The 85954-nt window shown below is 43.5% G+C and carries 93 protein-coding genes and 1 tRNA gene; 48 read left to right on the top strand and 46 right to left on the bottom strand.

Annotated elements, in window-relative coordinates:
• A partial coding sequence (locus H6F41_RS08610) for a hypothetical protein (RefSeq protein WP_190403065.1) occupies positions 1–516 on the bottom strand: 516 nt, incomplete at its 3' end.
• Between the two features lie 308 nt (positions 517–824).
• Positions 825–908, bottom strand: a tRNA-Leu gene (locus H6F41_RS08605).
• A gap of 151 nt (positions 909–1059) precedes the next feature.
• On the opposite strand from H6F41_RS08605, the gene H6F41_RS08600 reads away from it, so the two are divergent.
• A complete protein-coding gene (locus H6F41_RS08600) occupies positions 1060–1455 on the top strand; it encodes a hypothetical protein (RefSeq protein ID WP_190403064.1) in 396 nt (131 codons plus the stop codon).
• 94 nt (positions 1456–1549) lie between these two features.
• Positions 1550–1996: a tRNA (cytidine(34)-2'-O)-methyltransferase gene (locus tag H6F41_RS08595; protein ID WP_190403063.1), complete on the top strand. Its 447-nt coding sequence runs from the start codon at positions 1550–1552 to the stop codon at positions 1994–1996.
• A 25-nt stretch (positions 1997–2021) separates the two neighbouring features.
• Here H6F41_RS08595 and H6F41_RS08590 read toward each other — a convergent pair whose 3' ends face one another.
• The 8 genes from H6F41_RS08590 to H6F41_RS08555 form a co-directional block, all read right to left on the bottom strand.
• Positions 2022–3398: a helix-hairpin-helix domain-containing protein gene (locus tag H6F41_RS08590; protein WP_190403062.1), complete on the bottom strand. Its 1377-nt coding sequence runs from the start codon at positions 3396–3398 to the stop codon at positions 2022–2024.
• 119 nt (positions 3399–3517) lie between these two features.
• Positions 3518–3868, bottom strand: coding sequence for an STAS domain-containing protein (locus H6F41_RS08585; protein WP_190403061.1), 351 nt, complete (start codon positions 3866–3868; stop codon positions 3518–3520).
• Complete coding sequence (locus tag H6F41_RS08580) at positions 3865–4308, bottom strand: ATP-binding protein (RefSeq protein ID WP_190403060.1); 444 nt, start codon at positions 4306–4308, stop codon at positions 3865–3867. Before H6F41_RS08580 ends, H6F41_RS08585 begins: the two co-directional genes overlap by 4 nt.
• Before the next feature lie 57 nt (positions 4309–4365).
• A complete protein-coding gene (locus tag H6F41_RS08575) occupies positions 4366–5172 on the bottom strand; it encodes an ABC transporter permease (RefSeq protein ID WP_190403059.1) in 807 nt (268 codons plus the stop codon).
• Complete coding sequence (locus H6F41_RS08570; RefSeq protein ID WP_408962535.1) at positions 5165–6064, bottom strand: ABC transporter permease; 900 nt, start codon at positions 6062–6064, stop codon at positions 5165–5167. Before H6F41_RS08570 ends, H6F41_RS08575 begins: the two co-directional genes overlap by 8 nt.
• A gap of 9 nt (positions 6065–6073) precedes the next feature.
• Entirely contained in the window at positions 6074–7255 is a 1182-nt protein-coding gene (locus tag H6F41_RS08565) for a hypothetical protein (protein WP_190403057.1), read from the bottom strand.
• A 291-nt stretch (positions 7256–7546) separates the two neighbouring features.
• Complete coding sequence (locus H6F41_RS08560; protein ID WP_190403056.1) at positions 7547–8059, bottom strand: phycobiliprotein lyase; 513 nt, start codon at positions 8057–8059, stop codon at positions 7547–7549.
• 227 nt (positions 8060–8286) lie between these two features.
• Positions 8287–9036 carry a phycobilisome rod-core linker polypeptide gene (locus H6F41_RS08555; protein WP_190403055.1) on the bottom strand — a complete coding sequence of 250 codons (750 nt, stop codon included), beginning with the start codon at positions 9034–9036 and terminating at the stop codon, positions 8287–8289.
• A gap of 257 nt (positions 9037–9293) precedes the next feature.
• On the opposite strand from H6F41_RS08555, the gene H6F41_RS08550 reads away from it, so the two are divergent.
• From H6F41_RS08550 to hemG, 10 genes are all read left to right on the top strand, one after another.
• On the top strand, positions 9294–10220 hold the full coding sequence (locus H6F41_RS08550) for an alpha/beta fold hydrolase (RefSeq protein ID WP_190403054.1): 927 nt from the start codon (positions 9294–9296) through the stop codon (positions 10218–10220).
• 147 nt (positions 10221–10367) lie between these two features.
• Positions 10368–11444, top strand: a complete 1077-nt coding sequence (locus H6F41_RS08545) for a PstS family phosphate ABC transporter substrate-binding protein (protein ID WP_190403053.1) — start codon at positions 10368–10370, stop codon at positions 11442–11444.
• A gap of 77 nt (positions 11445–11521) precedes the next feature.
• Positions 11522–12484 carry a phosphate ABC transporter permease subunit PstC gene (gene pstC, locus H6F41_RS08540; protein WP_190403052.1) on the top strand — a complete coding sequence of 321 codons (963 nt, stop codon included), beginning with the start codon at positions 11522–11524 and terminating at the stop codon, positions 12482–12484.
• Positions 12477–13451 (top strand): phosphate ABC transporter permease PstA, encoded by a 975-nt coding sequence (gene pstA / locus H6F41_RS08535; RefSeq protein WP_190403051.1) that lies wholly within the window; start codon positions 12477–12479, stop codon positions 13449–13451. The genes pstC and pstA overlap by 8 nt, the downstream gene beginning before the upstream one ends.
• 82 nt (positions 13452–13533) lie before the next feature.
• Positions 13534–14352: a phosphate ABC transporter ATP-binding protein PstB gene (gene pstB, locus H6F41_RS08530; RefSeq protein ID WP_190403050.1), complete on the top strand. Its 819-nt coding sequence runs from the start codon at positions 13534–13536 to the stop codon at positions 14350–14352.
• A 126-nt stretch (positions 14353–14478) separates the two neighbouring features.
• Positions 14479–15318: an ABC transporter ATP-binding protein gene (locus tag H6F41_RS08525; RefSeq protein ID WP_190403049.1), complete on the top strand. Its 840-nt coding sequence runs from the start codon at positions 14479–14481 to the stop codon at positions 15316–15318.
• A 5-nt stretch (positions 15319–15323) separates the two neighbouring features.
• On the top strand, positions 15324–16649 hold the full coding sequence (locus tag H6F41_RS08520) for an MlaD family protein (RefSeq protein ID WP_190403048.1): 1326 nt from the start codon (positions 15324–15326) through the stop codon (positions 16647–16649).
• Positions 16649–17098 (top strand): NfeD family protein, encoded by a 450-nt coding sequence (locus H6F41_RS08515; protein ID WP_190403047.1) that lies wholly within the window; start codon positions 16649–16651, stop codon positions 17096–17098. The genes H6F41_RS08520 and H6F41_RS08515 overlap by 1 nt, the downstream gene beginning before the upstream one ends.
• Positions 17099–17552: 454 nt before the next feature.
• Complete coding sequence (locus H6F41_RS08510; RefSeq protein ID WP_190403046.1) at positions 17553–17789, top strand: DUF2811 domain-containing protein; 237 nt, start codon at positions 17553–17555, stop codon at positions 17787–17789.
• 142 nt (positions 17790–17931) lie between these two features.
• Complete coding sequence (gene hemG, locus H6F41_RS08505; RefSeq protein ID WP_190403045.1) at positions 17932–19374, top strand: protoporphyrinogen oxidase; 1443 nt, start codon at positions 17932–17934, stop codon at positions 19372–19374.
• Between the two features lie 36 nt (positions 19375–19410).
• On the opposite strand, the gene proB is transcribed toward hemG, so the two are convergent.
• Both proB and cpdA read right to left on the bottom strand, forming a co-directional pair.
• Entirely contained in the window at positions 19411–20544 is a 1134-nt protein-coding gene (gene proB, locus H6F41_RS08500) for a glutamate 5-kinase (protein ID WP_190403044.1), read from the bottom strand.
• Between the two features lie 63 nt (positions 20545–20607).
• Positions 20608–21420 carry a 3',5'-cyclic-AMP phosphodiesterase gene (gene cpdA / locus H6F41_RS08495; RefSeq protein WP_190403043.1) on the bottom strand — a complete coding sequence of 271 codons (813 nt, stop codon included), beginning with the start codon at positions 21418–21420 and terminating at the stop codon, positions 20608–20610.
• A gap of 214 nt (positions 21421–21634) precedes the next feature.
• Between cpdA and H6F41_RS08490 the strand changes: the two genes are divergently transcribed.
• A complete protein-coding gene (locus tag H6F41_RS08490; RefSeq protein ID WP_190403042.1) occupies positions 21635–22813 on the top strand; it encodes a glycosyltransferase family 4 protein in 1179 nt (392 codons plus the stop codon).
• Positions 22814–22817: 4 nt separating this feature from the next.
• On the opposite strand, the gene H6F41_RS08485 is transcribed toward H6F41_RS08490, so the two are convergent.
• Both H6F41_RS08485 and H6F41_RS08480 read right to left on the bottom strand, forming a co-directional pair.
• Positions 22818–23015 carry a hypothetical protein gene (locus tag H6F41_RS08485; RefSeq protein WP_190403041.1) on the bottom strand — a complete coding sequence of 66 codons (198 nt, stop codon included), beginning with the start codon at positions 23013–23015 and terminating at the stop codon, positions 22818–22820.
• A 107-nt stretch (positions 23016–23122) separates the two neighbouring features.
• Positions 23123–23764: a GIY-YIG nuclease family protein gene (locus tag H6F41_RS08480; protein ID WP_190403040.1), complete on the bottom strand. Its 642-nt coding sequence runs from the start codon at positions 23762–23764 to the stop codon at positions 23123–23125.
• Positions 23765–23816: 52 nt separating this feature from the next.
• Between H6F41_RS08480 and H6F41_RS08475 the strand changes: the two genes are divergently transcribed.
• Together H6F41_RS08475 and H6F41_RS08470 are read left to right on the top strand one after the other, a co-directional pair.
• A complete protein-coding gene (locus H6F41_RS08475; protein WP_190403039.1) occupies positions 23817–24323 on the top strand; it encodes a DUF29 domain-containing protein in 507 nt (168 codons plus the stop codon).
• A 20-nt stretch (positions 24324–24343) separates the two neighbouring features.
• On the top strand, positions 24344–25390 hold the full coding sequence (locus H6F41_RS08470; RefSeq protein WP_242022971.1) for a tRNA-dihydrouridine synthase family protein: 1047 nt from the start codon (positions 24344–24346) through the stop codon (positions 25388–25390).
• Here the strand turns inward: H6F41_RS08470 and H6F41_RS08465 are convergent.
• The 3 genes from H6F41_RS08465 to H6F41_RS08455 form a co-directional block, all read right to left on the bottom strand.
• Complete coding sequence (locus tag H6F41_RS08465; RefSeq protein WP_190403038.1) at positions 25387–25986, bottom strand: Uma2 family endonuclease; 600 nt, start codon at positions 25984–25986, stop codon at positions 25387–25389. The two genes, H6F41_RS08470 and H6F41_RS08465, sit on opposite strands and share 4 nt — an antisense overlap.
• A 60-nt stretch (positions 25987–26046) precedes the next feature.
• A complete protein-coding gene (locus H6F41_RS08460; protein ID WP_190403037.1) occupies positions 26047–27789 on the bottom strand; it encodes a helicase HerA domain-containing protein in 1743 nt (580 codons plus the stop codon).
• 113 nt (positions 27790–27902) lie between these two features.
• On the bottom strand, positions 27903–28235 hold the full coding sequence (locus H6F41_RS08455; RefSeq protein WP_094532620.1) for an RNA recognition motif domain-containing protein: 333 nt from the start codon (positions 28233–28235) through the stop codon (positions 27903–27905).
• A 250-nt stretch (positions 28236–28485) separates the two neighbouring features.
• On the opposite strand from H6F41_RS08455, the gene H6F41_RS08450 reads away from it, so the two are divergent.
• Positions 28486–29442 carry a phosphate ABC transporter substrate-binding protein gene (locus H6F41_RS08450; protein WP_190403036.1) on the top strand — a complete coding sequence of 319 codons (957 nt, stop codon included), beginning with the start codon at positions 28486–28488 and terminating at the stop codon, positions 29440–29442.
• Positions 29443–29479: 37 nt separating this feature from the next.
• Here H6F41_RS08450 and H6F41_RS08445 read toward each other — a convergent pair whose 3' ends face one another.
• The 4 genes from H6F41_RS08445 to H6F41_RS08430 form a co-directional block, all read right to left on the bottom strand.
• On the bottom strand, positions 29480–30160 hold the full coding sequence (locus H6F41_RS08445; protein ID WP_190403035.1) for a hypothetical protein: 681 nt from the start codon (positions 30158–30160) through the stop codon (positions 29480–29482).
• 60 nt (positions 30161–30220) lie between these two features.
• Positions 30221–30862: a ParA family protein gene (locus H6F41_RS08440; RefSeq protein WP_190403034.1), complete on the bottom strand. Its 642-nt coding sequence runs from the start codon at positions 30860–30862 to the stop codon at positions 30221–30223.
• A gap of 86 nt (positions 30863–30948) precedes the next feature.
• A complete protein-coding gene (gene lspA / locus H6F41_RS08435) occupies positions 30949–31431 on the bottom strand; it encodes a signal peptidase II (RefSeq protein WP_190403033.1) in 483 nt (160 codons plus the stop codon).
• 63 nt (positions 31432–31494) lie between these two features.
• Positions 31495–31668, bottom strand: coding sequence for a hypothetical protein (locus H6F41_RS08430; protein WP_190403032.1), 174 nt, complete (start codon positions 31666–31668; stop codon positions 31495–31497).
• Between the two features lie 327 nt (positions 31669–31995).
• Between H6F41_RS08430 and rpaB the strand changes: the two genes are divergently transcribed.
• The gene (gene rpaB / locus H6F41_RS08425; RefSeq protein ID WP_190403031.1) at positions 31996–32733 is read left to right on the top strand and encodes a response regulator transcription factor RpaB; all 738 of its coding nucleotides are present in this window, start codon (positions 31996–31998) and stop codon (positions 32731–32733) included.
• Positions 32734–32790: 57 nt separating this feature from the next.
• Here the strand turns inward: rpaB and H6F41_RS08420 are convergent, their stop codons facing one another.
• Positions 32791–33972 carry a TRC40/GET3/ArsA family transport-energizing ATPase gene (locus H6F41_RS08420; RefSeq protein ID WP_190403030.1) on the bottom strand — a complete coding sequence of 394 codons (1182 nt, stop codon included), beginning with the start codon at positions 33970–33972 and terminating at the stop codon, positions 32791–32793.
• Between the two features lie 275 nt (positions 33973–34247).
• Between H6F41_RS08420 and H6F41_RS08415 the strand changes: the two genes are divergently transcribed.
• On the top strand, positions 34248–34610 hold the full coding sequence (locus H6F41_RS08415) for an Hpt domain-containing protein (protein WP_190403029.1): 363 nt from the start codon (positions 34248–34250) through the stop codon (positions 34608–34610).
• 200 nt (positions 34611–34810) lie between these two features.
• The gene (locus tag H6F41_RS08410) at positions 34811–35182 is read left to right on the top strand and encodes a resolvase (protein WP_190403028.1); all 372 of its coding nucleotides are present in this window, start codon (positions 34811–34813) and stop codon (positions 35180–35182) included.
• A 102-nt stretch (positions 35183–35284) separates the two neighbouring features.
• On the opposite strand, the gene speA is transcribed toward H6F41_RS08410, so the two are convergent.
• The gene (gene speA / locus H6F41_RS08405) at positions 35285–37210 is read right to left on the bottom strand and encodes a biosynthetic arginine decarboxylase (RefSeq protein WP_190403027.1); all 1926 of its coding nucleotides are present in this window, start codon (positions 37208–37210) and stop codon (positions 35285–35287) included.
• Positions 37211–37525: 315 nt separating this feature from the next.
• Between speA and H6F41_RS08400 the strand changes: the two genes are divergently transcribed.
• Both H6F41_RS08400 and H6F41_RS08395 read left to right on the top strand, forming a co-directional pair.
• A complete protein-coding gene (locus tag H6F41_RS08400) occupies positions 37526–38254 on the top strand; it encodes an SIMPL domain-containing protein (RefSeq protein WP_190403026.1) in 729 nt (242 codons plus the stop codon).
• Positions 38255–38361: 107 nt separating this feature from the next.
• On the top strand, positions 38362–38997 hold the full coding sequence (locus H6F41_RS08395) for a hypothetical protein (RefSeq protein ID WP_190403025.1): 636 nt from the start codon (positions 38362–38364) through the stop codon (positions 38995–38997).
• Positions 38998–39041: 44 nt separating this feature from the next.
• Here the strand turns inward: H6F41_RS08395 and H6F41_RS08390 are convergent, their stop codons facing one another.
• Positions 39042–39929: a ferritin-like domain-containing protein gene (locus H6F41_RS08390; protein ID WP_190403024.1), complete on the bottom strand. Its 888-nt coding sequence runs from the start codon at positions 39927–39929 to the stop codon at positions 39042–39044.
• A 73-nt stretch (positions 39930–40002) separates the two neighbouring features.
• Here H6F41_RS08390 and bioF point away from each other — a divergent pair, with 73 nt between their 5' ends.
• Together bioF and rdgB are read left to right on the top strand one after the other, a co-directional pair.
• Positions 40003–41172, top strand: coding sequence for an 8-amino-7-oxononanoate synthase (gene bioF / locus H6F41_RS08385; RefSeq protein WP_322095900.1), 1170 nt, complete (start codon positions 40003–40005; stop codon positions 41170–41172).
• 94 nt (positions 41173–41266) lie between these two features.
• Positions 41267–41866, top strand: a complete 600-nt coding sequence (gene rdgB / locus H6F41_RS08380; RefSeq protein WP_190403023.1) for an RdgB/HAM1 family non-canonical purine NTP pyrophosphatase — start codon at positions 41267–41269, stop codon at positions 41864–41866.
• A 57-nt stretch (positions 41867–41923) separates the two neighbouring features.
• Here rdgB and ligA read toward each other — a convergent pair whose 3' ends face one another.
• Positions 41924–43945, bottom strand: coding sequence for an NAD-dependent DNA ligase LigA (gene ligA / locus H6F41_RS08375; RefSeq protein ID WP_190403022.1), 2022 nt, complete (start codon positions 43943–43945; stop codon positions 41924–41926).
• An 87-nt stretch (positions 43946–44032) separates the two neighbouring features.
• Positions 44033–44731 (bottom strand): SRPBCC family protein, encoded by a 699-nt coding sequence (locus tag H6F41_RS08370; protein ID WP_190403021.1) that lies wholly within the window; start codon positions 44729–44731, stop codon positions 44033–44035.
• A 28-nt stretch (positions 44732–44759) separates the two neighbouring features.
• On the opposite strand from H6F41_RS08370, the gene H6F41_RS08365 reads away from it, so the two are divergent.
• The 6 genes from H6F41_RS08365 (at position 44760) to H6F41_RS08340 (ending at position 53557) form a co-directional block, all read left to right on the top strand.
• Positions 44760–45410 carry a phosphoribosylanthranilate isomerase gene (locus tag H6F41_RS08365; protein ID WP_190403020.1) on the top strand — a complete coding sequence of 217 codons (651 nt, stop codon included), beginning with the start codon at positions 44760–44762 and terminating at the stop codon, positions 45408–45410.
• 105 nt (positions 45411–45515) lie between these two features.
• Positions 45516–49250 carry a PAS domain-containing protein gene (locus tag H6F41_RS08360; RefSeq protein WP_190403019.1) on the top strand — a complete coding sequence of 1245 codons (3735 nt, stop codon included), beginning with the start codon at positions 45516–45518 and terminating at the stop codon, positions 49248–49250.
• A 108-nt stretch (positions 49251–49358) separates the two neighbouring features.
• Positions 49359–49955, top strand: coding sequence for a GerMN domain-containing protein (locus H6F41_RS08355; protein WP_190403018.1), 597 nt, complete (start codon positions 49359–49361; stop codon positions 49953–49955).
• A 20-nt stretch (positions 49956–49975) separates the two neighbouring features.
• Entirely contained in the window at positions 49976–51556 is a 1581-nt protein-coding gene (locus H6F41_RS08350) for a glycoside hydrolase family 3 N-terminal domain-containing protein (protein WP_190403017.1), read from the top strand.
• Positions 51556–53028 carry a D-alanyl-D-alanine carboxypeptidase/D-alanyl-D-alanine endopeptidase gene (dacB, locus tag H6F41_RS08345; protein WP_190403016.1) on the top strand — a complete coding sequence of 491 codons (1473 nt, stop codon included), beginning with the start codon at positions 51556–51558 and terminating at the stop codon, positions 53026–53028. Before H6F41_RS08350 ends, dacB begins: the two co-directional genes overlap by 1 nt.
• A gap of 10 nt (positions 53029–53038) precedes the next feature.
• Positions 53039–53557, top strand: a complete 519-nt coding sequence (locus H6F41_RS08340; protein ID WP_190403015.1) for a hypothetical protein — start codon at positions 53039–53041, stop codon at positions 53555–53557.
• A gap of 6 nt (positions 53558–53563) precedes the next feature.
• Here the strand turns inward: H6F41_RS08340 and H6F41_RS08335 are convergent, their stop codons facing one another.
• The 5 genes from H6F41_RS08335 to H6F41_RS08315 all read right to left on the bottom strand — a co-directional run bounded on the left by H6F41_RS08335 (position 53564) and on the right by H6F41_RS08315 (position 56573).
• On the bottom strand, positions 53564–54454 hold the full coding sequence (locus H6F41_RS08335) for a DNA-formamidopyrimidine glycosylase (RefSeq protein ID WP_190403014.1): 891 nt from the start codon (positions 54452–54454) through the stop codon (positions 53564–53566).
• A 64-nt stretch (positions 54455–54518) separates the two neighbouring features.
• Positions 54519–54710 (bottom strand): photosystem I reaction center subunit IV, encoded by a 192-nt coding sequence (locus H6F41_RS08330; protein ID WP_055077578.1) that lies wholly within the window; start codon positions 54708–54710, stop codon positions 54519–54521.
• Positions 54711–54890: 180 nt separating this feature from the next.
• Entirely contained in the window at positions 54891–55415 is a 525-nt protein-coding gene (locus H6F41_RS08325; RefSeq protein ID WP_190403013.1) for a L,D-transpeptidase, read from the bottom strand.
• A 140-nt stretch (positions 55416–55555) separates the two neighbouring features.
• Complete coding sequence (locus H6F41_RS08320) at positions 55556–55843, bottom strand: small RNA NsiR4-regulated ssr1528 family protein (protein WP_190403012.1); 288 nt, start codon at positions 55841–55843, stop codon at positions 55556–55558.
• A gap of 31 nt (positions 55844–55874) precedes the next feature.
• Positions 55875–56573 carry a class I SAM-dependent methyltransferase gene (locus tag H6F41_RS08315; RefSeq protein ID WP_190403011.1) on the bottom strand — a complete coding sequence of 233 codons (699 nt, stop codon included), beginning with the start codon at positions 56571–56573 and terminating at the stop codon, positions 55875–55877.
• A 213-nt stretch (positions 56574–56786) separates the two neighbouring features.
• On the opposite strand from H6F41_RS08315, the gene H6F41_RS08310 reads away from it, so the two are divergent.
• The 3 genes from H6F41_RS08310 (at position 56787) to H6F41_RS19340 (ending at position 58306) form a co-directional block, all read left to right on the top strand.
• Entirely contained in the window at positions 56787–57542 is a 756-nt protein-coding gene (locus H6F41_RS08310; RefSeq protein WP_190403010.1) for an alpha/beta fold hydrolase, read from the top strand.
• 301 nt (positions 57543–57843) lie between these two features.
• Entirely contained in the window at positions 57844–58053 is a 210-nt protein-coding gene (locus H6F41_RS08305) for a hypothetical protein (protein WP_190403009.1), read from the top strand.
• A 124-nt stretch (positions 58054–58177) separates the two neighbouring features.
• A complete protein-coding gene (locus tag H6F41_RS19340) occupies positions 58178–58306 on the top strand; it encodes a type II toxin-antitoxin system RelE family toxin (RefSeq protein ID WP_408962536.1) in 129 nt (42 codons plus the stop codon).
• A 99-nt stretch (positions 58307–58405) separates the two neighbouring features.
• Here H6F41_RS19340 and H6F41_RS08295 read toward each other — a convergent pair whose 3' ends face one another.
• On the bottom strand, positions 58406–58732 hold the full coding sequence (locus H6F41_RS08295) for a type II toxin-antitoxin system HicB family antitoxin (protein ID WP_190403008.1): 327 nt from the start codon (positions 58730–58732) through the stop codon (positions 58406–58408).
• Entirely contained in the window at positions 58725–58979 is a 255-nt protein-coding gene (locus H6F41_RS08290) for a toxin HicA (protein WP_190403007.1), read from the bottom strand. The genes H6F41_RS08295 and H6F41_RS08290 overlap by 8 nt, the downstream gene beginning before the upstream one ends.
• 42 nt (positions 58980–59021) lie before the next feature.
• On the opposite strand from H6F41_RS08290, the gene H6F41_RS08285 reads away from it, so the two are divergent.
• Entirely contained in the window at positions 59022–59192 is a 171-nt protein-coding gene (locus tag H6F41_RS08285; RefSeq protein ID WP_190403006.1) for a hypothetical protein, read from the top strand.
• A 75-nt stretch (positions 59193–59267) separates the two neighbouring features.
• Complete coding sequence (locus H6F41_RS08280; protein WP_190403005.1) at positions 59268–60683, top strand: DNA cytosine methyltransferase; 1416 nt, start codon at positions 59268–59270, stop codon at positions 60681–60683.
• A 2-nt stretch (positions 60684–60685) separates the two neighbouring features.
• Here H6F41_RS08280 and H6F41_RS08275 read toward each other — a convergent pair whose 3' ends face one another.
• The 9 genes from H6F41_RS08275 to H6F41_RS08235 all read right to left on the bottom strand — a co-directional run bounded on the left by H6F41_RS08275 (position 60686) and on the right by H6F41_RS08235 (position 69323).
• Positions 60686–61384 (bottom strand): SinI family restriction endonuclease, encoded by a 699-nt coding sequence (locus tag H6F41_RS08275; protein WP_190403004.1) that lies wholly within the window; start codon positions 61382–61384, stop codon positions 60686–60688.
• Between the two features lie 110 nt (positions 61385–61494).
• Positions 61495–63006, bottom strand: coding sequence for a GMC oxidoreductase (locus H6F41_RS08270; RefSeq protein WP_190403068.1), 1512 nt, complete (start codon positions 63004–63006; stop codon positions 61495–61497).
• Between the two features lie 56 nt (positions 63007–63062).
• Complete coding sequence (locus tag H6F41_RS08265) at positions 63063–63677, bottom strand: cytochrome c oxidase subunit 3 (RefSeq protein ID WP_190403003.1); 615 nt, start codon at positions 63675–63677, stop codon at positions 63063–63065.
• The gene (gene ctaD, locus H6F41_RS08260; protein WP_190403002.1) at positions 63664–65340 is read right to left on the bottom strand and encodes a cytochrome c oxidase subunit I; all 1677 of its coding nucleotides are present in this window, start codon (positions 65338–65340) and stop codon (positions 63664–63666) included. The genes H6F41_RS08265 and ctaD overlap by 14 nt, the downstream gene beginning before the upstream one ends.
• A 19-nt stretch (positions 65341–65359) precedes the next feature.
• On the bottom strand, positions 65360–66265 hold the full coding sequence (locus H6F41_RS08255; RefSeq protein WP_190403001.1) for a cytochrome c oxidase subunit II: 906 nt from the start codon (positions 66263–66265) through the stop codon (positions 65360–65362).
• Between the two features lie 8 nt (positions 66266–66273).
• The gene (locus H6F41_RS08250; RefSeq protein WP_190403000.1) at positions 66274–66873 is read right to left on the bottom strand and encodes a DUF2231 domain-containing protein; all 600 of its coding nucleotides are present in this window, start codon (positions 66871–66873) and stop codon (positions 66274–66276) included.
• Positions 66870–67370: a DUF2231 domain-containing protein gene (locus H6F41_RS08245; protein ID WP_190402999.1), complete on the bottom strand. Its 501-nt coding sequence runs from the start codon at positions 67368–67370 to the stop codon at positions 66870–66872. Before H6F41_RS08245 ends, H6F41_RS08250 begins: the two co-directional genes overlap by 4 nt.
• A 169-nt stretch (positions 67371–67539) precedes the next feature.
• A complete protein-coding gene (ruvA, locus tag H6F41_RS08240; RefSeq protein WP_190402998.1) occupies positions 67540–68184 on the bottom strand; it encodes a Holliday junction branch migration protein RuvA in 645 nt (214 codons plus the stop codon).
• Positions 68181–69323 (bottom strand): hypothetical protein, encoded by a 1143-nt coding sequence (locus tag H6F41_RS08235; protein WP_190402997.1) that lies wholly within the window; start codon positions 69321–69323, stop codon positions 68181–68183. Before H6F41_RS08235 ends, ruvA begins: the two co-directional genes overlap by 4 nt.
• Positions 69324–69568: 245 nt before the next feature.
• Here H6F41_RS08235 and H6F41_RS08230 point away from each other — a divergent pair, with 245 nt between their 5' ends.
• Positions 69569–70495, top strand: coding sequence for an NAD(+) kinase (locus H6F41_RS08230; protein ID WP_190402996.1), 927 nt, complete (start codon positions 69569–69571; stop codon positions 70493–70495).
• Positions 70496–70529: 34 nt separating this feature from the next.
• Here H6F41_RS08230 and H6F41_RS08225 read toward each other — a convergent pair whose 3' ends face one another.
• Together H6F41_RS08225 and H6F41_RS08220 are read right to left on the bottom strand one after the other, a co-directional pair.
• Positions 70530–71120, bottom strand: coding sequence for a DUF3177 family protein (locus H6F41_RS08225; RefSeq protein WP_190402995.1), 591 nt, complete (start codon positions 71118–71120; stop codon positions 70530–70532).
• 93 nt (positions 71121–71213) lie between these two features.
• On the bottom strand, positions 71214–71636 hold the full coding sequence (locus H6F41_RS08220; RefSeq protein ID WP_190402994.1) for a hypothetical protein: 423 nt from the start codon (positions 71634–71636) through the stop codon (positions 71214–71216).
• Between the two features lie 108 nt (positions 71637–71744).
• On the opposite strand from H6F41_RS08220, the gene H6F41_RS08215 reads away from it, so the two are divergent.
• Positions 71745–72254 (top strand): FHA domain-containing protein, encoded by a 510-nt coding sequence (locus H6F41_RS08215; RefSeq protein ID WP_242022969.1) that lies wholly within the window; start codon positions 71745–71747, stop codon positions 72252–72254.
• Between the two features lie 38 nt (positions 72255–72292).
• Positions 72293–73909 (top strand): NAD(P)/FAD-dependent oxidoreductase, encoded by a 1617-nt coding sequence (locus tag H6F41_RS08210; RefSeq protein ID WP_190402993.1) that lies wholly within the window; start codon positions 72293–72295, stop codon positions 73907–73909.
• A gap of 2 nt (positions 73910–73911) precedes the next feature.
• Here H6F41_RS08210 and H6F41_RS08205 read toward each other — a convergent pair whose 3' ends face one another.
• Positions 73912–75360 (bottom strand): serine/threonine-protein kinase, encoded by a 1449-nt coding sequence (locus H6F41_RS08205; protein ID WP_322095898.1) that lies wholly within the window; start codon positions 75358–75360, stop codon positions 73912–73914.
• 86 nt (positions 75361–75446) lie between these two features.
• Here H6F41_RS08205 and H6F41_RS19255 point away from each other — a divergent pair, with 86 nt between their 5' ends.
• The 10 genes from H6F41_RS19255 (at position 75447) to H6F41_RS08155 (ending at position 84378) form a co-directional block, all read left to right on the top strand.
• The gene (locus tag H6F41_RS19255) at positions 75447–75764 is read left to right on the top strand and encodes a chlorophyll A-B binding protein (protein WP_322095897.1); all 318 of its coding nucleotides are present in this window, start codon (positions 75447–75449) and stop codon (positions 75762–75764) included.
• Positions 75765–75944: 180 nt separating this feature from the next.
• Complete coding sequence (locus tag H6F41_RS08195) at positions 75945–76697, top strand: metal ABC transporter ATP-binding protein (RefSeq protein ID WP_190402991.1); 753 nt, start codon at positions 75945–75947, stop codon at positions 76695–76697.
• A 44-nt stretch (positions 76698–76741) separates the two neighbouring features.
• Complete coding sequence (gene arfB / locus H6F41_RS08190) at positions 76742–77173, top strand: alternative ribosome rescue aminoacyl-tRNA hydrolase ArfB (protein WP_190402990.1); 432 nt, start codon at positions 76742–76744, stop codon at positions 77171–77173.
• A gap of 72 nt (positions 77174–77245) precedes the next feature.
• Complete coding sequence (locus H6F41_RS08185) at positions 77246–78283, top strand: DNA cytosine methyltransferase (protein WP_190403066.1); 1038 nt, start codon at positions 77246–77248, stop codon at positions 78281–78283.
• Between the two features lie 2 nt (positions 78284–78285).
• Positions 78286–79737 carry a protein NO VEIN domain-containing protein gene (locus tag H6F41_RS08180; RefSeq protein ID WP_190402989.1) on the top strand — a complete coding sequence of 484 codons (1452 nt, stop codon included), beginning with the start codon at positions 78286–78288 and terminating at the stop codon, positions 79735–79737.
• 3 nt (positions 79738–79740) lie between these two features.
• Positions 79741–80769, top strand: a complete 1029-nt coding sequence (locus tag H6F41_RS08175; RefSeq protein ID WP_190402988.1) for a DNA cytosine methyltransferase — start codon at positions 79741–79743, stop codon at positions 80767–80769.
• A 126-nt stretch (positions 80770–80895) separates the two neighbouring features.
• A complete protein-coding gene (locus H6F41_RS08170; RefSeq protein WP_190402987.1) occupies positions 80896–81510 on the top strand; it encodes a 7-carboxy-7-deazaguanine synthase QueE in 615 nt (204 codons plus the stop codon).
• Between the two features lie 137 nt (positions 81511–81647).
• Positions 81648–82298: a 7-cyano-7-deazaguanine synthase QueC gene (gene queC / locus H6F41_RS08165; protein WP_190402986.1), complete on the top strand. Its 651-nt coding sequence runs from the start codon at positions 81648–81650 to the stop codon at positions 82296–82298.
• Positions 82299–82306: 8 nt separating this feature from the next.
• Entirely contained in the window at positions 82307–83755 is a 1449-nt protein-coding gene (locus H6F41_RS08160) for an aminotransferase class I/II-fold pyridoxal phosphate-dependent enzyme (RefSeq protein ID WP_190402985.1), read from the top strand.
• 68 nt (positions 83756–83823) lie between these two features.
• Complete coding sequence (locus H6F41_RS08155) at positions 83824–84378, top strand: NUDIX hydrolase (RefSeq protein ID WP_190402984.1); 555 nt, start codon at positions 83824–83826, stop codon at positions 84376–84378.
• A gap of 42 nt (positions 84379–84420) precedes the next feature.
• On the opposite strand, the gene H6F41_RS08150 is transcribed toward H6F41_RS08155, so the two are convergent.
• The gene (locus H6F41_RS08150) at positions 84421–85359 is read right to left on the bottom strand and encodes a peptidoglycan DD-metalloendopeptidase family protein (protein WP_190402983.1); all 939 of its coding nucleotides are present in this window, start codon (positions 85357–85359) and stop codon (positions 84421–84423) included.
• 413 nt (positions 85360–85772) lie between these two features.
• Here H6F41_RS08150 and H6F41_RS18820 point away from each other — a divergent pair.
• The coding region (locus tag H6F41_RS18820; RefSeq protein WP_206754050.1) for a hypothetical protein at positions 85773–85954 on the top strand (182 nt) is incomplete at its 3' end.

The following is an 85954-nucleotide window of genomic DNA, read 5'->3' as shown; positions in this document are numbered from 1 at the left end:
CGGCGGAGCGATTATATTTGACTTGTTATTAGTTTTTACAACCACCGCAGCTCTGAGATTTGGCTTGACCTTGGGTTTTGCTAACAGGGTCTCTAGTTTAGGTACTGGATTAATGACAGTGCTTGTGAAAGGATCACGAGATTGCTTAGTATTAATATTAAGCTTTTGCTCTAATTCCTGCACCCTTGCCTGCTTATCGGTTGTGGAGATAAGTTCTTGAGTTGTTTGCCCACTCACGAATGGAGTATTAAAAGTAGGCGCAGTAGGAGTTGCTACAGGACTGGGAGGTGCTTGGGTCGTTGTTCCGTCAGCGATAGTAGGCAATGGCTTACCTTCTGCTGCAAGTACCCTCATGGCTTCGCAATCTGTTCCTGGAGCAAATTTAGCTGTTTTGACAACACCTTGTCGTGCTTCTCGTGCGGTGGTGATTGTACATTCAACAGGTGTACCCTCGCCACAAGCAATAAGGGTTGAAGTAACGCTAAGAATCACGCCAGCTAGGTAATAAATACGCATAAAAAGTTCCTCTGCTGCCTACTTTGTTTTCGGTACAGCGTCATCCAATTTTTGTCAATTTTGACTGCAAGATATTAAAGCATTATGGTGATTTTGGCAATCATTAACTGACAAATTACTAAATTCAGTGACAAATAAATACGTTTTTTTCTGGCAAAAAATAAAGTTACAGCAAGGTAAGTTTTGCTTAGAACATAAAACCCAAGAAGCGCCGCCACTTGCTTCTTGGGTTTTGGTTTGTACTAGCTAACTCTTTTTTCTCTACAAAAAAAAGCAGATCTTGAATGCGAGCTGCTTTTTTGTTTATATGGGCAAAGAGAGAATCGAACTCTCATGACATTGCTGTCGTCAGATTTTGAGTCTGATGCGTCTACCAATTCCGCCACTCGCCCTGACTCCAGGATTTACATAATAACTAACATTGATGTTTTTTGTCAAATATTTTTTTAAGAATTTATGAACATACTCTACTCTATGGGGGTATACGCTATGGATAATCACGATTAAGATACGGTTTAGACTTAAAAAAATAATTTGTAATCTATGTCAAAGCTAGAACACCTAATCATGATGGCGGAGGATGAGTTGGTGCAGTACAGCACCACTGCCCGCAAGATTGAAAAACTACGCCAGAAAGTCGGACTATCGCTAAATATTGCGGAACAACAACAGGCAAAGGCGGAACTGCTGGAAGTTTTGCCAACCGATGACATTAGCCAGATCGTAGAAAAGAATCGCCAGACTATTTCTTTACCTTTTTGGGGGATTGCAGGTTTAGGTTTGTTGTTGGGGATATCTATGGAACAGCCGCTAGATTTTATTGCGACTGTTGTTGGTACTGTGGCAGCGATCGCACTGCAAAAATGGGGATGGAGTTTGCAGGCTAAGCGCCTTGTTTTACAAACACTTGAAGATATTGAAGAAAGAAGTAAACGTTAAACCAAAAAAGAATTGCATCGCTAGGTGATGCAATTCTTTTTTGGATGTATTCGCTATATATTTAAAAACTGTGCATTCCTAATATTTATCGTCAATGTTGCAAGTCGCCCTCATTTATCCTGAAATTCCGCCCAATACAGGCAATATCGCTCGCACCTGTGCGGCGACGAACACACGTTTACATTTGGTCGAGCCACTGGGCTTTGAGATTAATGATCGGCAACTAAAACGGGCAGGAATCGACTACTGGGAATATGTGAACGTCACGGTGCACCCAAATATTGAATCTTTGCAAGAAGCTTCTAAAGGAGGACGATGGGTTTGTTTCAGCGCTCGTGGGTCAGAAAACTTTCGTGAATTTCAATTCCAAGATGGTGACTGGCTCTTATTTGGCAGTGAATCAAGTGGGCTACCCGCCGAAGTAATTGCCAATAATCCTGCTGTTTATATTCCGATGGAACACCCCAAAGTTCGCAGTCTCAATCTATCGGTGAGTGCTGCCCTTGGTTTATTTGAAGCCAGACGACAGCTAGGAATCTAATAAGCTTATTTCATCTAACATAAGCTTATTTGGTGATCAATGCGTCATAGGTAGCTTTAAATCCAGCTTCTTTGAGGGCTTTAACCGCAGTTTCTTCATCCTGCACCCAGAATTGATTGCCTAATCGTACTAGTTTAGGCATATATTCGATCGCAGCAATCACAGGAATTTTATTAGAATTTTCGGGTTCATTGTTTCTACCATAGCTAGAATTGCCACGGCTAGAATTACCATAGTTATGATTAGGATTGGGATTTAAAGCGTTTTTGAGCTGCTGTAGGACTTGGCGATCGCTGGCTTGTTCACGGGTTAGCTCAACGCGCACCATCCTCACTGACTCAATGGGTTGCATATCGTCAACAATCAACTGGGTTTGTTCATCACGCCGATCAATTTTGCCCCAGACCATCAAGCGTTTGTCTTTTTCTAAAAGATGCTTTACTTTGTCATAGGTTTTGGGAAAGACAACTGCTTCGGTACTGCCTGTCAGGTCTTCGAGCTGCAAGATGGCCATGTGATCACCTTTTTTGGTAATCACTTCTTTGATATCTAAAATGATTGCGATCGCAGTGACGATTTTTGTCTCCGAGGATTCGGGGATATCGCAGAGATTAATGGGAGCCATTAACCTAGCTGAGCGACTGACTACACTCAGCGGATGGTCGGAGATATAGAAACCGAGTAATTCTTTTTCGAGACGTAGTTTTTCTTGAGAAGAGTAGTCACCTACTCGGTTAGTGGTGGGCGCGATATCAAAGGTCTTAGTATTACTACTTTCACCAAAAAAGTCAAAGATATTACCTTGCCCAGAGGCTTGCTCTTTAGCGCGGCGTGAAGCCCATTCCATGGTGATATCTAGATCATTCATCAATTGACGACGATTCGGCTCTAGAAGGTCAAGTGCGCCTGTCTGGATTAATGCTTCTAAGGCTTTCTTGTTTAATGATCGTGAATCGAGGCGGCTACAGAGATCGGCGAGTGAGGTAAAAGCGCCATCTTCTTTACGGGCTTTTAAAATTGCGGCGATTGGCCCAGCTCCAAGATTTTTAATTGCAGCTAAGCCAAATAAAATTTGATGCCCACGGGGAGTAAAGTCTTCCCCAGAGCTATTCACATCAGGAGGCAAAACAGGAATGCCCATGCTGCGGCAGTTAGCAATATAGCGCTGTACTTTATCTTGATCCCCACTGACTGAAGACAGCAATGCTGCCATATATTCAACGGGGTAATTTGCCTTGAGATATGCGGTCTGATAGGTGACATATCCATAGGCAACACTATGGGATTTATTAAAGCAATTGGAGGCAATATAGCCATTATCTAGCAGAAAATTATGATCACCTGCTAAACCGATGTCGAAAACTGGCTGCACACCCAGAGATTTACGACTAATAATTTTCATTGCCAACTACTGAAATAATAATAAAACTCCAGAATCGAGTTGCAGCGCGAAGCACTGCAACTCGATTCTGGTTTTATGTCCTAATATATTGAGGACTGCTGTTATCAGAAACAAAAAAACTATGGTTCAAATCCTTCTAACTCGGGGACTTCTGCAACTAGGTGTACCCCTTGAATATATAGAGAACGACCATATTTGCCAACATTCTCTAATCGCAGCTTACCACCCTGCTTTTTGGCTTGCACTGCCATATCGATCGCAGCACCTACGCCTCTACTAACAATTTTGGTCACTCCCTCAAAGTCTAAAATGATCGCAAGTAATTTGCGATCAATAAATGGTTGAACAGCCTGTCTGAAATATGGCACTGTGGTTACGCTCAAAGCACCATTCAGCTTGAGGATAACTTGATCGCCATCAATCTGTTCGACGATCTTAAGTTCATCTTGTAAAAATGAGGAATGAGTCATGGTTGAAGAATGGGTTTGGGGGTAGACAGAAACTTACTCATACGGACTATTGTGCCTTGATCGCTAGACTCGATCTCGACCTTGTCAACCAATGCTTTGATCATATGTATTCCGAAACCACCATTTTTGACACCGATTTCAGACATCAAATCAAAGTCAGGTGGAGGCACACTATCGATATCAAAACCTGATCCGCGATCATGGACTTCCACAATCAGACTAGAAGTTGTTGCGAATACCAAAACCTCTACGTCAAAATCAGATGTACTATAAAGAACTGCGTTAACTAAAGCTTCCGTGAGAGCTTGTACAACATCTTGTACAGATTCAGGATCAAACCCCATCTTTGTCGCAAGTGCTTCGACTGCTGCGATGGGAATGTCCTCAATTCCCTCAACGGGTGGAACAGAGATTCGCAGCTTTAAAGGCTTCTCGCTCATGATGGAGTCATTCTGTAGCTTTGATTCGCTTTGCCAGAAGTAATATACCACAGGTTATCAACCTGAATCATGATTCCCCCAACTTCTTACGGTTTCGGCAATGGCTGCCATTGATGCTGAAGCAATGATCAGTAGTACGCTTAAGGCATTTAATTCTGGGGTTACGCCACCACTGCGTAATGATGCAAAAATTGCGATCGGTAATGTCGTTGCGCCTACACCTGCGGTGAAGTAAGCAATTACCAAATCATCCATACTGAGAATAAATGCTAGTAAACAGCCTGAGAGGATACCCGGTAAAAGTTGAGGCAGCAATACCCGTAAAAAGGCTTGAATTGGAGTTGCTCCTAAGTCAAGAGCTGCTTCTTCTAGTTTGGGATCGATGGTGGCAAGGCGGCTAGAGACAACCACGGCAACATAGGACAAGCAGAAAACGATGTGAGCAATCACGATTGTCACAAGGCTTAGCGGTAGTTTAATTGCTGCAAAAAACACGAGGGTTGCCACTGCGATCGCAATATCGGGCATGATTAGTGGTAAATAGCTCACCCCTCGATATAAACCTTTGCCGGGGAAATAATATCTTGCTAAACCCACGGCGGTTAGTGTCCCCAATACCGCCGAAACAGAGACGGCAGTGAGGGCAACACTGAGACTATTTCTTAAAGCCGTCAATAGAGTGGGATTTTGTAAAAACTTGGCATACCACTCCCAAGTAAAACCTGTCCACTGTGAAGGGGACTGGGATTTATTGAAGCTGAAAATGGTCAGTACAGCGATTGGTAAGTACATGTATAGAAAAGCAATTACCGTGTACCAAGTCTGCCAACGCTTGACGCGAGATTGATTGATTGAGTTAGCCATCAGATACAACCCGGCGATCGCCATATTTGAGCAGTAGGATAATGACGATGGTGACCGCTAAGATCAAAACCATACTGAGCGCTGAGCCAAACCCCCGATTACTACTTGCACCTAAAAACTGCAATTCAATAATTGAGGCGATGGTACGGCTACCGGGTCCTCCTAATACTTGTGGGTTAATGTAATCACTAAAGCTAGTAATCGCAACCAAGGCTGATCCTGCAATAATTCCTGAAGATACTTGGGGAATTGTGACTTTCCAAAAGGTTTGTCGAGTATTTGCACCAAGATCGGCAGCGGCTTCTAATAATCGTAGATCGAGGCGCTCTAGGGATGCAAATAGCACTAGTACCATATAGGGCAAATAGGTATAAACCATGCCAATAATTACACCTTCAGCTTTATTGAGGACGTTAATCCCTGATAGCCCAATGAAGTTAAGAAAAGTATTTAAGACTCCCGTGGGTCTGAGGATCGTAATCCAAGCATAGGATCGTAAAAGTGATGAAGTCCATAGTGGTAAAACAAAGAGCAAGAGCAAGATATTTCGCCATTGCTTGGGGGCAATAATCGCAAGCCAATAGGCAACTGGGAATCCCAAGAACAGGCACAATGTGGTTGTGATGATGGCATAGAGCAGCGATCGCCACACTACAACTAGATATATAAAGTTGCCCCCGACATACTCAAACACTCGTTGATAGTTATCTATGCCAAACTCAGTTTTGCCAAGGGGGACAAGGCTCTGGATCAGAATTAAAGCTGTCGGAATAATTAAGAATGCCGCCAGCCAAAAGCCGCTAGGAAATAACATTGCGAAAGGTTCAAGCCATTTGAACCGTGGCACTGATCTTGGACTGGTTGTAGAAGAACTATTCGAGGAACTATTCACAGGTGTGTTTTAGAAGTAGAGAACTCTTGAGTCAACTCCTTGCGATCGCAAATAGCGAGATACAGCTTCTGCTGAGTCGCGATTTTGATATGCGCCAGCGTGAATAAAGCTACCACGTCCCGAACTGGAGAAAAAGGCACTAGGAACATATTGGCGTACCTGTGACAGCAAGAGTTGGTTGTTAGCAGGGGTGGGGACTACCGTAACGTAGCGAAAATCAGAGATTTGAGCTGGTTGGCTAACCTGTTGATTTAACTGAGTTGTGTTGCTAAATTCGCTACTAAAACCATTGCTAAAGCTATTTGCCGCAATGGGCTGCGATTGAGTAGCTGTAAAGTTTGTGGCAACAGAGTTATTGTATGGCGTTGTGACCACCGTACTGCTAGGAATAAATCCAGTTTGCGGCTGCACATAATTTACTGCTTGGCTAAATCCTGATGATTGTACATAACCCGTTGGTTGCTGTACATAACCTGTTGATTGGACAAAACCTGTAGGCTGGACAAAACCTGTTGCTTGGATTTGATTGGTATAGCCTGTGGGCTGGACATATCCCGATGGGACTGAAGTTTGCACAATCTGGGTTTGAGGAACTACAGTCTGAGTCACAAATTGTCTGGTTTCTGGTACGAGTACCTGTTGCCAACGAGGTACTAACACCTGTTGCGTTTGTACTTGGGGAATCACCGTATTCGTGGTGATCTGTTGATATTGATTGCTGTAGGTAGCCACTTGCTGAGGTGCAGAACTAAATATCTGAGACTGCGACTCTACCTGAAAGCTAGAGGGTTGAGGTAAGGTCTGGACTACCGAGCTGGGCTGAATGACTACCTGTTGCGGGCTAGGCGCACTGAAAACTGAGGAAGTTGTCGTCTCAGGGAAAGGAACCTGCACATCGGTTTCCTTGCCACCTGATGTACGAAAATACTTTTGGGCAGATAGCCCTGACTGTTGCAAGGTAATCGCTAAACTATCAGCACTGTTTTCAGAGTTGAAAATACCTGCTTGAATGGCAGGCTGACCATTAATTTTGGTTGTAAAAGCAGAGGGTGATATAGTCCGAACTCTCTGTAATGTCGCAGTATCATTACCCTCGACAAAAATAACAAAGCTTGCTGATGCTGATTGTGCGATCGCAATGGATACGATTGCTACAGTTCCGAAAATGCTGGCTCTTGTAGTCCAATTCACAGCGGTACATCCTCACACTTGAATGTAATAATGGTCAAGTTTAGCTTAACTAGATCAAATCATGTTTTTTCTAGCAAAATTATTAATTGGCAGTGAGCCGTGAGTGGTTATGGAAAAAGTTAAGGGTGTTTTAAATATTGCAATTTTTGTATTATTAGCGGGTTTTATCGGATTAGAGGTCTGGACTTTGATATCCCACTTCTTAAAGTAAAAAGTTTTACAAACTAAAAGACAGATGGCGGCGCTTTGCGCCGCCATCTGTCTTTTAGTTTCATATAAAACAATTTGTGGCTAAGGCTTAGGAGCAGCCACTCGAATTTCCGAATAAAATTTTGATGAAAGAATTTTGAGATCGCCAGATTGATTACCCTGAAGTACCGTAGCAACCCGAAATCTCAAGTTAGGATTACCATACCAAATCCTTTCCTCGATCACATTCTCCGTCGTCACCGTCTGAATCGTGAGGGACTCATCCTCCGCGATTTCACAAATACCTTTACCTTGATTGGTGATAATTAAGCCTTTTTGTGGTGAATGCACAACAGGCACAACAATGGCGCTACCTTTGGGCTTATTGCTACTGAGAGATTCTTCTTCCCATGACATTTGCATTGGTTGAAATGCACTACTTGGGTCGATGCTATGTTTTTGGCACATCTCAACCACACTAGGATTGTCAAGACTCAACGCTGTAATCTCAAGCACAGATAGGATGTCACTGCCATTTCCTTCTCCAAATTGATGATCACTGCGTTGCGATCGCCAGCGACCGACAAAAAGTTCAAGAAACTGCTGAATATCCATTGTTACTAAAAATTAAATAAAACTGATAAATAAAGCGAGACTAAATATAGTAATGCAATTTTTGTTCAAACCTAAGAGATTAGTTGCGGCGCTTCACTCCGCAACTAATCTCTATAGTAGCTACTATAAATATGCGTTGATTTTGCCATAAATCCTATAGTAATTTCCAGCCACAAAGAAGGGGGACGCTAAGCGTCCCCCTTCTTTGTGGGTCTAAGAGATTAAGTCTAGCGACGAGGTACTAGACGCTCATAATCAAGATTTTGAGCAGACACAGGAGTTGAGTTAGCAGGCGCAGTATTAATGCTGCGTGCCATATTCAAGAACAAAGCTGGATCGCCAGTCTTGGGCGCTCTGTCGGCAACAATGTAGCTGCGGACAGAATTTTGCCAGATGAGTTGAGGGAAGCCCAACTGTGCACGATGGTAAGCATCGTAGCGAGGAGATTTGAGGTTGAAGGGTACTTCACCAATTTTTTGGCTAGGTAGAATGCGACGACGTTGGTAAGGGAGAGTGTCTTCGCCAAAGGCTTCAAGATATTCATCGCTGTTTAATAGCGCATCAATGAAACCTTCAGTACCTTTAGTTGCCACGACAATTGACCAAGCGATCTTTTCCTTTTCGCTATAGACATCACGACCGAGAACACGCTGTACAGTTTGCTCTACGAAGCGATAGTTGCTGTTTTTGTCATAAAAACTGCTTCTATAGGTATTAGAAAGTACGAGACCACGCACAAATTGTCTGACAGAGATGTTGCCAGAGCGCAATTGTGATTCTAGGGTGACTTCACGATCGCTATTGAAAGCATGGAAGAAAATTTGACGGTAAGCAGCTGCGATCAATTCGTCCATGTCAGTGCTGGAGAGCAGGTTCGCAGTGTTATAGATGCGAGGAGTCTCATCACTACCGACTGTAAAGCCAGCAACGCGAGAATTTTGCGATGCTGGAGCGTAATTCAACAAAGGAAGCGCCACGTTTAAATCTCCAAAATATTATCGAAAAGTTCTATAAAAATACTTATTTCCAAACATACAATGAGTTTGAGTCTAAATAAGCTAAATATAATTACGAGAGGCTAATCTCTAGTCAATGATAGGATAGGCGAAATTAGCTAGTTCTAATTGCTTCACATAAGTTTACTTTTGCTAGAGTGTTTGTAAGAGATTTTCGTGCCAACGACGCGAAAATAGTCAAGATTTGATTACATTTTTGATCCCATGAAGTTATAACCATGCCCATATCCTCTGAAGAGCGCACCACCTATCACAAGTTTGCGGATCGTGTTTGGACATGGCGGGGCTATGCAATTGGGTACTGTGCAGCAGGTCTAGATCAAGAACCTGAATTACCTGCCATTGTCCTAATTCACGGATTTGGCGCGTCAGTGGGTCATTGGCGCAAAAATATACCCGTTTTGGCAGAAAGTAACCGAGTCTATGCGATCGATTTGATTGGTTTTGGTTCATCGGCTCAGCCTAAACCTAGTGAGTTGCCTTATACCTTTGAGACTTGGGGGCGACAGGTTGCTGACTTTGTAATGCAGGTGGTGGGCAATCGCGCCATACTCGTAGGCAACTCGATCGGAGCAGTAGTGGCGATGCAGGCGGCAATATATGCGCCTGAGTTGATCAATAAAACTGTACTAATTAACTGTTCGTTACGATTATTGCAAGAACAAAATCAATTGAATATGCCTTGGTTTAAGCGCGTTGGGGTCAAAGCTGTTCAAAATATTTTGGGTGTGCGTGCGATCGCAAAAATTTTTTTTGATCAAGTTAGAAATCCCCGAGCCATTCGCCAAATTTTGTCACAAGCCTATATTGATAAGTCAGCGATCACTGATGAGTTAGTAGAGATTTTGCTCAGACCCGCCCTAAATGCCAATGCCGTTGACGTATTTATGGCTTTCGTTCGCTATTCACAGGGGCCAAGACCTGAAGACTTGTTAGCAATTCTACCCTGCGATGCAATTGTATTGTGGGGTGAGCGTGATCCTTGGGAACCAATTAGTATAGGCAAAGCGTCATTTGCAGAATTTGCCTGCGTTAAAGAATTTATAGCCCTTCCCAATGCAGGGCATTGCCCCCAAGATGAAGTCCCAGCCTTGGTTAACCCAATTCTAGTAAGGATTGCATCCAGTGATTTAGCGGGTGCATAAATCACCTTAAGTATTTTTTCTCAAACTAAACTTAACTGCATCTTTAACGCTTCTTAACCTTGTATCAACGGATGCAGTTTACTATCGATCTTGTCTAGTTTGAATGCTCAGTCAACCGTAACAGATTTAATCCCAACCAGATTTCCTATGATGTCTAAAAAGAATATCAACCGCAGTGTCGTAACTTTTGTTACAGGTGTTACATTAGCCGCAGCACTTGCATCTTGCAGTGGTAGTAGCACAACACCAACCGCCACAACAGGTGCAACTGCACCCGCCACAACCACAGCGGCTAATACTCCTGCAACCACAGCTTCTAGCCTATCTGGCAACGTTACTATTGATGGCTCTAGCACCGTCGCTCCAGTTAGCAAAGCTGTTGCTGAAGAATTCGCGAAGGTAAACCCTGGAGTAAAAGTTCCTGTCGGTACAAGCGGTACTGGCGGTGGCTTCAAGAAATTCTGTGCTGGTGATACCGATATCTCCAATGCTTCTCGCCCGATCAAAAAAGCTGAAGAAGAAGATTGCAAGAAGAACGGCGTGGAGTTTGTAGAAATTCCTGTAGCTATTGATGGTTTGACCGTAGTTGTTAACAAGGAAAATACTTGGGCTAAGTGTCTAACCGTTGCCGAACTCAAGACCATGTGGTCTCCTGAAGCTCAAGGTAAGATCACCAACTGGAATCAAGTTCGTCCTGATTTCCCTGATGCCAAACTTTCCCTCTTTGGCGCTGGTGCTGATTCGGGTACGTTTGATTACTTCACCGAAGCAATCAATGGCAAGTCTAAGGTCAGCCGTACAGACTTCCAACCTAGCGAAGATGACAACATCATCGTTAAGGGTGTGCAGGGTGATAAGAATGCACTAGGATTCTTTGGTGTTGCTTACTTTGAAGAAAATGCCGCAACTCTAAATGCTGTAGAAATTGATGGTGGTGCTGGTTGTGTTGCCCCTACCTCTGAAAACATCAACACTGGCAAATACAGTCCTTTGTCTCGTCCTTTGTTGATCTACATCAATAAGAAATCATATGAACGTCCTGAAACCAAGGCTTTTGTTGATTTCTACGTCGCCAACAAGAACAAGCTTGCTAAGGAAGTGGGCTATGTAGCTCTTCCCAGTGAAGCTGAACCCTTGATTGCTGAGCGCATCAAGAGTGGCAAGACTGGTTCAACCTTCCACGATGCTAAGGCGGGAACTCCAATCGTTGATTTGCTGAAGTAATCTTGATTTAGTTTTGTGCAAAGCCCTCCTAGTCGATGGGGGGCTTTGCCTTTTGATGTACTTGATTAGGAATCTCTATGACAAATCCTATAATTCCCCCTCCTGTTGAAGATCTCGATCTCTATCAGCGAGCCGATCGCAACATTCGAGAGAGTGCGATTGGCTATGCTTTATTGATAGCCGCTTGTATTTCCGTATTCACCACCGTTGCGATCGTCTATATCCTTGCATCAGAAACAATCAACTTTTTTAGCAATGTCAGCGTTGGTGAGTTTTTGTTTGGCAAAACCCTCGAAAATGGTAGTTACAGTTGTAACTGGACACCTCAGTTTTCGACTAAAGAATTTTGCGTATGGCCGACGGTAAATGGCACAATCCTTGTCGCATTAATTGCCATGATTGTGGCAACACCTCTGGGGTTGGCAACGGCAATCTACCTTTCAGAATATGCCTCACCGAGAGTCTCTAAACTTTTAAGACCTGCGATCGAGCTGTTAGCGGGTGTACCCACAGTTGTATATGGCTACTTTGCACTTACCTTTGTCACCCCTTTTCTCGAAAAATTTATTCCTAACCTGAATGGATTTAACGCATTAAGTGCTGGTTTAGTCATGGGAGTAATGGTTATCCCCACGATCGCATCTGTTAGTACCGATGCCATGGTCGCTGTGCCATCAGCACTTCGAGAAGCTGCCTTTGGACTTGGTTCTACCAAGAAAGAAGTTTCACTTCAAGTTGTTTTACCTGCGGCTCTATCGGGAATTTGTGCGGCAATTATTTTAGGTATATCTCGTGCAGTCGGTGAGACGATGATTGTGGCGATCGCCGCAGGTCAACGACCTACCTTAACCCTCGATCCTAGGCAGACCGTTGGCACGATGACCGCTTACATCGCTCAAGTCGCTAAGGGTGACTCGCGGGTGGGCAGTGTCGAATACCAAGCCCTTTTTGCGGTTGGTATGACACTGTTCTTGATTACCCTTGCTCTCAACATTATCAGCAAGATGATTAGCAAACGATTTCAAGAAACTTATGAGTAAAGGTATAGATATCTTAGAGTCCAGAGACGACGATCAAGCTGGATCTTCAAAATTTGATCCGCGATTAGATTCTAGGAATTTTTGGGGCAAAATATTCGCTTATTTTTGTGTTTTTTCGGCATTTTTCGGGCTAGCTGTCCTTGTCTTCTTGATTTTTGATGTTAGCTCCGATGGAGCTAGTCGCCTCAATGGTGACCTATTTGCCAACTTCCCATCGCGTCGTGCTGAAGCATCTGGTTATCGAGCTGCAATCTGGGGATCAGTATGGATGCTCGCCTATGTATTACTTTTAGTAGTTCCTATCGGGGTTAGCTCCGCCATTTATTTGGAGGAATACGCGCCTAAAAACTGGTTTACCGAATTAATCGACCTAAATATCTATAACCTAGCTGGTATTCCCTCCATTATTTACGGTTTACTGGGTCTAGGACTATTTGTACAGGGTGTTTTTGGTGGTCGTTCAGTGTTATTGGCTGGGGTACTGACAATTACCTTACTGATTTTGCCACCAGTTATCGTGATTTCTAGGGAAGCGATTCGGGCTGTGCCACAATCGATACGGCAAGCCTCCTATGGCGTTGGAGCGACTAAGTGGCAAACTATTTCTAACCATGTTTTGCCTGCGGCTTTGCCAGGGATTATGACAGCGGTAATTATTTCTTCGTCTAGAGGTATTGGGGAAACTGCACCAATTGTAGTTTTAGGAGCAGGGACAGTTTTGTTTGACCCCAAAGCATCTCCAATTAACTTTGGAGCTTTGTTTAGTGGTAAATTTGGAGATGTATTCACTGATACATTATGGTCAAACGATAATTTCTTCTCAGTGCTGCCTTACCAAATTTATGATTGGGTGGGTAATCCCAAGCCAGAATTTCAAACCTTGGCTTCCGCAGGGATTATCGTTTTGTTAGTTTTGGTTTTGGGTATGAACCTTCTGGCTATTTTCATCCGCAATAAAGTGAGCTGAACAGTCTGAATTAATCTAATTCTTTCTCGGCGACTGTGATCACCTAAATGAAGCGTAAATATTACAAATTTGGTTTTTGACAATGAATCTAAACGAAAATAATTCTGCAACTCACGATGTTGTCTTGAAGGCAAGTGATGTGAATGTTTTTTATAGTTCTAATACCCCTGCGGTGGCTGGGGTTTCCTTAGATATCTTAAAAAATCAAATCACTGCTTTTATTGGACCATCAGGCTGTGGCAAAAGTACCATCCTCAGATGCTTTAATCGTCTTAATGACTTGATTGAAGGCGCTAGAGTGAAAGGCTCAATTACTTTTAACGGTATTGATCTATACGATCCAAAGATTGACGCTGTAGCAGTGCGTCGTCATATTGGCATGGTGTTTCAGCGACCTAATCCATTCCCTAAATCAATCTATGAAAATATTGCCTTTGGTCCTCGCATTAACGGATTTAAAGGGTCAAAAGCAGATATGGCCGATTTGGTTGAAAGATCATTACGATCGGCGGCGATCTGGGATGAAGTTAAGGACAAACTTAATGAAAGTGGTCTAGCTCTTTCGGGTGGTCAACAACAACGACTATGTATTGCTCGTGCGATCGCAGTTGAGCCGCAAGTTATTTTGATGGACGAGCCTTGTTCCGCGCTTGACCCAATCTCCACCCTTCGCATTGAAGAGTTGATGCAGGAATTAAAGCAAAAATATACGCTGATTATTGTGACGCACAATATGCAGCAAGCATCACGTTCCGCAGATATGACCGCTTTCTTTAATACCGAACTTTCTGACAATGGTAAGCGGATGGGTAAATTAGTAGAAATTGATCGTACTTCAATTATTTTTAGTAGCCCTAAGCAAACGGCAACGGAAGAATACATTAGTGGCAGATTTGGGTAAGCCCAAATCTGGATTTAATACTAAGGAGATGCAGTACCTATCACTACATCTCCTTTTGTTTTTTCAGGAAAAGTTTCTAAAAAGATGCTAGTTTTTTTGTAGAGTGATTTTTTCAATCAAAAATAAATGTCGATTGAGTCAGCCAGTTCTCTGATCAAAACTAGTAACGATGTCATTACGCCGTTGCTGGAATTACGTCAGATTTATAAAAGTTTTGGGGCAAATAATGTACTAAATGGAGTCGATCTATCTGTCCATACGGGCGAAGCGATCGCAATTATTGGCCCATCTGGTACTGGTAAATCGACGATTTTACGGTTAATCAGCGGATTGCTTGCCCCCGACCAAGGCTCAGTCTATATCAATGGCAATTTGATTGCTAAGGATGAAGATATTCAAGAGGGTAACTATGGACTGAGTATTGGTATGGTATTTCAAAATGCGGCTTTGTTTGACTCGTTAACCGTTGCCGAGAATGTAGGATTTTCGCTGTTTGAACATTCCCGTTTATCTCGTCGTGAGATTTATCGATTAGTCGAGGAAAAACTCGCCCTAGTTGGACTAGAAAATATTTGCGATCGCTATCCTAGTGAATTATCGGGCGGGATGCGAAAACGGGTCAGCTTTGCCCGTGCAATCATGGATGACCCCACCGCAAAAGTCCATAACAAAAAAGTATTGCTCTACGATGAACCAACTGCAGGACTTGATCCTGTGGCTTCAACAATCATCGAAGACTTAATGCGATCGCTCAGGGAACAGCAAGTATGTGATAGCTACGTTGTGGTTACGCACCAAGACAGCACTATTCGCCGTACTGCTGACCGATTAATAGTTCTTTATCGCGGATCAGTGCGCTATGCAGGAAACGTTAGTACAATTGATACGGTTGACAATCCCTATGTTAGACAATTTTTTAGCGGCAGCACTGAAGGCCCCATTCAACTTTTAACCAAGGAGGTATAAAGCTCGTGCAGCGAAAAACATTACGCGACGGTGCGCTCGGCTTATTTATCATCGGTGGAGTAGTTGCTCTTGGTGGCTCATTGTTATGGTTGCGTGGATTGCAACTCAACAGCTCTAAGTTTACCTTCACGATTAAAATGGCTGATGCCAGTGGGTTAAACTCTGGCTCGGTGGTTAGATTTCGCGGCGTAGAGGTGGGACGAGTAACGGGGTTGATCGCTCAGACTGAGGGCGTTGATGTTCAAGTCAGCATTGATAATGCCCAATTGCTAATTCCTAAACAATCAATCGCTGAAACTAATCAGAGTGGGTTTCTAGGAAATACGAATATTGATATTTTTCCTCCCCAAGAAATTGCCGCCATTGATCCGCAGCTTAACCCTATTGCCAAGGATTGTAATGCGGAGCTAATTATTTGTCAGGGTGGGCAAATTAGCGGTGTGCGTGGTGTTAGTTTTATTGCTTTGCTTAAGGACTCAAGTGCGGCTCTACGGAAAATTAATGAGGAAGGTTTACTAGAAAATCTCAGTGACACGTTAACAGCGGCTCAGAAAACGGCGGGCAGTATTCAGAAACTTGCGGATTCAGCAAATCGCGTAGTTGGTACTTTTGAAAATCAACTGACCAAATTTGGGGATACGGCGGATGCAATCAGTGGGGCTGCGAATAAGGTTGGCAATGTTGCCAATAGCGCTCAAGATTTAATCGAGGTCAATCGCGAAAAACTAGCCCAGACCCTTGATGGCATTTCCGCAGCTTCCAAAGAAGCGCGGGCTTTGCTTGCTAGCGCCCAACCGTTACTCAATGATGGCAAACTGATCGCTAATCTCCAAAAGCTATCGGAAAATGCTGCGGAGACATCTGCCAATTTGCGAAAGTTGTCAGGAGAGTTGAATGATCCCAGCACTATGGCTTCGCTACGAGAAACCCTAGACTCAGCCCGTGCTACTTTTGCCAATGCCAAAAAGATTACGGCTGATCTTGATGAGTTGACGGGAGATCCGAAACTACGGAGTAACATTCGTAATTTGATTAATGGTTTAGGTGGTTTACTATCAGAAGCACCAAATCTAGACCTGATCGTTCCCACCGCTACCAAGTCTCAACCTGCTGAGTCAGGAACCACAACCAACAACATTAAATTAATTCCTCCCGTTGAGGTTGCTCGTAGCAAAGTGAGTAAACCCGCCACTGAAGCTCAGGTTAAGACGGATGGCGCTAGTGTGACTCCAAAAGTGAAGATCAACAGTCCTAAACCTAGCAGTACAATTGTCAAATCAGAGACAGGACTAGTACCTGAGATTTTCAATACGGATGGCTCAAGCAATTAATGAACTTACTACCTAGCCAAGTTTGGCTGATTATAGGTATTGCCCTTTGCATTATTGAGTTGTTAGTCCCATTACCAACATTTTTGATTGCTGGAGCAATGGGAGTGGCGGCATTGCTGGTGGCGGTAATCTCCCTAATTTTACCAATACCTGCATTACAGGTATTGGTATGGATGATTGCTTCAGGCATTTTAGCAAGTCTATCGCGGCGATTTATTCCGAAGGATTCGGTGCAGCTCAAGGAAGCCGATGAGGGAATTACGATCACCGAAATCCCCGCAGGTAAGGTTGGTCGTGTTAAGCATGAGGGTGTTTCATGGAGAGCGATGTGTGATGACCCGCAAATTGCGATCGCAGCTCAAAAAAAAGTAATTATTCTGCGAAGACAAGGTACGACTTTGATTGTTGTGCCAGAAAATTGGCTATCACTCAAAGAACAGGAACTTTAATTTGATTAACATGATTAACAAAAGTGCGCCCCATGGGGCGCACTTTTGTTGTGGGAGTCGATAAACATTAAGAAAAAAATTATTTTGAAATTTACCCAACAAAAAGTTATCCACATAGTTATCCACAGATTTTGCATTTTTTTCCACAGATAACAGTGAGTTTTCCACAGGTTGTTTTTTGTAAAAACTCACATGTGCCTTACTGGTTAAGGATTCATTAATGGGATGCGGGAGGTATTGGGGGAAACTAAATTGCGATCGCAAATCATAAAGATATGTAAACAAAATCAAACTAAAATGCTGATTCTATTAACTTGATTTCATATATTTATGAGGTTATCTCAATATTTGTTTACGTTGACAAGAACTGCTAGTTAAACGCACAATTGAGTTCCGTCCGCTGAAAATGGTTGCGACGTTTCTATCAAACTTGTTCAAAAGTTGAGGTTTTCGCATGAGTACAACCGTCAGTATATTGGCTGAAATTCCTGAAGAACTGCACGAAACCCTCAAACATTACCTAGAATCACATCCTGATTGGGATCAGGATCGTGTATTTGCCGCCGCATTATCTCTATTTCTCTTGCAAAACGGTGGTAGCGATCGCCTTAGTGCATCCCACAATGCCTCACCTAACTATCGCAGCACCGCCAAAGTATATTTGAATGCTTTGTTCCAGCATTCCTTATAAATTTCTCGCTGAGCGTAAGGATGTGCGGCGCTTCGCGCCGCACATCCTTACAAAATTTTTTTCTGCCGATCCTTGTACTTAGCTATAGGAGCTGAGTTGTACTAGACTGGGAATTGCTAAATTGCTATAAGTCTTTCAAGCCATGACCGCCACGCCATCTGCTGAAGCTAATCAAACCTTAGATGTTCTTGTCGTTGGGGCAGGCATCTCTGGACTCACGATTGCCCATGAACTTGCGATCGCAAAAAAACATCGTGTTTTGGTTGCCGAAGCGCAAGATCGCGTGGGTGGCGCAATTACGAGCGCTAAAAATGACGAAGGATATCTGTGGGAAGAAGGTCCTAATAGTTTTCAACCTACGCCCGAACTATTGCGCCTCGCTGTCCAAGTCGGGCTCAAGGATGAATTGGTGCTAGCGGATGGCAAATTACCCCGCTTTGTGTTTTACAACGGTAAGCTCAATGCCTTGCCGATGAGTCCCCCCAAGGCGATCGCCACCAAATTATTGACTTGGGGCGGCAAAATTCGTCTAGCTTTAGGGGCAATGGGCTTTGCTCGTCCTGCCATGGCTGGCGAAGAATCCGTTGATCAGTTTTTCTCGCGCCTATTGGGTAAGCAAGCTGTTGAAAGACTAGTTGCGCCATTTATTTCAGGTGTTTATGCGGGTGACCCCAAGCGACTGAGTGCCAAAGCTGCATTTTCCAAGATCTTTCGCCTAGAAAATACTTATAACGGTTTGTTGGCAGGGGCGATCCTTTCTGCAAAGGAACGCAAAGCCAAAAAAATCAATGATCCGACTCTGCCCAAGGTTAAATCAGGTGAACTTGGTTCTTTTCGGGAGGGAATCAAAATGTTACCCGAAGCCGTTGCCACCAAGTTAAGAGCGCAAGGCACAGCAATCAAGCAACAATGGATTTTGCGATCGCTAGAAAAGCAAGGCGATATTTATATTTCTAAGTTCGATACCCCCACAGGTGAAGAAATCGTCACCTCACGCGCGGTCGTGCTGACTACTCCCGCCTATGTTACGGCAAAGCTATTGCAAGACTTTCTACCAGTCGCTAGCCAAGCTCTCAAGGAAATCTTCTATCCCACCGTTGCCTGTGTGGTGCTTGCCTATCCTAAGAGCGAGTTTATCTGTGATATGAAGGGCTTTGGCAATCTGATTCCACGTACTCAAGGGGTGCGAACCCTCGGCACGATTTGGTCATCAAGCCTATTTGCGGGACGCGCCCCTGAGGGTTGGCAACTATTGCTTAACTTCATTGGCGGCACTCTTGACCCGATGTTAGCCAAGCTTTCTGAGGCAGAAATCATTGATGCTGTGCATCAAGACCTCAAGAAAACATTACTGCGTCCAGAGAGCAAGGCTGCACCGAAAGCGATCGCAGTGCATGTGTGGGACAAGGCAATTCCACAGTATGAAATCGGTCATTTAGATCGCCTTGCTATCGTCGAGTCGGAGTTAAAAAAATCTCAGGGGCTATATGTCAGCGCAAATTTTATTGGCGGCGTGGCTTTAGGCGATTGCATTAAGCGAGGTATTGAAGAAGCGCATAAAATTGAAGTTTTTTTGCAAAGCTAGTTTCTAACATCTTGAACCGTCTGCTATGCGGACGGCTCACAGACTCACTAAGTTATCGCGATGAACTACGGTCTCTTCCCCTTCGACACCGAGTAACTTAGGAATATCTTCGGACTGAGAGCCGAGAATGCGAAGAATATCATTGCTGCTGTAATTGGTAATGCCTCTGGCAATTTCTTTACCATTGCGATCGCAAATACTGACCGATTCATTTGCCTCAAACTTGCCTTCCACTTCGATAATTCCCGCAGGCAAGAGGGATTTACCTTTGAGAATGACGGCACTAACCGCACCATCATCTAAAAACAATTTACCGACCGTGACCATCCCATAGGCAATCCAGCGCTTCCGAGCATTGACTGTTTTGGGTTGGGCGGCAAACTGTGTACCGAAGTTCTCTCCCTTGAGAATTGCGGATATGCGATCGGGGAAAGAGCCACGGGTAATGACGGTGCGAACCCCTGCGGCGGAGGCAATCCGAGCTGCATCAAGTTTGGTGGCCATTCCTCCCGTTCCCCATGCTGTGCCGCCACCTTGAGCGCCTAGTGCTTGTTTTTCACCGATCGCTTGCCTCAAGCTGGTCAATTCTGCATATTCGACAAACTCAATTGGCTGAGCATCGGGATTTTGACGCGGATCATCGGAATAAAGGCGATCAACATCGGTTAATAAAAATAACCAATCTGCTTCTACCAAACTTGCTACCAATGCCGAAAGGGTATCATTATCGCCAAATTTCAACTCATCAACTGCCACCGTATCATTTTCGTTAACGATCGGGACTACGCCCATTTCCAGCAATTCATGGAAAGTTGCATGGACATTCATATAGTGCTGACGCTGAATCAAATTGCCACGGGTTAGCAAAACTTGAGCCACGGGCTGTTGTAATGTGCCGAAAAAGTCGTCATAAATGCCAATTAAGCGACCTTGCCCCACCGCCGCCACCGCTTGCTTCTTAGAAATTTTGCGCGGACGTTTTTTTAAGCCTAGCCGTCCACAACCAACACCCACAGCACCCGAAGAAACTAAGACAACGCTATGTCCTTCGCGGCGCAGATGGACGATTGCTTCTACTAATTTGGCGATTGTCGCTAGCTGCAAGTCTCCTGATTCAGGATGACTAAGGCTGGACGTGCCAATTTTAATCACAATAGTCTGCGGTTGCATTTGCTCTGAGGGTGGGGATAAAAAGTTGCTGGGCAGTTTTTTATCCTATCAGGAAACCGCTTTTCAATAGCCGTTCGCCGCAAGATCGGGGGGGAAGCTGGCACTGCTGAGACGATGAACTTCGGTTGTGATTGTGCCATCAGCGTAGAGTCGGAGATGCCGCCAAGCAGGTGCTTGATTATCAATAATTAGCTGGGGTGTTCGTGGCTGAAACTGCACACAGGTTGAAGGACTGACTAAACAACGCACTGAATTATGGGCAGTTTCATAAATTTGCTCAAAGTCTTGATGGGCATGTCCATTCACAACTGCTTGAATCTGGGGATTGCGATCGCAAATCTGCCAAAACTGCTCTTTATTAGTTAGACAAATCTCATCCATCCATGCTGAACCGATGTCAATAGCAGGGTGATGAAACGCGATCAAAGTCGGATGATCAGGATAAGCGTTTAAATTTTCCTCTAACCATGCCAATTCTGATTCGGCTAAATTGCCATGCACTGCGCCCACCACCACTGAGCTAAGCAATAAGATTCGCCATCCCCCAATATTTTGCGATCGCACCAAATGCACATACTCACTCGGCAAGTATTCCGCCATTAAGTTTAAATCATCATGATTACCCGCCAAGCAATAGGCTGGGAACGATGCGACATCAAGGGATTGACGCAAAAACTCATAGGAAGCAGCACTACAGTCCTGTGATAAGTCCCCCGTCAATAGCAATAGGTCAATCTTAGGAATTGTCTGTTTAACTTCTGTCAAAACCGCTTGGAATGATTGATTAGTGGGAATCCCAACTAAGTAACTATTTAAGTCTGTAAATAAATGTAGATCGGTTAAATGGACAATGGAAATAAACTGATCGTCGCTCATTTTCGCAATATCCTGATAATTTTACAAGCTATCTATCTCTTTACTGATCTTATTCGGGAATATTTTGGAGATACTAAACCCTATGAGATCCTGATAGCAACATCACTTTATAACACTACTAATTCGTGGATAGATTCTGTCGATATATAGTTGGTATAGTTAATACTAAGATTAAATACTTAGTCTTTATTATTTCAAACATTAACTAAATACCATGCGTATTCTCGCTCTAGCTTGGGAGTTTCCCCCGCGCATTATTGGAGGAATTTCTCGTCATGTAGCAGAGCTATATCCTGAAGTTGTTAAGCGCGGACACGATGTTCATTTAATTACTGTTGCCGTTGAGGGTGGGGCATCAGCAGAAGTTGTTGATGGCATTCATGTTTATCGGATTCCTGTTGAACCTAACCATGATTTTTTTCATTGGGTAAACCAGATGAATCTCCAGATGATAAACTTTGCGCGTAAGTTTTTAGATGATAATTCTGTTGACTTAATCCATGCCCATGACTGGTTAGTTGAAGAATCTGCGATCGCATTGACTAACGAGTTTTCGATTCCCCTCATCGCCACCATTCATGCCACAGAGCATGGGCGTTGCAATGGTATTCACAACGATACGCAAAGACATATTCATCAAAAAGAGATTAACTTAACCCAATCCGCCCAGCGCGTAATTGTTTGCTCTGAATATATGCGCGAAGAGTTGCAAAGGGTTTTTGGCTGTGCCGCCGAAAAGATTGATGTAGTTTATAACGGTCTGAGTGAGGAGCGGTGGAAGCACATTAAGTCTGAGCAGGATGAGGATGAGGCAAGTTTAAGGGCAAAGTACGCGCCACCCGATGAAGCGCTTATATATTTTGTGGGGCGAATCACCTATGAAAAAGGCATTTACATTTTGCTCAATGCAATGCCCAAAATTATCAGTGCGATGAACGACAAAGTACGTCTAGTCATCATTGGTACTGGGGATGCCTATTCGATTTTGCTACAGCGTCAAGCTTGGGATCTGGGTATCTACCACAAAGTTCAATTTACTGGCTTCATGGCGGATACAGATTTTTGGAAATTTCAAAAAGTTGCTGATTGTGCTGTTTTCCCCAGCCTCTATGAGCCTTTTGGCATTGTTGCCCTTGAGAGCTTTGCCGCCAAAATTCCCCTCGTTGTTTCCGATGCAGGAGGGTTGCCAGAGGTAGTGCGTCACCAAATCACAGGAATCGTCACAAGGGTAAATGATGCAGATTCTTTAGCGAATGGAATTATTGAGGTTTTACAAAATCGTGACTATGCCCAAACCTTAGTAAATAATGCTCAATCGGAACTAAGGGATCGCTTTGCATGGGATAGGCTTGCAGCTCAAACTGAGTCTGTCTTCTTGAAAGTACGACAATAGCCAACTAGCTAAAAGCTGGTGAATGATGTTGTTTGAGTAATAATACGGTCTTATTTTGAGGTGAATTTCTCAAGCCCGATGGTGATGGTAAGAATGACAAGATTACCGTCAATACAGTGATTGAGACCATGCTACCCACAAAAAATTTGACGAACCATAGTTCATTGACATCGTAGTTAGAGTTAGGGTTTTGTTGAGACATTAATTTAGTCCTTAGTAATTGTGTGTGGCGCAAAGGAACATGTTCAAGATATCTTGAGACTTTGCCTATAGGTGAATATAAAAGGGTTTGTCGATGCTCTAGATGATCTAGTTGACGAAAGGAGTTCCCCAAAAGCTCCAGTTCTCTTTATTAAATGGTGACCGCCATTTCTCGATGAGGATTTTCTCTAGTTTTTGCCTAGTGCGAGTTGCGGCAGGAGCGTCCCACCAGAAGGTCATGACAACTTGGGTCGGGATATTGTGGGTGATATGCAGTTCTCGATAGTTCAGCAGATAACGTTTACAGTCATGAGTTCCTTTCCATCTTTGATGAGAACTACATGTCTCACCTACATACAGTAACACGGGTGGCTGTGATGGATGTGTGAGATCGATCACAAAGTATAAACAGGCATCACCACGATCATCGCTGGGTAAACGGTAGAACTCCGCAGGGTGCAGGGGTAGTGCAAATGGATTAATTGCATGGGGATCGCAGTGATTGTTGGGTAAATCAAATAGGGAGGTTTGAACGGGGATCATTGTGGTGACGGAATTCTGATACTTTGCGATCGCATTTTTCCAGTTCTGCAAAGATTGACTTCCCATTTGATACTTCTCACCACTATCATAAAGTCGTGAAGTACGCTGCATTCCTTCACTAAAGAGCGATCCCTGTTCATAGTTAACGGAAGATGACTTAGAACTATGAGTATTTTTACTGTTGTAGGGAGTGGGGCAATCGCTCATGGGGATGAAGGTTAATATGTTAATTTATTTATACCTTAGCTAGTGTAGACCTATGGCGATCGCAACCAAGCCGTTATCTCCCCATGGTACAAATCCTACAGATCCTAATCAGTCCGACCGCGATGAGCATGATTACGATCATGATTTTTATGCTTGGACACAGGAGCAGTCTCGGTTGCTCAGAACTGGACAACTGCAATTAATTGATATTCAACATTTAGCCGAAGAAATAGAAGACATGGGGCGTGCTGAAAGGCGGGAGTTGGAAAGCCGTTTAGAAATTTTATTGATGCACCTTTTGAAGTGGCAGTTTCAACCTAGTAAGCGATCGCGGAGTTGGCAATTAACGATTAAAGAACAAAGATTACGGTTACAAAAGCATCTCAAGCAAAATCCCAGTCTGAAGGCGGCAATAGCTGATGTTTTTGATGATGCCTATCAGTTAGCTGTCGTTAGCGCTGAAAGGGAAACAGGATTAGATATATTTCCAGATATTTGCCCCTACCTGATTGAGCAAGTTTTGATAGATGCATTTCTACCTACTTGTCAACAACCATAAAACTATATCCAAACACCACTTTGAGTTTGCAGTTATTACCACCACCAATTTTATCTGGGCAACCACTGACAGCACTCGCACCCATGCAAGACATTACCGATCTTGCCTTTATGCAAATGCTCGGCGAATATGGCTGTCCCGATTATTATGTGACCGAATATTTTCGGGTCTATGCTAATTCTAATTTAGATAAAAAAATTCTCAAATCAATTACCTGTAATACGACAGGAAGACCCGTATTTGCCCAACTAATTGGTGAAAGCATCCCTGATATGTTGCGAATTGCTCAGCAACTTACCAAATATCCGATCGCAGGAATTGATCTTAATCTTGGCTGTCCTGCGCCGCGAGTTTATCGTAAAAATGTTGGCGGTGGATTACTGCGCGAACCTGAAACTATCGAGCGGATTTTTGATGCTTTGCGATCGCAAATTTCGGGACTTTTCACCGTGAAAATGCGCGTAGGTTTTGACTCAATTGAGCATTTTGACAAGCTATTGCAATTAATCAATCAATATCAAATTGATCTGCTAAGTTTACATGGTCGCACTGTCAAAGAGTTATATCGTGGCGAAGTGCATTATGACTTGATCCGTCGTGCCGTGCAGACCGTCAATTGTCCCGTGTTGGCAAATGGCAATATTACTTCCTATCTCAAAGCGGAACAGGTTTTACAAGAAACAGGCGCAGCAGGGGTGATGATTGGAAGATCTGCAATTCGCAATCCTTGGATTTTTCAACAAATTCGCGATCGCATTGCAGGAAAACCTGTACAAGTGATTACCCTTGCCGATGTGCATAATTATATTCAACATCTATTCACGATTACTTATCAAGATACGCTCAGGGAAAAATCCCATGTGAATAGTCTCAAAAAATTCTTGAACTTTATTGGGACAGGCATCGATCCAGAGGGCAAGTTTTTAGCAGGAATGCGCTTAGTCCAATCTAAGCAAGAACTTTTTGATTTATGCGATCGCATTTTGTTAACTAATCCCGATGCCCATTTTGCGATCGAGCCTTACGAAAACTTAGTAGCTCGTCCTAGTTGCGAATCCGATGATTAAATTCCTGCCTTGATAAAAAACTGCTCTGATGTAACTGCCAAATTTGGGAATAGTTCATCTGTTAATAAGCTTTCACCGCGATAAGTCTCAGGTGGGCGATCGCCAAAAAATACGGTAATACTTCGCATTGGCGGATAAACTACCCAGACCCGCTCCACACCTGCATTCAAATAATCGGTTGCTTTTTGAGCTAACTGATTAAAGGTTTGATCGGGCGAAACAATCTCGATCACTAACTCTGGTAATACAGGACAAGGGGCATCCTCACGCCAATCTGCTGCAAGGCGAGTATGGGAAACATAAAGTAAATCAGGCACAGGAACCCAATCTTTACCCCGTCGTTTCAAAACTACTGACCATTCCACTCTTACCCGCCCATGTCCATCACTCCACGCTGAAAGTTCAACCCAAAATACAGTCGTCAAAGAAGAATGAAAAAATTTTGGTGACACTTTCTTAATCGCCTCTCCATCAACTAGTTCATAACTTTCATCATTTTCTGGCAAGCTCAAAAACTCATCTAGGGTTAGTTTGGGAATTCCCCCTAAATTAGGATCAGCTTGTTCTTGGGATTTTTCAATCACAACACTAGTCATTGTTTAACCTCCTGATTGTTTAGACAATAGATGTGGCTCTGAGCGCCACATCTATTGTGATTAAAATCCTAAATCTGCTTTAGCAGCTTCGGCAACCCGCAAAACCTCTGGGGTCGAAATCTCTTCCCAAGGGACTTCGCCGATCTCGCGATAGAAAGTCTCATCATAGGGGCGAGTTTGGACAACCACGGGCATAGGTACGGCATGACCTAATACTAACGCCTGTTGCTTAGAATCTAATTTCGACAAAATTGTTCGCAAATTACCACTACCAGCTACACCTGTAAAAATTGCATCAATATCTTTCTCATCATTGAGCAAAGCCGTAATTCTCGTACCAATTTGCGACATCACTTCATTATCAATTCCCGACGGTCGCTGATCAACAATTAGCAAAGTTACAAAATATTTCCGCATTTCACGGGCGATCGTCCCAAAAATAGTCTGTCTAGCCGTATTCGGAGCCAGAAATCGATGGGCTTCTTCGATCGTAATTGTTAATTGCTGGGGGCGATCGCTAATATTTTTAGTCTGCAAAAACTTTTCAGCTTGCTGCACATAGGAATGATGAATCCGTCTAGTAATGATATTGGTCGCCAACATATAGGAGAGCAAATTGGATTGTGATCCGAACTCGATCACAATATGTTTACCCGCCGCAATTGAGTCCAGAATCCGCTTAATATAATTTTCGGGACAGGTGGGACGTAAATATTTGAGATCATCAAGGCGGGTCAATTTACGTTGGAGAGCCATGATTGAGGATTTACTCCCCATCTTCTGCTCACAAAATTCTTGAATTTCGGAATTAGTCATTGCTAATAATCGCGAAATCCAATTTTTACCAAATTCATTCCGTAGAATAATCGCGTTTTCTAAACTGGCTTCCGAAAGATTTAACTCATCACGAATCAGCATCAAATCTTCGACATCAATTTGGTCATAGCTGATATAAAGTTCCTGTGCATCGCGTACACCACGCCGCTTAGTGGAATCAGGATCAAGGGTATAAATCTGCACCTGAGCAGGGAATAGCTGCCTTAGCCCTTTGACAGTGCTAAATTTTTTTCCTTCTGTCGCCGCTTCCCACCCATATTCAGAATGCATATCAAAAATTAGATTTACCGCCGCTTGCTTACGGATGATTCCCGACAGTAATAGGCGAGTTAAAAAAGATTTCCCTGTCCCCGATTTACCAAATACCCCGTTACTCCTCTCCACAAAGCGATCGAGATCTAAACAAATTGGCACAGGCATATCAATGGGCTGCCCGATCGCAAAATTGCGCTTATGGGGATCATCTTCCCACCCAAATACAATCCGAAAATCACGCTCAGTCGCATCAAATACCTGTGAGAAATGACTGGGAATTGTCTTCACTGGCAAAAGTTGAAAGTCACCTGTTGCTTCGACAACTTCGTAAGTGGTATTTTTTTTACGCTTGTTCTTCTTGAGACGATCTCCATTGCTAATTGCGGCGTGATAGGTTAATAAATCAAGGGGATTAGAAGGCACAAACATTAACATCGGGGTGAGGTTAATTGTTCCGAACGTTCCTGTACCTGCCAAAATCTCCGTTAAAAAAGTATTCTCAGGATCGGGTGGATTCATCAAAATGCGAGGGCTAGCCGTCCCAAGAGTCACATCAGTCAGAATACAAAAAAATCGCGTATGCCGACCATGAACTACCAAAAATTTACCGACGCGCATATCTTCGACGGAAATTTCGCCATTGAGTCGAACTTCTAAGCCATCGCTTAAAGATCCCTGAACGACAATACCTAATGGCTGCAATAAATCCATGCAAAACAAATCCGCATATTTCGTTTCAGCATACCAAAAAAATAGAGAGAGTGCTTAGCACCCTCTCTAGAAAGTAAAAAGGCTGTGCTTAGCACAGCCTTTTTCTTCAGGACTTAGTAACGACCGCCGCCGCCACCAGACTTGTTGTAACCGCCGCGACCACCGCCGCCTCCTCTGTTACCACCACCGAAAGAATCATTGTTCTCACGAGGCTTAGCCTTGTTAACCTTGAGGACGCGACCCATCCATTCCGCACCGTCTAGTGCAGTGATGGCAGCATCTTCTTCAGCATCAGCACTCATTTCCACGAATGCAAAGCCACGAGCGCGACCAGTTTCGCGATCGGTAGGGAAATGAACACGAGTGACCTTGCCGTAATCTTCAAATACAGGCTTTAGGTGGTCTTGAGTAACTTCATAGGACAAGTTACCAACGTAAATAGACATTATGCTTTCTCCAAGAATTCAATGAGTATGTAGAGATAGAGATGTCGGAGAGAAGCTTGTCACGATGAAACAGAAAAAAACTGTCAGTACAGAAAACAATTGCTACAACCGATAAATACTTTTACCTTACGGCTAATAGTCTAACCTATATATCTATCGTTTAGTGTAATGTTACGTTTTATTTGCAATTTTTATAATACGAAGATAAGAAAAAAGTTATATTTTTCAGCATTACCGAGTAGTAATTAATATGGCAAAGTCTGGCAACGAGAGTTTGGTTTTAGGATTGAGTCTTCTAGTGACTTCTGCCATTGCTGGTGGTGGATACTTATTATTTTCGCAATCGAAGAATGTCGGCAATCCTCAAACGGGCAGCAATACGGTGGCGACGATCGCACCAATGACGAATAGCTCAATACAGGATATTGATGTCTCATTGCCGAATCCTAAGGTAATTACGATGGATGGCAGTGTAACGATGGTGCGGCTGATCAAACAGTTACAAATTGCATATTCTCAACAAAATCCGACGATTCCGACGACCTATGGAGTCCCCGATGGTAGACCAAACGGGAGCAATCAAGGTATTAAGTCTTTAATTAGTCGTCAAGTTTTGATTGCGGCAAATTCGCGATCGCTAAATGCCGATGAGGTAAACCAAGGTATCCGTGCTATTCCTATTGCCCGTGATGCACTAGCGATCATCATCGGCGTGAATAACCCCTTTAAGGGCAGCCTCTCGATGGCACAACTCAAAGATATTTATCAAGGCAAAATCACTAACTGGTCACAGGTCGGCGGTGCAAATATCCCCATTAAGGTGATCAACCGAGCTAATGCCAGTGGTACTCAGAGCCTTTTTCAGAGTGTGGTTTTACTTGATGAAGCCTTTGCGTCAGATGGCAACAATTTCATCACATGGCCGCAAGATGAAACCACGCCCATTTTGCAAAGACTTGGCAACGATGGCATTAGTTACACCACAGTGTCGCAGGCAGTAGGACAGGAAATAGTGAGGATTGTGCCTGTAAATGGAGTTGCACCAACAGACATGAATGCGATTAGAAGTGGCTCTTACCCAATTAGTCGGATGATTACCCTAGCTGTGAATCAACAAGTTAGCCCTGCGGTGAAGGAGTTTATTGATTTTGCGCTATCGCCGCGCGGTCAGGAGCTAGTGACGAGTGCGGGATTTGTACCTTTATAGAAAAAGCCGATCTTCGCGCGGCTTGTTTCTATAGTGATTAATCCATCCAGCCAATATTTTTATTATTAATGCGCTGCAATTGCTCATTAGAACCTGTGGGGCGGTGATAAGGATTGCGATCGCGATGGGGATAAGGCTGCTCGACGGGTTGCTTGCGTGGAGTTGCGCGATTGTTTTGCGGACTTTGCGATACTAACTGAGAAGAATTAACTGGCTCAATCAATGGCGGCGGCGCTACCTCTTTGGCAGATTCGAGAGACTTAACTTCCTCTGATAGTTGAATATTGGCTTCGGCAAGGCGAAGATTATCGCGTTTAACTTCCACAAGTTGTTGATCTAATTCATTTTTGAGACTTTCAATTGCGGCTAAAGACTTTTGTAAAAGCTCAACATTAGTTTGGCTGAATTTCAAATCTTTTTCCAAATCTGCCACGGTTTGCAACAGTTCTTTCTCTCTTTGTTGTGCTTGAGAGAGAGAGAGTTCTAGATCCTTAATTTGGGCTTGGGTACGATCATCCACCTTGGTAGATGCTTGAATGGCAGGAGTCGGACGACTAGCAGGCTTGTTAATCAGCCCATCGTTAACGGTTTCTGCGGTAACTTCAATCGTTTGCTCTGAAGAGTCGGCTGATGGCTGTTTACTAACGGCGGTATCCGCATCTTTATGAACTTCATCACGCAGTAGATCTGAAATTCCGACTTTCTTTTTAGTTGACATCTTTTTAAAGGTTATTTGTAAAGGTTGTTTGGATTTTTAGTGAAATTAGGGCAGGAATTTTTATCTCAAAATATCTCTCCTCAGTTCATCCACTACCCGCCGATAGTCAGCTTCAGCTTCTCTGGCATTTTTACCTTTCCATTGAGTGACGAGTTTTCCTTCTAGGGCAGCCCGTTCATGGGCTTTGTATCCCCTCACAAAGGCATGAAAAACAGGCACTCCCACTTCTTGTAAAGTATTTTGAGCTTCCAGAGCTTCGTTGAGGCATCGTGGATCAACACGGGTCAGAAGCACTCGATGGGGGACTTGGGCAGGGCGAACGGTACTTTTGACAGTATCAATTAGAGCGGTTAAATCCATGGGTGCAGGTGGACTTGGCAAAACCAAATAATCTGCGATCGCAACAACAGTCGCGAGGGCATGGGAATGTAATGCGGGTGGCGTATCTACCAATACTAGATCGTAACTGCTGAGCTTTGGTAATTTTTTGAGATGGGTAGGATCAATTTCTTTGGCAATATCAAAGCCCATACCCTTGTCGCTACGCCCGACCCACCAAGACAAACTCCCCTGCACATCAGCATCAACGACTAATACCTTTACTTCTTGAGCCAAGATGCCCGCCAGTGCGATCGCAGTTGTGGTTTTGCCGACCCCCCCTTTGCCATTGGTGACGACTACGATTTTTGGGGAATTTGCCATGTTGCTAAGTCTCTGTAGATAACTTAATAAATAATTTAAAAATAAACTCTAGTTTGAGTTTTTTTTGGGAATTGCACGCGAAGATACTAGTGCTTAGGCTTAGTTTGCTTAGACATAAACACTACGGCGATGACTAAACAAGCCAAACCAACGTTAATTGACACATCGGCAATATTAAAAATCGCAAATCTAATGATTCTGATATCAATGAAGTCAACCACATAGCCAGCGACAAATCGATCGATGCCATTGCCTGCGGCTCCTGCCAAAATGCAACCATAGCCGACTTGTTCCCATCGGGTTAGATTTTTAGCAAAGATACCAAAAGCAATCAACCCTAGACTCACAATCATGGATATCCACTTGAGCCAATCAATTTGACCACTAAATAGACTAAAGGCTGCTCCTGTGTTGGTGGCATAGGTAAGATGAAACACCCCATCAATCAAGGGGATTGATTTCACTTCCTTGAGGTATTGCACAACCAGATATTTGGAGGCTTGATCGAGAACTAATCCCAACATTGCCGCAATCCAGTAGAGAGAGTTCCCGATTTTGCCAGATCTCATAGATAAAAAATGCACTACAAAGCTAACTAAAAAGTAGGTGGATAAACCACCCTGTATTTGCAACTAGCTTATATCAATTAAACCTAGCCATGCCAACAAACCCTTATGCGTGACAAACTCAATTGCGATCGCAATAATAAATCCAATCATCGCTGCCCGCCCATTGAGACGTTCTGCATAGGTGTTGAATCCCATTTTAGGATCAGTTGCCTGTGGAAATTGAGTTGGTTCAGTCATGATCAAAACATCCTTATCGCATAAAACTTAATCTACTTGACTCTAATTTTATCTTAATCACCTCGCCAAGATCACAAATATAGCAAAGCAAGAGTGAGCTAGTACCAACCCAAGTCCAAGAAGCGATTGGCGGTGCAGTCGATTCTTGGGTTTTAATTTTGGATCATCGCAAAGCGCCTCATGTTCTAGGTAAAGTTGATTATGAAACTTTAAGTTTAGTTTTCGGATTGTAACGACCCATTTCTTGTAAACTTAGTTGAATAAATATGTAAAGTTGTAAAATTTTACTGAAATTGCAGCTAGCAACATAGTGGAGTGTAAACTGGCTTGGAAAACCATAAGGAAAAAATCCTAGTTGTAGACGACGAAGCAAGTATTCGTCGGATTCTGGAGACACGTTTGTCGATGATTGGTTACGAGGTCGTCACCGCCGCAGATGGAGAAGAAGCGATCGAAGTTTTTCATCAAGAAAACCCTGACTTGGTTGTTCTTGACGTAATGATGCCAAAGCTCGATGGTTACGGGGTATGTCAAGAGCTTCGCAAAGAATCTGATATTCCCATCATTATGCTTACGGCTTTGGGCGATGTTGCTGATCGCATCACAGGCTTGGAACTTGGTGCAGATGATTACGTTGTTAAACCTTTTTCCCCAAAAGAATTAGAAGCACGGATTCGTTCAGTATTGCGCCGTTTTGATCGCAATGGCACATCGGGAATCCCCAGTTCTGGCGTGATTCATATCAACACGATCAAGATTGATACCAATAAACGTCAAGTCTATAAGTCTGATGAGCGGATTCGCCTGACGGGCATGGAATTTAGCCTGTTAGAGCTATTAGTTGGGCGATCGGGTGAAGCTTTCTCAAGGGCAGAAATTTTGCAAGAGGTTTGGGGATATACACCTGAGCGCCATGTGGATACTCGTGTTGTTGATGTTCACATTTCCCGCTTACGTGCCAAGCTTGAAGAAGATCCTAGTAATCCTGAGTTAATCTTGACAGCCAGAGGGACGGGCTATTTGTTCCAGCGCATTATTGATGGTACTGAAGCTAAACAGGCTTAGTTCCCAAACAAGAAAAAAGCGTCGCAATGCGACGCTTTTTTCTTTTGGGTTAGTGGTTTAAACAGGGGTCGAAAAACGAATCTTTAAATAGTCGTCTTCCATTTTTGCGCCAGAGGTTTGCAACACTGATAACGCTTGGGGTAAAACCAAATTACGGCGGTGATTGCCGATACGAATATTTAACTCATCCCCAGTTTTAGTGAGTTCAATCTTTTCTTTGGGAACTCCGGGAAGATATAACTCCAGACGATATTGTTTGTTTTCCTCAACCACCCGCATCGTATTTTCCTTGTAATAGACTTGCGAGGGATCTTCGTCCCCAAACAAGGTGACTTTGAGGCGTTCTAATGCTTCGATTCCACACATTTCTTCGGCATAGAGTGGAATCTGTTTGATGGGGAGAGGGTGGAAATCGCGGTAGATTTGCTCGCAATATTGCTTTTGATTATCTTTCCAAGCTTTAAAGAAGGGATCTTGAACTTCTTCAGGAATAATCCGATTGGCGATCACCATGTCAGTTGCCACATTGTAGAGACTGAGATAGGAATGCGCCCGTAGGGATTCATTAATCACCATTTTTTCTGGATTGGTGACTAGGCGGACACTCGTAGTGGTGTTGTCGGTGAGGATTTTTTCGAGAGCTTCTAATTCTTCATAGAACTCATAGGGTGCATCCATTACCTCTTTGTTGGGCAAAGAGAAGCCTGTAACGCGCTTAAAAATTGGCTCAAATACTGGGCTGAGAACCTGCGCCATCCCCTGCAATGGCTTATAAAATTTCCGCATGTACCATCCTGCAACCTCAGGAAGTGACAATAGGCGCAGAGCAGTACCTGTGGGCGCTGAGTCAATGACCAAAACATCAAATTCTTTTTCGTCATAGTGGCGCTTGACACGCACTAGCCCAAAAATCTCATCCATCCCCGGTAAAATTGCTAATTCTTCAGCTTGAACGCCCTCTAGACCTCTGGCTTGCAACACTTCGCTAATGTAGCGTTTAACTGCCCCCCAGTTTCCCTCTAGCTCGCGGAGTGCATCTAGTTCTGCGCCCCAAAGATTTGGACGAACTTCTTTAGGATCATGTCCTAGCTCAACCATGAAGCTATCGGCAAGGGAGTGGGCAGGATCGGTACTCAAGACTAGTGTTTTATAGCCCAATTCAGCACAGCGCAAGCCTGTTGCTGCTGCCACGGAGGTTTTACCAACTCCGCCTTTTCCTGTCATTAAAATGATACGCATGGTCGATATGACTCGTCTTGTGTTTAAAAGTATTGGTTGCTAGGTAGTTCAGCATCACTAAACCTAAAATCTATAAGCTTGTGCCGCCCGCTACAGGTGCTACAAGCCCTGACTATAGTTTTCAACTATGCTGAATTATTTATATTAATTTTAGGGAGAAAAAATGTCTTTGCAAATCTTTACATTGAGTCTCTATACTAGCATTGATATTAAGATACTCCAGATAACGAGTAAGATATTAGTCGTCCACAAATGCTGTGTGAACATCAAGCCCTATGAATCAGCAGTTTCAATCTCCTATAGATGTAAAACACCTTAATCAGATATCAGAGGGAGATATAGAATTTGAAATTGAAGTTTTACAGGTTTATGTTGAAGATACTCTTCAGAGAATCGCCACGATCCAAGTGCTAATTAGCAATCAGGATCAGATGGGTATTATGGCTGAGGCTCACCATATTAAAGGGGCAAGTGCGAATGTTGGTGCATTGAGAGTGCAACCACTAGCCGTAAAAATGGAAAACTTGGCATCTAGTCAAAATTTTGAGCCAATTTTGGGCTTACTTGAGGATATTCAAGCCCAGATGAAGGATGTTGAACAATTTGTCTCGGAGAAAGTGGTAGCTTTGTCTGCTTAGAAAATTTAATGGTAAGTCATCCTAAAGCATGTGACGCACGCTGCGCGTGCGTCACATGCTTTAGATCTGGATTTTAATTATACCTAGCTACTTAATGCCTTCTATTAAATGTTTTAGATTGCCCAATCTTTAAGACGATTAGACTCTTAATGAGACTATAATTATCGAGATTAGCATACAAGACCAGTTGGCTCATTTTTATGGCTCATCCTTCGTTTAATTCTGAAATTTCTTCTGAACATATCTATGAATTAATGGATGTGGAGGCAATTCAAAAGGCTTTGGGGCGATCGCGTGCATCTGTTTACCGCTATGCCAACACCGATCCTGATCAGGGGTTATTAAATCTGCCCTATGATCCATCTAAGCTGAATCCTGAATTACGGCAGAGTGACCGCGATCCTTTGCTGTTTCACCCGACGGAGGTGTCAAGATTTGCACGGGATGTTCTGAAGATCAAGCAAGTGACAATTCAGGTGCAAGAACCTACTCAAAATGAAACGAATCGGCTCTTAAAAGAAATTTTGCAAGAATTGAGATCGCTAAATCAGCAGCTCAGTATTAAAAAATAACAAGCTTGTTGAGGCTTGAATTAGTACAAAACTTTTGAAAGCAGCGCAAAGCGCTGCTTTCAAAAGTTTTTCTGATTTTTAAGTCAGCGCCAAGCGCTGTAATTAGCTTAGGTATGTATAACCATTGAGGCAATGCTCATACTTTTGCAAGAATAGTCTTGCCTCCTCAAGGGTGATTTGCTTTTCTTGCAATGCCCGTTCGGTTTCTTGACGGATATTTTCGAGCATAGACTCACGGTTGTACTGCACATAGGCTAATACCTCAGTCATCGAGTCGCCTTTAATCACATGTTCCACTTTGTAGCCCGTTGGGGTTGCGTGGATATGGACGGCATCGGTATCACCGAAGAGATTGTGTAAATCGCCAAGAATTTCTTGATATGCGCCACCAAGAAAGAGGGCGAGATAGTAAGGTTCTTCGGCAATGAAAGGATGTAGTTCTAGAACAGACTTTACGTCACGGAGGTCGATAAAGCGATCGATCTTGCCATCGCTATCACAGGTTAAATCGGCGATCGTACCGCGACAACTGGGTTCTTCGTTGAGACGATGGATCGGCATGATCGGGAACAATTGATCAATAGCCCAACTGTCGGGAGCAGACTGAAATACTGAGAAATTGCAGTAATAGGTCAATGCCATTGACTTTTCAAGGTCTTCAAGATCATCAGGCACATAGTTAAGTTTGCGAGTTACTTTGAGAATGCGATCGCAACATTCCCAAAACAGACGTTCAATGCGAGCGCGTTGCTTGAGCGTCAAGTAGCCAAAGGAAAATAGACTGATCGCTTCTTGGTTAAACTGCACGGCATCATGATAAATCTCTTGATAGTTATTTTCATTGATGTTCTCTAAGGTTTCAAAGAGATTGCGAACAATAATATGTTCATCATCTTGTAATGGAGGAATTGCTTGATTGGGTATACCGCTAATCCCCATTACGTCGAATACAAGTACGGACTGATGGGACGCAATCGCCCGCCCACTCTCACTGGTGAGGGTAGGTACAGGAATATTTTTTTCCGTACAAGCATCTTTAATGGCTGCCACAATGTCGTAAGCATAGTTCTGCATACTGTAGTTTTTGGAAGCATAGAAGTTGGTTTTAGAACCATCGTAGTCAACCCCCAAACCACCGCCAACATCTAAATGTCCCATCGGTGCGCCCATGGATACAAGCTGCACATAGATTTGTCCCGCTTCTCTGAGAGCATCTTTAATCGTACTGATATTACTAATCTGTGAGCCGATATGAAAGTGGAGCAACTTGAGAGATTCCAACATGTTTGCCGCTTCCAACTGCTCAACGGTTTCGAGAATTTCCCACATGCTCAAGCCGAACTTCGCGCGATCTCCTGTAGAGTCTTCCCAATGACCGATACCCTTAGCACTAAGTTTTGCTCTCACCCCAACCACAGGTGCAATGCCTAACTTGGTGGCAGCGCGGATGATCATTTCCACTTCTTCCAATTGCTCGATCACAATAATTGTATTTTGACCAAGCTTTCTCGCTAGTAGTGCCGTTTCAATATACTCAGCATCTTTGTAGCCATTGCAGATTAGTAAAGCGCCGGGAGTGCGGAGGGTTGATAGGGCAATCAGTAATTCGGGCTTAGAACCTGCCTCTAGTCCAAACTGAAATGGTTTACCAAACTTGGCAATTTCTTCTACTAGTTGACGCTGTTGGTTGACTTTGACTGGAAATACACCTTTATAAACACCGTTGTAGTTGTAGCGGGCGATCGCTCTAGCAAAGGTGGCATTGAGGCGCTCGATGCGATCTGCCAAGATATCGGAAAACCTGACTAAAATTGGCAGTCGCAATCCTCGTTGCTTGAGATCGTTGACCAACTCGAAGAGGTCAATGCAGCCACCGCGATCGCCCTGCGGCGAGACAGTCACATGACCTGCTTCGTTAATACTAAAATAAGGCTCACCCCAACCATTAATCCGATAGAGTGACTCACTATCTTGGATCAACCATTTTTTAGTATCCGCAACCACAGGTAACTGAATCTCTTGCAACATCTTGTCAATCCTAATAAACCTTACGAATTTTAAATGACTAATTGAGCAGATTTGTACCGCCCGCTACGCGGGCGGTACAAATCTGCTCAATTAAATTAATCATCAGATACTAATGTAGTGGCTAATTTGGGAAATAGTCCAGATCGATTTGAACAAGTTGAAAGTTTACACCCAGATATTTAGAATTTGGGAACATCCTTGATGGGTTGTTGCCGAAAGTGTAACTGGAATCGATTCTGTAGTATTTCGGTGATATCTTCAAAAATAGTACAGACAAAAATATCATGAAATAGAAATTCATAGGAATTTAAATATATGCGCCATATAACGACATTTATTCTCAGTCTAGCTTTTTGCATCCCCTCGGTAGCGGTGATCGCACCATCGGCAAAAGCACAGGAATCAACCATTAGTAACCAAGCTAATGAGCGGGTGCTAACGGTGACGGGGCGTGGGGAAAGAGCAGTGAAAACAACGAAGGCAAGAATTCAGTTGGGGGTGACGGCTGAGGGGAAAACTGCGATCGCAACCCAAGCGGAGGTAGCCCGTCAGGCAAATAGCATCGTGACCAAACTGCAACAGCTAGGTGTCGAGAAGCTCCAGACCACAACAATCCAACTTAGTCCCAAGTATGTTTATGAAAATAATCGCCAAACCCAAGAAGGCTTTACAGGACAAACCAGTGTCAGCTTTTTAGTGGCGATCGACAAAGCTGGGGCAACCCTTGATGCCGCAGTTGCCGCAGGAGCAAATCAAATTGAGCAGCTTAGTTTTGTGGCAACAGATACGATGCTCGATGAAGCGAAGCAATTTGCGCTGCGTGATGCTGTTCAAGATGCCCAAGCTCAAGCTAATACGGTTCTTAGGGCGCTAGGCTTGACTCAAAAGTCGATTAAGACTATTCAGATCAGTGATTCAGGAATCTCCTATCCAGTGCCTCAGCCTCGCGCTGAAATGCTGGCTAAGTCTTCGGCTGATGCTGTGCCAATTTTAGGAGGTGAGCAGAAGGTCAATGCTTCCGTAACCTTGCAAATTACCTACTAATTGACTAACCCAAATAAATAAAGGCGGCACTTCGCGCCGCTTTCGTTTGTATTTATGGGAGATAGTGTTTTAACTTAGTTACAGCACTATCTCTTAATTTTTTATCTATGCCTATTTCTCTTCCAGAAAACCTTGTCAACAAATTTCAAACAGCCAAGGGCTTTGTGAGTACAAATATTGATGCTGCTCTCAATGCGGTTAGTCAAAATGCCCAGCAAGCGAAAAATGTGGTTTTAGATAATACGGCTCATTCCCTTGATGGTTTGCGTCAGGTCACAGAAACGACCAAAACAAATTTGACTAAAGCGGCTGACAGCTCGATTGGTGGTATTTCCCAAAAAATTGACGTTCTTAATCAAACCCTAGCTGAAGGGATCAAGGCTTCAGTTAATGCACCTTTAAATAATTGGATTAATCATCATCCGCAATTGATTTGGATAGTTAACCATCCTTTGCAGAGTTTTGGGATATCAATGCTGTTACTGGTATTTGTTTCAGGGCTATTAGGCGCAATCGCCGATATCACTAAAAAATTCTGGCTATTGATATTGACCTATCCCTTCACCATCATTACTAATCTTGGCGCAGCCATAACGAAACCTAATCAGATGAATCAGCAAGGAAATCAAGAAGGATTAGGAACTAATAAACAGAAGCGAACTGCTGTGATTTTAAGTCGTCTGGAAGCCAATCGCCAAGAACAAATTTTACTATTGAAAGAATTAGAATCTCTGTTGAGATAAAGAGCAAGTGCCGCGCAGAGCGCGGCACTTGCTCTTTAGTAAGGCTAATATTTGCCTGCCTTATTTGCGGTATCTTTTAGATTGCCACTAAAGAACATGGGGATAAATTTCTCCACAAAATTAGAAGGATCCTTTTCCCAAGCTTTCTTGACTAAATCAATACGAGTCTTTTGCAATTCGGGAGAGAACAAAGTCTGAGGAAGTTGATCCATCAAATATTGGGGACGTTGCCAAAGCGGCATCGTATCAGCAATCTTCATCAGGTTCTCGACCCGACGTACCTCTGCACCCGCAAGCACATCCATTCCCGACTCATAGGCTGCTTGCTCAATAGCGGCATACTTGCGCTTAGCGGTTTCGACCTTGGCATGTAGAGCTTCACTCTGTTTCCCAATTTCTGCAAGCTTGCGATTACCCCAGCGCACATGTTCTACTTCTTCAGGTAAGATTTTAGCAATGGTATCGCGAATCTTGATGTTTTCTGTGGTTTGTTCAGCTTTATCAAGTGCGCGAATATGGGCGGCAAAATATTCACAACCACGCTTTTCGGTGACATTGATGGCGGCGAGGGATTCGATGATGCCATCTTCTGCGGTGGTAATTGTGTCATGGCTAATGAATCGCTCAAACTCATCGATGTAGGAAGTTCCGGGAGGAGTACCAATATCTTCACCGAGTTCGTAAAGCAAGTCAGTCAGCCAGAGCGCATGACGAGCTTCATCGGCAATGTGATGGGAAAGATCCTTGATCAGGTCACGGGGATTGCCATCAAGTTTTTCGATTAGATCAGTTAAATCTTTACAGCTACGTTGTTCATTGAAACGGTAACGATTGAGTGTCACCATATGAATCTCACGTTGACGAACCACTTGATTAAGGATGTCTTGGGCGCTTAGTTGTCCACGAAGTTTACGGGGATATGCAACGGTCATTTTTGAAACCTAGATAATAGCGGTATAAATGAGAATTGATATTATTTAATTTTAAACTGATTTGTAAAGAAGTGTGAAGGCTAAACCCATATCTACTCCCTATGACTGGATTGATCGCTCGCTTGACTCAATTCACAAAGCAAACTGGTATCGCTCTACGCAAACTGTGAGTAGCAAAGCAGGTGCGATCGCAAATATTGATGGACGCGAAATGTTGATGTTTGCTAGCAATAATTATCTGGGACTAGCGGGGGATCGCCGCTTGATTGATGCTGCCATCGCCGCTACCGAAAGGTATGGCACTGGCTCGACAGGCTCACGATTGGTAACGGGTCATTTAGCTCTGCATGAAGAGCTAGAAACTGCGATCGCTGATCTTAAAAATACGGAAGCAGCTTTGGTGTTTAGCTCAGGTTATCTCGCCAATTTAGGGACAATTTCAGCGATTGCAGGGCAACGCGATTTAATTTTAGGTGATGAATACAATCACTCTTGTTTGAAAAAAGGCGCATTGATGAGCGGGGCAACAGCGATCGATTATCGCCATGTGGATCTCGATGATCTGGCGACTAAGTTAAAACAACATCGCGGCAATTATCGTCGTTGTCTGATTACGACGGATAGTGTGTTTAGTATGGATGGCGACCTTGCGCCGTTACAAGCAATTATGGATTTGGCGGCAACCTATGAATGTATGGTGCTAGTGGATGAAGCCCATGGTACGGGCATATTTGGCGATCGCGGTGGTGGTTTGACCAATGCTCTGGGAATTCAGCAGGATTTAATTCAAGTGGGAACGTTGAGTAAGGCGTTAGGAAGTTTGGGCGGCTATGTGGCAGGTTCGGCGAAGTTAATTGACTACTTACGCAATCGGGCGGCGACTTGGATTTATACAACGGGTTTATCGCCTGCGGATACGGGGGCGGCGATGACGGCGGTAACAATTGTCAAGTCTGATCATGAGCGCCGTCAGCAACTTTGGCAAAATGTGGCAATGGTAAAACAGGGATTGCAGAATTTAGGCATGTCGGCAATTGCCTTTGATTCACCAATTATTGCGATCGCAGTAGGTGATATTCCTGAAACGATGCATATCGCAAAACATTTGCGCGATCATGGTATTTTTGCTCCTGCGATTCGTCCGCCGACTGTGCCAACCGCCAGAATTAGAATTACCTTAATGGCAACCCATACCAAGGAACAAATTCAAGCTTTACTGGCATGTTTGGCGCAAAAGGCTTAGGGAGACAAAGATTGCGATCGCTCTCATTTGCGAATAAGTTTAAGAAAAGTTTAAAAGCCCTATATTTTATTGTTTATAACGCACGGTTTAATCAATGTCTGATCTATCAATTCAACTAAAGAAATTAGTAATCGCTAGCGGTAATGCTGGCAAAATCAAAGAATTTCGGGCTTATTTGGCGGATTTGGGTGTAACCTTGATGCCCAAACCTGACCACATTGATGTCGAAGAAACTGGGACAACTTTTATTGCCAATGCCCATCTCAAGGCTTCTCAAGTGGCGATCGCCACTCAAGAGTGGGCAATTGCTGACGACTCAGGTTTAGAAGTATTTGCCCTCAATGGTGCGCCAGGGGTACTGTCGGCAAGGTATGCGGATACAGATTGCGATCGCATTAATCGGGTGTTATCAGAATTGCAAGATCAGCCTAACCGTGAAGCCCAGTTTGTCTGTGCGATCGCAATTGCCTCACCCGATGGCAAAATTGTGGCGGATGCAGTTGGTGTTTGCAAGGGCGAGATCGCCGATGCACCGCTTGGGCAGGGCGGTTTTGGTTATGATCCTATTTTCTTTGTGCCAGAGCTTCAGCAAACCTTTGGCGAAATTCCCGCCGACATCAAGGCGAAAATCAGTCATCGCGCCAATGCGCTGACCTTGCTGCACGACAAGTTAGCACAGGTTTTACATTCCTAATTTGTCCGTAGTAGTGGCAATTCATGAATTGCCACTACACAGAAATTTGCGTAAGTCTTAATCATTAAGTAGCTTCAGTAACTCCTCTTCCGAAAGACAAGTTATTCCTAACGCTTGTGCTTTTTCGAGTTTAGAACCAGCATCCGCGCCCACCACCAGATAATTTGTTTTTTTACTCACCGAATCGGTCACTTTGCCACCTGCTGCCTTGATCAGATCCTTGGCTTCATCGCGCTTTAAAGTGGGCAATGTGCCAGTGACCACAAAGGTTTTACCCGTGATCTGAGGATTAATTGCGATCGCAGTTTGTACTTGTTTTGCCCCAACAAACTGTAACCCTGCCTCTTGCAAACGCTGTACTAAATTTTGGTTCGCTTCTTTACGAAACCATTCATAAATTGATTGGGCAATTTCTTCACCAATGCCAAAAATGGAAGCAATCGCCTCGGGACTGGACTTGGCGAGTAATTCGACATTAGGGAAGTTATCGGCAATATTTTGAGCATTGACACTGCCCACATGGCGAATCCCTAAGCCATACAAAACCCTAGCCCAAGGTTTAGCTTTGGACTGCTCAATTGCCATAATAATTTTATCCGCCGACTTCTGCCCCATACGCTCGAGGGTTTGCAACTGCTCACTAGTCAAGTCGTATAAATCAGCAACGGAAGTAATGTGATTTTCGCTCACCAATTGCCTAACTAATTTCTCACCAATGCCATTGATATCAAGGGCATCACGACTGACCCAATGCTCAATTGCACCACGCACGATCGCAGGACAGGCAATATTTACACAGCGAGTTGCCGCCTCATCTTCGGGTTTCCAAACAGGCTGTCCGCACTCAGGGCAGTGACTAGGCATCACAAATCGGATTGCCCCACTAGGACGCAATTCAGGTAAAATCCGCACCACTTCAGGAATGATTTCCCCCGCTTTGCGAACAATGGCAGTATCACCGATATGTAAATCTAGCTCGGCAAGGCGATCGCTATTGTGGAGGGTTGCCCGCGCCACGGTTGTACCTGCTAGTAATACAGGGCGTAATTCGGCTACAGGCGTGAGTGTGCCAGTCCGTCCCACCTGCACGGTGACGGCTTCGATAATTGTTGGCATTTCTTCGGCAGGATATTTCCATGCGATCGCCCAGCGCGGAGTTTTTTGTGTAAAGCCCAGTTGTTTTTGCTGCGAGAAATGATTTAGCTTAATTACCATGCCATCGGTCATGTAGGGTAGTTTCAGCCGTTCTGTTCCCCAATGATCGTAATAACCCTGCAATTCTTGAATTGATGTACAGAGTTTCTTATTAGGATTTACTCGAAAGCCAATTTGTTGCAAGAACTCAAGGGCTTGCCATTGCGAAGTTATATCTTGGCGATCGGTATGAATTGTATAGGCAAAAAAATCAAGGCGACGCTTAGCGACAATGCGCGAATCGAGTTGACGTAATGTGCCTGCGGCGGCATTGCGAGGATTAGCAAACAGGGATTCTCCTTGAGCAGCGCGTTCTTGATTGATCTCGTCAAAAATTGCGATCGGTAAAAATGCTTCCCCCCGAATCTCTAGACGTTCAGGTGGATTTTCTAAATTTAAGCGCAGGGGAATAGAACGAATTGTCTTGATATTGGTAGTTATATCTTCGCCCGATGTGCCATCGCCTCTGGTTGCGCCACGCACTAATACACCATGCTCGTAGGTGAGGGCGATCGCCGAGCCATCGATTTTTAATTCACAAACACTTTCTAAAAAAGCTGAGTTTTCTAATCCTTTTTGACAACGTTCTTGCCAAGCAATCACATCATTACTAGTAAAGGCATTGTCTAGACTATAAAGGGAAATGTGGTGCTGCACCGAGACAAACTGATTCACTGGTCTTTCCCCGACCCGTTGCGTGGGGCTATCGGGGGTAATCAAAAATGGATATTCTGACTCTAGTTCTTGCAATTCCCGATAGAACGCGTCATAGACCGAATCCTCCATTGTTGGCGCATCAAGAGCATAGTATTCATAACTAGCTTTTTGCAAAATTCTTCGCAATTCCAGCGCTCTGTCACCATCAAATAAAGGAAGTTCCGCCATACTGTCTGCTTGGTTAATTTACTCTACTCAAAAACTCAATAGAAAGTATGAAGTATCACACGCTGTGTGATACTTCATACTTTCTATCTATGTTCTCCTTTTAACTTCTTTTTTAATGGCTTGCAAGGTGTCATCTAAAGCTTCTTTAAAGATTGTATAGAAAGCTTCGGTAGGTACAGAGCCTTTGGGCTGAGCATTGACTGTGTAAGTAATCAATACTTGTGTTGGTGGGCGGCGTGGCACTGTCGAAACAAGTTCCATTTTCCAGTAGCCTTCCATTTTGGCAAGATCGCCATCGAGCAATCGGAAATCAATTTGTTTGCGATCGGTCTCTTGGACTGCTAACTTGGTGCGCGAAACTACAGAAACTAAAAAGACTTGGCGAGCGTCAACCTGTTCAATGATTTTACGATTGCCACGGGATTCAATCACCTTGCTCGATTTCATGTTGGGAATGAATTTCGAGAGATTGCCATAATCTGTCAAAACCTTCCAAACCACATCAGGAGACGCTGTAATCAGTACCCTTGCTACATATTTTCCTTTTTCGCCTGTGACTACCGATTGACCATTACGAAGCGAATTACGCTGGATTGACGGCAAGCGATCGACGGGGCCATCAAACAAAGATGCGCGTGCTGGCAATGAGGGGGTGCAACAGGCGATCGCAATTGCCATGATTATTGCTGAGCCTGTGGAGACTTTAGTCACCAATTTCTCACCTAGGGTTTGATTTATTGGTTGTTGAGGGGGCATAGGATTTGGGTAGGATGGATAATCGGTCATGGAAATTAGTGCTTGTGAGTGCTTGTGTATGTATATCAAAATCTGTGGAATTACGAAACTTGAGCAAGCTCAGTCAATCGCCCAAATAGGGGCAAACGCACTGGGGTTTATTTGTGTATCTTCATCACCACGATATATCGAAGCAATGGCGATCGCAAAAATCACTTCCAGTCTAGACGCAAACCTTGATCTTGTCGGTGTGTTTCTCGATGCCAGTATGGCGGAAATTTGCCAAACCGTGGAGCAGGCAGGGCTAAATGCTGTGCAACTGCATGGAAATGAGTCACCAGAGTTTTGCCAACAATTGCGATCGCAGCTAGCTCACATCAAACCTCAAGTTAAGTTGATTAAAGCCCTGCGAGTTAAAAATCAAGCGGGGCTTGCTGTGGCTCAACTTTTTGGCGATGTGGTGGACGTGGTTTTGCTGGATGCCTATGATCCACACATGGCGGGAGGCACTGGCAAAACCTTAGATTGGCAGATGTTGCGCGAGTTTCAGCCAAGTTGTGACTGGTGGCTCGCGGGGGGACTATCTCCCGATAATGTTGCTGAGGCGATCGCCATGGTATGCCCAAGTGGTGTAGACGTATCTAGTGGGGTCGAACGTTCCGCAGGGGACAAAGATTTATCAAAAGTCGAACAGTTTATGAAGATTGCTCTTCAAGAAAGTAGCAATTAGTGGGGTAATTATTAAGTTTACACAGTGCTTTTACTTTGACCGAATGCTCTCTAAGGTAATATTGATAAGAGGGGAATAAACAGAAAAATCTTAAAATATTTTGCCATGGTCTCCAGCGATAGTACCGAAATTTGCCTAGAGGGGATTTTGGATCGCCTTACAGAAATATCTGTACAGATTCATAATTCTACGAATCTTGTTGATCTGTTGAACGTTACTGTTCAGCAGACAAGATTACTATTGCAATGTGATCGCGTTTTGATCTATCAATTTTTGCCAGAGAACGATGGCGCAGTTACCGCAGAGTCAGTTAGTGGCGATTGTAAATCAATACTGGGAGAACCAATTAGCGACCCATGCTTTGCTAAAAATGGGGCTAATATTTACCAAACTGGCAAATGCAGTGTCATTTCAGATACGCGGACTAGTTCTCTAGAGTCATGCTATGCCAACTTTTTGGCACAGATCCAAGTAAGAGCTAATCTGATCATCCCCATCTTAATCGGCTCACAGCCATCAGCCCATTTATTCGGATTGATCATTGCCCACCAATGCGATCGTCCACGAAATTGGCAAGCCTACGAAATTGGCATCCTTCAGAATATTGCTACGCAAATAGGCATCGCCCTGCGTACAGAAAGCCAATATACACAGAATCTACAGACTAACTCGGACATCACCACAGAAACCATATCACCAAAACTTGCTCAGTCAGACATGTTCTGGAAAGAGTCCTTGCTTCCCATCATGTCTGATGGCTCACCATTAGGATTTCTAGTGGTCGATAATCGTACTGACGAAATTATTTATTGTAATCATCGTTTTTGTGAGATTTGGGGGCTTGAACATTTAGAAGCCCAAATTTACAATGGGGAACTCAAAAACAACGATATTATCCCCGACTGCATTCCTCTGATTGCCGACTTACCTACCTTCGTCGAATCATGCAAACCACTGCAAAGTGAAGCAAATCGTACTGTAGTTGAAGATGAAATCGCTTTCAATGATAATCGGGTGATTCGTCGCTTTTCGAGCCAAATTCGTGATGGTCATGATTGCTATTTGGGCAGGATGTACATTTTTGAAGATATTACTAACCGCAAGCAAATAGAGCAGCAAATCAAAGTTAATGAAGAACGTCAGCAATTTGCGATCGAAGGTAGTGGTGATGGCATCTGGGACTGGAATGTACAGACTAACGAAGTTTTCTTCTCGCCGCAATGGAAGTCGATGTTGGGCTTTGCCGATGACGAGATTATCAATAATGTCAGCGAATGGGATCAACGCATCCATCCAAATGATCGAGAGCAAGTCTATGCGGAGGTGCATAAACACCTGCGCGGAGAAATCCCCCGCTATCTCTCAGAGCATCGCCTGAAGTGCAAGGATGGTAACTATAAGTGGATTTTAGATCGTGGGCAGGTTGTTAGTTGGACTAGTGATGACGAACCACTGCGATTTATTGGTACTCATGTCGATATTAGCGATCGCAAAAATATGGAGTCGGCACTACAAGCTAGTGAAGCCAGACAATCCGCCATCATTGAAGCTTTGCCTGACCTCTTATTATGCGTGCGTCGTGACGGATTATGCCTAAGCATAATCAATACCTCTAGCATTGAAGGTAATAAATTCGCCAAGATTAACCAGCATCTATCGGAAGTATTACCCCCTGAACTGCTGCAAAAACAACTCCAAGCGATCGAAAAAGCAATTACTACCAAGGAACTTCAAGTCTACAAACATCAATTAATGAAGTCAGGTAGAGTCGCCCATGAAGAAGTTCGCATTGCTGCCATTAATGATCAAGAAGCCCTAGTTATCGTTCGTGATATTACTTCCCAAATAGAAGCCGATCAAAGGCTAGAGCAAATATCTCTCAATGTTCCCGGATTTATCTATCAATATCGACTGCGCCCCGATGGCAGTCCCCATTTCTCCTATGCTAGTCACGGCATATATGACGTTTATGGTTTTTTGCCTGAAGAGGTCTACGAGGATGCGAATCCAGTGCTGGACAGGCTCCATCCCGATGATCTCGATCGAGTTATCCAAAGTATCCATGAATCCGCAGAAAATTTGCATATATGGCTGTGTGAATATCGAGTAAAATTTGCTGACGGTAGGACAATCTGGGTCGCGGGACATGCCACGCCACAGCGTGAACCCGATGGCAGTGTCCTCTGGCATGGATATATTCAAGAAATCACCCAACGCAAGCAAGCGGAACTGGATTTGATCGAAAGTGAATCCAAGTTGCGTGAAGCCTATTTAGAACAGAATGCTCTATTTGCCGCCATGTCTGACATGGTGCTAGTCCGTGACCATGAGGGTAAGTGTCTCAAAATTGTCCCCACTGCCTTTGACTATTTAATTGGTAAACCTGAGCATATTCTCAGCCAACCCATTGATCAAGAGCTACCTCAACCTGCGGCTGGCATTATTGCATCGACCATTCAGACTGCTTTAGCTGATTACAAGATTGTCAGTTGCGATTATTGCCTAGAAATTGATGGTGAAGATATTTGGTTTGCTGCGACGATTTCGCCAATTGCGAAGGATCGGGTTATTCAAATTGCCCGTAACATTACCGAACGCAAACAGGCAGAAATTGCCTTAGAAAAGGCAAAGGAAGATGCGGAAGCAGCGACTAGAGCCAAGAGTGAGTTTCTAGCAAATATGAGCCATGAAATCCGCACGCCGATGAATGGAGTGTTGGGGATGGCGGAATTGCTCTCATTGACACCGCTCACCGAAGAACAACAGGACTATGTGCAGACAATTCGCGACAGTGGCGATATCTTGCTATCGGTAATTAATGACATTCTTGACTTTTCTAAAATTGAGGCAGGCAAGCTAGAGCTAGAGTCGCGCCCGTTTGTACTAGTTGAGGCGACGAGATCGGTGTATCAGATGCTCAGTCCGCAAGCAGCTAGTCAGCAAAACACCCTAAATTTTGCGATCGCAAATGATGTTCCCAAAATCATCGTTGGTGACATTGCCAGAATTAATCAAATTCTGATTAATCTGATTAGTAACGCCATTAAATTTACGAAGCAAGGGGCAGTGCAGTTGGAGGTGAATCGTCGGCAATCTGCTCAGGGAGATATGCAACTAATCTTTAAAGTCAAAGATACGGGCATTGGCATCGATTGCGATCGCATTCAGATGCTATTTACCCCCTTTGCCCAAGCCGACGCTTCCATTAGTCGTAAATATGGCGGTACAGGGCTGGGGCTAGCAATTTGTAAATGCTTGGTGCAGCTCATGGGCGGAAAATTATGGGTCGAGAGTAAAGGGCATATTGGTGGTGAAGCTCCCCTTGACTGGAACATAACCACTGACTCCCAATCCCAAGGTGCTAGCTTCTACTTCACAATTTCTCTCCCCAATCAGTCCGCGACTAAAGTGCCATCCTCCGATGTGGATGGAGCCGCACCATTAGAACCGCAAATTTTGTTGGCGGATCAATTTCCCCTTAAAATCTTGATCGTTGAAGATAACGAAGTAAATCAAAGAATTGCATCATTATATTTAAAAAAACTGGGATATCTAGCCGATATTGCTGCTAACGGTCTAGAAGCATTAAGGAAGTTATCAAATCAAAATTACGATCTATTGCTAATGGATCTACAAATGCCTGAGATGGACGGTATCACTGCCGCTAGATTGATTCGTCAAGATCACAAAATTAATCCGCAACCACAGATTGTGGCGATGACTGCTAATGTGATGCCAGAAGATATTAAAAAGTGTCATGAAGCAGGTATGAATGATCATATTGGCAAGCCGATCCGCTCTGAAGATTTGGTGCGAGTGCTAACTCATGCGCGGACTTAATGAAAAATAAATGGTTAACACTACGATAAAATAGATTGGGGAGCTAACTTATGATTGTTTACGTCAAAGGTGTCAGGCTAACTTAGTCACAGTTGGAGGAGCGAAATTATGAAAATTCCTGTTTTAAATAAAGGTACTTGGTTAGGATTGTTGGCTGTTGCAGTTGTCGGTGGTTCTGGTGCAGCAGTGCTGGTCAATGGTAATTTCAGCAATTCGCCTAATCCTGTCAGCCCAAACCCGACTTCGATCAATCAAGTTACTCAATCGCCACCAGCCGAGAGAGCCGTAGATGGTCAGTTAGCAGTCTATTGGATTGAGTCGAAGCAAAATAAATTAGTAGCTGTACCGATCGCGGTCAAGGCAAAAAATAACGATGCGGCGATCACCTCTGTCATCAATACCTTAATTTCGGAAAACCCTCCTGAACCAGAGCTTTATAGTGCGATTCCTGCCAATACTAAGGTATTGAGTGCCGTTACCAAGGGGCAAGAAATTCGGATTGACCTATCCAACGACTTCACTAAGGGTGGCGGCTCTGCCTCGATGCAGGGACGCATAATTCAGGTGCTATACACCGCCACTAGCCTAGAACCTGACGCAAAAGTATATCTGTCTGTTGAAGGTAAACCCCTAGAATATATTGGTGGTGAAGGCTTACAAGTGCCGCAACCAATGACCCGCAAAGACTTTGGGTTAGATTTCTAAAGCTATTTTTTTACCTGATCATGCCGCCGATTCAACTACCTGATATTGATAGCCTTAGCCTTGTGGAGCAAGTCTCCCAGATGCTGGTTGTGCGTACTTGCGGAATGCTCTACGACCATCAGATTCAATACCCAGAGTGGGAATTGGCAAGGGCAGATTTGTATAATTTGCTCAGCAATTACGGTGTGGGCGGTGTGATTTTGTTGGGGGGAAGTGCGCCCGAAATCGCTCTCAAAACTCAGCAAATGCAGTCATGGGCAAAAATACCTCTGTTGGTTGCGGCGGATATTGAAGAAGGTGTGGGGCAGCGATTTAGCGGTGCAACATGGTTCCCGCCGCCGATGGCTTTGCAGGATGTGTCCCTAGACTATGCGGAGGCGATGGGACAGATCACTGCCGAAGAAGCCTTGGCGATTGGCATTAACTGGGTACTTGCGCCAGTTGTCGATATCAACAATAATCCCGAAAACCCCGTAATTAATGTACGCGCATTTGGGGTCACTGCTGGTGAAGTGATGGGCGGCACAAGAGGATTTATTGCAGGCGCTAAACAGTATCCCGTGTTAACCACAGCTAAACATTTCCCCGGTCATGGTGATACGGCTGTAGATTCACATTTGCAAACGCCAACTTTGCTCCATAATCGCCAAAGGTTTGAAAGTGTTGAGTTTATGCCCTTTGTGAATGCGATCGCAGCAGGGGTAGACACGATCATGAGCGCCCATATGCTCGCGCCAGCGCTAGATCCTAAAAATATTGCCACATTGTCGCCGCATATTCTCACTGATATTTTGCGAAAGGAATTGGGCTTTGATGGCATTATTACCACCGATGCGCTGATTATGTCAGGGGTGGCGGATCTGGATAGTCCTGCTGCGATTGCGGTGCAAGCAGTAAAGGCGGGAGCCGATATTTTATTAATGCCCGTTGATCCGATCGCCACTATTCACGCAATTTGTACGGCGGTGGAAATGGGAGAAATCAGTCGCGATCGCATTCGTCAATCGGTGCAAAGAATTTGGAAAGCTAAACAAAAGGTTTGTGGCATCCCGCCCAATTTATCGAAGTTGGGTAACTCGGCAAATTTAAAGATTGCCAAGGCGATTGCCACCGATGCCACTAGTGTCTATTCTGCGATCGCAAATTTAACCTCACCTCAAGAATCTGTCCCAAATTCTGCCCCTAATAAAGCAAGTCAGTATCTTAATTTATTGATTGTTGATGACCCCTTGACCTGTTCCGAATTTTTAAATTTGCGATCGCCCGCAGTGACTTTGCCCAAAGCCCATAATTATGCGCGGATGGTTGTGGATGCGGAAACTTTAACCAGTTTGCGCTGCGATCGCTATACCCAAGTTTGCTTACAGATTTTTAGTCGTGGCAATCCCTTCCGTGGCAAAACCAATCTTCATCAAAAGATCCGTCAATTGATTAAGGAGTTACGCATCCAGAATCAGTTGCAAGCGGTGGTGGTCTATGGCAGTCCCTACACATTGGACAATTTATTACCACTGCTGCCAACGGATTTACCTTGGGGCTTTGCCTATAGCCAACAGCCTACCGCCCAAACCGCTGTTCTCCAAAAATTAGGATTTGTATAATGCCCTATCGATGGTGTCGGTTATCTGCGATCGCAATTTTTTGCTTACCTTGGTTTATTCCCAGCCTCGCCAAGGCGAATGCACCTAAAATTTGTCCTAGTCAACTGCAATCAGAAATCACCAAAATCACCGATGTACCAGCATTGCAGACGGCAAGGGTGGGCGTATTTGTGCAAGCTAGTCCATCGCAAGAAGTATTAGTCAATCTCGATGGCGATCGCTATTTTATTCCTGCTTCTAGCACCAAGCTATTTACCACGGCGATCGCCCTCAAAAAACTTGGGGCAGACTATCGCTTTGCGACTCGGTTAATGTCTTCAACAGTGCCAACGACCGATGGCACACTAGAAAATGGGTTGTGGTTGTCTGTATCTGGCGATCCCAGTTTTCAATCAGCGACAGGATTAAAATCCTTGGTAACTCAGCTCAAGGATCGGGGGGTGAAACGCATCAACGGCGGCATTTGGGGCATAACATCTATGCAAGGCAATGAGCTGGTGGGCAGTTGGGAATGGCAAGACTTACAGGAATATTATGCGGCGATCGCATCTCCCTTTACGATCGATGGTAATTCCCTATATTGGTCAATTCTGCCGACTAAAATCGGTGAGCCAGTCAAATTTAATTGGGACATTGCCGATCCGAGCTTGGCGAATGATTGGGAAATTGATAATCAATCGCAAACCGTTGCGGCGGGGGGTGAATATGACTTAACAGTAACTAGAGTTGGCGAACAAAAAATACTCAGGATTACAGGTCAGATGCCCATTGATGCCGAACTCAGACTCGGTGGCGTTGCCATGCCTAACCCCAAAGATAATTTTTTGCGCCTATTACGTCGCGAATTAGTTGCCCAAGGCATTCAAATTTCTCCTGTTACTAAAGCTCAATCTATTGAGCCGCCTATTCTCAATCAAGAACTTGCGATCGCAGTTTCTGCACCTCTCTCAGCGATTGTGGCCACCACCAACAAGGACAGCGATAACCTTTATGCTGAACTATTACTAAGAGCCTTGGGCGATCGCAGTATGCCAGCAAAAACGACAAGTAACGATAACCTCGTTAATGGACTCGCTACTGTCAATCAATATTTACAAACAGCCAAGGTTGCCAATGTGTCTCTAGTCGATGGATCAGGTTTATCGCGCCGCAACCTCGCCACCCCTCGAGCTATTTCCCAGCTCTTGCAAACCTCAGCCCGCGACCAAGCTTTTCGTAAATCTCTACCAATTGCAGGCATCGATGGCACATTGACCAATCGCTTTAAAGATACCGCCGCCCAAACTATTCTCCAAGCGAAAACAGGGACATTAACAGGTGCAATTTCCCTGTCAGGATATGTCCAGCCCCCTAACTATAATGAAGTTACCTTTAGCATCATGATCAACAACAGCAATTTGCCATCAACAGACCTCCGCCAATATGCTGATGCGATCGCAGTTTTACTAACCCGCCTCGCCCCCTGTCCATGAGATACAAGCCATGGGAACACCGAACAAATCACATCAGGGAGTGTTTAGGAAATTGTTCCAATTAGCTGTAGTTTTAATCGCGATTCCTGTTTTGTGGATATCTTGGCTTGCGTGGCAAATTATATCTACTAATCAAGCATCTACCAGCCCAGACAATGCCGATGTTGTGTGTTCTAATTCACTGCACACAGTCAATAACACCCAAATTTATAAATCCCATCCGCGAAAAATCATCATTGAACCTTGGTTAGGACAGCATCACGTCTACGCGCTGTTTGTTGTCCCTAAGAAATACTTGATTGGTGGTGAGCCTTATCCAGCCGTAGTAGAAGTCAAAGGATCAACCAAACTGGTTTCGATTACAGGGGCAAAACCAAGTCTCTATGCAGGTATCGATGTGCCACCAGACCATACGTTAGTAGTGTCATTTTTCTGGACGAGGGAAGTAGTTTGGCAAATTTTACAAGGTAAGTATGGTGAACTTCGTCAGCCTTGCAATTGGACGCTTTATATTAAGGTGTTGTCATAAAGATATCTAGTTTTTCCCATCCTTTGCGATCGCAGATTGACATTGTGGACAAAAATGCGTCGAACGTCCGCCAAGTTTGATGCGTATAATGGTAGTCCCGCAGATGTTACATGGTTGCCCTGTACGCCTAAATACCCAAGCAGTATCAATATAGTTACCCTTAATTCCTGCAATATTTTGAAAGGAACTGAAGGTAGTTCCACCCTTGGCAATACCATCACTGAGGGCGCGAATAATTGCTTGATGCAGAGCTTCGACCTGTGCTGAAGTTAAGCTATTGGCAGGAAGCTGAGGATGAATTTTGCTGAGGAATAGTGACTCATCGGCGTAAATATTGCCAATGCCCGCAACGATTTCTTGATCGAGTAGTACGGTTTTAATCGGGCGACCAGAGCGGCTGAGTTTCGTGGACAAATGCGCTGGCGTAAACTCAGGATCAAATGGCTCTAAACCTAACTTTTGTAATCCCGTAATTACAGATTCAGTGGGTTGATCGGAAGGAACCCACCAAACTTTGCCAAAGGTGCGCTGATCATCAAATCTCAGTTCTTTAGGATGGCTAGTTTTTTGCTTTTTTGAGGATGTTTTCTCTTTAACAAACAGACGTACTCGCGTATGCTTGCCGACAGGTTCATGGCGATCGCACCAGAGCAAGCTACCCGTCATTCGCAAATGTACGCCTAATTTATGCCCCTTAGACAAACTCGCAATCAAATATTTTCCCCGTCGTTGCCATTCTGTAAACTCTTGACCGAGCATCGCCGCCAAAAAAGCTTCAGGGTGATCGGGATAGGCGATCGCACGGGGCAACAAAACTTCGCCACCTTCAATCTGCCACCCCAAGGTGTTTTGATTTAAACCAATACGAACTGTCTCAACTTCTGGTAATTCGGGCATTACTTACTAAAAAAGGTACAATCTTTGCTACGCAAAGATTGTACCTTTTTTAAGCGAGAAGAATCTAGGCGACTTCTTCGACTTCATCGATCGCAAAATTGTTAGTTGCGACGTTGGAGTAGTTTACGCTGTCGAAACGAACGATCACTGGGTAGATGATGCCGCTCTTGTCAACAGAAGCTACAGTACCGACTTCACGATACCAGTAGGATTCTTTACGCAAAATACGAACCTTAGAACCGCGTTGAACTGCCATAGGTTTATCCTTATTCTTAAAGACTGTAATGTGAAAAATAAAATGATTACAGATACCGTCTCTAGGTTACTGTGAGGCGATCGCCTCTGTCTATTTCTAGCTCGTTAAGTTTTATGAAATTCAATCAAGAGTGGTGATGCTTTGCGCCGCTTCTCGCATAGTTCTAAGGCATGTGGGCTTTTAGTTAACGACCACAGGCGTACCGACCGAAGCCCATCGATATAGCCATGCGGCATGGTCTGGGGCAACATTCGTACAGCCATGACTCACAGGAATACCAAAGCTGTTGTGCCAATATGCCCCATGAATCGCGTAATTGCCACTGTAGTACATCACATTAGGCACATCTGGCACATAGTAGTCATCACCTTCCATACTCGCAACAGGATATTTAGTCTGGACGGCAAAGACACCCATTGGGGTAGGGGTTGAACCTTTTCCTGTCGAAACAATGACGGCATATACGAGTCGGTTGCCTTCCCATGCTAGTAGGCGTTGACTTCGCAGGCGAATTTCAATCCAACGCTGACCTGATCGCTTTAGTCTTTCGATGGCACGTTCGCGGGAATTGAGGGGACGTGTAGAATTTTGGGCAACCGCATCATTGTTTTTGCTCAAGGTCACTAAGCCAACCGAACCGACTAGCCCTGTTACAAACAGCGCGGTAAGTAGGGTTTTGGGAATGGTTTGCCAATACTTAAACATAGTGATTTGCAAGGTTGCATATATATTAATTATGCCCAGATCTTGCCTAAAATACGCCAAAAGGCTGTAGATTTAGCTCGACACAAAAAACAAGAAGTGAGTGGCGGCGCGAAGCACCGCCATTCACTTCTTATTTCTGGCTACTTATTGTAAAAATAAGCAATGTCTTTATCTTTAAGTGGGGCAAATCCTGCGTCGATTAACTTTTGGTTTAGCTCGTCTTGAGGAATGTGCTTTGCGCCAATACGGACAATGCGCGATCGCATGGTGTTAGTTACGCCACTACGTTGACGACCTGCCTCCAGTGCCATGACACTACTGTAAAGGTCGAGCTTTTTGGGATCAATGGGTGAGCCATCAAAGTCAATCCCTTTTGCGATCGCAATATCAATTGCATCTGCACCTGTTGTTTGAGAATTATCGGACATGAGTTAATCCATCTAGTTTGATGACATCAAACTACCACTGAACGCGATACATCCGAAATAGTGATCCGTCTTTTTGAGCAGTGACTTTGCCACCCATGGACTGAATCAGTTCTGTAATTTCTGCTAGGGGTGTAAAAAACACCTCCACACCCAAGTACATCTCTAGAATTGCCCAATTTTCGGCAAGCTCTAGGTCAGGGGAGATCACATCAAAAATCAAGATGCCGTTTGGCTTTAAAACTCGTTTGGCTTCACGGAAAAATATTTTCAAATAATCGAGGGGATAGTAGCAGCTAAAGCCTGTGGCAATGACGCGATCAAAAAATCCATTTTCGTAGCTGTTGAGTTGATGAGCTGAACCTAGTTGTACGCCTTTAAAGAGTTTAGAGTTAAGTTGTGAACCCCTTGAATTGAGAGCATCTTTCGCCACAAAACTAATTTCCTGACCATAAAAGTAAACTTCCCAATCGCGCCAAGGATAAATCAAAAAGCTAACTCCACAACCAATATCTAGGCAACGCTGATTTTTTTGAAACTGGGCTAATTCCCAAAAGGGGGAGGCAATTTTGCTAGATAGGGAATGACTAACCCATTCTCGAAATAGGGGCATGGATTCCACTTCTGCTGGCAAGTCAAAGGCTTCATTACGATATTCGCGATCGTAGCGTTTTTGGACTTGGGCAATAGCTTCTGTCCATTCATCCGCTTGAGAAGTAAAAGATTTATTCATAAAAGTTTATAGATATATATAACTTGCTAAGGTGTCAAGTATCGCAATAACAACACTTAGAAAACTAGTGTTTGAAGAGTAAACCAGTGTTTGAAGAAAGAATTTTCTAACAGAAATGGGAAATACTCTATTCTATATCGTGTCACCCTTTCCCTCAAAAGTCTGTGTATTCTAAAAATATCTACGTCTAAACAATAAGTACCCAATAAACATATGTCCAAAATTACTGTTGGTGATATTAATGTCAACTATCAAATCCAAGGTAGTGGTTCACCATTGCTGATGATTATGGGTCTGAGCTTTAGCCTTCTTGATTGGAGTAAGAAATTTACCGATTTACTTGCTCAGCACTATCAACTGATCTTGTTTGATAACCGCGATGCAGGGCTAACTAGCCAATCTGCTAGCTCCTACGATATTGTGAATATGGCAGATGATGCCGCAGGACTTTTAGAAGCTTTGAATATCAACAAAGCTCATGTATTTGGTGTCAGTATGGGTGGTGCAATCGCTCAGCAATTTGCTTTAAAGCACCCTAAAAAACTGGATAAACTCATTCTTGGGTGTACATTTGCAGGTGGTGAGTGTAGTGAATTTGGAGATATCAGTGGATTGATAACTGGAGATCTTTTACCGTTACTATTTACACCCATATTCATTCAAGATCATCATCTAGAACTGGAACAACTTCTAAAGGAAACAATTCCATTTCATAGCCAGAATGAAGCCTTACAACGTCAGCTTCAAGCTCTTACAACTCATAACACTTGTGACACACTACCCAACATTACAGCCCACACACTGATAATTACGGGAGATAAAGATATAGCTATCCCTTCTGCAAATAGTAATACACTGGTTAGCAAAATTCCGAATTCTAAATTAGAAACTATTGTAGATGCTGCTCATGGATTTTCTTATAGCCATCCAGATGAGACTGCTCAACTAATTCATTCCTTTTTGCAGTAAGTAACTAAATATGGATTATCGAGAATTTGAAAGCCATGGGAAAAATGCGCGATCGCAAAATTATTATTTAACTTTGCGTTCAGTGATAGCTGACTCACAAATTTGATTCAAACTGCGATCGCAGTCGCACTATCTTGATCAACAACATTAGTTACATTAATTAATTTTTATTTGTCTGTATTTAGGCTGAACATGTTTTAGGCGATCGCCCAACCAACGACAAAAAATGCGATCGCCACAAGGTGTTTGATGTTATTGAGTTAGAATTATGTAAACTTGGTTTATGATTGAGAGTTTGAATATGCAAATACTCCTTGACGATGAGAAGACAAGAGAAATGCTTACTGAAATCTTAATTGATTTGATTAAGACTAGAAAAGAGCTTTTTGCGGAAATATTTCAAGATGCTTTAGAAGAGGTGGGTTTAGGGAATGCGATCGCTGAGGGTAGAAAAAATGAGTTTGTTCCTGAAGAGAATATCTTTGCGCTTCTAGATGGTGATATTGCATGAATGTTAGGTTTGAGTCTAGATTTGAGAAAGACTTGAAGTTAGTCAAGGATCGTAACGGTTGAAGCAGGTGATTTTGTCCTGTAAGCAAGCTGAATCTGTGGGGGAAATCAATAATCTAAAAAAGATGCAGGGATATGATAGTTTTTATCGCATTCGCTTAGGTGATTACAGGGTAGGGATAGAAGTGTTGGAGAATGAAGTAATTTTTGTAAGATTTTTGCACCGTAAGGATATTTACAAGTTTTTCCCTTAGAGGCGATCGCCCAACCATCCACAAAAAACACGATCGCCCAATCATCCCCCTCACAAAAATGCGATCGCCCAACCATCCACTAATACAAAACAAAAAATATCAACCTGCAAGTTTTTGACTCATATAGCGATTTAAGCTAACGTTTTCTTCTGCGGCCTCCATTGCTAATCTGCGATGAAGAGATGGAGGAATGCGAACTTGAAGCTTACCGCTATAGACTTTTTCAGCTATTGGTTCTGGGATTTTTTCTCCATTTGATTCCATATCTGTTACCACATCTTTGACTAAGTTTGTAATACCTTCTAGTGCATCGGAGCGATTTTCATGAAGGTAGGACAAACTAGGGAACTCTGCACATAATCCTGCGAATTCTTGATCTTCGACTGACCAAGTGATTTTATAGCTGTAGTGTTCATGGTTAATCATCTTTCATTCCCTCAATTTTTTCGATCGCTGCTAATACTTGTTTGACTTGGTACACTTTGGCTTTGCCATTCTTTTCTTGAATATTAACGCGAGGGTCGCCTTGCCAAGGTGTTTTGTAGACACAATGACTTGTCCCTTGCTGTCGAGGCTCTCCAAAGTAATGATTGCAAACTTTTACTAAATCAGTGAAGTTAACATTTTGAGAATTCCTTTTTAGCTGAGCAACTATTTTTTCTACTTGTGCCATAAGGTTAGGTTTATAGCAAATACTAGTATCAATATTAATACTGTGTCAAGCGATCGCTCAATCCCCACCCCAAAAACGCGATCGCCAAATCCCCCACAAAAACGCGATCGCCCCGCCACTTACAAAAACGCGATCGCCCAATCAATCACTCAAAAACGCGATCGCCCCAACCACTCACATTCCCTTTCTCAGCTAAAAGCATCATTGTCATAAACTAATTAAGTCTTGCAAGATTTCATTTTTAATATAAAATGGTACGCATCACAAGTTTCGCAAAAGAAATTCACAATGCGTACCTACCAAACAATAAAAGAAGCAGCTACAAACTTAAATGTAAGTGAACAACGTGTGCGAACTTTATGTCGGGAGGGCGTTATTGATGCAGAAAAAGCAGGTAACACTTGGTTGATTAATCCCAAAAGCTTATCTCAGTATGGTCTTATGACTGCTCACCATCTTGCGGAAGACCATAGATCATATTCTGTTAGAAAGAATAAGCCGATAGCTTTGAGCTTTTTCTCTGGTGCAATGGGATTAGATCAAGGACTTGAAGAAGTTGGTTTTGATATCAGATTGGCTTGTGAAGTTGATCAATACTGTCGTCAAACGATTGCTCTGAATAAGCCTAATATTGCTTTAATTGGGGATATTAACAAGTATTCAGCAGATGAGGTTCTCTCATATGCTGGGCTTACCCGCAGTGATGACGTTGATTTGATTGTTGGCGGTCCACCTTGCCAGGCATTTAGCACAGCAGGAAAGCGAAATGGGTTTAACGATTATCGTGGCAACGCCTTTTTGACTTACCTGAATCTTGCGTTAGACATAAGACCCAAATATTTAGTGATTGAAAATGTTCGTGGACTATTATCTTGTCCAATGCAACATCGACCTCATGAAATGAGAGGTTCTGATTTTCCTGACCTGAGCCTAGATGAATTACCTGGTGGTGCTCTAAATTTTGTTATTAGTATTATCAAAAAAAATGGATATGGTTTTTCATTTAATCTCTACAATGCGGCGAATTTTGGGACTCCTCAGTGCAGAGAACGTGTTGTTATAATTTGCTCTCGTAATGGAGATAAACCACCATTTTTAGTGCCTACACATTCTGAGTATGGAGAAAATGGACTTAAAAAATGGAAGACATTTAGACAAGCAACTAGAGGACTTACTAATCATCATCATTTGACATTTCCAGAGAAGCGCTTAAAGTATTACAGGATGCTTAATGAAGGACAAAATTGGAAGTCTTTGCCAGAAGATTTACAGAAAGAAGCATTAGGAAAGTCTTACTATGCTGGAGGTGGAAAAACAGGTTTTTTACGCAGACTTGCATGGGATAAACCATCCCCTACTTTAGTCACTCATCCAGCTATGCCTGCGACTGATTTAGCTCATCCTGAAGAAGATAGACCTTTATCTATTGAAGAATATAAACGTATTCAAGAATTTTCTGATAATTGGCAATTAGCTGGGCCCCTTATTGAACAATACAAACAAGTTGGAAATGCTGTTCCTGCCAGTCTTGGACGTGCAATTGGAGTATTAATATTTAAACTTTTACATGAAGAATCTATTCAAACTAATTTAAATTTCTCCTATTCACGCTACAAAAATACGAGTGATACAGAATGGTTCGTTAACTTTAATAATATTTCGCTTTCAGATAAAAAGAATTTAAATCAAATGTCTCTCTTTTAAAACTATTGATTTTGATTAATCTTTTGTTCTCTCAAATAACTTTTAACAAAGTCAACAAACCCTTGTTCACTGAGGTTGTAACCTTGCATTAGTTTTGGCAAATTGTTCCAGTTAGTTTTTCCTGTTTTTGAAAACGATCTGAACCATTTCTCGATTTCCGTTCCACTTCTAATCGCACTACTTGAAGAGTTTTCAGAATTATCTCTATTTTTAATCTGTAAGGCAAGCCATTTACAATCATCAGTCTTGCTTACAAAGTCAATTGCTTTAACAAAATCTCCACAACACCAATGCCAGTTATGATCGCGAAGAACAGAATCAAGATATCTTTCTAAAAGTGCGCCAACACAATTTTCTGCACACATTGAGTGCTGATGATCAATCTTAGTTTGTTCACACTGTTCTACACTATATCCATAAGCTTCCTGCATAACAATACTAACCATTTCATCAGGAACGGTTCTAGGCACAGCAGGAAAATCTGATTTGTTATAAGCAGAAAAATAACGCTCTGCTAATATTTTCAATCCAGCTTGAGTTTCAACAGATGGAATATTCTTCTTGCTTCTCCATGAAATACGATCTGGGTTATCTGCGAGAAAGTTACACACTTGAGAGAAAGATTCTATAAGACTCTTCTCAGAATTATTACTACTGTAAGCTAAAGCAACTTGTCTAGCTAAGTCTATATTGAAGGTCAAGATGAAAATCCTCTATGTAATGCTTGTGTTTTGTTTTGAATTTGCTCTAAGTAAGGGTATTTAGAATCATCTCAAACACCCTATACTATGAAATTAAGCGAGATATGTAATTATCTCAATCTTTCAATTAACCGATCGCCTACTCTTAGAGCATTAGCAATAATCGTCAAAGCAGGACTCACCGCCGCATTAGATGGAAAGAAACTGCCATCTACAACGTAGAGATTATCGAGATCGTGGGCGCGGCAATCGCGATCTAAAACGGAAGTTAGAGGATCATCACCAAAGCGACAGGTTCCGCATTGATTGGCGACCACTTGCAACGGCGACTCAGAACGGGGATGCATGAAACCAGTACGGAAGCCAGCTAGGGACTTCTCGATATTTTTTAAAACATCAGTCCACCGATAAATTAGGCGATCGTGGGCTTCCGTATTGTTGGGATTGTAATCGATATGGATTTTGTTGTTTTCCCAACGCACCCGATTATTTGAGTCTGGCAGATCCTCCGTTTGCGCCCACCAACCGATGGAATGAGTGGCTAACTGCTTCAGTCCGAAGTTAGGCATGAGCTTGGCAACAATAGAGAATACAGGTGGCGATTCCGCAAAAATGATGTCGGTGAGTAGTCCGCCAGAGTTCTGAATATGTCCCATTGGATAGGGAAAATCCGCATCACCCCAATAGAAATCATTTACATAAATCGATTTTTGGAAGGAGCCATTATTGGGCTTCGTGCTGAGTTGAACTACGGATGACAACAGGCTTTTCATCAAGTTCCGCCCCACTTGATCGGAGCTATTGGCAAGTCCTTTGGGATGGGAATCATTTGCCGATCGCAACAGTAACGCCGCCGAATTGATTGCGCCACAGGCAAGCACAACGATATCACCTAAAAAGAGATAGGACTGTCCGCCCACTTCCGCTTCTACTCCCTTTACCGATCGCCCCGATGGATTGGTATGGAGACTGATTACTTTGGCTTGGGTTTTTAAGGTGACATTGGCAGACTTCAAGGAAGGGACGAGGCAACTTTCTTCAGAGTCGCTAGTGGGGTCATCCTCTTTACGGGTCAAGCCGAGGGGAATTGTCGATGGATGCAAACCTTGATTTGCGATCGCCTCATAGATTTTCTGAATTTCAGGTTCATGACTCACCGCAGCATAGGGATAATCAGTGCTGTGAGTTGGTTCGGTGCTATCGGAATTTGTCTCGCCATGCACCTTATAGAGATTTTCCGCTTCGGTGTAATAAGGCTCAAATTCGTCATACTTCACGCACCATTCTGGGGAAATTCCCGCTTGATGAGTGACTGCCTCAAAGTCCTTTTCGCGCCGCCGCAAGAGAGCCGAGCCATAGATTTTGGTATTGCCCCCGATCGCATAGTTAGTTTGCGGTGAAAATGGCTCGCCTGTGTGGTCGTACCATTGTTCAGGAGCATGATAGCGATCGCGCTGAAAGATATCGATATTGCTGCGATTCTGTTCTTCGAGAGGCATAAAATCACCACGTTCCAGAATCAGGATTTTCTTGCCTGTAGAAGCGAGTTTATAGGCAAGAGTTCCTCCCCCCGCACCAGTCCCCACAATAATCACATCGTAATAATTGTCATCAATAATCATTGGATTTTCCCTCATATATTTGAAGTTTGTAGATGGTGCGAAGCACTATCTACAAACTATTGCCAGACATAAATCAGCGTAAACAATGCAATCCAAATCACATCAACAAAGTGCCAAAATAGCGAAGTTGCCTCAATGCCGTATAAACCCTTGTCATATTCATTGGGAAAGAACGATCGCACCAACATGATTAGCTGCAACAGCACACCTGTTAAAACGTGTAGACCATGAAAGCCCGTCAGCAAATAGAAACTACCACCAAACACGCCATCCCCGAAGCCAAAGGCTAAACCACTCCATTCCACGGCTTGACCATAGAGGAAGTAACTACCCATAGCGATCGTTAGGAGCCAAAAGGCGCGAAATCCCCACAGTTGCTTTTTATGGAGAAATTTCTCAGCGATGTAGATGGTGAAACTGCTGGAAACCAAAATCACAGTGTTAATTGCAGGTTCGCGAATTTCTAGCCCAGTGACACCATCAGGAAGCCAATTGAGGGCGGTAGTTTTATAGACAATGTAGGCAGTAAAAAAGCTCAAGAAGATGACGCTTTCGGAAAGGAGGAAGACGACAAAGCCAAATAGCCGATTATCGGGATGCTCACTATGGACAGATTCGTGGGTAACTTCCAGAATGGGATTGTCACCAATAGAAGTATCAACTGGTTGCATGATTTATCTCCAACTTATCAGGATTAGAAACTAAGGGTTCATCTTTGCCATAGCCGTAGGGTTCCGAAATTACAATCGGTAACTCTTCAAAGTTCTCATGGGATGGCGGCGAAGAAACTAGCCATTCCAAACCGATCGCCCGCCAAGGATTTTTGGGAGCTTTGTCTCCCTGTACCCAAGAGCCAATCATGTTAAGCAAGAATGGTAATGTCGATACTCCTAAGAGAAATCCGCCTAAACTAGCAATCACATTCCAGAAAGCAAACTCTGGATCGTAGGAGGCAACGCGACGGGGCATTCCTTGCAAACCAAGGGGATGCATCGGAAAGAAACAGGCATTTGTACCGATAAAGGTAAGGATGAAATGGAGCTTTCCTAAACCTTCGGAATACATTCTGCCTGTCATTTTGGGGAACCAATGATACAGCGCTGCGTAGATTCCCATTACCACTGCGCCGTAAATTACATAATGGAAATGTCCGACCACAAAGTAAGTATTATTCACATGAATATCAACGGGAACAGAAGCCAGCATGATGCCTGTAATTCCAGCGAATACAAACATTACCATCGCACCTAAGCCAAATAGCATCGCCGTAGTTAGCTTGATTTTGCCGCCCCAGATCGTCGCTACCCAAGCGAAAACCTTGATCCCTGTCGGTACAGAAATCAACATTGTCGTCGCCATAAAGAGCATCCGCATCCAGCTAGGCGTGCCACTGGCAAACATATGATGCACCCAGACAATGCCACTTAATCCTGTAATGATTAAGGAAGACACCGCCACGACTTTGTAACCAAAGAGAGGCTTACGCGCATAGACAGGGAAAATCTCGGAGAAAATCCCAAACACTGGCAAAGCAATCACATAGACCGCAGGATGGGAATAGAACCAGAAAAAATGTTGAAAGAGAACGGGATCGCCGCCTTTAGCGGGATCGAAAAAGCTCGTCCCAAAGGTCAAGTCAGACAAGAGCATCACGGCTCCTGCGGTGAGGGCTGGCAATCCAATTAGCTGAATGATTTGCGCGGCAAGGACTGTCCAGACAAACACAGGCATTTTGAACCAAGTCATGCCCGTAGTCCTCATTCGGAAAATGGTAGTCACGAAGTTAATCGCACCCATAATCGAAGCTACACCCGAAATAGCGACTGCAACTAACCACAGGAACTGACCATTAACAATATTTCCCGTAGGATTTTGCAAACTTACAGGAGGATAAGCCCACCAGCCCGATTGCGAAGATCCCCCAGGCACAAAGAAGCTTGCCATCAGGATTACTCCAAATACAGGAACCATCCAAAAGGCAACAGCATTTAACTTTGGGAAAGCCATATCACGAGCGCCGATCATCAATGGCACTAAGTAATTGGATATTCCTAAAAGTACGGGAAATGTCCAGAGAAACAGCATGATCGTGCCGTGCATCGTGAACATTGAGTTATACACAGCGCGATCGACGAGATCCGATTCAGGGGTAATCAGTTCGCCCCTTATCACCATCGCGAGAACACCACCAATGAGAAAAAAGAAAAAGGAAGTAACAATGTACTGAATCCCAATCACTTTATGATCGGTACTAAATCCAAAAAATCGCCGCCAGTCTTCGGGTTTCTCTGGGGGACGAGTATCAGCGATCGCATCAGTAGAGATATTTGCCATGATTTATAAATTAAGAAATTTAATTAGAACTTGAATAATTCACTACAGGCGGAGCCGCAGGGATAACCGTTGCCCAATTATTCGCATTGGCGCGTTTGGCATATTCACTAGCCGCAGGATTGTAAGCCGCGACAGGAGTGGTACTAGCAGCATCCGCTAACCATTTCTGATAGGCTTCGGGCGATTCCACCACCACATCGGTTTGCATAGATGCAAAATAAGTACCGCTATATTCAGAATCCCGCAAGCGATATTTGCCTTCAAGAATAGGCGTAAATTCAAAATCAATATCATGCCCCGGAATTACATCTTGCTTTACGCGAAAGGCAGGAATAAACAAGCCATGCAGCACATCTTCGGAATGGAGGACAAGCTTAATTCTGCGATTGTTGGGTAAATGTAATTCTGTACTGCTGACATTGGATGTTCCATTGCCATAACGAAATTCCCATGACCATTGCCGCGCTAGGACTTGGATTTTTTCAACTTCTGCGGTTTTAGAATCGCTAATTTCAGACGCATCAGCCGCCGCCATCATCGCTCCATGGTGCGAATGATGCATTGGCCCTAAAATCGACATTTGATCATAGATTTGATAGCTATAAGCCGCGATCCAAATCACCAAGGCAAGGGGAATCGCTGTCCAGATGATCTCTAATTTGACATTTCCCTCAATGTGAGGACCATCACTATAGTCATATTTCTCGGCACGTTGAAACAAGATGGAATAGGTCACAGTGCCAACGACACCCAGAAAAATAAAGGTTCCTAATGTCACCAAAAAGCTAAATAGGTTATCAACTAATATTGATTCTGCCGAAGCTTGGGGCGGGAACCATGTATAGGCGGCTTGTCCCATCCAGAGACTGATGAATGCGATCGCGATCGCAATTCCACCTAAGGTTAAAATTGTGCGAAATTTCATGGTTATTCCTATAGCGAATTAAGATCTTGACCCATGCGTAACAGGCGATCGGCAGTGATGTGTACACCAAATTCAGAGGCAAGCTGTGCGCCTAAAGTGCCGTGGGCAAACATGATCACGAATATAAATAATCCCGTCAGCAAATAACTCCATTGCACCTGCTGCGCCATATCCTTGCGCCATAGAAAACGCTGAAATCCTCTCCATATTGTCATGCCGACAATCAGTGCTAGTAATAAAACCCCACCCACACCATGCCAGATCATCGTTTCCATAGCTTGCAAACCCCAAGCACTTTTGACATTGGGGTCGGGGGTAGCGAGAAGGATTTCGTAGAAACCTGCCGCCACCGTAAAAAAGGTAATCACCGATGCGGCGATCATGTTGTACCAACCCACGTCAAAAAAGTTGGAGCGGGCGGCGGGGATCGCCAGAAATTTAAAGAGGGGCTTTTCGATGACAAAAAAGACACCAACAATATCAAATCCGATCGCAACGATAAACAAACCAAGGGTCATATGCACAAGGTTGGGATGGATCGGCACAACGTAGGGCAAACCATTTGCGCCGATTTGACTACCTAGTTGAGTAATTAAATCTGGATTCATTTTAAGCCTGACTCCTTTAAAGCTTCAACAACTGGCACTGTATGCAGTCCATACACCCACACCAGCAAATCACCAAGATAGATTTGGAAGAGAACTATCGCTGTTAAAACGACACCCGCACCAAGAAACGAGAGGGGCAAATATTGAGGATCGCGTATACGCAGCACATATCGCCATCCTGTAATCGCGGCAATGATGCCTGAAAGTGACCAACCGATGATGGTATGTAAGTTTAAAGTTGATGCGACACCCGCATAGGGTTCAGCAAGCCCTGCTTCAATTTGTCCAAAAATAATCGCGATAAAAATCGAAATAGTGGCAAAAAACAAATTCCACCAACTGACTTCGTATAGGCGGAAATTACGAGTGAAGTAGCCGATCGCATCGCATACTACGGCAAAAAGAACCATCGCAATCACGAAATGCACCACAATCGGATGAATTGTGTCTGGATAGGGTAAATTATGGTCGTTTAACGGTGGAAGAGATTCCAACATAGTTATTTGTCAATGTTATTTGTCAATACTTAACAACATAGAATTTGCGATCGCAAATTCTATGTTAAATCAAGCTTGCTCTGCCCCGTATAAATGCTTATATAGACTTAAGATCACTACTCCCTTCCCAAAATTATTGTTGCAGCGCGAAGCGCTGCAACAATAGGGATTATCGAGATAGCCATGCGATTGCTTCTTTGATCCAAGCTTCAATATCTTGGGTTTTCGCTAAAATTGGCAAACTTGCGATCGCAGTGAGAGCGCTACTAATTTCTGAAGGTGTATAGCCTAACGCCAACAAAGTCATTTCTAATTCTTCCTGTAGTGCCACACTCAAAAGATTGCCTACGGCGCTAACTGTGCCAACCTGCGCCAACCGACCATCAGCCAACTTGGTTTTTAATTCTAAAGCTAGTCTTTCGGCGGTTTTTGTGCCGACCCCTGGGGTTAAGCTCAATACCCTTGTATTGCCTGAAACGATTGCCTTAACTAAATCTTGGATACCTAAACTATTTAATAAAGCCAACCCCACTTGCGTACCAATGCCCGACACACTAATGAGTTGGCGAAATAATTCTCGCTCAGCCAAGGTGGGGAAGCCATATAAAGACATCTGATCTTCACGCACAATCAAATGCGTAAATATTTGCGTTTCTGCACCTACGGCTGGCAATTTATTGGCAGTGCTAGCCGTAATTTGAATATCGTAACCAATACCCTGCACATCAAGGGTGAGCCAATAGGAGGGTGTACTTTTTCGAGAACTGTCGGCAGCCTTACAAGCGGCAATTGCACCACGCAAAAAACCAATCATCGGCGCGGCAAAGGAGGAAACTGAGGCAGTTGCACAGCCGCCAAAGAATTTACGGCTTTACGGGGACTAGCATTTGCGATCGCAACCTGATCTGTCTCATCCCTATCCAAATTGTCGCTCGTTTTGTTATCGCTAGTCTTGGCATTGCCATACAAAGACTGCATAAATTTAGGGGTTGCCACCGTAGATACCATTGAGGAATTAGTCAATCCTGAGCTAGGAGAAATTGAAGCATCAGTTTCTCTAGGTTGAGTATTTGGTGGCTCTGGTCGCTCTGATACGGATTGAGTATATCGGGGAAACAATGAATCTGGAACAGGCTCTGCAACAATTGGGGTAGCTGATTGCAGTGGCGGTAAATTTAAACCTGTGATCGGTGAACCTTGATAAGCCTTATGGGGGCGCATGATCAACGGCGAAATCGGCTGAACTTTTGTAGGGATTGATGATTCTGACGATGCTGATCCGCTCTCTGATTCAGGTGGCGACTCTGCATTAGCAGAATCTTCACTAATGCGGACATTATTAATCGATTGCTCTTGACTAGTTAACTGAGCAGTTAGTTGTTCGGTTAATTGTTCAGAGGACTGATATACAGGCGCAATCTTGACGACATTCTGCATTTGCGCGTCGTTATTAGATTGAACGGGAGTAATTTTTTCGTCAGCCAACTTGGCAACTGACCAAGACTCTAGCGCTGAGGTTGCCATTTCATTATTGGCGGGTGTGGAGGTGTCGAGACAACGCTCAAGGGCAGCTTTTAGTTGAGAAGTATGATGCTGTTGACGTTTGAGGCGATTGCGTAACTCATCGCAGTTAGTATGCACATCCTGCAATTCACGCTCTAACTGATCAATGCGTGACTGCAAAGTTTGGGTGAGAGTTTCCTGTCTTTGGATGACAAGCTGAGACAGTTGCAACTGTTCTTGGGCTTGTCTTAATAAAACCTGTGCTTGCTGAGTTCGCTCATTACAGAACTGTAACTCTTGCTCTAAAGCCTGACGTGGCAGGGCATTAAACAGAGTTGTTGGCTCACCGAGTACGTTTACAGATACACTCTGAAGTGGAGTTTGCGGCTCTGGCATTGAAGGCTCAATGCTCTCTTGTGATGATGAATCGCCAAATCCAGCTTGACTCATGACTTACCCTTCACACCAAGAATTTTACCTAGTGTCAAATTTTATCTTAAAAATTTGTTGTTTGTACTATTAATTTTCATCAATTGCTAAAAAATCCTAACAATTAGCCGACAATTAGCAAGGTTTAGCGCAAATTTTATTCATCAATAACTTTAGAAAATAGTAAATCAAGCCTTTTATTTGAAGAGATTCCGCTAAAGTCAACAATATATTGTCACCATGTAGTGCCAAGTTGAGAAATATCTGTGAAGATTAATAAAGCAATTATCGCCTACAAGTCGGGTAGTCAAGTTGGTAAAGCATGGGCAGAGCGATGCAGTCATGAGTTAGAAGCTTTAGGAGTCAAGGTTTTAATCGGCCCTACGGGGGCAACGGACAATCCCTATCCTGTATTTTTAGAGTCAATGCATCAAGATATTGACTTAGCAGTTGTGTTAGGTGGTGATGGGGCAACCTTGGGAGCCGCAAGGTATTTGGCGAAACTAGAAATTCCTATTTTGGCGATTAATGTAGGAGGTCATCTAGGATTTTTGACGCATTCTATTGAGGAATGTGAAAATACCATTGAAATTTGGGAGCGCCTTTTCGCGGATCGATTTGCGATCGAGCGGCGCATGATGCTAGAGGCTAAGGTCGTTACTGTTGATGAGGGATTGGGCGGCAGATTGGGGCAACCCACGGGGCCTTTTCTCTGTCTGAATGAGATGTGTGTGAAGCCCGCATCTCCCGATCGCATGGTAACAGCATCATTAGAGTTAGAAATAGATGGGGAAGTGGTGGATCAATACCATGGTGATGGTTTGATTGTGGCGACCCCCACTGGCTCGACTTCTTACACAGTGGCGGCGAATGGCCCAATTGTGCATTCAGGAATGCATGCGATCGCAATTACGCCAATTTGTCCCTTAAGTCTATCAAGTCGGGCAATCGTGATTCCTCCTAAGCTAACCGTAAGTATTTGGCCATTGTCAACGGATGATTTCAGCTTAAAACTCTGGACAGACGGCGTAATTGCTACTTCAATCTTTCCGGGCCAGCGTGTGGATATCCAAATGTCAGACTGTCAGGCTCAGTTTATTGTCTTGCGTGAAGAATATTCCTATTACCAAGCCCTGCGGCAAAAGTTGTTGTGGGCAGGGGCAAGGGTAAGCTATCCCAATCAATATCGATGAGAGTTGCGGCGCTTTGCGCCACAACTTGCGAGAGCTAGTCACGAAATGCGATTCTGCCAGTTTTCGGGAGGCTAAAGGCAAGAAAAACAAATAGGTACAAAACATAAACAATGCCCCCAACAGCACCAAAAAATGCCAAGTTTTCCACGGGTACATTACTATGCAAGATACTGCTGAAACTGAGGGGTGGCTCAAACCAAATTTTGCAAATATCACTAAGCTGCTCGACACTTACAAAGGCACAGTTCGCAAATAGCAGTCTAAAAATTGCACTCAGAGAGCAATAAACGGTGACTGCCCATCGCCATCCCAAATAAATTGGTTGAAGTTTGGTGCGAGATGCGGCAATATCTTCGTTAAGGTCTTGCCAAAACCAGAGGGAAAGCGCGATTAAAACCATCGCCACAATTCCTGAGACAAAAGCTACGCCCAGACTGCCAATTGCTAAGTAGATCGTGATTAATAGCAAACTTGCCACCCGCCAATAGACAAGTAGCGATCGCTTAATTGCCTCATCATTGATGCGTAATGCCCAGCACAACAACCCAAAGGGGATGAGAACAACAAATAGTAGGGCTAAGCGATAGTCTAGCCACACAAGCTGACGGATAAGGGTTGCATCCATAAAAACAAAAATTTTCTGACCAGATATTTGCAATCATCGTACTACAAAGACGGCTTGTACCGCCCGCTATGCGGTTAGCACAAGCTTCTAGGTTCAGAGCCATTCGCCGCCATGAAATCGCCAACGGGGAAAAATAATCCGCATGATCGACTGGGAAGCTATAAATACAATCAGCCACACTGAGGCATAGTGCAGTAAAAATTTATCGAAGGGAAGGTTGCTGAACCAATCTGGTTTGAAGGCTTGGTTGATCAGTAAGCGAAACGGAAAATAGAAGAAAAATGCTTCCCAAATACCTGCGGCTAGTTGTAAAGAAGCTGGCCAGTCATGATCCCAGCGAAATTTTTGGAGTTGATTGTAGGCGATATCCCAAAGACATCCTAAAACTGCGATCGCAATTAATACTAGAAAATAGCGACTTTCACCACTCAGACTGAAGGGGATAGTGGCGAGGATGCCCATAGTTCCAAACAGCAAAATTCGAGTTTGCCACCGTCCAAGTAAAGTCGGAGTCATGGGATTTGATGGTTGGAAATGTAATGAACAGAACTAGGTCAGATCATATCGCCGTTGCGATCGCAGTTGCAAGGGGCTAAACCTCAGCTATATTTGGAATGCAGCAGTATGTTAAGAGCGATTATGTCGGAACTGACAATAGCTTGGACGGAATCGGGCATTGCAAGAACTTATAAAATAAGTGAGTCAATGATGGCAAAACTCGGGCGCGATCCCGCTCGATGTGACTTGGTTTTGACACATCCCACGGTTTCAGGCTTACATGTGCTGATTTACTTTGATCCTCAGAAACAAAGCTTTTGGGTGCGAAATATGCGCGAGTCTAACCCTCCCATCGTCGATGGCAAACAGTTAATACAGGGGGAAAGTCAGCTAAACCAAAATAGTGCGATCGCCTTGGGGCAGCAGATTTTGCAAGTTACCCAAATCATGATAAATGCACCTCACGACCCTGCACCAATGGCAACCCAACATATTGCCAAGCAGGTCTACGGCTTGCAATGTCCAAATTTCAAATGCGCCAAGATTTCCACCTACGAAAAAATTTCCCTAGTCTGCCCTTGGTGCGGTACTTCGCTGGCTGGTGCTGCGAGTAGAATTTTGCCTACTCAATCATGACGAAACATCTCAAAATTTAAGTTAAATCCGTTGGCTCTATGTTACGAATTACCGAAATTAAACTACCTCTCGATCATCAAGAAGATGACCTCAAAGCTGCCATTCTCAAAAAACTGCAAATTAAGCCAGAAGAACTAATCAGCTATGCAATTTTTAAGCGTAGTTATGATGCACGAAAGAAAACAGATATTTATCTGGTTTACATTGTCGATGTGGAAACAACCCTAGAACCGCAGCTTTGCGATCGCTTCCAAAAAGATCCCCATGTGTTGCCCACCCCTGACACCAGCTATAAGTATGTGGCAAAAGCTCCGCAAGGTTTTGGTAATGTCACAGGTACGCGCCCCATTGTGATTGGTATGGGGCCAGCAGGAATGTTTGCAGGGCTAATGCTTGCACAGATGGGATTTCGACCGATTATTTTAGAACGCGGTAAGGCAGTTCGCGATCGCACGGCGGACACCTTTAACTTTTGGAAAAAGAGAGCCGATTTTAATCCTGAATCCAATGCTCAATTTGGGGAAGGCGGTGCGGGGACTTTTTCGGATGGGAAGCTCTATAGCCAAGTCAAAGATCCCCAACACTATGGACGCAAGGTGCTGACGGAATTTGTCAAGGCGGGAGCATCTCCCGAAATTCTCTACATCAATAAGCCCCATATTGGTACTTTCAAATTAGTGGGCATTGTCCAGAGCATTCGCGCCACCATTGAATCCCTTGGTGGCGAGATTCGTTTTCAAAGTCGTGTTGAAGATATTCAGATTCAGGAGGGCAAGGTCAAAGGGGTGACGCTGGCAAGTGGAGAATATTTAGAAAGCAGTCATATTGTGTTGGCGGTTGGTCATAGCGCTCGTGACACCTTCCAAATGCTTTACGATCGCGGTGTATATATTGAGGCAAAACCCTTTTCGATTGGCTTTCGGATTGAACATCCCCAAGCGCTGATCGATCAGGCAAGATTTGGTAATTACGCAGGACATAGAATTTTGGGTGCTGCCGATTATAAGTTGGTGCATCATTGTCAAAATGGACGTTCTGTTTATAGCTTTTGCATGTGTCCCGGAGGTTTAGTAGTGGCGGCAACCTCAGAAGTGGGCCGTGTAGTTACTAATGGCATGAGTCAATATTCTCGCAATGAGCGTAATGCCAATAGCGGCATTGTCGTGGGTATTACTCCCGCAGACTATCCCGGACATCCCCTTGCGGGTATTGATTTTCAGCGCCGCTTAGAGTCGCGTGCCTTTGAGTTGGGCGGCGGAACCTATGCAGCTCCGGGGCAACTGGTGGGAGATTTTCTTGCTAATCGTCCTTCCAATCATCTGGGGATGGTCACGCCATCCTATGCCCCTGACGTGCATTTGTGCGATTTGAGCGAGAGTTTACCTGATTTTGCGATCGCAGCCATTCGAGAAGCACTACCTGCTTTTAATAGACAAATCAAGGGATTCGCGATGGATGATGCGATGTTGACGGGTGTGGAGACGCGCACTTCTTCACCAATTCGGATTAAGCGCAATGACAAGTACCAGAGTCTCAATGTCGAGGGGCTTTTTCCTGCGGGAGAGGGGGCTGGCTATGCAGGTGGTATTCTGTCGGCGGGAATTGATGGCATCAAGGTGGCGGAAGCAGTGGCTTTGAGTATGGTCTCAAGCTAGCTCTATTTTTTGCGACAAATTTCTAAGCGATAGAACACACTATCAACGAGGTTAAATCCTTCCCAAAAAAACAAACTTGGTAAATGTCCCTGCGGCGCGGCGATCGCAAAGGTGAGGTTTTCATATTTACGCCAAACCTTGGGCAAAAACGGCAGATTAAACCATATAGATTTGCGCCACCCAACGCGATCGGCAAACTTTTCATAGACCTTGGCAAATTCCCAGTAGGTATCTTCGCGATAAATCAAGCGACCATTGAGACTCTGCCAAATTTGTTGTTGGGCAGTCCACCCAAAGCGGCAATTAGTGGCTTGCATCCATAACTGATCGATCGCTAGCCAGACTTCGCAGGGGATTTTCTCGATATCCGATACCGTTAATTGAGCAATTCTTTCTTTCTTAACTAGATCCAAAATAATTTGATTGGTCAGCAGATCGCCTGCTTGCCATTGTCCTAAATTGAGAATTTCCCTTAATTCGTCAATTTGAGGAGAATTATTTAAGGAAAGATGTTTCTTTGGACTTTTAGTACCTTGATGATTGGATTGTAAATCCTCAAGAACAGCCTTGGCTGAAGCATAACGATTTGCGATCGCAGGTTCGATCAGACGATTGAGAACCTGTGTTAAATGCTCAGATATTGGAGTTTGCAGCTTAGTTTGCCAAATCCAGCGATCTTTATTGTCGTCGTATAGGTCAAAGGGAGAAATTCCTGTTAAGAGATAAAGACAAGTTACACCCAAACTATATAGATCACTTTGCGTAACCGCTTTTCCCCTTGCTTGCTCTGGGGCAATATATTCCGCACTACCAATTAATGTACCTGTCCGACCAGCCGTATTATGGGTAATTTCCTTGGCTGCTCCAAAATCCACCAGCACTAAATCTCCTTCCGCTCTAGCGCCATGTCTGCCTTGAGATAGGGGATTCAATACCGAACGGCGAATGATATTGTCGGGTTTAATATCTCGATGAATAACTTGATGTTCATGGATAAATTGCAGCACAGGCAAAAGATTTTCGAGTAGTTGATAGATTTTTGCCTCGCTAAAGATGCCCTGACATTGCAGTTCCACATAGAGATTTTCACCCTCGATCAGTTCTTGTACGAGATAGAGGTAGCCATCCTCTTCAAAATAGGAAATTAATTCGGGGATCTGTGGATGCGAACCCAACAATTGCAATTGCTCTGCTTCTCGTTCAAATAATGCGATCGCTTTTTTGATTAAGGCTGGCTCTGACCACTGCGGCAAAAATTGTTTGATCGCGCAGGGTTGCCCCATTCGCCCCCAATCCTTTGCCCGAAAGGTTCGCCCCATGCCACCCTGTCCAATTAGTGCCGTTGCTTCATACAGTCCCTTGAGTCGTAAGCTCTTACCGCAACTCATGCAAAATTTTCCCTTGGGGGGATTGTTGGGTTGACTGCAACTAGGGTTTAGGCAATAGGGCATATTTCTGATGGCAGATTTACATTTGCTGTAAACAAATGTAAAGTTTAGTTAACTGATAGAAATCTTCTGTAGGAAAGGAATTAATCATGGTATCAACCCCAACCAAACCACAAAACAACGATAACGAAGCTTCTAAAACCGTTAAAAATGTCGGTCTTAATGTAAATCCTACAGGGGCAGGTGTATTTGGGTTTAGTAATTTTGCTGAGACTTGGAATGGTCGGATGGCAATGATTGGTCTAGTCGCTGGCTTCGCAAATGAAGTCTTGACTGGCAAAGGTATTCTCGCTCAAGTTGGCATCACTGGCGGCATTAGTGTATTGTTTGTCCTATTTTTCACAGGCTTTACGGTGGCAACTCTGCTCGGCTATTACGCTGTTAAAGCGACTCAGAACGTCGAATAAAACCAAAAGAGAGTTGCGGCGCTTCGCGCCGCAACTCTCTTTTGGTTTTATGTTTTAACTTGTGTGGCTATAGCTATACAAAAAAAGATGGAGGCATATCTCCATCTTTTTTTGTTGGGGAAACGCAAATATTTGGGTATAATTTTGAAAACGATTATCATTTTTTGAGCATCAGCATCTATGCTTGAAGTGCAGAACCTATCGGTGAAATATCGCGAAGTCACCGCGCTCTCGGATATTTCCTTTAGCATCCCCTCTGGCTCATTGGTGGGACTGATTGGAGCCAATGGCGCAGGCAAAAGCACCTTACTCAAGGCGATGCTCGATCTGATTCCTGCTCAAAAAGGTCAGGTTTTTTATCACCAAAAACCACTCAAGCAACAACGCCAAAAAGTTGCCTATTTGCCACAGCGATCGCAAATTGATTGGGACTATCCTGTGACCGTGTGGAATGTAGTGATGATGGCGCGAACCTTGCACACTGGATGGTTTGGCAAAATTAGTCGTCAGTCTAAACAAATTGTGCAAGAAGTATTAGAGCGCGTCGAACTATCCGAATTACGCGATCGCCCGATTAAACAACTTTCGGGTGGACAACAACAGAGAGTATTTTTGGCGAGAGCCTTGGCACAACAGGCGGATGTCCTGCTATTAGATGAGCCATTGACCGCAGTTGATAAAAAGACTGAGGCTTTGATGTGGAATATTTACAATCAGCTTAAGCAGGAAGGAAAAACTTTATTGATTAGCTGTCACGAGTGGGGCGATACCCTCGATCGCTACGATCAATTATTACTGCTTAATCGGCAATTAATCTCGATGGGTACGCCACGTCAAGTGATGACTACCGCCAATATTCAGAATGCCTATGGTGGATCGGTTGAGCAAATAAATAGTAGCGATCGCACTGAGGAAGATCTATTATTTTGTTAAAGGAAACCTTTACGAAGCTCTGCAAATAAGCCTTTGCCATATACATGCTCGAAATTACCAAATATACATCCATTGCGATCGATGAAATTAGTATTACTGCCATCCGATCGCAGGGAGCAGGCGGGCAGAATGTGAATAAAGTCTCCACAGCCATTCACCTCCGTTTTGATATTAATGCTTCATCTCTATCGCCTTTGTACAAAGAACGTTTATTGAATCTCAATGATCGGCGGATTACCAAAGATGGAATTATTGTAATTAAGGCACAACAACATCGCACTCAAGAGCAAAATCGGGAGGATGCGTTCCAGAGGTTGCAAGCATTGGTCAAAAGTGTGACCATTGTGCCGACGAAGCGTAAACCGACCAAACCATCGCGGAGCGCTCAAAATCGACGCATTGAAAGCAAGGTAAAACGCAGTGAAGTCAAGGCTTTGAGGGGTAATGTTACGGATTTATGTATTACTGGTATATAGTTTGGTGAGGTCAAATGCACCTGATTTAGACGTTCTTTTTTTATTCTTTTTTAAATCATATTAATTATGCAAATGATTAAACACAATACAGTTGTAGACTTGTTTTGCGGCTGCGGTGGTTTATCTTTAGGCTTTATGAACACAGGATATGAAATAATGCTTGGTATTGATCATGATCCTAATGCTTTAGAAACCTTTAGAAAGAACCATAAGAATTCTCAAGCACTCTGTGGTGATATTACTTTATTAAGTAAAACTGAAATCAAAAAATACACTAAAAATAAAGAAATAGATGTTCTGATTGGTGGTCCCCCCTGTCAAGGCGTATCCTTGTCTGGTCATAGGCTAAAAGAAGATCCCAGAAACAAATTGTTTCTGTCCTATTTAAGGCTTTTATCAGAATTAAAGCCTAGATCGTTTGTAATGGAAAATGTGCCTGGATTAATAGGGTTGTTCAATGGTGAACTCAGGGATATTTTATTAAAAGAGTTTCATGAAATTGGGTATACAGTTTCTTATAAAGTATTAAATGCGGCAGATTATGGTGTCCCTCAGTTTAGAAAAAGAGTGTTCTTTATTGGGCTATTGAATGGGAATAAATTTGAATTTCCAGAGCCTCATACATCTCGATTAGTTACTTCCTATAACGCTTTGTCTGATTTGCCTGAAAACAGTCTTGAAGATGGTAGTCCATACTTTTTAGAACCTTCAGAAAAATATCAAAAATGGATGCGAAAAGAATCAAAAGGGATCTATAATCATCAAATCACCAGACACTCTGAAAAAACTAAAAGTATTATCTCTCTAGTTCCTGATGGTGGAAATCATAAAGATTTACCATTGGATTTGAGAGAAACTCGTAAAGTAAATATTGCTTGGACTCGTTTAAATAGCAAAAAACCAAGTTTTACTATTGACACTGGTCACAGACATCATTTTCATTATGTGTATAACCGAGTTCCAACAGTTCGAGAAAGTGCAAGACTTCAGTCTTTTCCTGATTCGTTTATATTTTTTGGAAACAAAACCAGCCAATATAAACAAGTTGGCAATGCAGTTCCACCGCTTTTAGCCGAAGTGATTGCTAAAAAACTTTTGGAGTATATTTAGATATGAATAATTATGTAACGCCAGAAGAATATAAGCTGGAATTGCATTTTCCTCGTTCTAGGTTCAATAAAGATCTTGAGGATACATTGCTACTTTTAGCAAGTAAAATGGTTCAATTGGGAACCACTCCTAAAGCTGAATTTAAAATGGAGATAAACGCATATTTACGTCAATTGAGTACGGATAGCCTAGCCGACAAGGCTATTGATAATCAGAGAACTGAAATGACAAGACTTTTTGGTCTTACAAAACTTCGGAATAATGAAGTCATAGTCAGTAATAGAACTTTATTATTAGTCCAGACTCAAGATACCCCTCGTTTTTTTAAGTCAGTTTGCAATAAATTTCAATATCCAAATGGCATAAACAAAATTCAATTTATTGAAAAATATGTTGCTAATGAAGTTAAATTTAAGCCTGCTCAGTATCTAATAAAACTACTTCGAGAAGGAAACAAAAAAAGCAACGGAAAATCATTTGCTATTACAGCTAAAGAAGTTGCTCAATTAGTTTTTAATGATAAGCGAGTAACAGTAGAACAAGAAACACCAGAAAGAAGAATTAATTTATTTTTCGATCTACGAAATAGAAGCATATTGTGTGGTGGAAGTAATGATGAAATTCGTTACGCACGAGATTTTCTAAACTTCATGGTAGCAGCAAATTTGCTTATTGAGTTTAACAAAAAATATTTTCTTAATGACCATGAAAAAGATGCACTAGATTTTATTGCCAATGATGAAACCTTTTTCTATGAATTTGATATAGCCAAACAAGGTACTGTTGTCGAGCGCGACGAAATAAAAGATGTACTTGAAAATTGGGATGATTACTACGCTGATGCGGACTTCGTTGAAGAGTCAGCTTTAAAAACCACACTATCATCTTTCTCACAGACTACCGTTGAAATTATAGATGAAAATAGTGAAATACAAAGTGTTACTACTGGTTATGAGATATCCGAAGACATTTTAGAAATTGTTAAGCATGAGGAAGAAACTAAACAAACAACTAAACAGATCGGTGATGAAGGTGAAACCTACGTTTACAGTCTTGAAAAGCTTCGTGTAAATGCTGAGCGCCCTGATTTAAGTGGGCTTGTAAGAATAGTATCTAATGATACAAGTTTAGGTTTTGATATTCAGTCTGTATTTGCTAATGGACTGAAGAAATATATTGAAGTCAAAACAACTAAACGAAATTTTACACCAGATTTTAACTCAACTTCATTTTTTAGTATTTCTTCTAATGCTTGGGATACAGCAAAACAACTTGGAGATAGTTATTATATTGCACGAGTTATCATAGCAAAAGAGAGAATTTCAGTATTTGAAATTAAAAATCCTTTTCAGAAACATGAGCAAGGAAAAATCAGATTACAACCTCTTGAATACCGTCTTACTTATACAGAAGAAGCTGGGGTGATAATTGTTAAAGACCAAATCAACATTTAGGATATGAAAAAACTTCGTATAGTATCTTTGTTTTCAGGTTGTGGCGGTAGCGATTTAGGGTTGTTAGGAGGATTCTCATTTTTGGGAGAACACTACAAACGTCTTCGTACCTCTATTGTATTAGCCAATGATATTGATGTTTTTGCGGCTGACACATACAAAGCAAATTTTAAACACAACTTTATTTGTAAAAGTATTACTGATATTTCATCGATAGAAATACCAGAACATGATGTTTTAGTAGGTGGGTTTCCATGTCAAGCTTTCAGCATTATTGGACAAAGAAAAGGATTAAATGATACTAGGGGACAATTATTTTTAGAAATGGGAAGAATTCTTAAAGATAAACAACCATTAGCTTTCATTGCTGAAAATGTAAAAGGTTTAACTAATATTCAAAAAGGTAAGATATTTGAAACTATATTGAAAGAATTTGAACAATCTGGGTATAACATCTTTTATAAAATTTTAAATGCTGCTAATTATGGAATTCCACAAAAAAGAGAACGTGTCTTCATAGTTGGCTTCCGTAAAGACTTAAAGGTAGAGTTTGTATTTCCCACTTCTTCTGACAAACTCATCCCGTTGAAATTAGTTTTACAGGATGATTATGATAAAAGGTTTATATTTTCTGAACGGGCAGTTCAAGGATTAAAAAATTCAAATAAGGCTTTTAATAAAGGTCGTATTCAGGATATAGAAAAACCTTGTAATACAATCAACTCTCATTTAGCAAAAATTAGTTTAAATGGTACAGATCCAGTATTGCTTGTAAACTTAGAAAAAGAAATATATCGCCGTTTTACTCCATTAGAAGCTGCTCGAATACAGTCATTTCCTGACAACTTTATTTTTCCCGTCAGCGAATTTCAAACTTATAAACAAATAGGTAATGCGATTCCCCCTGTATTAATGTGGCATCTTTTTCAAGAAGTATTATCATCTATTGATAATGCCGTTAGTACATCTACAATTACAAAATCTTATAATTCACATTTTCATATCATGCCAGTTTTGGCTTCTACCAGATAAATATAATTATCGTATAGCAATCTTAATTCATTCATTCCACCATTTGCCAATCGTCGAAACGTTATATTCTGTACAGGGCGAAGGTACGAGTAATATCAGGTCGCGTCACCAAGGAAGAAATTAGTAGTGGATCAAGTCAACCATTCTCACCATTTGCCCATAGTTGAAACATTTCATTCTGTGCAGGGTGAAGGTACATGGATGGGCAGCAATGCTTTTTTTATTCGCCTCGCAGGTTGTGATGTTAGCTGTCCTTGGTGTGATACCAAAATATCTTGGAGTACCAAACATCATCCCCAAATTGCGATCGCAGATCTCGTCACAGAAGCGGTAAATGCTAAACCTGCGATGGTGGTGATTACGGGGGGTGAGCCATTAATGCACGACCTGACAGTGTTAACTCAAGCTCTAAAAGCAGAAGGATTACGAGTTCATTTAGAAACATCAGGATCGCATCCCTTTAGTGGCACTTTTGACTGGGTGACCTTTTCTCCCAAAACCTTCAAACCACCCCATACGAGTATTTATGAACAGGTGCATGAACTAAAGGTTGTTGTGAAGGAACAGTCGGATTTAGTCTGGGCAGAACAGAACGCCGCCCAAGTGGCTGCCCATGTCGTCAAATACTTACAATCTGAATGGGAGACTCCTAGCAGCAAAGATTTGGTCATGCAGTATGTGTTGCATCATGCTGATTGGCGGATTAGTATGCAAACTCACAAGTTATTGGGCGTTCGCTAGCACCAAAGCTTAAACCGCCCGCGACGCGGGCGGTTCAAAGCTTTGAAAAATAGTAAAAATCGCGAAGCGATTTTTACTATTTTTCAGCCTTCGTCAAGCTGACGTGAAGAAAGACAAAGAAACAAAATAGAAAAACTATGAAAAAAGCGATCATTCTATTGTCGGGCGGACTCGACTCCGCAACTGCGGCTGCCCAATCAATTGCCGATGGATATGAGGCAATCGCCATCTCCTTTCGCTATGGTCAGCGTCATGAACGTGAGTTGTTGGCGGCGCGACAGGTGGCGGCTGCCCTCAATATCAAAGAACACTTTATTGTCGATGTGAATTTGGCACAGTGGGGCGGCTCGGCACTGACCGACGCGAATATTGCTGTACCGACGGCTGGTGTCCAATCCGATGAGATCCCGATTACCTATGTTCCCGGACGCAATACGGTATTTATTGCGATCGCATTATCCCTTGCCGAATCGAAGGGGGCAGAAGCCATCTATTTAGGCATTAATGCGGTGGACTATTCAGGCTATCCTGATTGTCGTCCTGAATATTTAGAAGCATTTCAAAAGTTAGCGGCACTATCCTCAAAGGTCGGCATCGAGGGCAATGCGATCAAGTTAATAGCTCCATTGGTCATGGACTCGAAGGTAGACATTGTACGCCGCGCCCAGCGTTTGGGTGTGCCAATTGATTTAACATGGTCATGCTATCAAGGCGGCGAAGTCCCCTGCGGTGTGTGCGACTCTTGCCGCATTCGCGACAAAGCTATTTTAGAGGCAGCAATTGCTTAGCACTGGGCATGGATCAAACTCAAGCGCCACTTTTAGAATTTGCCCAGCAATACCTTGATATTGATGACGCACCTTTTTATATGCCCGGCCATAAGCGCGGTCAGGGAATTGATCGGGAACTGCTGGAACTGATTGGTAAAAATGTCCTGCGGCTCGATTTGCCAGAACTGCCCGATCTCGAAGAGGCAATTGCCACCGCCGAAGCCCTCGCTGCCGAGGCATATAATTGCGATCGCAGTTGGTTTCTGACCAATGGCTCGACCTGTGGTGTTCAAGCAATGCTCTTGGCGACCTGTGGCGAAGGTGACAAGGTTTTGATTGGACGTAATTGTCACAAATCTGCGATCGCAGGATTAGTGATGACGGGTGCAACCCCAATTTATTTGCCGACGACATATTTGCCAGAGTTTGACTTAGATTTTGGAGTGAGTCCTGCCACCCTAGAATTATTTCTGAGTCAGCACCCTGATGCTAAAGCCGTGATGCTGGTCAGTCCTAACTATTTTGGCGTTTGTGGTGAACTGGCAAAGATGGCGGCGATCGCCCATGCTTTTGATGTGCCATTACTCATCGATGCTGCCCACGGAGCGCATTTAGGCTTTCATCCCGATCTGCCCCAGTCCGCATTGCAAGCGGGAGCCGATCTAGTGGTGCAATCAACCCACAAAGTCGCAGGCAGCCTTACCCAATCTTCAGTCTTACATTTACAGGGCAAACGCATTAATGCAGCACAAGTGGATCTCGCCTTGCAAATATTGCGATCGAGCAGTCCCAATTTTTTACTGTTGCTCTCTTTGGATGTGGCGCGGCGACAGATGGCAATGCAGGGCGAACAGCTTTTAACAAAAACATGGCAACTAGCAAGAGAATTGCGATCGCAATTCTCTAAAATCCCTAATCTCCGCACCTTTAGCGCCCATGAAGTGCCAACCCTTGATGAAACTCGCTTAACGGTGATAATTAATCAGCTCGGGATAACTGGTTTTGCCGCAGATGAATATTTACGGCAATTTAATGTGATTGCGGAAATGCCTACTCTGACGCAATTAGTATTTAGCTTGAGCATTGGTAATACTCAAACTGATATAGAACGTCTTGTTTCTGGATTTCAGCAATTGACTAGGGAGAGGGCAGCTGGTCACAGGTCGCAGGTAATTACAAGTTATGGATTAGATAAATTCGATAATTTCCCAATTCATCACCAATCTCGATTGACTCCGCGTCAAGCCTATTTTGCTAATTGCGATCGCATTTCCCTACACCAAGCAATTGGACATATCAGTGTTGAATCCCTCTGTCCCTACCCCCCCGGCATTCCCTTGCTGTGCATTGGTGAAGAAATCACCATCGAAGTTGTGGAAATATTACAGGCAATTTTGCGATCAGGGGGAGTAATTAATGGCGCTAGTGATGCCAGTCTGGAGACGATTCTTGTGGTCAAGAACACGAGACAATAAGTAGCTAGAAACCTGTGGTTCACGCGCATAGGTTTCTAGCTACTTACAGATTTATTAGCAAAAATTTCATGTCAGATCTTACCTCGGCGCAAGTTTTACAAAATCGCCTTAGCTATCAGGGCAGCAAATTCTCATTTCACGTTGATCGCATTAAGTTACCCAATGGCATTACGGGTGAATACTCTTACATTAAGCATCCGGGGGCAGGAATGGCAGTTCCCGTTACTGCCGATGGCAAATTTGTTCTTGTTAAGCAATATCGATTTGCGATTCAGCGCTACCTCTTAGAATTTCCTGCGGGTACTTTAGAGGTCGGCGAAGATCATGGCTTGACCATTCGCCGCGAAATAGAAGAAGAAACAGGCTATAGCGCCAGTCAGTGGCAATATCTTGGTGGATTTTACATTTGTCCGGGCTATTCCGATGAGATTATTCATGCCTATCTTGCTCAAGGTTTGACCAAGCTTGAAAACCCACCTGCCCAAGATGAAGATGAAGAGATCGAAGTGGTGCTGATGACTCGGCAAGAAATCGAAAATTTATTGCGATCGCAAAGTGCTGATACGAGTCTTGATGCCAAATCAATTACCGCATTTTATCTAGCAATTCAGGCTTTGCCATAACTAAAACCATTGGCGGCGCTTCGCGCCGCCTTGAATTGAAGATTAATCTTTAAAACTGTTGGAAGCTAAATCTAATGTGACTTGACGCAGTTGCAAGTAATCAATCGGGTCAACAGCATTTTTGCCATCGGGCTGAATCTCAAAATGGAGATGCGGCCCCGTACTGCGTCCTGTAGTTCCGACCTCCGCAATTGGCTGCCCTTGCCGCACCATCTGCCCCTTAGCGACATAGACTTGGTTGGTGTGGGCATAGAGCGTCAGTGTCCCATCGGCATGGCGCAACTCGACTATATTGCCATAGCCACCATCTGTCCAGCCTGCATCGGTGACAACACCATCAGCCGCCGCAAAAATAGGCGTACCTGTTGGCGCAGCAAAGTCTACCCCCTTATGTAAGCGCCTCTCTCCAGTAATTGGATGCACACGCCATCCAAAACCTGAGCTAATTGTTGCATCTGACACGGGCATAATGAATGTGGAAATACTATTGAGGTCAATTGCAGCAATGTTCTGCGGCAATTGCATTGTCCATTGTCCTGGTTTCTGAGATTTGAGGCGCAAATCTTGAGGATTAAGGGTGACATCGGGCGAAAGCTCCACCACCATGCGCGTAGTATTGGCATCGACTTGCCCAACCCTTACTGATTGCACACCCTTGCCCACTCGTCGCCGCACCGTTGGCCCCTGATAGACGATACCGGGTAAATCAATCACGATGCGGGTAGGGTTACTAATGACCGTTCCCCTTGGCTCGATGTCATTTTTTAGCGAAAACTCAATTTTGCTATCGGTCAAGTCATAGACAAAGGTTTCGAGACGATTTGCCTGTGCCGTGGGTGTTGCGATCGCAATACTACTAGCAACACCACAGAGAAATAGTAATAATAGGCGCTTATTGAGCAAATTTAATGCTTTGCGTGGGGAACTCCCATGCAAGAGATGGCGGGATAAGTTACGGGAATAGGATATGAATTTTTGCATGGGAACGTTGCGCTGTAAAGGGTTTGAGAGCAAGCTACGAGCCGCATAAATATATATGACAATGCATAGAAGCAGTGGATAAAAGCGTTGTAACTATACTTTTAGAGGTCTTGAAGATGATGCTCTGAAAATTTGCGTAACGAGAACGAGGGAGATTCTACATCAATTTCAAGGGAATATGACAACTTGTAATTATTAATATGCTGAAAAGTTGCATTGGATGGTATTAACTTGTACGGAACTTGTAGTGATTTTGCTATCGCTTCTAGCCAAGAAATGAGTTGTGGCGCGAAGTGCCACAACTCATTTCTTGGGTTTTGGGTTTTAACAAGACTGAATGCAGCTATTGGAAGATGTTGGCTGTAATATTTGTGGCATCTCAAAATATCCGCCTGTTACCAAGTCGTTAAATTATGAGCTTTGACTCGAAACTCAGAAATGCGATCGCCAAGCTGCTAGTAAATCACTCAAGTATCCTGACAGACATCGCACAATTAAGTAGCCATGCAGAATTATTTACACATATCCGAACTAATGGGAAGATTCTAAGAATCACCATATCCGAACTAATTACTGTGAGACTAATTGAGCCACT

It is taken from the genome of Pseudanabaena mucicola FACHB-723 (assembly GCF_014696385.1).
Taxonomy (GTDB): Bacteria; Cyanobacteriota; Cyanobacteriia; order Pseudanabaenales; family Pseudanabaenaceae; genus Pseudanabaena.
Note: the sequence above shows the minus strand (reverse complement) of the source record. Positions and strands in the feature narration are given on the sequence as shown.

What these genes read in the sequence shown, in the direction of transcription:
- ligA (WP_190403022.1), bottom strand. Translation starts at nt 43,945, where the DNA reads ATGGCGGAACTTCCTTTATTTGATGGTGACAGAGCGCTGGAATTGCGA.
- H6F41_RS08355 (WP_190403018.1), top strand. Translation starts at nt 49,359, where the DNA reads ATGAAAATTCCTGTTTTAAATAAAGGTACTTGGTTAGGATTGTTGGCT.
- H6F41_RS08180 (WP_190402989.1), top strand. Translation starts at nt 78,286, where the DNA reads ATGAATAATTATGTAACGCCAGAAGAATATAAGCTGGAATTGCATTTT.
- H6F41_RS08400 (WP_190403026.1), top strand. Translation starts at nt 37,526, where the DNA reads ATGCGCCATATAACGACATTTATTCTCAGTCTAGCTTTTTGCATCCCC.
- H6F41_RS08510 (WP_190403046.1), top strand. Translation starts at nt 17,553, where the DNA reads ATGAGTACAACCGTCAGTATATTGGCTGAAATTCCTGAAGAACTGCAC.
- H6F41_RS08515 (WP_190403047.1), top strand. Translation starts at nt 16,649, where the DNA reads ATGAACTTACTACCTAGCCAAGTTTGGCTGATTATAGGTATTGCCCTT.
- H6F41_RS08330 (WP_055077578.1), bottom strand. Translation starts at nt 54,710, where the DNA reads ATGGCAGTTCAACGCGGTTCTAAGGTTCGTATTTTGCGTAAAGAATCC.
- H6F41_RS19340 (WP_408962536.1), top strand. Translation starts at nt 58,178, where the DNA reads ATGCAGGGATATGATAGTTTTTATCGCATTCGCTTAGGTGATTACAGG.
- pstC (WP_190403052.1), top strand. Translation starts at nt 11,522, where the DNA reads ATGACAAATCCTATAATTCCCCCTCCTGTTGAAGATCTCGATCTCTAT.
- H6F41_RS08370 (WP_190403021.1), bottom strand. Translation starts at nt 44,731, where the DNA reads ATGACCGATTATCCATCCTACCCAAATCCTATGCCCCCTCAACAACCA.
- H6F41_RS08430 (WP_190403032.1), bottom strand. Translation starts at nt 31,668, where the DNA reads ATGACTGAACCAACTCAATTTCCACAGGCAACTGATCCTAAAATGGGA.
- H6F41_RS08225 (WP_190402995.1), bottom strand. Translation starts at nt 71,120, where the DNA reads ATGGATGCAACCCTTATCCGTCAGCTTGTGTGGCTAGACTATCGCTTA.
- H6F41_RS08160 (WP_190402985.1), top strand. Translation starts at nt 82,307, where the DNA reads ATGGATCAAACTCAAGCGCCACTTTTAGAATTTGCCCAGCAATACCTT.
- H6F41_RS08460 (WP_190403037.1), bottom strand. Translation starts at nt 27,789, where the DNA reads ATGGATTTATTGCAGCCATTAGGTATTGTCGTTCAGGGATCTTTAAGC.
- H6F41_RS08455 (WP_094532620.1), bottom strand. Translation starts at nt 28,235, where the DNA reads ATGTCTATTTACGTTGGTAACTTGTCCTATGAAGTTACTCAAGACCAC.
- H6F41_RS08310 (WP_190403010.1), top strand. Translation starts at nt 56,787, where the DNA reads ATGTCCAAAATTACTGTTGGTGATATTAATGTCAACTATCAAATCCAA.
- H6F41_RS08245 (WP_190402999.1), bottom strand. Translation starts at nt 67,370, where the DNA reads ATGTTGGAATCTCTTCCACCGTTAAACGACCATAATTTACCCTATCCA.
- H6F41_RS08585 (WP_190403061.1), bottom strand. Translation starts at nt 3,868, where the DNA reads ATGACTCATTCCTCATTTTTACAAGATGAACTTAAGATCGTCGAACAG.
- H6F41_RS08265 (WP_190403003.1), bottom strand. Translation starts at nt 63,677, where the DNA reads ATGCAACCAGTTGATACTTCTATTGGTGACAATCCCATTCTGGAAGTT.
- H6F41_RS08235 (WP_190402997.1), bottom strand. Translation starts at nt 69,323, where the DNA reads ATGAGTCAAGCTGGATTTGGCGATTCATCATCACAAGAGAGCATTGAG.
- proB (WP_190403044.1), bottom strand. Translation starts at nt 20,544, where the DNA reads ATGCAACCGCAGACTATTGTGATTAAAATTGGCACGTCCAGCCTTAGT.
- H6F41_RS08350 (WP_190403017.1), top strand. Translation starts at nt 49,976, where the DNA reads ATGCCGCCGATTCAACTACCTGATATTGATAGCCTTAGCCTTGTGGAG.
- H6F41_RS08480 (WP_190403040.1), bottom strand. Translation starts at nt 23,764, where the DNA reads ATGAGCGATTGCCCCACTCCCTACAACAGTAAAAATACTCATAGTTCT.
- H6F41_RS08315 (WP_190403011.1), bottom strand. Translation starts at nt 56,573, where the DNA reads ATGAATAAATCTTTTACTTCTCAAGCGGATGAATGGACAGAAGCTATT.
- H6F41_RS08450 (WP_190403036.1), top strand. Translation starts at nt 28,486, where the DNA reads ATGGCAAAGTCTGGCAACGAGAGTTTGGTTTTAGGATTGAGTCTTCTA.
- H6F41_RS08325 (WP_190403013.1), bottom strand. Translation starts at nt 55,415, where the DNA reads ATGTTTAAGTATTGGCAAACCATTCCCAAAACCCTACTTACCGCGCTG.
- H6F41_RS08420 (WP_190403030.1), bottom strand. Translation starts at nt 33,972, where the DNA reads ATGCGTATCATTTTAATGACAGGAAAAGGCGGAGTTGGTAAAACCTCC.
- H6F41_RS08175 (WP_190402988.1), top strand. Translation starts at nt 79,741, where the DNA reads ATGAAAAAACTTCGTATAGTATCTTTGTTTTCAGGTTGTGGCGGTAGC.
- H6F41_RS08280 (WP_190403005.1), top strand. Translation starts at nt 59,268, where the DNA reads ATGCGTACCTACCAAACAATAAAAGAAGCAGCTACAAACTTAAATGTA.
- speA (WP_190403027.1), bottom strand. Translation starts at nt 37,210, where the DNA reads ATGTTGCAAGAGATTCAGTTACCTGTGGTTGCGGATACTAAAAAATGG.
- lspA (WP_190403033.1), bottom strand. Translation starts at nt 31,431, where the DNA reads ATGAGATCTGGCAAAATCGGGAACTCTCTCTACTGGATTGCGGCAATG.
- H6F41_RS08205 (WP_322095898.1), bottom strand. Translation starts at nt 75,360, where the DNA reads ATGCCCTATTGCCTAAACCCTAGTTGCAGTCAACCCAACAATCCCCCC.
- pstB (WP_190403050.1), top strand. Translation starts at nt 13,534, where the DNA reads ATGAATCTAAACGAAAATAATTCTGCAACTCACGATGTTGTCTTGAAG.
- H6F41_RS08295 (WP_190403008.1), bottom strand. Translation starts at nt 58,732, where the DNA reads ATGATTAACCATGAACACTACAGCTATAAAATCACTTGGTCAGTCGAA.
- H6F41_RS08210 (WP_190402993.1), top strand. Translation starts at nt 72,293, where the DNA reads ATGTTACGAATTACCGAAATTAAACTACCTCTCGATCATCAAGAAGAT.
- H6F41_RS08340 (WP_190403015.1), top strand. Translation starts at nt 53,039, where the DNA reads ATGGGAACACCGAACAAATCACATCAGGGAGTGTTTAGGAAATTGTTC.
- H6F41_RS08485 (WP_190403041.1), bottom strand. Translation starts at nt 23,015, where the DNA reads ATGTCTCAACAAAACCCTAACTCTAACTACGATGTCAATGAACTATGG.
- H6F41_RS08445 (WP_190403035.1), bottom strand. Translation starts at nt 30,160, where the DNA reads ATGTCAACTAAAAAGAAAGTCGGAATTTCAGATCTACTGCGTGATGAA.
- H6F41_RS08365 (WP_190403020.1), top strand. Translation starts at nt 44,760, where the DNA reads ATGTATATCAAAATCTGTGGAATTACGAAACTTGAGCAAGCTCAGTCA.
- H6F41_RS08550 (WP_190403054.1), top strand. Translation starts at nt 9,294, where the DNA reads ATGCCCATATCCTCTGAAGAGCGCACCACCTATCACAAGTTTGCGGAT.
- H6F41_RS08155 (WP_190402984.1), top strand. Translation starts at nt 83,824, where the DNA reads ATGTCAGATCTTACCTCGGCGCAAGTTTTACAAAATCGCCTTAGCTAT.
- H6F41_RS08415 (WP_190403029.1), top strand. Translation starts at nt 34,248, where the DNA reads ATGAATCAGCAGTTTCAATCTCCTATAGATGTAAAACACCTTAATCAG.
- H6F41_RS08305 (WP_190403009.1), top strand. Translation starts at nt 57,844, where the DNA reads ATGCAAATACTCCTTGACGATGAGAAGACAAGAGAAATGCTTACTGAA.
- H6F41_RS08390 (WP_190403024.1), bottom strand. Translation starts at nt 39,929, where the DNA reads ATGACCGTTGCATATCCCCGTAAACTTCGTGGACAACTAAGCGCCCAA.
- H6F41_RS08220 (WP_190402994.1), bottom strand. Translation starts at nt 71,636, where the DNA reads ATGACTCCGACTTTACTTGGACGGTGGCAAACTCGAATTTTGCTGTTT.
- H6F41_RS08595 (WP_190403063.1), top strand. Translation starts at nt 1,550, where the DNA reads ATGTTGCAAGTCGCCCTCATTTATCCTGAAATTCCGCCCAATACAGGC.
- H6F41_RS08545 (WP_190403053.1), top strand. Translation starts at nt 10,368, where the DNA reads ATGATGTCTAAAAAGAATATCAACCGCAGTGTCGTAACTTTTGTTACA.
- H6F41_RS08580 (WP_190403060.1), bottom strand. Translation starts at nt 4,308, where the DNA reads ATGAGCGAGAAGCCTTTAAAGCTGCGAATCTCTGTTCCACCCGTTGAG.
- ctaD (WP_190403002.1), bottom strand. Translation starts at nt 65,340, where the DNA reads ATGGCAAATATCTCTACTGATGCGATCGCTGATACTCGTCCCCCAGAG.
- H6F41_RS08320 (WP_190403012.1), bottom strand. Translation starts at nt 55,843, where the DNA reads ATGTCCGATAATTCTCAAACAACAGGTGCAGATGCAATTGATATTGCG.
- H6F41_RS08465 (WP_190403038.1), bottom strand. Translation starts at nt 25,986, where the DNA reads ATGACTAGTGTTGTGATTGAAAAATCCCAAGAACAAGCTGATCCTAAT.
- H6F41_RS08590 (WP_190403062.1), bottom strand. Translation starts at nt 3,398, where the DNA reads ATGAAAATTATTAGTCGTAAATCTCTGGGTGTGCAGCCAGTTTTCGAC.
- H6F41_RS08575 (WP_190403059.1), bottom strand. Translation starts at nt 5,172, where the DNA reads ATGGCTAACTCAATCAATCAATCTCGCGTCAAGCGTTGGCAGACTTGG.
- H6F41_RS08360 (WP_190403019.1), top strand. Translation starts at nt 45,516, where the DNA reads ATGGTCTCCAGCGATAGTACCGAAATTTGCCTAGAGGGGATTTTGGAT.
- ruvA (WP_190402998.1), bottom strand. Translation starts at nt 68,184, where the DNA reads ATGATTGGTTTTTTGCGTGGTGCAATTGCCGCTTGTAAGGCTGCCGAC.
- H6F41_RS08250 (WP_190403000.1), bottom strand. Translation starts at nt 66,873, where the DNA reads ATGAATCCAGATTTAATTACTCAACTAGGTAGTCAAATCGGCGCAAAT.
- H6F41_RS08395 (WP_190403025.1), top strand. Translation starts at nt 38,362, where the DNA reads ATGCCTATTTCTCTTCCAGAAAACCTTGTCAACAAATTTCAAACAGCC.
- arfB (WP_190402990.1), top strand. Translation starts at nt 76,742, where the DNA reads ATGCTCGAAATTACCAAATATACATCCATTGCGATCGATGAAATTAGT.
- H6F41_RS08560 (WP_190403056.1), bottom strand. Translation starts at nt 8,059, where the DNA reads ATGGATATTCAGCAGTTTCTTGAACTTTTTGTCGGTCGCTGGCGATCG.
- dacB (WP_190403016.1), top strand. Translation starts at nt 51,556, where the DNA reads ATGCCCTATCGATGGTGTCGGTTATCTGCGATCGCAATTTTTTGCTTA.
- H6F41_RS08490 (WP_190403042.1), top strand. Translation starts at nt 21,635, where the DNA reads ATGCGTATTCTCGCTCTAGCTTGGGAGTTTCCCCCGCGCATTATTGGA.
- H6F41_RS08150 (WP_190402983.1), bottom strand. Translation starts at nt 85,359, where the DNA reads ATGCAAAAATTCATATCCTATTCCCGTAACTTATCCCGCCATCTCTTG.
- H6F41_RS08270 (WP_190403068.1), bottom strand. Translation starts at nt 63,006, where the DNA reads ATGATTATTGATGACAATTATTACGATGTGATTATTGTGGGGACTGGT.
- cpdA (WP_190403043.1), bottom strand. Translation starts at nt 21,420, where the DNA reads ATGAGCGACGATCAGTTTATTTCCATTGTCCATTTAACCGATCTACAT.
- H6F41_RS08185 (WP_190403066.1), top strand. Translation starts at nt 77,246, where the DNA reads ATGATTAAACACAATACAGTTGTAGACTTGTTTTGCGGCTGCGGTGGT.
- H6F41_RS08255 (WP_190403001.1), bottom strand. Translation starts at nt 66,265, where the DNA reads ATGAAATTTCGCACAATTTTAACCTTAGGTGGAATTGCGATCGCGATC.
- H6F41_RS08335 (WP_190403014.1), bottom strand. Translation starts at nt 54,454, where the DNA reads ATGCCCGAATTACCAGAAGTTGAGACAGTTCGTATTGGTTTAAATCAA.
- H6F41_RS08215 (WP_242022969.1), top strand. Translation starts at nt 71,745, where the DNA reads ATGTTAAGAGCGATTATGTCGGAACTGACAATAGCTTGGACGGAATCG.
- H6F41_RS08600 (WP_190403064.1), top strand. Translation starts at nt 1,060, where the DNA reads ATGTCAAAGCTAGAACACCTAATCATGATGGCGGAGGATGAGTTGGTG.
- H6F41_RS08440 (WP_190403034.1), bottom strand. Translation starts at nt 30,862, where the DNA reads ATGGCAAATTCCCCAAAAATCGTAGTCGTCACCAATGGCAAAGGGGGG.
- H6F41_RS08195 (WP_190402991.1), top strand. Translation starts at nt 75,945, where the DNA reads ATGCTTGAAGTGCAGAACCTATCGGTGAAATATCGCGAAGTCACCGCG.
- H6F41_RS08290 (WP_190403007.1), bottom strand. Translation starts at nt 58,979, where the DNA reads ATGGCACAAGTAGAAAAAATAGTTGCTCAGCTAAAAAGGAATTCTCAA.
- H6F41_RS19255 (WP_322095897.1), top strand. Translation starts at nt 75,447, where the DNA reads ATGGTATCAACCCCAACCAAACCACAAAACAACGATAACGAAGCTTCT.
- H6F41_RS08475 (WP_190403039.1), top strand. Translation starts at nt 23,817, where the DNA reads ATGGCGATCGCAACCAAGCCGTTATCTCCCCATGGTACAAATCCTACA.
- queC (WP_190402986.1), top strand. Translation starts at nt 81,648, where the DNA reads ATGAAAAAAGCGATCATTCTATTGTCGGGCGGACTCGACTCCGCAACT.
- H6F41_RS08410 (WP_190403028.1), top strand. Translation starts at nt 34,811, where the DNA reads ATGGCTCATCCTTCGTTTAATTCTGAAATTTCTTCTGAACATATCTAT.
- hemG (WP_190403045.1), top strand. Translation starts at nt 17,932, where the DNA reads ATGACCGCCACGCCATCTGCTGAAGCTAATCAAACCTTAGATGTTCTT.
- rdgB (WP_190403023.1), top strand. Translation starts at nt 41,267, where the DNA reads ATGTCTGATCTATCAATTCAACTAAAGAAATTAGTAATCGCTAGCGGT.
- pstA (WP_190403051.1), top strand. Translation starts at nt 12,477, where the DNA reads ATGAGTAAAGGTATAGATATCTTAGAGTCCAGAGACGACGATCAAGCT.
- H6F41_RS08525 (WP_190403049.1), top strand. Translation starts at nt 14,479, where the DNA reads ATGTCGATTGAGTCAGCCAGTTCTCTGATCAAAACTAGTAACGATGTC.